The 115,343-nt window shown below is 42.2% G+C and carries 93 protein-coding genes and 5 tRNA genes (1 of these 98 running past the window's edge); 54 read left to right on the top strand and 44 right to left on the bottom strand.

Annotated elements, in window-relative coordinates; translation table 11 throughout:
* Positions 1-93, bottom strand: the 5' portion of a protein-coding gene (locus AB6811_RS01180) for a carotenoid biosynthesis protein (protein WP_369488370.1). Its footprint begins 546 nt before the window's first position; only the first 93 of its 639 coding nucleotides appear in the window; its start codon is at positions 91-93; its stop codon lies off the left edge, out of view.
* A 1-nt stretch (position 94) separates the two neighbouring features.
* Positions 95-1,549 (bottom strand): 1-hydroxycarotenoid 3,4-desaturase CrtD, encoded by a 1,455-nt coding sequence (gene crtD / locus AB6811_RS01175; RefSeq protein WP_369488369.1) that lies wholly within the window; start codon positions 1,547-1,549, stop codon positions 95-97.
* A gap of 106 nt (positions 1,550-1,655) precedes the next feature.
* On the opposite strand from crtD, the gene AB6811_RS01170 reads away from it, so the two are divergent.
* Positions 1,656-3,143 carry a phytoene desaturase family protein gene (locus tag AB6811_RS01170; protein ID WP_369488368.1) on the top strand — a complete coding sequence of 496 codons (1,488 nt, stop codon included), beginning with the start codon at positions 1,656-1,658 and terminating at the stop codon, positions 3,141-3,143.
* Positions 3,124-3,972, top strand: coding sequence for a phytoene/squalene synthase family protein (locus AB6811_RS01165; protein WP_369488367.1), 849 nt, complete (start codon positions 3,124-3,126; stop codon positions 3,970-3,972). The genes AB6811_RS01170 and AB6811_RS01165 overlap by 20 nt, the downstream gene beginning before the upstream one ends.
* Positions 3,973-4,158: 186 nt before the next feature.
* Here the strand turns inward: AB6811_RS01165 and AB6811_RS01160 are convergent, their stop codons facing one another.
* Genes AB6811_RS01160 through AB6811_RS01150 form a run of 3 tightly spaced genes read right to left on the bottom strand, consistent with a single transcriptional unit; the run spans position 4,159 to position 14,876 of the window.
* Positions 4,159-6,267, bottom strand: a complete 2,109-nt coding sequence (locus AB6811_RS01160) for a fibronectin type III domain-containing protein (RefSeq protein ID WP_369488366.1) — start codon at positions 6,265-6,267, stop codon at positions 4,159-4,161.
* A 12-nt stretch (positions 6,268-6,279) separates the two neighbouring features.
* Positions 6,280-7,920 carry a hypothetical protein gene (locus AB6811_RS01155; RefSeq protein WP_369488365.1) on the bottom strand — a complete coding sequence of 547 codons (1,641 nt, stop codon included), beginning with the start codon at positions 7,918-7,920 and terminating at the stop codon, positions 6,280-6,282.
* 20 nt (positions 7,921-7,940) lie between these two features.
* A complete protein-coding gene (locus tag AB6811_RS01150; RefSeq protein ID WP_369488364.1) occupies positions 7,941-14,876 on the bottom strand; it encodes a hypothetical protein in 6,936 nt (2,311 codons plus the stop codon).
* 195 nt (positions 14,877-15,071) lie between these two features.
* Between AB6811_RS01150 and AB6811_RS01145 the strand changes: the two genes are divergently transcribed.
* From AB6811_RS01145 to AB6811_RS01135, 3 genes are read left to right on the top strand one after another with little or no spacing between them, the layout of a single operon-like run.
* On the top strand, positions 15,072-16,130 hold the full coding sequence (locus AB6811_RS01145) for an efflux RND transporter periplasmic adaptor subunit (protein WP_369488363.1): 1,059 nt from the start codon (positions 15,072-15,074) through the stop codon (positions 16,128-16,130).
* 27 nt (positions 16,131-16,157) lie between these two features.
* Positions 16,158-19,220 carry an efflux RND transporter permease subunit gene (locus AB6811_RS01140; RefSeq protein WP_369488362.1) on the top strand — a complete coding sequence of 1,021 codons (3,063 nt, stop codon included), beginning with the start codon at positions 16,158-16,160 and terminating at the stop codon, positions 19,218-19,220.
* Entirely contained in the window at positions 19,207-20,547 is a 1,341-nt protein-coding gene (locus tag AB6811_RS01135) for a TolC family protein (protein ID WP_369488361.1), read from the top strand. The genes AB6811_RS01140 and AB6811_RS01135 overlap by 14 nt, the downstream gene beginning before the upstream one ends.
* Here AB6811_RS01135 and AB6811_RS01130 read toward each other — a convergent pair.
* Genes AB6811_RS01130 through AB6811_RS01115 form a run of 4 tightly spaced genes read right to left on the bottom strand, consistent with a single transcriptional unit; the run spans position 20,544 to position 22,856 of the window.
* Positions 20,544-20,801, bottom strand: coding sequence for a tetratricopeptide repeat protein (locus AB6811_RS01130; RefSeq protein WP_369488360.1), 258 nt, complete (start codon positions 20,799-20,801; stop codon positions 20,544-20,546). The genes AB6811_RS01135 and AB6811_RS01130 overlap by 4 nt on opposite strands.
* Position 20,802: 1 nt before the next feature.
* A complete protein-coding gene (gene nadD, locus AB6811_RS01125) occupies positions 20,803-21,405 on the bottom strand; it encodes a nicotinate (nicotinamide) nucleotide adenylyltransferase (protein WP_369488359.1) in 603 nt (200 codons plus the stop codon).
* On the bottom strand, positions 21,402-21,974 hold the full coding sequence (gene gmk / locus AB6811_RS01120; RefSeq protein WP_369488358.1) for a guanylate kinase: 573 nt from the start codon (positions 21,972-21,974) through the stop codon (positions 21,402-21,404). Before gmk ends, nadD begins: the two co-directional genes overlap by 4 nt.
* A 3-nt stretch (positions 21,975-21,977) precedes the next feature.
* Positions 21,978-22,856 carry a YicC/YloC family endoribonuclease gene (locus tag AB6811_RS01115; RefSeq protein WP_369488357.1) on the bottom strand — a complete coding sequence of 293 codons (879 nt, stop codon included), beginning with the start codon at positions 22,854-22,856 and terminating at the stop codon, positions 21,978-21,980.
* Positions 22,857-23,007: 151 nt separating this feature from the next.
* Here AB6811_RS01115 and AB6811_RS01110 point away from each other — a divergent pair, with 151 nt between their 5' ends.
* Together AB6811_RS01110 and AB6811_RS01105 are read left to right on the top strand one after the other, a co-directional pair.
* A complete protein-coding gene (locus tag AB6811_RS01110; RefSeq protein WP_369488356.1) occupies positions 23,008-23,379 on the top strand; it encodes a DMT family protein in 372 nt (123 codons plus the stop codon).
* A 320-nt stretch (positions 23,380-23,699) separates the two neighbouring features.
* Entirely contained in the window at positions 23,700-24,095 is a 396-nt protein-coding gene (locus tag AB6811_RS01105; protein WP_369488355.1) for a DUF1987 domain-containing protein, read from the top strand.
* On the opposite strand, the gene AB6811_RS01100 is transcribed toward AB6811_RS01105, so the two are convergent.
* Positions 24,092-24,784 (bottom strand): hypothetical protein, encoded by a 693-nt coding sequence (locus tag AB6811_RS01100; protein WP_369488354.1) that lies wholly within the window; start codon positions 24,782-24,784, stop codon positions 24,092-24,094. The two genes, AB6811_RS01105 and AB6811_RS01100, sit on opposite strands and share 4 nt — an antisense overlap.
* Positions 24,785-24,865: 81 nt before the next feature.
* Here AB6811_RS01100 and hydE point away from each other — a divergent pair, with 81 nt between their 5' ends.
* The 3 genes from hydE to AB6811_RS01085 all read left to right on the top strand — a co-directional run bounded on the left by hydE (position 24,866) and on the right by AB6811_RS01085 (position 26,658).
* On the top strand, positions 24,866-25,957 hold the full coding sequence (hydE, locus tag AB6811_RS01095; protein WP_369488353.1) for a [FeFe] hydrogenase H-cluster radical SAM maturase HydE: 1,092 nt from the start codon (positions 24,866-24,868) through the stop codon (positions 25,955-25,957).
* Positions 25,958-26,130: 173 nt separating this feature from the next.
* Positions 26,131-26,499 (top strand): 50S ribosomal protein L19, encoded by a 369-nt coding sequence (rplS, locus tag AB6811_RS01090; protein WP_369488352.1) that lies wholly within the window; start codon positions 26,131-26,133, stop codon positions 26,497-26,499.
* A gap of 85 nt (positions 26,500-26,584) precedes the next feature.
* A tRNA-Arg gene (locus tag AB6811_RS01085) sits at positions 26,585-26,658 on the top strand.
* 260 nt (positions 26,659-26,918) lie between these two features.
* Here AB6811_RS01085 and ndk read toward each other — a convergent pair.
* Positions 26,919-27,338, bottom strand: coding sequence for a nucleoside-diphosphate kinase (ndk, locus tag AB6811_RS01080; RefSeq protein WP_369488351.1), 420 nt, complete (start codon positions 27,336-27,338; stop codon positions 26,919-26,921).
* Between the two features lie 90 nt (positions 27,339-27,428).
* Here ndk and AB6811_RS01075 point away from each other — a divergent pair, with 90 nt between their 5' ends.
* The 5 genes from AB6811_RS01075 to AB6811_RS01055 all read left to right on the top strand — a co-directional run bounded on the left by AB6811_RS01075 (position 27,429) and on the right by AB6811_RS01055 (position 31,874).
* A complete protein-coding gene (locus AB6811_RS01075) occupies positions 27,429-28,451 on the top strand; it encodes a DHH family phosphoesterase (protein ID WP_369488350.1) in 1,023 nt (340 codons plus the stop codon).
* 3 nt (positions 28,452-28,454) lie between these two features.
* A complete protein-coding gene (locus AB6811_RS01070; RefSeq protein WP_369488349.1) occupies positions 28,455-28,985 on the top strand; it encodes an FKBP-type peptidyl-prolyl cis-trans isomerase in 531 nt (176 codons plus the stop codon).
* A gap of 61 nt (positions 28,986-29,046) precedes the next feature.
* Positions 29,047-29,937, top strand: a complete 891-nt coding sequence (locus AB6811_RS01065) for an FKBP-type peptidyl-prolyl cis-trans isomerase (RefSeq protein ID WP_369488348.1) — start codon at positions 29,047-29,049, stop codon at positions 29,935-29,937.
* Between the two features lie 41 nt (positions 29,938-29,978).
* On the top strand, positions 29,979-30,830 hold the full coding sequence (locus tag AB6811_RS01060; RefSeq protein WP_369488347.1) for an FKBP-type peptidyl-prolyl cis-trans isomerase: 852 nt from the start codon (positions 29,979-29,981) through the stop codon (positions 30,828-30,830).
* A gap of 51 nt (positions 30,831-30,881) precedes the next feature.
* Positions 30,882-31,874, top strand: coding sequence for an FKBP-type peptidyl-prolyl cis-trans isomerase (locus AB6811_RS01055; protein WP_369488346.1), 993 nt, complete (start codon positions 30,882-30,884; stop codon positions 31,872-31,874).
* A 2-nt stretch (positions 31,875-31,876) separates the two neighbouring features.
* On the opposite strand, the gene AB6811_RS01050 is transcribed toward AB6811_RS01055, so the two are convergent.
* Complete coding sequence (locus AB6811_RS01050; protein ID WP_369488345.1) at positions 31,877-32,593, bottom strand: SAM-dependent methyltransferase; 717 nt, start codon at positions 32,591-32,593, stop codon at positions 31,877-31,879.
* Positions 32,594-32,646: 53 nt separating this feature from the next.
* Between AB6811_RS01050 and AB6811_RS01045 the strand changes: the two genes are divergently transcribed.
* Together AB6811_RS01045 and AB6811_RS01040 are read left to right on the top strand one after the other, a co-directional pair.
* A complete protein-coding gene (locus tag AB6811_RS01045) occupies positions 32,647-33,558 on the top strand; it encodes a bile acid:sodium symporter family protein (RefSeq protein WP_369488344.1) in 912 nt (303 codons plus the stop codon).
* Positions 33,559-34,320: an MBL fold metallo-hydrolase gene (locus AB6811_RS01040; RefSeq protein ID WP_369488343.1), complete on the top strand. Its 762-nt coding sequence runs from the start codon at positions 33,559-33,561 to the stop codon at positions 34,318-34,320.
* Here AB6811_RS01040 and AB6811_RS01035 read toward each other — a convergent pair.
* The 4 genes from AB6811_RS01035 to AB6811_RS01020 all read right to left on the bottom strand — a co-directional run bounded on the left by AB6811_RS01035 (position 34,317) and on the right by AB6811_RS01020 (position 40,642).
* Complete coding sequence (locus tag AB6811_RS01035) at positions 34,317-35,498, bottom strand: MFS transporter (RefSeq protein ID WP_369488342.1); 1,182 nt, start codon at positions 35,496-35,498, stop codon at positions 34,317-34,319. The two genes, AB6811_RS01040 and AB6811_RS01035, sit on opposite strands and share 4 nt — an antisense overlap.
* Positions 35,499-35,579: 81 nt before the next feature.
* Complete coding sequence (locus tag AB6811_RS01030) at positions 35,580-37,109, bottom strand: KamA family radical SAM protein (RefSeq protein WP_369488341.1); 1,530 nt, start codon at positions 37,107-37,109, stop codon at positions 35,580-35,582.
* Between the two features lie 57 nt (positions 37,110-37,166).
* On the bottom strand, positions 37,167-38,417 hold the full coding sequence (locus tag AB6811_RS01025; protein WP_369488340.1) for an amidohydrolase family protein: 1,251 nt from the start codon (positions 38,415-38,417) through the stop codon (positions 37,167-37,169).
* Positions 38,418-38,545: 128 nt separating this feature from the next.
* A complete protein-coding gene (locus AB6811_RS01020) occupies positions 38,546-40,642 on the bottom strand; it encodes a M3 family metallopeptidase (RefSeq protein WP_369488339.1) in 2,097 nt (698 codons plus the stop codon).
* 522 nt (positions 40,643-41,164) lie between these two features.
* Here AB6811_RS01020 and AB6811_RS01015 point away from each other — a divergent pair.
* Positions 41,165-41,323, top strand: a complete 159-nt coding sequence (locus tag AB6811_RS01015) for a hypothetical protein (protein WP_369488338.1) — start codon at positions 41,165-41,167, stop codon at positions 41,321-41,323.
* A 540-nt stretch (positions 41,324-41,863) separates the two neighbouring features.
* On the opposite strand, the gene msrA is transcribed toward AB6811_RS01015, so the two are convergent.
* The 3 genes from msrA to AB6811_RS01000 all read right to left on the bottom strand — a co-directional run bounded on the left by msrA (position 41,864) and on the right by AB6811_RS01000 (position 46,257).
* On the bottom strand, positions 41,864-42,493 hold the full coding sequence (gene msrA / locus AB6811_RS01010) for a peptide-methionine (S)-S-oxide reductase MsrA (protein ID WP_369488337.1): 630 nt from the start codon (positions 42,491-42,493) through the stop codon (positions 41,864-41,866).
* A 327-nt stretch (positions 42,494-42,820) separates the two neighbouring features.
* Positions 42,821-45,466 (bottom strand): DUF5916 domain-containing protein, encoded by a 2,646-nt coding sequence (locus AB6811_RS01005; protein ID WP_369488336.1) that lies wholly within the window; start codon positions 45,464-45,466, stop codon positions 42,821-42,823.
* Between the two features lie 302 nt (positions 45,467-45,768).
* The gene (locus tag AB6811_RS01000) at positions 45,769-46,257 is read right to left on the bottom strand and encodes a PaaI family thioesterase (RefSeq protein ID WP_369488335.1); all 489 of its coding nucleotides are present in this window, start codon (positions 46,255-46,257) and stop codon (positions 45,769-45,771) included.
* A 113-nt stretch (positions 46,258-46,370) separates the two neighbouring features.
* Between AB6811_RS01000 and AB6811_RS00995 the strand changes: the two genes are divergently transcribed.
* Positions 46,371-46,982 (top strand): TetR/AcrR family transcriptional regulator, encoded by a 612-nt coding sequence (locus AB6811_RS00995; RefSeq protein WP_369488334.1) that lies wholly within the window; start codon positions 46,371-46,373, stop codon positions 46,980-46,982.
* Positions 46,983-47,013: 31 nt separating this feature from the next.
* Here the strand turns inward: AB6811_RS00995 and AB6811_RS00990 are convergent, their stop codons facing one another.
* Positions 47,014-47,304, bottom strand: coding sequence for a DciA family protein (locus AB6811_RS00990; RefSeq protein ID WP_369488333.1), 291 nt, complete (start codon positions 47,302-47,304; stop codon positions 47,014-47,016).
* Positions 47,305-47,306: 2 nt separating this feature from the next.
* On the bottom strand, positions 47,307-48,416 hold the full coding sequence (gene recF / locus AB6811_RS00985; RefSeq protein WP_369488332.1) for a DNA replication/repair protein RecF: 1,110 nt from the start codon (positions 48,414-48,416) through the stop codon (positions 47,307-47,309).
* A gap of 122 nt (positions 48,417-48,538) precedes the next feature.
* On the opposite strand from recF, the gene AB6811_RS00980 reads away from it, so the two are divergent.
* The 5 genes from AB6811_RS00980 to AB6811_RS00960 all read left to right on the top strand — a co-directional run bounded on the left by AB6811_RS00980 (position 48,539) and on the right by AB6811_RS00960 (position 54,527).
* Positions 48,539-49,231 (top strand): tetratricopeptide repeat protein, encoded by a 693-nt coding sequence (locus AB6811_RS00980; protein WP_369488331.1) that lies wholly within the window; start codon positions 48,539-48,541, stop codon positions 49,229-49,231.
* 85 nt (positions 49,232-49,316) lie between these two features.
* Positions 49,317-49,820: a 6,7-dimethyl-8-ribityllumazine synthase gene (gene ribH, locus AB6811_RS00975; protein WP_369488330.1), complete on the top strand. Its 504-nt coding sequence runs from the start codon at positions 49,317-49,319 to the stop codon at positions 49,818-49,820.
* A 340-nt stretch (positions 49,821-50,160) separates the two neighbouring features.
* Complete coding sequence (locus tag AB6811_RS00970) at positions 50,161-53,193, top strand: serine hydrolase domain-containing protein (protein WP_369488329.1); 3,033 nt, start codon at positions 50,161-50,163, stop codon at positions 53,191-53,193.
* A gap of 667 nt (positions 53,194-53,860) precedes the next feature.
* On the top strand, positions 53,861-54,031 hold the full coding sequence (locus AB6811_RS00965) for a hypothetical protein (RefSeq protein WP_369488328.1): 171 nt from the start codon (positions 53,861-53,863) through the stop codon (positions 54,029-54,031).
* Positions 54,032-54,356: 325 nt separating this feature from the next.
* On the top strand, positions 54,357-54,527 hold the full coding sequence (locus AB6811_RS00960; RefSeq protein ID WP_369488327.1) for a hypothetical protein: 171 nt from the start codon (positions 54,357-54,359) through the stop codon (positions 54,525-54,527).
* Between the two features lie 549 nt (positions 54,528-55,076).
* On the opposite strand, the gene AB6811_RS00955 is transcribed toward AB6811_RS00960, so the two are convergent.
* From AB6811_RS00955 to AB6811_RS00940, 4 genes are all read right to left on the bottom strand, one after another.
* The gene (locus AB6811_RS00955) at positions 55,077-55,808 is read right to left on the bottom strand and encodes an MBL fold metallo-hydrolase (RefSeq protein WP_369488326.1); all 732 of its coding nucleotides are present in this window, start codon (positions 55,806-55,808) and stop codon (positions 55,077-55,079) included.
* Between the two features lie 66 nt (positions 55,809-55,874).
* Positions 55,875-55,958: transfer RNA gene (locus tag AB6811_RS00950), tRNA-Leu, on the bottom strand.
* A gap of 302 nt (positions 55,959-56,260) precedes the next feature.
* Positions 56,261-56,347: transfer RNA gene (locus AB6811_RS00945), tRNA-Leu, on the bottom strand.
* Positions 56,348-56,597: 250 nt separating this feature from the next.
* On the bottom strand, positions 56,598-58,772 hold the full coding sequence (locus AB6811_RS00940) for a S9 family peptidase (RefSeq protein WP_369488325.1): 2,175 nt from the start codon (positions 58,770-58,772) through the stop codon (positions 56,598-56,600).
* 284 nt (positions 58,773-59,056) lie between these two features.
* Here AB6811_RS00940 and ppdK point away from each other — a divergent pair, with 284 nt between their 5' ends.
* The 4 genes from ppdK to AB6811_RS00920 all read left to right on the top strand — a co-directional run bounded on the left by ppdK (position 59,057) and on the right by AB6811_RS00920 (position 65,511).
* Positions 59,057-61,783, top strand: coding sequence for a pyruvate, phosphate dikinase (gene ppdK / locus AB6811_RS00935; RefSeq protein ID WP_369488324.1), 2,727 nt, complete (start codon positions 59,057-59,059; stop codon positions 61,781-61,783).
* A 77-nt stretch (positions 61,784-61,860) separates the two neighbouring features.
* A complete protein-coding gene (locus AB6811_RS00930) occupies positions 61,861-63,264 on the top strand; it encodes an ankyrin repeat domain-containing protein (protein ID WP_369488323.1) in 1,404 nt (467 codons plus the stop codon).
* The gene (locus AB6811_RS00925; RefSeq protein ID WP_369488322.1) at positions 63,254-63,676 is read left to right on the top strand and encodes a hypothetical protein; all 423 of its coding nucleotides are present in this window, start codon (positions 63,254-63,256) and stop codon (positions 63,674-63,676) included. Before AB6811_RS00930 ends, AB6811_RS00925 begins: the two co-directional genes overlap by 11 nt.
* Before the next feature lie 137 nt (positions 63,677-63,813).
* Positions 63,814-65,511 carry a hydroxymethylglutaryl-CoA lyase-like TIM-barrel protein gene (locus AB6811_RS00920; RefSeq protein ID WP_369488321.1) on the top strand — a complete coding sequence of 566 codons (1,698 nt, stop codon included), beginning with the start codon at positions 63,814-63,816 and terminating at the stop codon, positions 65,509-65,511.
* A 56-nt stretch (positions 65,512-65,567) separates the two neighbouring features.
* Here AB6811_RS00920 and AB6811_RS00915 read toward each other — a convergent pair whose 3' ends face one another.
* Positions 65,568-68,069: a S9 family peptidase gene (locus tag AB6811_RS00915; RefSeq protein ID WP_369488320.1), complete on the bottom strand. Its 2,502-nt coding sequence runs from the start codon at positions 68,067-68,069 to the stop codon at positions 65,568-65,570.
* A gap of 99 nt (positions 68,070-68,168) precedes the next feature.
* Between AB6811_RS00915 and AB6811_RS00910 the strand changes: the two genes are divergently transcribed.
* A complete protein-coding gene (locus tag AB6811_RS00910) occupies positions 68,169-69,779 on the top strand; it encodes a M14 family metallopeptidase (RefSeq protein ID WP_369488319.1) in 1,611 nt (536 codons plus the stop codon).
* A 332-nt stretch (positions 69,780-70,111) separates the two neighbouring features.
* Here AB6811_RS00910 and AB6811_RS00905 read toward each other — a convergent pair.
* Both AB6811_RS00905 and AB6811_RS00900 read right to left on the bottom strand, forming a co-directional pair.
* A tRNA-Thr gene (locus tag AB6811_RS00905) sits at positions 70,112-70,183 on the bottom strand.
* Between the two features lie 5 nt (positions 70,184-70,188).
* Positions 70,189-70,271: transfer RNA gene (locus AB6811_RS00900), tRNA-Tyr, on the bottom strand.
* Positions 70,272-70,523: 252 nt separating this feature from the next.
* Between AB6811_RS00900 and AB6811_RS00895 the strand changes: the two genes are divergently transcribed.
* Positions 70,524-73,796 carry a S41 family peptidase gene (locus tag AB6811_RS00895; protein ID WP_369488318.1) on the top strand — a complete coding sequence of 1,091 codons (3,273 nt, stop codon included), beginning with the start codon at positions 70,524-70,526 and terminating at the stop codon, positions 73,794-73,796.
* A 42-nt stretch (positions 73,797-73,838) separates the two neighbouring features.
* Here the strand turns inward: AB6811_RS00895 and AB6811_RS00890 are convergent, their stop codons facing one another.
* Together AB6811_RS00890 and xerD are read right to left on the bottom strand one after the other, a co-directional pair.
* Positions 73,839-74,018 carry a helix-turn-helix domain-containing protein gene (locus AB6811_RS00890; RefSeq protein WP_369488317.1) on the bottom strand — a complete coding sequence of 60 codons (180 nt, stop codon included), beginning with the start codon at positions 74,016-74,018 and terminating at the stop codon, positions 73,839-73,841.
* A gap of 24 nt (positions 74,019-74,042) precedes the next feature.
* Entirely contained in the window at positions 74,043-74,939 is an 897-nt protein-coding gene (gene xerD / locus AB6811_RS00885) for a site-specific tyrosine recombinase XerD (RefSeq protein WP_369488316.1), read from the bottom strand.
* A gap of 135 nt (positions 74,940-75,074) precedes the next feature.
* On the opposite strand from xerD, the gene AB6811_RS00880 reads away from it, so the two are divergent.
* From AB6811_RS00880 to AB6811_RS00850, 7 genes are all read left to right on the top strand, one after another.
* Positions 75,075-75,650 carry a cupredoxin domain-containing protein gene (locus AB6811_RS00880; RefSeq protein ID WP_369488315.1) on the top strand — a complete coding sequence of 192 codons (576 nt, stop codon included), beginning with the start codon at positions 75,075-75,077 and terminating at the stop codon, positions 75,648-75,650.
* A gap of 15 nt (positions 75,651-75,665) precedes the next feature.
* Positions 75,666-77,303, top strand: coding sequence for a cbb3-type cytochrome c oxidase subunit I (locus AB6811_RS00875; RefSeq protein ID WP_369488314.1), 1,638 nt, complete (start codon positions 75,666-75,668; stop codon positions 77,301-77,303).
* A gap of 106 nt (positions 77,304-77,409) precedes the next feature.
* Entirely contained in the window at positions 77,410-78,825 is a 1,416-nt protein-coding gene (pyk, locus tag AB6811_RS00870; protein WP_369488313.1) for a pyruvate kinase, read from the top strand.
* A 3-nt stretch (positions 78,826-78,828) separates the two neighbouring features.
* The gene (locus tag AB6811_RS00865; protein WP_369488312.1) at positions 78,829-80,058 is read left to right on the top strand and encodes a tetratricopeptide repeat protein; all 1,230 of its coding nucleotides are present in this window, start codon (positions 78,829-78,831) and stop codon (positions 80,056-80,058) included.
* Positions 80,059-80,152: 94 nt separating this feature from the next.
* Positions 80,153-80,710 (top strand): hypothetical protein, encoded by a 558-nt coding sequence (locus tag AB6811_RS00860; protein WP_369488311.1) that lies wholly within the window; start codon positions 80,153-80,155, stop codon positions 80,708-80,710.
* 59 nt (positions 80,711-80,769) lie between these two features.
* A complete protein-coding gene (locus tag AB6811_RS00855) occupies positions 80,770-81,537 on the top strand; it encodes a C40 family peptidase (RefSeq protein WP_369488310.1) in 768 nt (255 codons plus the stop codon).
* A gap of 294 nt (positions 81,538-81,831) precedes the next feature.
* Positions 81,832-82,284 (top strand): NUDIX domain-containing protein, encoded by a 453-nt coding sequence (locus tag AB6811_RS00850; protein ID WP_369488309.1) that lies wholly within the window; start codon positions 81,832-81,834, stop codon positions 82,282-82,284.
* Between the two features lie 5 nt (positions 82,285-82,289).
* Here AB6811_RS00850 and AB6811_RS00845 read toward each other — a convergent pair whose 3' ends face one another.
* From AB6811_RS00845 to AB6811_RS00820, 6 genes are all read right to left on the bottom strand, one after another.
* Positions 82,290-83,567 (bottom strand): sulfate adenylyltransferase subunit 1, encoded by a 1,278-nt coding sequence (locus AB6811_RS00845; protein WP_369488308.1) that lies wholly within the window; start codon positions 83,565-83,567, stop codon positions 82,290-82,292.
* An 18-nt stretch (positions 83,568-83,585) separates the two neighbouring features.
* The gene (gene cysD / locus AB6811_RS00840; RefSeq protein WP_369488307.1) at positions 83,586-84,494 is read right to left on the bottom strand and encodes a sulfate adenylyltransferase subunit CysD; all 909 of its coding nucleotides are present in this window, start codon (positions 84,492-84,494) and stop codon (positions 83,586-83,588) included.
* A 185-nt stretch (positions 84,495-84,679) separates the two neighbouring features.
* Entirely contained in the window at positions 84,680-85,216 is a 537-nt protein-coding gene (gene cysC / locus AB6811_RS00835; protein ID WP_369488306.1) for an adenylyl-sulfate kinase, read from the bottom strand.
* A gap of 5 nt (positions 85,217-85,221) precedes the next feature.
* A complete protein-coding gene (gene lolA1, locus AB6811_RS00830) occupies positions 85,222-85,863 on the bottom strand; it encodes an outer membrane lipoprotein periplasmic chaperone LolA1 (protein WP_369488305.1) in 642 nt (213 codons plus the stop codon).
* A gap of 41 nt (positions 85,864-85,904) precedes the next feature.
* On the bottom strand, positions 85,905-88,346 hold the full coding sequence (locus AB6811_RS00825) for an FtsK/SpoIIIE family DNA translocase (RefSeq protein WP_369488304.1): 2,442 nt from the start codon (positions 88,344-88,346) through the stop codon (positions 85,905-85,907).
* A gap of 59 nt (positions 88,347-88,405) precedes the next feature.
* The gene (locus tag AB6811_RS00820) at positions 88,406-89,101 is read right to left on the bottom strand and encodes a hypothetical protein (RefSeq protein ID WP_369488303.1); all 696 of its coding nucleotides are present in this window, start codon (positions 89,099-89,101) and stop codon (positions 88,406-88,408) included.
* A 229-nt stretch (positions 89,102-89,330) separates the two neighbouring features.
* Here AB6811_RS00820 and arcC point away from each other — a divergent pair, with 229 nt between their 5' ends.
* The 3 genes from arcC to rbp all read left to right on the top strand — a co-directional run bounded on the left by arcC (position 89,331) and on the right by rbp (position 91,721).
* Complete coding sequence (arcC, locus tag AB6811_RS00815) at positions 89,331-90,290, top strand: carbamate kinase (protein WP_369488302.1); 960 nt, start codon at positions 89,331-89,333, stop codon at positions 90,288-90,290.
* A 27-nt stretch (positions 90,291-90,317) separates the two neighbouring features.
* Entirely contained in the window at positions 90,318-91,319 is a 1,002-nt protein-coding gene (argF, locus tag AB6811_RS00810; protein WP_369488301.1) for an ornithine carbamoyltransferase, read from the top strand.
* 105 nt (positions 91,320-91,424) lie between these two features.
* On the top strand, positions 91,425-91,721 hold the full coding sequence (gene rbp, locus AB6811_RS00805; protein ID WP_369488300.1) for an RNA-binding regulator: 297 nt from the start codon (positions 91,425-91,427) through the stop codon (positions 91,719-91,721).
* 3 nt (positions 91,722-91,724) lie between these two features.
* Here the strand turns inward: rbp and AB6811_RS00800 are convergent, their stop codons facing one another.
* Positions 91,725-92,216, bottom strand: a complete 492-nt coding sequence (locus AB6811_RS00800) for a DUF456 domain-containing protein (RefSeq protein WP_369488299.1) — start codon at positions 92,214-92,216, stop codon at positions 91,725-91,727.
* A gap of 55 nt (positions 92,217-92,271) precedes the next feature.
* Here AB6811_RS00800 and AB6811_RS00795 point away from each other — a divergent pair, with 55 nt between their 5' ends.
* The 3 genes from AB6811_RS00795 to AB6811_RS00785 are packed head-to-tail and all read left to right on the top strand — an operon-like array spanning position 92,272 to position 94,031.
* The gene (locus AB6811_RS00795; protein ID WP_369488298.1) at positions 92,272-92,544 is read left to right on the top strand and encodes an acylphosphatase; all 273 of its coding nucleotides are present in this window, start codon (positions 92,272-92,274) and stop codon (positions 92,542-92,544) included.
* Positions 92,545-92,575: 31 nt separating this feature from the next.
* Positions 92,576-93,256 (top strand): TatD family hydrolase, encoded by a 681-nt coding sequence (locus tag AB6811_RS00790; RefSeq protein ID WP_369488297.1) that lies wholly within the window; start codon positions 92,576-92,578, stop codon positions 93,254-93,256.
* Positions 93,257-93,311: 55 nt separating this feature from the next.
* On the top strand, positions 93,312-94,031 hold the full coding sequence (locus AB6811_RS00785; protein ID WP_369488296.1) for a tRNA threonylcarbamoyladenosine dehydratase: 720 nt from the start codon (positions 93,312-93,314) through the stop codon (positions 94,029-94,031).
* Here the strand turns inward: AB6811_RS00785 and AB6811_RS00780 are convergent.
* On the bottom strand, positions 94,021-95,145 hold the full coding sequence (locus AB6811_RS00780; protein ID WP_369488295.1) for a CapA family protein: 1,125 nt from the start codon (positions 95,143-95,145) through the stop codon (positions 94,021-94,023). The genes AB6811_RS00785 and AB6811_RS00780 overlap by 11 nt on opposite strands.
* A gap of 94 nt (positions 95,146-95,239) precedes the next feature.
* On the bottom strand, positions 95,240-98,053 hold the full coding sequence (locus tag AB6811_RS00775) for a M16 family metallopeptidase (RefSeq protein WP_369488294.1): 2,814 nt from the start codon (positions 98,051-98,053) through the stop codon (positions 95,240-95,242).
* A 140-nt stretch (positions 98,054-98,193) separates the two neighbouring features.
* Between AB6811_RS00775 and AB6811_RS00770 the strand changes: the two genes are divergently transcribed.
* Positions 98,194-99,390 carry an MFS transporter gene (locus tag AB6811_RS00770; protein WP_369488293.1) on the top strand — a complete coding sequence of 399 codons (1,197 nt, stop codon included), beginning with the start codon at positions 98,194-98,196 and terminating at the stop codon, positions 99,388-99,390.
* Here the strand turns inward: AB6811_RS00770 and AB6811_RS00765 are convergent.
* Positions 99,362-99,829 carry a DUF4293 domain-containing protein gene (locus AB6811_RS00765; RefSeq protein WP_369488292.1) on the bottom strand — a complete coding sequence of 156 codons (468 nt, stop codon included), beginning with the start codon at positions 99,827-99,829 and terminating at the stop codon, positions 99,362-99,364. The genes AB6811_RS00770 and AB6811_RS00765 overlap by 29 nt on opposite strands.
* A gap of 119 nt (positions 99,830-99,948) precedes the next feature.
* Here AB6811_RS00765 and AB6811_RS00760 point away from each other — a divergent pair, with 119 nt between their 5' ends.
* Both AB6811_RS00760 and AB6811_RS00755 read left to right on the top strand, forming a co-directional pair.
* Positions 99,949-100,827 (top strand): nucleoside phosphorylase, encoded by an 879-nt coding sequence (locus AB6811_RS00760; protein ID WP_369488291.1) that lies wholly within the window; start codon positions 99,949-99,951, stop codon positions 100,825-100,827.
* A 6-nt stretch (positions 100,828-100,833) separates the two neighbouring features.
* Positions 100,834-101,709 carry a transglutaminase-like domain-containing protein gene (locus AB6811_RS00755; RefSeq protein WP_369488290.1) on the top strand — a complete coding sequence of 292 codons (876 nt, stop codon included), beginning with the start codon at positions 100,834-100,836 and terminating at the stop codon, positions 101,707-101,709.
* A 16-nt stretch (positions 101,710-101,725) separates the two neighbouring features.
* Here AB6811_RS00755 and AB6811_RS00750 read toward each other — a convergent pair whose 3' ends face one another.
* Positions 101,726-101,959: a (2Fe-2S)-binding protein gene (locus tag AB6811_RS00750; protein WP_369488289.1), complete on the bottom strand. Its 234-nt coding sequence runs from the start codon at positions 101,957-101,959 to the stop codon at positions 101,726-101,728.
* A gap of 81 nt (positions 101,960-102,040) precedes the next feature.
* Here AB6811_RS00750 and rpsF point away from each other — a divergent pair, with 81 nt between their 5' ends.
* The 3 genes from rpsF to rplI are packed head-to-tail and all read left to right on the top strand — an operon-like array spanning position 102,041 to position 103,130.
* Positions 102,041-102,391, top strand: a complete 351-nt coding sequence (gene rpsF / locus AB6811_RS00745) for a 30S ribosomal protein S6 (protein ID WP_369488505.1) — start codon at positions 102,041-102,043, stop codon at positions 102,389-102,391.
* Positions 102,392-102,394: 3 nt separating this feature from the next.
* Positions 102,395-102,664 carry a 30S ribosomal protein S18 gene (gene rpsR / locus AB6811_RS00740; protein WP_369488288.1) on the top strand — a complete coding sequence of 90 codons (270 nt, stop codon included), beginning with the start codon at positions 102,395-102,397 and terminating at the stop codon, positions 102,662-102,664.
* 19 nt (positions 102,665-102,683) lie between these two features.
* Entirely contained in the window at positions 102,684-103,130 is a 447-nt protein-coding gene (gene rplI, locus AB6811_RS00735; protein ID WP_369488287.1) for a 50S ribosomal protein L9, read from the top strand.
* Between the two features lie 71 nt (positions 103,131-103,201).
* Here the strand turns inward: rplI and AB6811_RS00730 are convergent, their stop codons facing one another.
* On the bottom strand, positions 103,202-103,582 hold the full coding sequence (locus AB6811_RS00730) for a RidA family protein (protein WP_369488286.1): 381 nt from the start codon (positions 103,580-103,582) through the stop codon (positions 103,202-103,204).
* Positions 103,583-103,598: 16 nt separating this feature from the next.
* Positions 103,599-106,184, bottom strand: coding sequence for a putative LPS assembly protein LptD (locus AB6811_RS00725; protein WP_369488285.1), 2,586 nt, complete (start codon positions 106,182-106,184; stop codon positions 103,599-103,601).
* 112 nt (positions 106,185-106,296) lie between these two features.
* Here AB6811_RS00725 and AB6811_RS00720 point away from each other — a divergent pair, with 112 nt between their 5' ends.
* The 4 genes from AB6811_RS00720 (at position 106,297) to AB6811_RS00705 (ending at position 112,819) form a co-directional block, all read left to right on the top strand.
* Positions 106,297-107,409, top strand: a complete 1,113-nt coding sequence (locus AB6811_RS00720) for an N-acetylmuramoyl-L-alanine amidase family protein (protein WP_369488284.1) — start codon at positions 106,297-106,299, stop codon at positions 107,407-107,409.
* A gap of 59 nt (positions 107,410-107,468) precedes the next feature.
* Positions 107,469-108,464, top strand: coding sequence for an MlaD family protein (locus tag AB6811_RS00715; RefSeq protein ID WP_369488283.1), 996 nt, complete (start codon positions 107,469-107,471; stop codon positions 108,462-108,464).
* Positions 108,465-108,798: 334 nt separating this feature from the next.
* Positions 108,799-110,235, top strand: coding sequence for a chromosomal replication initiator protein DnaA (gene dnaA, locus AB6811_RS00710; protein WP_369488282.1), 1,437 nt, complete (start codon positions 108,799-108,801; stop codon positions 110,233-110,235).
* A 265-nt stretch (positions 110,236-110,500) separates the two neighbouring features.
* Positions 110,501-112,819, top strand: coding sequence for a tetratricopeptide repeat protein (locus AB6811_RS00705; RefSeq protein WP_369488281.1), 2,319 nt, complete (start codon positions 110,501-110,503; stop codon positions 112,817-112,819).
* 1 nt (position 112,820) lies between these two features.
* On the opposite strand, the gene cysQ is transcribed toward AB6811_RS00705, so the two are convergent.
* A complete protein-coding gene (gene cysQ, locus AB6811_RS00700; protein ID WP_369488280.1) occupies positions 112,821-113,654 on the bottom strand; it encodes a 3'(2'),5'-bisphosphate nucleotidase CysQ in 834 nt (277 codons plus the stop codon).
* Positions 113,655-113,796: 142 nt separating this feature from the next.
* On the opposite strand from cysQ, the gene AB6811_RS00695 reads away from it, so the two are divergent.
* Positions 113,797-115,257, top strand: a complete 1,461-nt coding sequence (locus tag AB6811_RS00695) for an aminoacyl-histidine dipeptidase (protein ID WP_369488279.1) — start codon at positions 113,797-113,799, stop codon at positions 115,255-115,257.
* Positions 115,258-115,343: the final 86 nt, after the last annotated feature.

The following is a 115,343-nucleotide window of genomic DNA, read 5'->3' as shown; positions in this document are numbered from 1 at the left end:
TTGTGGATTATCTATCTTTATTGAGATACCCACAATGCCAATAAGGTATGCTATGGGGATTATCACCCTAAAATATCCAGCAAGCCGATTCATGCTACAAGGGTTTGAAATAGCTATCAACAATCTTGGCCGAAGCTAGGCAAAGCGGAATTCCTCCGCCTGGGTGAACGCTTCCGCCAACAAAGTAAAGACCTTTAACATTTTTACTTCTGTTTGGATGGCGGTTGAACGCTGCCATTCTGTTATTGGAACTAATTCCATAAAGCGAACCGCGGAACGACCCGGTACGTTTCTCAATCCGAACGGGATCCAAATAGTCCTCGGCTACAATTAAACTAGCCAAATCAATACCTAACATACGTTTAATTTTTACAAGTATTGCCTCGCGGGCTTTGAGCCTTAGTTCATCCCAGTCCTGCCCAGTATTTGGAGGTACATTTATCATCACAAACCAGTTCTCATGCCTATCGGGAGCATCAGCGGCAATACGCTTTGAGGTGATAAAAATGTAAACGGTTGGGTCGTTGAAAATTGAACCTTGCTCCATGGCCTTAAATTCCGAGTAGTAATCGGACGTAAAGAGGATATTATGGACATCGAGCTTAGGGTGTATACCTTTAACCCCAAAGTAAAAGATTAATGCAGATGATGATGGCTGCTGTGCAGCCAATCGGCTGGCTAAAGGGACCTCGTGTAAAAGTGTTTGGTATGCCGTGAAAATATCGGTGTTATTGACCACATAGTTGCTTTCAGCACTACTTCCATTTACCTTAATGCCTACCACTCGGCCATTTCTGATATCAACCTTATCCACATGAGCGTTATATTCAAATTCAACACCCAGGTTTTGGGCAATTTTAACCAGTTCGGTGGTTATGGCATACATCCCTGCTGTAGGAAAGTAAGCTCCAATATTATGCTCAAGGTGGGGTATCATGGTAAGCGTTCCGGGTGCAAGGTATGGGTTTGAACCATTGTATGTGGCATACCTATCAAAGAGTTGGATTGTTCGGTGGTCAGAAAAGTACTTACAGTTTACCTCGTGCATGGTTTCAAACGCCTTGAGTTTTTTAGGATTCATGGCAAGTTTGAGCGATTGCAGGGTAAAAAAGTTCTTTAGCTGAGGGAAAGGACTATAAACAAAAGTATTGGCTGTAAGTTCGTAAAGCTCTCTACTCTCCTTTAGGTAACGCAGCACATCGGTGTGCTTGTCGTTAAACTTTTGGGCAACCTCTTCGGCAAAGCGTTCAGGCTCAGCCCATGCATCAAGGACAGTGCCATCGGGGAAAAAGTACCGAGTAATTAACTCCAACTTTTGGTAGTTGAATGCCGAAGTGTTGGCGCCAGCAATAAGTTCATCCACCAGCTGTGGTAAAGTAAATAACGATGGTCCCGCATCGAACCGGAAACCTGAAAGTCTTAGCTCATTCAATTTACCACCAGCATTAGGTTGCTGTTCAAACACTTTAACCCTATACCCCTTGCGCGCTAATCGGATTGCTGTGGCAATTCCGCCAATTCCCGCCCCTACTGTTGAAACCGTTTGCATACTTTTTAAACAAAATAAGGCATTTCTGGTTAATACTCATGGTAAATTTAATTAAAATTGTATATTTAATGTGTGTTAATGTGTTTTAAATAGCAAATAAGTATTTATGGCAAGGAAAGTTGTAATTGTTGGGACAGGGCTTGGTGGTTTATCAACTGCACTTAGGTTAACAACGCTAGGCTTTGAAGTGGAAATGATTGAAAAGTACCATCAACCCGGAGGCCGTTTAAATAAGCTGCAACACAATGGCTACACCTGGGATATGGCGCCTACTTTCTTTTCCATGAGCTATGAATTTAAGGAACTTATTGATTTTTGTGGAATAGAAAGACCTTTCGACTTTTTTGAGCTCGATCCGCTCTACAAGGTAAATTTTAGCAATTCCAAAAAGTTTTTTACAATACATAAAGATATTCACAAGCTGGCCAGGGAGTTTGAAGGAATTGAAGACGATTTTGCAGAAAAAATGTACCAATACCTGGAAAAAACGGGTAAGCTATTCCACGATGTGGAAAACAGAATTGTACACCGCAACTTTAACAGCTTGCTTTCATACGCATTAGGACTAGCTTCCGTACCGTGGGGGCATGCTCCTCTAATGGTTAAATCGATGTGGGATGAGCTTAACCGAAGGTTTACCAGCTACGAGGTGAAAGTGATTTTCTCATTGGTGGCATTTTTCCTGGGGGCAACACCATTCGATACCCCTGCGGTTTACTCCATTCTTACCTATACTGAGCTGAAGCACGATGGATACCATAATGTTCGCGGTGGTATGTATAAGATTGTTGATGGTATTGTTGATATTCTCTCAAAGCGGGGTGTAAAATTCCACTACAATACCGAGATAGTTGATTTTAAATACACCAACAGAAAACTAACCGGTGTTATTGACCAAAATGGCAACATATGGGGTGCTGACATTTTTGTTGTAAATGCCGATGCAGCATGGTTTAGGGGTGCAATACTTAAGCGTAAAGCCTACAGCGAGAACAAGCTCGATAGAATGAAATGGACTCTTGCCCCTTTTACTGTTTACCTGGGAGTAAAAGGTAAAATTGATGGTTTAAGTGTTCACAACTACTTTTTGGGAACTAACTTTAAGGAATACAGCTCCAAGATTTTTAAGAATCAGGTTAGCTTAGAAAAACCTTACTACTACGTTAATGTCCCATCGAAAGCAAACCCTGAGTTTGCCCCTGATGGAAACGAAAGCCTTTTCATTCTTTGCCCTGTTCCCGACTTACGCTATAAACCCGATTGGACCGATAGCAATGAGTTAGCCCAAAACATCATAGTTGACCTCAGCGAGAGGGTTAATTACGATATTGCCGGAAATGTTGAAACGCAAATTATTTACAACCCTGCGCACTGGCAAAAAATGTTTAACCTGTACAAGGGCAGCGGTCTTGGCCTTGCCCACGATTTAAACCAAATAGCTTACATGCGACCCCACAATACCGATGAAATGTTCAAAAACCTATTCTATGTGGGATCGAGCACCATTCCCGGAACGGGCTTGCCAATGGCAGTTATTAGTTCAAAATTAACAGTTGAGCAAATTGTAAAACGGTATGATGACCGAAAGAATTGAACTATACAATAATGTTTGCCTTGAGTGTAGCAAAATAACAACCAAACGCTACAGCACAAGTTTTTCCTTGGGCACACGCCTTTTTGATAAACCTACCCGCGATGCCATTTATGCCATTTACGGATTTGTTCGTTTTGCCGACGAAATTGTGGACTCATTCCACCCCTACAATAAGGCCGAACTCCTTAATCGCTTTAAAGCCGATACCTACAAAGCAATCGAGGAAGGTATCTCATTAAACCCAATACTACAAAGCTTTCAGCTAGTGGTCAATAAATACAACATTGACCAACACCTGATAGATGCCTTTTTGCAAAGCATGGAAATGGACCTTAACCCAGCTATCTACGATAGGGATAAGATTAGTGAGTATATTTATGGTTCAGCCGAAGTGGTAGGGCTTATGTGCTTAAAAGTTTTTTGCAGGGGCAACCAGCAGAAGTATGAAAAGCTTTACCAACCAGCCCGGAGGCTTGGCGCTGCATTCCAAAAAATCAACTTTCTGCGCGACATGGGCGAGGATTTTAACGATTTGGGTAGGGTTTACTTCCCCAATGTTGATTTCAACAACTTTACACCTGAAAAAAAACTAGAAATTGAAACCGATATCCAATCGGATTTTGATGCTGCCCTTGAAGGAATCAAAGAACTTGAAAGCAATTCCAAGCTAGGTGTTTACGTAGCTTACCGATACTACCTCTCGCTCTTCCATAAGATTAAACGGATTCCTCCTCACAAGCTTCTTGGTAAACGTTACCGTATTAGCAACACAAAAAAGGCATTACTCATGGCAAGCAGCTGGGCAGGAGTTAAAATTGGGCTGATTTAATGTACGCCCACATAAACCATTAGAAACTATCTCGGAAAGTCAAATTTCATGGTGTATTACAAAAAACAATTGATTCAATTAACCCAAATCCGTTATTTGTAAAATCTCTAATGACGGATTTGAGTAAAATTAACCTAAAAACCAATAGTAAGCCCCGCCTAAAGCGGGGCTTAGTATTCAAACCCTTTAATCCGGAACCACAACTTTCTGTACTACCATTTCCGATTGACCACCGTCGCTGGTCATCACTACAATCCCGTACGTGTTTGAACCCTTTAAAGGTGATGTATCAGTAAACTCAAGGATATCGGGTTTTAATCCTTTCAGTTCAACAAAACCTTTATCACCATTAGCTCTGTACACTACAAACCAATAGCTTGTTGCAGTAATACCCGGATATTGCCATTTCAGGGTAACCGATTTACTTTGTCTATCATACTGCGCGGTTAACTGCTTTACGGGCTCACGTTTTCCCGTATCGTATGGGCGAGCCGAAACGGCATTAGCCATTTTTGATACATTTCCTGAACTATCAACACTCGCAATGGTGTAATAGTATGTTGTTTTTGGCACTACCTTAAAATCAACATATTTATTTATGCCCGGTTTAAGGCTATCGATAACAACCCATTGCGAGTCGTTATCAGTTCTACGGTATAATCGTTGAATTGCCACATCGATGCTTGGACTACAATGCCAGTGTAAAGTAACCGATTTTTCAGTAACAGTAACATCATTAATTACAGCGGGAGCAGGAGGATTAGAATCGGGACGTCGGAGTTTGAGGATTGGTGATAGTTCAGAATACTGATACCTGCTATTCACAGCGGCAACCCGGTAAAAAATATTCTTTGATAAAGTGTTAAGCGAAATGGAGTCGATAAATACCGTATCGGGATGTATTAAGCCATTAACGGCAATAAACTCGTGCGAAGGGTCATTTGACCTGTAAATCCTATAGCCAGTAATATTTTTAGAGTTAACGGGTTTCCACGTTAGGGTTACATAACCATTTTTATCGATTTTACCCTTAACATCCTGTGGCGCTTTTGGAGCAGGAGTTTCAGAAAGGGTTGCTAAAATTGGAAGCGAAAAACCCAAATTTCCTGCAGTATCTACAGAGGCTACCATGAAGTATGCCTCAAAATCATCGCCCATATCAACTACATACTCCCGGGTGTTTTTGGAAAGCGGCTTGTTAGTAATAAACCTGTATCCGTTATTGGCATTATCGCTTTGCGAAATAACAAAACCTTTTAAATCGGCAGGTTGCGATTTATAATCCCATGAAAGTTTAATCTTTCCTGAGGCTATTTGAACTGTTTTTTTCAGTATTGGGGCAGCAGGTGGTGTCAGATCGCGGGAGAATGCTTTTATCTCAGCGGGTGCACTTAACTCTCCAAATGGAGTTACACCAACTAAACGGTAGCTGTAAACCTTGTAGTTTACGGTTGCAGTATCGATATAGAGTATATTTTCCGAAGCAACCTGGTTAGCACTTTGAGCATGTACGATTGGCATTTGGTTTTTAGCGTAAAATGTCTTGCCACCATCATCGGAACGATAGAGGTAATACCCAATATACTCAGAGTTAAGGGCATTAGGCCATAGAAGTTGGATAGAACCATCGCCGCTCCGATAGTTGAAACCAACAGGGGAAGTCAAAGCCTTGGCTGGTTGGGTTTCAACCATTATGTATGCTGTATCAAAAGTCATCGCCTTTGTAGCTTCAACCAACATTACCCGATAGATATATCGGCAGTTGGGAATAACCTCTCTATCAACAAACCTTAACCCCAGAGCATTTGCGGTAATCAAATCGTTATCGGCAGCAAAAAGTGCAAATGAGTATCGGTTTGTTAACTCATCGGCGGCATTCCTTAGATTAATCAGACTGTCCGATTTAAGGGGGCTTGGAATAAACGATTTACCATACAATGCCTGGGCGGCTATAGCCGAAAATTTATTGTTTACGCCGGCATATTTCATCCACGCTTCGAGCTGCATGGGCTTTATGGGCTCCTGGGTAATGGGCTTGTAACCATTGCTGGTTATATCTTTTCCCTCCTCCATCATGAATCGTTCCACACGATAACCAACAGTATTGGCAATAAACCATCCTCCTGGTGATGTTGGGGCCCAACGTAGGACTACTGAATCAGATGTTGCACGGGCAATCAGCTTTATGGAGGTATGGTTTGCTCCCGATTTATCAATTTGTTGTGGCAGAACCTTTGCTGGTAACAACAGAATTACTATGGAAATGGAACTAAATATATTTAGAATGGTTCTCATTGCTAGTGATTTTTAAAAGTTGATATTATACTGTAAGTTGCCATATATCTCGCTGTAGTTTTGCGATATTACGCCATAACCCCGATAGCTGTTGTTGGTTATAAAAAAACTTAAACTACCATATTTTTTTAAGCTATAAGTAGCATTCACCCTGAATACCAATTGTGTGCTTTTATTGGTTACCTCAACCCAGTTTACTCCTATACTTGCTGAAGTATTTAACCTATCCTTGAAGAAACGCTTACCAACCGTTTCGCTCAAATGCGTTATTGTGGAGGTGTATAAATCCATCGCGGTTTTATTGTAGAGTAATGTGGTACTTAACGATAATGAACTTGGGAAGGTCAGAATGTGAATCACATTTACCCCACTTGTTTTCACATTATTGAGATTTTGTGTGTATGCGTTTTTATCGGAAGAATTCTGATAGCTGAAGGTAAGCATAACGTTATTATTACCCCCTAATGCCTGGAACGATAATCGAGGAGTAAGCGTGAATGAGTCAAACACATTTGATATGCGTAGGGTATCAATCTTATGCCCTGACTCTATTTGGTTCTTACTGTAGTTTCCGTCAATACCAAACATGCGGGTAATCTGATATGTAGCACTTAGCATTCCGGTAAACCTGCTTGTGGTGGCCATGCGATTATCGCGTAGGTTATTGTAGCGCAACCCAATGCGTGAGCGCAAGATCAATTTATTTCCAAATAGACGCAACCTTGGCGAAAGGGAATACTCCAACAAATCGTTTGGCATTAGAGCATACCCAAGGGTATTAAACCCCGGGCCAACCCATCGGGCACCTAACGATACAGACCAATATGCTGAAGGATTGATATCGAGGCTTAACATACCAGCACCATCGATACGAGATGAGGCATTGGGAGTAAAAAGGAACTCAGGAACATCAACTTTAACATTATCGAGTTTTTCAGAATTAAGGTTTGATGAGTAAGCCGATAAGGCTCCTTCCCCTCTAAGCGTGACATATTCACCGAAACGTATGCCAAAATCAACCGATGTAACAAGATTTTCAGCAGGCATAACTCTGACTGAATCGCTTTTTACCGATGTCGAATCGTCTTTTGCGTGGAATAGGTTAATATTAAAGTATGATTTGGAAAGATTTCCATACCCTAACGATACTGCATAAGCGTTTTGGCTATACACTCCCGGTGCAAAGCTTACCTTATCGGGCTCAATAGCCTGTCGGCTTCGACCATAAACTGCCTTAAACCTGAAACTACCTGGCGTTAACTCAAAACCACCACCCAGCAAACGTAAATCGCCAAAGGTAAGATCGGAGAAACGGGTTGAAAAATAGCCTGCATGCAACGTAAGCCAGTTCGATATCTTTGGGCTTACACCAAACTGATTAAATGGTTGCTGAAATCGGGTTTGACCGGTAGTAAAGTAAAGCTCAAAGGGGAGCTCTACCATATCCCAAAGCATAACGCTAGCCCGAACAATACCGTACTGCATATTTCCTGGCTGGCGGGGATCAATTCCGCTAGAGGAGTAGAAGTTGCTGGTTAGAGTTGCAGATGCTTTAACATCTACTCTCGACTTCTTTGTTTCATCCTGAGCCTGAGATTCCATAAAACAAGTAACCAAACAGGCTGTTATACTAATTTGCAGATACCTTTTCATCATATTCAAGTATTTGCTTTTTAGTAAATAAATGGTTTACTGATGTTAACAGGCTCAGTGTCAATAACCCTACAACCAAAGTAATCGTAATAGAAATTAATTGGGTAGGTTCCCCTGAACATTCGCTGGTAATTCCTATTTACTATGGAATTTAATCTACTTCGTTTTGCTGCATTAAGGGTAACAAGGGGATTCGATAGTGTTGCCATCGCCCGATTCCTGAGGCTCATAAAATCGGCAGGGACAATAATGCCATGGTTATAGGTTAGCTTGAGGTAAGGAGTTGAAGACGACTGGAACAAATTTAAATTTTGCGGTTGCGACGAGGTAAAAAACCCGCTTTGAACAACAGCAGCCGCACCAGTAGCTGATTGTCCAGCGCCACCACTTCCTCCAATTCCAAATGGTTGACCAAGTGAATTCACTGAAACTGGCATGCCTGTATTAAAATCGATGTCAACAAAATTTAAAGAAGGATCGCTCAAATACTGGTTATATCTAATCGGGCCACTCCAGTATCCATTGCTTTTCATCCATTCAATTTCATCGTAAACCAATGGGTTGGCAAACTGGTTATGCCATTGGGAATTGCGCTCCGATGCGTTAATCCTAACAAGCGGGCCAAATCTATTAACAGTTCCTGAAGAAACCCAGGTAATTGGAGTAAAATCAAACTTATCGAAACACTCACTCCCATGGTAATTTGCGGTAAGCCGTTCAAAATTACCATTTACCTCAGCCGATGTTGAAACATGATTAAATGTCGCCAACTTTTGGCTCAGCGTATTAAACCTGCTAGTAGAGAACCATACTGCATAAAGCAACCTCTCACCCGATGTAAGATTTGAATTTTGATTAATAGTTCTCCTAACCAGATTTACCTGGGATCCACCTCTGTTATAGATGCTTGTTTCGCTTACTGATAAAGTCGAGTTTATTCCACCGCTATTTATAAATTGCTGACCTAACTCAAGCATCCGAGCCAGGTTTGGATCGTTTGGAATCTCCTTCCTAATAAACTGAATGTAGTATGATTTACTGTTGATCAGATTAGGAATATCAAAGAGCAAAGTGTTGGTTGAAGCGTTATAAGTAAGCGGCACATCAACTGGTGTTAAAGCAATATCGGTAGGCATAAAACGTGCAATGAATTGCACATCGTAACCCTCACGGGGTTGGAACAAGTAGCTTTGTCCCGATTTTAGCTGAACCCTCCCGGCTCGGCATTCGTCCTGTAAGAAATATTGGTGCCCCATAACCGGGTAGCTGTAGGCAACATTTTGCTCAGTAATTCGGTCGGGTCTAGAGCCTGTTTTGAAGGTTGTTACAACCTGCTGTTTTATTACCTGTCCGTTTTGGTTTGTAGCTGGGCGCCATGCTCCATTAACAAGTTCTTCGCCGTAAACTGAGGCCATCACCTTAAAACTGGTATGTCCTTCAAGCATTTCGAATGGTTTGTAGTATGCAGAAAATCCTTCGGAATCAATGCTTAACCTTCCAGGTATAGAGTCGTTACTGGTAGCTTTAGCAATTTTAAACCTGTCCAGTTTAACTCTAAAGGTTCGTATGCGGGTTTGACCATTATTGGTCATCTCCTTAACCTGGAAAGGTTCATTTAGCTTGAAGTTCAAAGCCAACTGGGCTTCAGTTGAAACATCCACACCATTTTGTCCGCTTACTGGACTTATATCCGAAATCAGATCGATACGAGTCAAGGGATTATCGCCTAGCATTTGGCATTCATCGCCCATACTAAAACGGTAATTGCAATAACCCTTAACGGCACCACCAAGAATGCTGTAATTTCCACCAATAGCCCCTTTCATCCAGGTTGGGTTTGGCAATCCAGCCTCGAGCATGGCTGCAGAGTTCAAACTTAGGATTTCATAATCGCCACTGGTAAACCATACATCAACGTGCATGCCTATTGAAGCGTTAAGGTAGGCATAAACCTGACCAGTTGCATACCAACCGTTAATACCCAGTTCACCACTTCGGCCATCGCATGAAATGCCATTATACTTAAGCATTGCCATATCGTATCCGGCCTGGGCAGCCACATCGCCGTAAAAAATCATATACTGCTGACGCCCTGTGCTAAACCCAGTGCTTGCACCTAATGCAATACCATTCCCCGTTTCAATCATGGGGCTCCGACTTTGAGAATAACCCGGAAATGCTTGCTGTATTTCAACTGGTAATGCGGGTGGTGGCGGTAGTTGCTGACCCACCATTAGGTAAGCATCGCTCCTAAGCCAGTCGGCAAAGGTTAATCGCATACGATTATTGGGTTCTCCGAACTTAACATACCATAAATCGGGTGCAAAGTGCATAACCATTTGCCCTGACCCCGTAAGGGGTTGGTAATTTACATTTGCGTTAAAAACACCATGAAGGGTTTGTTCAGGAACGCTATAGGTGATATCGGCATCGGCAAGAATTTTGGCTTTGTTCCTCTCATTGATACTGCAAAGCATGTATCCATTCCCAAGCAGGGAAACAGTACCCAAACCACCGCCGCTCTGGAACTGTGCCTGCAAGGTAAAATCGCCGTTAAAGGTTTCGGCTGAGGGGTGTGTTCCCATTACAACCTGCGCCGATAACCCTAACGAAGCTGAGTTATCAGGAACATAGGTGAATCCTGAGTTGGTTTTTAAAGGATTTTTACTGCTATCGGGTGCAGCAGCCTGTTCGGCCAGGTTTGTTGTGCCGGAACGGCGCATCTTATACCAAGCTCCTCCGCCAAAACCATATACAGCAAAATTTGAAAATACTGGCAGTCCTGTAGGCAATATGGTTTTGGCATCGATATACCAGTATCTAAAATTGTTAACCATTCCAAACTGGGCAGTTGCCGAGGCCGTTATTTTATCGATAAAGCTTGCTGTTACAACCCCTCGGTAACCATCGCCATAGGTGGCATCGGATTGGAAAAGGTTCAAACCCCCACGCACTTTAACAGCACCCAAATCGGCGTTTACGCCAATTGAATCGAGTTCAACCCCATCAAAAACAAAGCGCTGCCGCCCTTGTTCATTTAGCAACTTACTCCACAAAGTTAAAGTTGTAGTGCCATTCACCGCATTACTTCCTGGTTGTAAACCAATATTCAGGATGAAACGAATTCCTGGTCCAAAAGCACCATCGCTAAAACGAGTTACTGAACTTACGCCATCAATATTAACTGGGAATCCGGCCAAGGAGTGCTGTGGGCTTGCAAAATCCCAATTACCATTCTCAACGTATGGTTCAGTTGTTTTAAACTTAAGCCCCTCAACCTTTATACCCTTAAAATCTAATTTCGACAAAATATCATTAGAACCCTCAAACGATAAAGTCGCATTGATATTGGCCTCGGCTTTAACATCTTTTTTATCGTAGGTTACCTTGATTGAAGTTGCTGGTTCAATTTTCATTTTGGTCGGAAGCCATGATATGGGTATTTCCCGCTCATAACCATGTTCAGTGTTTACAACTAACTCGAGATTATAGTCTTTACTAATGGTGTTATTGTCCTGGTTCACGCTACGGTTGTAGAGTCCATTGTAAACAAACAGGGTGTCGGTAAACGAGGTTTTAATCCTACCCCTCATTCGCCAATTTATAGGAGTGTTATTAATCATCTCCGCCTTGAGAGTATCAATACTTCCTCCCCACCCCCCAAAGTCACCATCAAATTCCTGGAAAAGATTCTCAGCATATAGCTTGCCTGTAACACCATTACGGTCGATAATCAGGTTTGAAACCTGTATTTTAGGATTTGCATCGTCAAATGTTTTTAAATTATCGGGAAGTGTAACCTCGGCATTCTTAATGTAAAAACCTTTCCAAGTATTTGTCTTATCGCCCGTATAGCCTGTAGGGAATGAAATGCTTTCAGGATTTCGGATGGTTGTATAATCGAACACCATGCTATTTACCTTCATCTTAAATCCGGGTAGTTGAGTAAACTCGCACTCATCCATATTCGCGTTTAGTATCCACCCCCATGAATTTCCGTTCTTTTCTGCCCTCCCGGCAAAGTAAGCTTTTACGTTTCGCAACGAGTCGTCGGTGTTGGCCATCTTTAACCAGGTTTTGGGGAACTCAACCTCTGCCTTTACCTCAATGTGATGTAAACCTTTACAGTCCCATTTTGCATAGGTTCCTGAATCGGTAGGGGTTGGCGATTTGAATAGGAAACTCCAACTTTCACCCGATTGATAACCAAAGTCGCGTACAAGGTAAAGCTCGGCACGTTTCATGCCGGCAAGTCCATCCTTGTGGAAACAAAGGTTTTTAGCACCAAAACCAAAACCCACATCAGGCCCCAACGATGGAAGTTCTACCCAGGTGGCAGCATTTAACACTGCCTGGGTTGGTGTAAATTTCATTGCTATAATGGCTACAATCGATTTGTACCCATCAAAATCGCGGTCAAGTCCAAGCGGAAGGCTAACGGGGTTTGTATTTACAAGGGCACTAACCAGTCGCCCAGCGCTTGCTGAAAGGTTGTAAGTACTTTGCAACAAATTATCGCTCCAACCAAGAACTTTTCCTTCAAAGTCATTTCCATCGGCTTTTGAGTAAGGTGCTGCAGGATCTATTTTAGCAAACACCTCGCCTTGGTATACCTTATTATCGCTATTAACTTTAATATTTGAAAACTCAACTAGAATTGGAGCTCTTAGGTATGGAACTTCGATTGAACCCTCACCTGTAAGCGAAGCGGGGGTGCCGCTTACACTAATCAATTTCATGGTGAAATTCCCAATGGTAACCGTGCTATCCTTAGCAAGTGTTTGCGTGCCAGGCGTAGTATTGGTAGGTGCTTCGGCAAAGCAATTGCCAGGGCAAGTGTTCTCATCCTTTGCCGATGTTTTAATCTGAAATACGCCTTGATTCGATATTACTGAATCGGCTTTGCACTTGCAACCATCGGTTCTAATTGAATCTTTGTTGTAGTTCAACCGGAAGTTCCATGTGTAGTAAGTATTATCATCACCCTTGAACTCCTTAGAATTTGAGTCGCCATTCACAAAAGGTAAATCCCAACGGGTATAGCCGTTCAAGTCGGTTGAAAGCTCAACTATTTTGCTGCTCTCATTGCCTGTAAAGCTTTCATCAAAAACGGGCTTCTCCTTTTTGGCATCAGCAATGCTTTGCGATTCTGATGTCATTTTCCATACTCTCAACCGTCCGCCTGTAACATAATTCTTTTTGATGCCAGGTTTAATATTTACTGCAAAAGTTGGCTTGTCGCCTTCAGTCCATGTTCCATTATTTGTTGGCCTATCAACATTCATAGCAAAACACGATGTTAAGCTATCGGCAACCAACCTAAAACTTTCAGGCTGTGATGTATAGTAAGCATCGTCAATTGGGTCAAGGAACTTTACTCGCCAGTAATACTTCCCTGTATCCGATAGCTGGCTAATCCTGTGGTTTACTCTTTGGTAAAATTCTGAACAATCGCTGCCTGTTGAATAGTGACCCGTTGTTGGAAGTGTAATACTGGATTGGTAAACTAACGAATCGAACGATTGCTTTTTTGATACTTCAAACATAATTTTTGCTGTAGCCCTAGTTGTGGCATAAGCACCGTTGAAAAATGGAACGTTAAAAAGGGTGTAATTTGGATAGTTAAGTTGCTGAGGTTTATCAACCTCAAAAGATAGCTCTACACCTTTGCCAATTTCCATTAAAGTATCGGCCGCTGGTTTTAAGTTCTTTGCCTTCCCTAAGCCTACTGTAAAAGATGTTTCCCTTGAATGAACGGTTGTGGTTTTACCGTCGGCGGTTGTAATTGTTGCATCAACCTTCCAGTAATATTTTTTCCCTTGCTTTAAAGCAGCCATGAATGGTGCAATAGCACCACCTGAATAGTTACACACAACCACTCCTGCCAATTCGGGAGTAATAGGGCTTTCGAACTGTTGCGATGAATAAGACATAACCTTGGGGTACGAGTACGTTGTGGATGAACCATCTTCCCTGAGAGTTAGCTGAAGGGCAACCTGGGTAACGTTTGTACCAAACGGAGATATGTTTGCAACAAGCTGAGGGTGTGCCCAAGGCAAAGTATCGCCATCAATAGGATAAATGTTATCAATAGTAAACCCTTGCTCATCGCTTTCTATCCTAAAAGTGGCAACCTCACTCCTACCCTGGTTCCCTCCTATTGGTTTACCATACGTGTCGAATGCCTGCACTATCAAGGCGTACTGTGTTACCTGCGGGTAAAAATCAAAAGGTAAATCTCCCGGAATTGCCTGATAAAAGGTTGTTGCAATATCGTTCTTTTCAAAAAGAACAGGATTAACTTCAATTGCTGTTCGGGGAGTTTGCCCTTTAAATACCGGGCAAACTTTAATTTTATATCGAGGCTGAACAGACCGAGGGTTATAGTTTGTAACCGGCATCCAGCGGAAAATAGGAATAGTGGTCGATAAAATCTCATTATCCGATGGTGAAATAATTGTGGGAGGTTCAGGAATTTGTGTGATAATACTCATACAGTATTCACCCCCAATGGTAATGTTGTTGCCACGGTAATCGTATATACTAACACATAATTGATAGTTCCCTTCGGGTAAAGCATTAGTGTTGAGAGCAACCTGCTCAATGCTCTTATCGTACTCAATGGCATTCATGTTGAGTACCTGTGGCCCATTAAGTACTAAAACCGATGGCGGTTTCAAAATGGTAAACCTTGGCAAATACCTGCTGCCTGTTTTTGTACTAGCTATCACCTTCCCTTTTTCATTGGTTAAGGTAAAACCAGCGGTACAATTGGGATACTCATCGTTGCCCATGTTTGTTATTACCAGCTGGAAAATGGAAGGGTCATTTACCCATTCGCTGATCTCCGATGGAATTGGATTACGGAGAATCATCTTTACATCAACCTGTGAATTTGAGTAATAACTCGCTAATACCAATAGCCCACAGATTGTTAATTTAATGAAGCTTTTCATCTGCTGAGATACTTAGGTTATTTTTTTATTTATTTAGATAAATTGTAAATAACTGTTTAACAATCCTTTTCAATTTTATAAAGTAAATTTAAACAAAAGTGAAATATGAGTCAAGTTGAAAATTTTTTAAACATTTTTTTGGTTAATCCTTTTAGATAAAAATTAGTCATAAATTTCAGAAATAAATAAACGGAAATGAGAAGAAAAATTTTTACATACCATCAACTTTTGCTTGTATTACTTACAGTGGCAAGCATATCGTGCAGTAAATCGGATAAGGGAAAAAAGCCTAGCGATGGTCGCAGCCGGCAGGCAATAGTAGTTGATGGAATTATAGTTGGATACTCTGAATATGAAAGGACTATCACGGTTCCTGGCACCATTCTCCCAAACGAGTGGGTTGAGCTACGCTCCGAAATGGCAGGAAAAATTGTTGAGCTAAACATAGCTGAGGGAGCAATGGTACGCAAAGGGCAACTACTTGCACGGATTAACGATGCCGATATTAAAGCGCTACTCCAACGAAGGGTAATTGAGGAGAAGCTTGCCGCCGACGATGAGCAACGCAAAAAGCGCATGCTCGAGATAAATGCCATAAGTGTTCAGGAGTATGAAACATCGCTTAATAAGCTTGAAGCCATCAGGGCCGATATAGCCCAATCGAAAGCGATGTTGGAAAAAGCTGAAGTGCGTGCTCCCTTCGAAGGACGAATAGGCTTGCGCTACGTTAGTCCGGGTGCATTTGTATCGGTAAACACAACCATTGCCACACTGGTTCAGGATAACCCTTTGAAGTTGGAATTTGCCATACCGGAGCGTTACGCCAGTTTAGTATCCAATAACATGGAGGTAAAGTTTACAGCCGGTGATGGACAAACACAATACCCTGCAAAGGTTTACGCTACCGATGCCCAAATAGACCCTGAAACACGCTCGCTTAAGGTTAGGGCAATTGCCGAAAACAAGAGTAATCAGATAATACCTGGCTCCTACGTCAGAGCAACCCTGGTTTTTGAGAAAAGTCCTCGTTCAATACTTATACCGCCTAGGGCAATTGTTCCCGACATGGATATCCAAAATGTTTTTATATACTCCCAGGGTAAAGCTAAGCGTGTTCAGGTAAGGTTGGGTGAACGGACGGGTACTACGGTTGAGGTAATTGATGGCTTAAATGCCGGCGATAGCTTAATAATATCGGGTTTGACCTCTGTGCGAGACGGTATGCCTGTTAGCATTAACATCAAGCAAAACTAAAAGTTTTAACTAAACAAGGTTACCAAAGTGAACATCTCAACAGTAAGCATAAATAGGCCAGTTCTGGCATCGGTGGTTTCAATAGTAATTATTCTTTTTGGTGTAATCGGCTTTACTTACCTCGGTGTTAGGGAATACCCCAGTGTAGACCCGCCCGTGGTTACGGTTTCCACATCGTATGTTGGGGCTAACTCAGCAGTTATTGAGGCACAAATCACTGAGCCTCTTGAGGCTCAAATAAATGGGATTGACGGTATAAAAAGCATTACTTCATCAAGTTCCGATGGTCGTAGTAGTATCACCGTTGAGTTTGAACTGGGGATTGATATGGATAATGCCGCCAACGATGTGCGCGACCGTGTTTCGCGTGCCATTCGTAACCTTCCCCCCGACGCTGACCCACCCATTATAAGCAAAGCTGACGCCAATGCGGAAACCATTCTGACCGTTACGGTTCAAAGTACCAAACGCGATTTACTTGAACTAACTGACATTGCCAATAATGTGGTTAAGGAACGATTGCAAACCATTCAGGGCGTCAGTCTGGTAAATATATGGGGCGAAAAACGCTACGCCATGCGATTATACCTCGACCCGAAAAAGCTGGCTGCGTTCAATGTAACACCTTCCGATATTCGCAATGCGCTTTCGCGCGAGAACGTTGAACTTCCTACCGGTATGATTGAGGGTTACCAAACCACTCTTTCAATCCGAACCCTCGGTCGACTCGAAACACCCGAGGAGTTTAACAACCTGATCATTAAATACACCAATAACGTGCCCGTTAGGGTTAAGGATGTAGGCAAAGCCGATTATGCCCCAGAGAATGAACGAACGCTACTCCGTGGTAATGGGCTGATCCCTATGGTTGGCGTTGCGCTAACCCCACAGCCCGGTGCAAACTACATCAACATTGCCGATGAGGCTTACAAGCGTGTTGAGCAGCTCCGTAAGGAATTGCCCGAGGATATCACCCTAAATTACGCTTACGATTCAACAATAAATATCCGCAAGGCAATTTCTGAGGTTGAGGAAACCATTCTTCTGGCGTTCATGCTCGTTGTTCTTGTTATTTTTATTTTTCTGCGAAACTGGCGCACTACCTTAATTCCAATTATTGCCATTCCCATTTCGTTAATAGGAACCTTTTTTGTGATGTACCTTTTTGGCTTTACCATAAATATTCTAACTCTATTAGGTGTAGTTCTTGCCACTGGTATTGTAGTTGACGATGCCATTGTTGTTATGGAGAACATCTACTCCAAAATTGAGCATGGCATGGATAACTATAAAGCTGGATACACTGGTAGTAAGGAGATTTTCTTTGCCATTATCTCCACAACTATCACTCTAGTTGCGGTATTCATGCCAATTGTATTTCTACAAGGCATCACAGGTCGTCTTTTCCGCGAGTTTGGAGTAGTTGTGGCAGCCGCTGTAGTAATTTCGTCAATTGTATCGCTTACTCTTACCCCAATGATGAGTACTCGCCTTTTGACCAGAACGCAAAAGGAAGGAAAAATGATGGCTGCCATTGGCCAGGGGATCAGCTGGCTATCGGAGTATTACGGAAGATCGTTACAATCATTTATAAACCGCAGGTGGTTGGCATTTGTGGTTATGGGCATCTCACTATTCATTATTTTTATTATAGGCAGCCGTATTCCTTCGGAGTTAGCTCCAATGGAGGACAAAGGCAGACTGTTGATAAATGTTACTGCACCTGAGGGTACTTCGTTTGAAGCTATCGACGAGTACATTTACGATATCGCCTCGTATGTTGATACAATCCCTGAGAAAAAGGCCATGATAGCTCTATCGGCTCCCGGTTGGGGAGGTGGTACAAATAGAGGATTTGTTCGGCTACTGCTTACTCAGCCCAATGAACGTGAACGTTCACAGGCGCAGCTTGCCGATCAAATATCATCATACGTCCGCTCTAAAACTTTTGCCCAATCGTATGTAATACAGGATCAAACTATTAGAACAGGAAGAGGAGGTGGTTTACCGGTTCAGTTTGTGGTGCAGGCACCAAACTTTGAAAAGCTAAAGCAGGTTGTACCCGAATTTTTAGCCCGGGCACAGGCCGATGAACGCTTCCAGGTGGTTGATGTCAACCTTAAGTTTAATAAACCTGAGCTTGTTGTTGAAATTGACCGCGATAAGGCAAGGGCCTCAGGTGTTACCGTAAGGGATATTGCCGATGCCCTTCAGCTTTACTTCAGCGGACAGCGCTACGGTTTCTTTATTCGGAATGGGAAGCAATACTACGTAATAGGCCAAGCCGACAGGCCATTCCGCGATGATCCCGATGACTTAAAAAACATATACGTGCGGAGCACAAAGGGGAACCTTGTCGATTTAGGTTCGCTAATCAGAACCAGCGAGCAGAGTATTCCTCCACAGCGCTACAGGTACAACCGTTACATTTCGGCAACATTCAGCGCATCGCCGGCACCTGGTTATACATTAGGGCAAGGCATTGATGCCATGCGTGAGATTTCCAAGGAAGTACTCGACGATAGTTTCTCCACTACTTTAACCGGCATCTCGCAGCAGTTTGAGGAAAGCTCCAACAGCCTATACTTTGCGTTTCTTCTTGCGCTAATTCTTGTTTACCTGGTTTTGGCAGCACAGTTCGAAAGTTTTCGTGACCCACTTATCATTATGTTTACAGTTCCACTCGCTTTGGCTGGGGCAGTTCTGTCGTTGTGGATGTTAGGACACACCCTTAACATTTTCAGCCAGATTGGAATAATTGTGCTGGTTGGAATTGTTACCAAAAATGGTATTCTGATTGTTGAATTCGCCAACCAGAAAAAGATTGCGGGCATGAATAAATTTGAAGCAGTTACGTTTGCCGCTAAGCAGAGGCTACGTCCCATTCTTATGACCAGCCTTGCCACCATTTTCGGAACATTGCCCATTGCCTTGGCATTAGGAGCCGCATCAACAAGCCGCATCCCAATGGGGGTTACCATTATTGGAGGATTACTCTTTGCTCTTATTCTAACGCTATACGTAATACCAGCACTTTACACCTATGTTTCAACAAAAAAACCAAATGTTATCCGCCATGATGAGGAGTAAAACAAAAAATAGATTACAGACTATATCGATATTGCTTTTGTTTATTACAAGCTCATTTTCAGCCTCACATGCACAATCAGCTGATACACTCAAAATTTCCGATGCCATTAAGATTGGGTTGGAGAACAACTTCTCCCTTAGAATAGCCCGAAACGAGGAACTAGTAGCTCGAACCAACAACACCTTAGGGGCAGCAGGATTCCTTCCTAAAGTAGATATTAGTTCTTCGGCCAGCGGAAGCAACTACAATATTCGCCAGGAACTGGCAACCGGCGAGGTTAACGAAACAAAAAACTATCAAACCACTTCAGTTTATGGAGGGGTTCAACTTTCCTGGACAGTCTTTGATGGTTTTGCCATGTTTGCCAACCGCCAGCGACTAAGCACACTGGAGGGAATAAACAGCATCGCTTATCAGCTTAAGGTTGAGGATGTGGTATCGGATATTATTGTTAACTACTATACCCTTTCGGCCGAAAAGCAGCTGCTCGATATTTATAAAGAGATTTTGCGCCTCTCAGCCGATAGGCTTAATATTGCCCGCGAAAAAGCAGCCATTGGTACCAGTTACCTGCTTGCCGTTATGCAAGCTGAGGTTGATTACAGAACCGATTCAACTCAAGTGTTAAGGCAAATTAACAGGATTAAAGACCTTACCATTACCCTGAACAAGCTGCTTGGGCGCGATCCATCTATTCAATTTGAAATTGAAAGTAAAATCCCTGAAGTAAAGCTTTACAATCAGGATTCAGTAATTACCATGCTCAAAAGCAACAACAAGGAGTTGCTTATTTCACGGTTAAATTTACGTTTAAAGCAAATTGCCATTAAGGAAGCTCAAGCCTCACGATATCCTCGTCTTACTCTCTCATCCGCTTATAATTTTAGTCAAAGCAACACACCTGATGGGTCAACCACCCTTTCCCGGAACATAGGACCTTCGTACGGAGTTACACTTGGCATTCCACTATTCAATGGGTTCAATGTAAACAGGAACATTGCCAATGCTCGCATCTACATGGAGAATCAGCAATTTAATCTACAGGCGTTGGAGAATGATTTAACTGCCGAAGCCGTAAGGCTTACAAACAATCTGCTGCTGGCAACAAACCTGGTAGAGATTGAAAAAAAATCGGCACTACTGGCAAAGCAAAACTCCGATATCTCCATTGAGAAGTATCGTGTTGGGCTAATAAGTGACCTTGAACTACGCGACGCCCAAATCCGTTACCTTAATGCTGAGTTTAGGTATCAAAATGCCTTAATACAAGCCAAATCGGCTGAAATTGCAATTCAGGTCCTAATAGGGAATTTGCAGATGCCCTAATGGTTGTATAGGTTTGGATCGCGAAACGAGAATATTTCTCTTGCAATCTCGAGTCTTACCCGGGCCTCCTCGTTATTAGGGTTAATCTCTAATGCTTTAGCGTAGTACGAAATGGCCTTTGCTTCCTCTCCTTTTCTGGAATACAAGCGGCCCCAGCTATACAAAACGATATCGTCAGCTTGATCCAGTGTTAAAAGTAACTCCTCGGCCTCAGCAAGCCTTCCTTCCTGAAGCAAATCCTCAAACTCTTTCATTCTATAAATTTGAAATCTTTATCCCCTTGTAACCGTATAGTCCATGCCGCTCAATGTAGTCCCATACATCATCGGGTACATACCCCAAAACATCCTTGCCTTTTGCAATAATTGAACGTATGTGAGTGGAGGAAATACCGATAATTGGTGCATCAACCAGGCTAAACCTTTCAGTAGGAAAATCTTGCTTGTAAGCGTTACATTCACGGGGATACACCAAAAAGTCATAGTTGGATACCAATTCCTTGTAGCTTTTCCATTGCGGGAGGGTCTGAAGCGTATCGGAACCAATAATCAAAGCAAACTCATTTCCTGGATAAAGTTCGCCAAGTTTTTTTAAGGTATCGATGGTGTAGGAAGGGCGAGGCATGGACATTTCAATATCGCAAACCTTAAGCCTTTTATTGTTCTCGTGCACAGCTAAACGAGCCATGTTTAACCTATGCTCATCCTTTTCCAAATCTTCAGGGCTTTTTAGCGGATTTTGTGGGCTAACCACAAACCATATCTCCGATAAATCGGAAAACTCAAGTATATATTCGGCTATTACCAGATGCCCCGTGTGTATTGGGTTAAACGACCCAAAGAATAGTCCTACTTTCATAATTTTTTCAATAAAAAATTTTCAACTATACGCTCAGCCTCGGCAAATGCAGTTTCTACCTGATTATTGGTTAATACATAATCGAACTGATTTGCATAGGTCATTTCCTCCTGTGCTTTACCAATACGCACCTTTAGCGACTCCTCGGTTTCTGTTCCCCTTTTAAGGAGTCGTTCTCGCAGTTCGTCAATGGAAGGAGGCATCACAAATACTGCCAACGAGTTATTCGGAAACTTCCGCTTGAGGTTAACACCTCCTTTAACATCAACATCGAACATCACATGGTGTCCTTTGTCCCAGATACGTTTAACTTCAGACCACAGCGTTCCGTAGTATGACCCTGGATAAACCTCTTCCCACTCCACAAATTCGCCTTTCTCAATCCTATTGCGGAATTCATCAACAGTAAGGAAGTAGTAATCCTTACCGTTAACCTCTCCGTTGCGGGGCATTCGGCTGCAAGCCGATACCGAAAATTCAAGTTGCGGGAATTTTTCCAACAAATGCCTTACAATGGTAGTTTTACCTGCACCCGAAGGGGCTGAAAATATTAATAGCTTGCCTTCCATTACCTACAAGATGTTTAACGATTGCTCCTTGATTTTCTCAAGCTCATCCTTCATCATCACCACAATTTTTTGGATTTCGGCATTGTTTGCCTTTGATCCCAGAGTGTTTATTTCGCGTCCCATTTCCTGGGCTATAAACCCAAGCTTACGTCCAACCGATTCAGGCTGGTTAACTGTTTCCGTAAAGTAGCTACAATGCTGTCGCAAACGTACTTTCTCCTCCGTAATGTCAAGCTTTTCAAGGTAGTAAATAACCTCCTGCTCAAAACGGTTGTCGTCAACCTTAATATTGGCATCAATCTGCTTTAAACTATCCGAAATCCGTTTACGCACATCGTGAATGCGCTGCTTTTCAAAAGGTTCAACCCTTTGCAAGTAATCAAGTATCAGGTTAACTCGGCTCAGTAAATCCTTTTCAAGAATTGCGCCCTCCTGCTTTCGGAATTGAATTAAGGCGTTCAACGCTTCAGCGCATGCCTGCAAAACTGCGTCAAGCTCTTCGGGGGCAATCTCTTCCTTCTGTGCCCTAATAACCTCAGGCAATCGGAGTATGGCTGGAACAACCTCAGCAGGGTTGAAGCTAATGCTATTTTTTGAAGCAATATCGCTTAGCTGCCGGTAGTAAGCCATAAAAACGGAATCGTTTATGGGTATGGCCTGCGACTCGGCAGTCTCCTCAATGCTAATGGACATATCAACTTTTCCGCGCTCTAACTCCTTGGCGGCTTTAGTTCTGATTTCCATCTCCAGTTCACGGTAAATAGCTGGCAAGCGGAGGTTAAAATCGAACTGCTTTGAGTTAAGTGAACGGACCTCAACAACAATTTTTTTGTTTCCAAAAACCCTTTCGGCTTTTCCATAGCCGGTCATCGATACTAGCATGCAAGTATATTTAAATATCACCACAAAAGTATCGAAAAATTGATAGACTATTAACAAGAATTAGCTTAAAATTATAGGATAAAAAGAGTTTATACTCAATGCATTTTAAAACAACCTATAATTTTGCATCCAATTTTTTAGTAAAAATCATATGACTAGAGGCTTAATCACCATACTGCTACTAGTGCTGTCAAACACATTTATGACATTAGCCTGGTATGGGCACCTGAAGTTCAAGGATATGAAATGGTTTGAGAACTTAAGCTTAGTGGGGATAGTTCTTATTAGCTGGGGCATAGCCCTATTCGAATACTTTTTTCAGGTTCCCGCTAACCGTCTAGGTTTCAGAGAGAATGGCGGCCCCTTTTCGCTTGTTGAACTTAAGGTGATTCAGGAGGCTATTACACTGGTAATATTTATGGGCTTTACCCTTTTTGCTTTTAAAACAGAGACAATTCGCACAAACCACATAATAGGATTTGGGTTTCTGATACTAGCGGTTTACTTTATTTTCAAGAAGTAATTAATGAAATGAAGGAGGTCAAGTTGACCTCCTTCGCCCCAAACACTTCGATTTTACCCGAAAATCGAAAGCTTCCATGAACTAACTAACCAACTCTCCATGAAAGTGCCGGAAGCTAATGTGTATACTACAAATATTAAACCAAAATTAATTTTAACTACCATCAAATAGTTAAAAAGTGTTTTATTATTGATGATATTTTACCCAAAAGGTTTATAGCTTCACCCATTTATTTTTTATTTTCATCAAAGATATTGTTAAAACTTTGCTATTAATAACGGTAAAGGTTTAATTTTACGTTGTTAATTGAAAAAGGAGCAATGAAAGCTTTAAGAATAGAGGCTGAGATTGATTCACCCGAAATATACTTCAACCCTGACACTAAAGTATTTTCCATTTCCGGCATTTCGCACCCGGAGAATGCCAAGGAATTTTACCAGCAAATACTCGATTGGCTCGATGAATACTATGAGTTCATCAAAAACCAAGAGCCATCGAAAATCATAGTTGACCTTAACTTTAGGTATATCAACTCTACTTCATACAAGTATCTCCGCGACGTTTTAAGAAAAATATCGTCGTTTCGAAGCGCAAACTTTGAAGTTGAGGTTATATGGAACTACCATGAGGAGGATGAGGAACTGCTCCATGAGGGTGTAGTTCTGTTTGAACTACCCGATATCAACCTGCCCTACAAATGCATACCCTATAACTAATCGGTATACTGACGTAAGTTCTCGATTCTTGCCACAATACTCCGCAATAGCTTAAGCAGCACATCCATATCCTCGGCTTTTACTATTGATGTTAATCGGCCATTCTCCTCATCAAACCTAAGCAGCTGTTTCAGTTCGCCTGCATTATACCCTGTCATCGCGGCAAAACTCCTGCAAATATCATCAATGGGAACCGCACCCGAAATGATATTGAAGTTGTATAGCATGGCAATAAGCATAGCTACCGATTCAATGGAGAGAACTATGGTGTTAGGGCCAAGAATTGGCTTTGATAGTTGCTCCCTATCAACACGAGCATCAAATTCGGCTTCAAGTGCCTCAAGCTGCAACTCCTTTAAAACATCAATTAGCTCCGGGTAAAACCTTTGCTTGATATATAGCACCTCGGCATACTTCTCGGTGTACTCACCGCGCTCAATGGCAACTAGTTTCATTTTTAGTATTCTAATCCATGAGTCCAGCTCAATGGGTAAATACTCATCCAACGGCAAAGAACGGATTTCGGCTTTAACCTTTTTTAAAAACGGATTGAAAAGTTGCTGGAAATACTCCTCAATGAGCAATTCCGAATGGTTAATAATATTCTCAGGTGCAAATAGCTCATCCGTTTCCTTTTTGAGCTGTTTTATAACAGCTATTATTTGACCTATTGCCTTAGCTCGTTCCATGGGAATTAAATTATTTTTGCAAAGGATTACCAACCACCATTTTAGCTGGTAAACTTAGGAAAAAATACAAACCAATTTACAATGATTATCGATAATCTTTTAAATAAAGATAATTTAAATAAGGAAGAACTCGTATACCTCTTGGGCTGCGAGGGTGAGGAAAAAACAAAGCTTTTCACAAAGGCTGCTGAGGTAAAGGCTAAGTATATTGGACGCAAGGTTTACTTCAGAGGTCTAATTGAAATGTCGAATATTTGCCGTAAAAACTGTTTGTACTGCGGCATCCGTTCTGGCAATACCAACGTTCATCGGTATAATTTAACTGACGATGAGGTAATTGAGGCAGCCAAATTTGCCTGGGAAAACCGTTACGGAAGCATTGCCATTCAAACTGGCGAGGTAAGCACTAAAGAGTTTGTTGATAGAATAGAAAACCTACTGGATAAAATCAACAAAGCCACAAACCATGAGCTGGGAATTACACTTTCGCTTGGTGAGCAGACCGAGGAAACATACCGGCGATGGTTTAACAAAGGAGCCATTCGTTACCTGCTCCGCATTGAGGCCTCGAACCGTGAACTCTATGCAAAGCTTCATCCCAACGATAAGCATCACGATTTTGACGAACGGCTGGAATGCCTGAAGGCCCTCCGACGTGTAGGATATCAGGTTGGAACAGGGGTAATGATTGGGCTGCCTTTTCAAACCCTAGAGCACCTTGCCGACGACCTGCTTTGGATGCAGGAAATAGATGTGGACATGGTTGGCATGGGCCCTTACGTTGAACACCCCGATACCCCACTTTACCAGTATCGAGATAAACTTCTTCCGCTTACCGAACGCTTTAACCTGGCTCTTAAAATGACAGCCTTGCTTCGAATCCTCATGAAGGATATCAACATTGCTGCGCCAACCGCACTTCAGGCTATTGACCCTCTTGGTAGAGAAAAGGCCATAAAAGTGGGAGCTAATATCGTTATGCCAAACATAACTCCCGGTGCCTACCGTAACGATTACAAGCTATACGAGAACAAACCCTGCACCGACGATGCTGCCGATGATTGCAAGAATTGCCTCGAAGCACGTATTCAGCTAACCGGCGATGAAATTGGATATGGTGAGCATGGGAACTCAAGACACTTTTACCGGAGAAGAAACGATACGACTATATAGTAAGGACAATCCAATTGGATTTTACCTAAAATTTTTCAATTAATTGCTTCTATTTTTGGTAGTTTCCCAAAAAGTAAATAATTTTGCGGCCGAATTGGTGTGTAATCTCTTATCAGGACTTAGGAGCCGGTAATATTCCACACCTTAGTGTTAATCAAATAAAACAGTATAAAATGGATCTCATTAAGATTGCCGAACAAGCATTTGTTGAGAAAAAGAATCACCCCGATTTCAAGAGTGGCGACACAGTGGTTGTTCACTACAAGATTAAGGAAGGTAACAAGGAGCGTATTCAGAACTTCAGGGGTGTTGTAATTCAGCGTAAGGGAACCGGCGCTACTGAAACCTTTACCGTTCGTAAAATTTCAGGGGGTGTTGGCGTAGAAAGGATTTTCCCTTTACACTCACCTTTCATTGAACAAATTGAAGTTGCCAAGGAAGGTAGAGTGCGTAGGGCTCGTATTTACTACCTGCGTAACCTTACCGGTAAAAAAGCACGCATCAAAGAAAAGAAACGTGGCGTTGAAGGCGAAAATATGTAAAAAAATCCCCGTTTGGGGATTTTTTTTTTGACCACCCTTTGCAGGAAAAAAAAATTATATCTATCTTTGCACACGCAAAACAAACGACTCCGTAGCTCAACTGAATAGAGCATCTGACTACGGATCAGAAGGTTGGGGGTTTGAATCCCTCCGGGGTCACTTGATAAGCCAGTCAATACAGACTGGCTTTCTTTATTTGGTAAAGAAACCCTTGCAAGCATTGCCGGAGGGATCATGAAGCGAAGCGGAACTAATCCCTCCGGGGTCACTTGATAAGCCAGTCAATACAGACTGGCTTTTTTAGTTGATAGTTGTTCGTTTTTAGTTGATGGTTTTTTGTTGAGAGTGGCTAATGAATTTTTTTCAAACTATCAAACAAATTCGTTCTTAAAAAAAGACCCTAAAACTAAAGGCTCTCACTAATAAATTTCTCTCTTGGAGAAGAAGAAACTCCACTCGCGCTCGGCATTTTCGTAACTATCGGCTGCATGAACGGCATTATGGGTTGTGTCGGACCCGAACTTTTTCCGGATTGTTCCCTCCTCGGCCTGGGCTGGGTCGGTTTTACCAATCAGCTTCCGCATCGATTCAACCGCATCGGGGCGCTCCAAAACCATTGCCATTACAGGCCCTGAACTCATAAAGGTTGTAAGCCTATCAAAAAACTCCTTTCCCTGGTGTATATCGTAAAACTGCTCAGCCTTTGACTTGGTGAGCATGGTAATCTTTATCCCTCGGATCTTAAAGCCAGCTTTAAGGATATCGAGCAAGATATCGCTAACCGTGTCGCTTTTAAAGGCGTCGGGTTTTATCATACAAAAAGTAAACCGTGTATTCATATGGCTGTTAATTTATTTTCCCAAAATAGTAAATGTAAAGTAAAACTCAAAACATATCTTTGTAAACAGTTTATAAAAATAACCTAACGGATGCTTCAAATAGATAAAAGTCAACTTAACGAGCTGAAAAAGGCGCTAAGCAGTTCTAAAAACATAGTAATAACCACACATCACAACCCCGATGGCGATGCTATTGGCTCAGTTCTTGGCCTATACCATGCATTTAGGGCAAAGGGTATCGACTCACGTATGGTTACACCCAATGGTTTTCCCGACTTTTTAGGTTGGCTGCCCGATGCCGATAAGATTATGCACTACTCAAGGGATAAAAAGGGTGTAGAGGATTTGCTTTCAAATGCCGACCTGCTATTCTGTTTGGACTTTAACGGATTCAAGCGGGTAGAGGATATGGCCGAAGTATTGGAAAAATCGCCCGCCAAACGGGTTCTTATCGACCATCACCCTGAACCCGAAAGCCCTTTCCATATATCAATTTCATACACTGAGGTCAGCTCAACCGCCGAACTGGTTTATGAGGTTATTGAGCAAATTTATGGCGAGAGTATTATTAACTATGAGTCTGCAGTAAGCCTCTACACTGGCATTATGACCGATACAGGTTCGTTCAGCTACGCATGCTCGCGCGAGCGGACATTTGCCATTGCAGGAAAGCTAATAGCCAAAGGAGTAATTGTTGAGGATGTTCAAGGTTTGGTTTACAATAACTTTTCGGAAAACCGAATGCGCCTGCTTGGCTTCTCTCTTGCCGAACGCATGAAGGTTTACCCTGAGCATCGTGCAGCTTGCATTTGGCTTAGCCGAAACGACCTAAATACGTTCAAACATCAGATTGGCGATACCGAGGGTTTTGTTAACTATCCATTATCGATTAAAGGCATCGTTTTTTCAGTTCTTTTCACTGAAAACGAAGGTTTCGTGAAAGTTTCGTTGCGTTCAAGGGGTAATTTCCCTGTAAACACTTTCTCAAAGCTATACTACCAGGGCGGAGGACACAAAAATGCTGCTGGTGGAAAAGCATTCATGGGTATGGATGAGGCTGTGAAACAGTTTGAGGAGCTAATTGCCAAGCATTCCATAGAACTTAACTCATAGTGTATGGTAAATAAAATAAATACCCTTTTGATTTTTTTACTTTTGCTGAGTGCCTGCAATCCTTCAACACAAAATGTTGCGGAACAGCCAAAATCAATTCCAGACACCAAGCAAAAGCTTTTGGGTATTAACTATCAGCTTACCGAGAAGGATAGGGAGCTAATAAAAGCCTATATCGATAGGCATAGGTTAACCATGAAAGAAAGCCCAAGCGGACTATTTGTATATGTTTATGGTAAGGGTTACGGTGAATACCCCAAAAAAGGTGATTTGGTCAATTACTACTACCGCATTTCGCTTCTGGACGGAACTGAATGCTACAAATCAGAACCAGGCAAACCTAAAAATATGGTAGTGGGGCATGGAGGAGTTGAAGCGGGACTGGAGGAGGGCATTATGCTCATGCGGAAAGGGCAAAAAGCTCTTTTTATTCTACCACCACACCTTGCTCATGGTTTAATTGGCGATATGGATAAAATCCCCCCCCGGGCTTCAATAGTTTATGAGGTTGAGCTGGTTGATGTTCAGCATTGAAATATTTTCTATTTTTACAATGAAATTTATAACCTTAAACAAAACTAAAACCCTGCACTCCATGGCAATGAATCGCTTATTTATCCCCGCCGTTATGGCACTTTTAACCCTTGCGGCATGTTCAAATAAATCCAAACTATTCCCCGGTTACAGCGTAACCGATAGTGGAATTCATTACAAGCTCATTACGCTTGGCGAAGGCGACACCCCTGCATCGATAATTAATTACGTAACAGCAGTAATTGCATACCGCACCATAAACGACTCCCTTTTCTTCCAGGGTGTTCGTCAGTTTCAATTAACCGCGCCTGAGTATGAAGGCTCCATTGACGAATGCTTTCTGATGCTAAATACCGGCGATAGTGCATCGTTCTACATTCAAGCTGAGCCATTCTTTACCAAAACCCTTGGAACATCGCTTCCAAGGTTTATCAACCCCGGTGAATTCATGAGGGTTGACATCAAACTACTTGAGGTTAAAACTGCCGAGGAGTTCCAAAAAGAGATGGAAGCATTCATGAGCTGGATAAACGACTTTGGCGAATACGAAAAGGTTATACTAAAGCAATACCTCGATGGCCAAAAAGTTGATGCACAGCCAACTGAATCGGGGCTTTACATAATTCATCAAGTAAAAACACAACGCAGTAGCGTTGAAATTGGCGATACCGTAACCATACACTACGAGGGACGTTTCCTAAACGGAAAACTTTTCGACTCCACCCGCAAGCGGGGCGAACCATTCCAGTTTGTTTACGGCCAGAAATGGCAAGTGATTCCGGGCTTGGAGGAGGCCATTGGTAAAATGCGCGAGGGAGAAAAGGCCATGCTTATTGTGCCATCGCACCTTGCTTTTGGGCAACAGGGTAATTCAAACGGTATGATACCCGCATTTACTTCGGTGATTTTTGAACTTGAAATACTGGAGGTTAAGAAAGGTTTAGCACAATGAGATTAACACATTTTTTTCTTTTTTCGAGTTTTTTGACCGTCGTGGCTTCGTGCGACAACTCACTGGAAACCGATAAACGATACGCTGAAGAAAAAAGTATCGAAAGCTACATAAGCAGTAAAAAATGGAATTACACAAAAAGTAATGGGGTTTACTGCTCACCCCAATCACAATCGTATGGTTACGAAGTAAACTATGGCGATACCATTCTTTTTTGGTATAAGGGCTACACCATTACTTCACCCATTTCAGTTTTTGACTCCAATATTAAATCGGTTGCCATTGAAGCTAAGCTTGATACCATTGTTCGCAAGTTTGAACCGCTAAGGGCTGTTATAGGCTCAACTCCCCTACTCGATGGCTTGAAGTACGGCTTGCTACTTTGTAGGGAAAACCAAAAGGCAACAATCCTTTTTCCATCGAACCTCGGATTTGGCGATAGCTATGTTGGCCCGGTAATGCCATGGTCGCCATTAGCTTTCGATGTTGAGATTATCTACTTGAATGGCCCTGGAAAGGTAAACGAGCAAAATCTTTTTAAAACTATCAATCTTTCAGAATATACGCTTCACTCCAGCGGCCTGTACTACCAGCAAGTGGTTGATACCGGTTTAGTGCGGCCAACAGAAACCGACAAGGTGTTTGGTAGCTATATAGTTAAACTAACTGGCGGACAGGAAATTGAAAGTTTTTCTACCACAACCGAGCCAATTACGCTCAGCAACCTAACTCCTCATGCTGTTCGTATAGGATTTACCCTGGCATCGGTGGGCGGTACAGTAAATATTATTGCACCATCGCCTTTAGCGTATGGAAAAAAAGGAACCCCAAAGGTTTCACCCTACACCCCGGTGGAAATAACTGTTAAACTTGATAGTATTAAAACCAATTAACTTTGAATTGAATTGGTAAATAGTATATTTGCAGGAAATTGAATAGAAACTATGAATAGAAATTTGCTTTTGATTATTGCAGGCCTTTCACTTTCAGCCATTTCGTGCGATAAGGATTTTAAAGACCCCGAAGGTGATGAAATGGCTCGTTTTAATGCATGGATTCAGGTTAACAATATCCCCGCCGATGCTAAAAAACCAAGTGGTTTATACTTTGTAAGCCAAGCCGAAGGTAACGGCCTTACGCCGCAAAAAGGCGATTGGATTCTGTACTCCTATACTGAAAAAACCCTTGATGGATTAGTTTGGTTTACCGATAACAGTGAGCTTATAAAACAATACGACAGGTTTGATATCAACTATCATTACACACCTGTATTTGTAAAGTATGAAAAAGCACCCGTGCAAATAACCGGATACAGCAGAACGCTACTCAAAGGGGTTTATGAGGGGTTGGGTTATCTAAAGGAAGGAGGCAAAGCCACCCTTTACATTCCGTATAACCTTGGCTACGGAACCTCAAGTGCAACCAACGGATTGGGCTACCAGTCGCTAATTTACGATATTGAACTCCATAAGGTAATCAAAGATCCAAGAGCATACGAAAAAAGTTTGATTAATGATTATGTAGCACAAAATTACCCTGGACTTGAACCCATAAACGATAGCATTTACTACATTCAGCTAACCCCACCTACCGTTGATACGGTAACACTTGCAAAGGATTCTATTGCCTATGTTTACTACAAGGGAATGTTTCTCGATGGATTTGTTTTTGACACCAACATTGATAGCGTGGCCCAAAAGCTTGGCAGAAAGTTTAGCTCAACCGACTCGCTAAAAGTTACTGTGGGAGGCAATGATGTTATAAAAGGGTTTAGCCAAGCGCTTTTAGGCATGAAAAAAGGCGAATGGGGACGAGCAATAATACCATCGTTTTGCGGTTACGACTCCATTGGCAACAGTAACATACCGCCTTTCACACCACTTATCTTTGACATTTATTTCAGCAGCAAGGGCAAAGCATCAACTAAACCCAAATAACCTTAAGCCAGTAAAGCAAATACAGTGTTTTTCTTATTGATATCGGGGAGTGGGATATTTTTCCACTCCCTTACTGTTTTGGTAATAATAAGTTCATCAGCTGATGTTAACTCTGTAGCAATGGCTATGGTAGTTTGTTCATTGCAAACACTAATCAAATCCTTTAGGAGCTGAATATTACGGTAAGGAGCCTCAATAAAAAGCTGTGTTTGTCCCTCAGTCCGCGAGCGCTGTTCAAGTATCCTGATTCGCTTGCGTCGTTCGTCGGGTTTTACAGGGAGATAACCCACAAAGGCAAAGTTTTGTCCGTTAAGGCCGCTTGCCACTAGGGTTAGCAGGATTGAACTTGGCCCAACAAGAGGAATTACTCGTATTCCCTTACGGTGAGCAGCAGCAACAAGTATAGCACCAGGATCGGCAATAGCGGGAACACCTGCTTCTGACATAAGCCCTACATCGTAACCCTGAAGTAAGGGTGTAAGCATAGCCTCAACCGCCTCGGGCTGGGAATGTTCATTCAGCTCAAAAAAGACAAGTTCATCAATCGGTTTTTGAACCTTTATACGCGACAAATACCGGCGTGCAGTTCTTAGTTCCTCTACCACAAAGTAACTTAAGTGCCTGGTTATGTCAATAACACGCTGGGGTAAAACATTTTCGGGTTCGCTACCGCTGATGGGTGTAGGAATTAGGTATAGTTTTCCTTTAACTTCAGCCATTTTTTCAATCCTTCTATCTATATTTACTAAAAATTTTTACGAAGGTAATGCAAATGTTCCGATATCTAAAGCTTATAGTATTGAACCGGAATGCAATATTGGTTTTTGCTGTAATTGCAGGGATTATTGTGGGTGAGCATGCAAGTTCCTTGAAGTTTCTGACATTCCCTGCACTAGCATTAACCATGACATTCTCCATGACGGGCATGAGCCTTGTGCAGCTAAGGAGCGAACCACATATATTCAAACCAATGCTAACCGGTATCGCTTTAAATTACGTTGCATTCTCAGCTGTTATGCTACCACTGGCATACTGGCTGATGCCTACCAAAGAACTTTTTTACGGATTTGTAATCATTGCAGCCACCCCTCCGGGTGTAGCTATAATCCCTTTCTCATTTATTCTGAGAGGTAACGTGGTTTACGCCATTATTTCGGTTACAGGAGCATTTCTGGGTTCTATCCTAATTGCACCTTTAATGGTAAAACTCTTTGCTACCTCATCGGGAATCAACCCTACTGACTTACTTTTGCTGATGCTTCAGCTTGTGGTTGCTCCGTTGGTAGTGTCACGCTTTTTGCTTTGGAAACCCATTAAGCCATTTATTGAAAAGGTTAGAGGTAAAGTTGTGGACTGGGGGTTTGCAATACTAATTTTTGTGGCTGTAGGGTTGAACAGGCAGGTTTTCTTTTCTTCCCCTGCTCTACTACTTAGCATTACAGGTATTTTGGTTGTTACTATCTTTGGACTTGGGCATTTTACCAATATCCTGGCTCGACGCCTGAATATCTCACAAGAAAAAAGAATACCAATGGTAATGCTTGTTGGGATTAAGAGCTCTGGTTTTTCGGTGTTCACAGCCCTTACCCTTTTTGGTAAAGAAGCGGCAATACCTTCCGCTGTGATGGCAGTGGTTGTTTTGCTCTATTTGATATTTTTGTCAATCAAATCAAAAGCACTGTAAGTGAAGATAACTTTTCTTGGCACAGGAACTTCGCAAGGTATGCCCGTTATAGCATGCCCGTGTCCGGTTTGCCAATCAACCGACCCACGCGACTGGCGACTTAGAACATCTGCACTCATTGAACATCAAGGAATAAACATAGTAATTGATGCCGGCCCCGATTTTCGGCAACAAATGCTCCGGGCCAAGGTAAAGACCCTTCACGCCATACTGCTTACACATGAGCACCGCGACCATATTTCTGGCCTTGACGATGTTAGGGCCTACAACTGGCTTCAGAAACGCCCCATGGATATTTGGGGCGAAGCAAGGGTGCTTACTGAGCTGAAAAGGGAATATAGCTATGTTTTTGCTGAGCATAAATACCCGGGAATCCCTGAATTTGAAATGCATAGCATCGATGGTCAACCATTTGAGGTGATGGGTATCAACATCATCCCAATAAGGGTTTACCACTATAAGTTACCCATATATGGGTTTAGATTTGGCGATTTAACATACATTACCGATGCAAACTTTATTCCCGAGGATGAGAAGGAAAAGATTATTGGCTCTAAGTATCTGGTAATAAATGCCCTAAGGACGCAAAAACACATCTCGCACTTTTCACTGCCCGAGGCACTTGAACTGATTGCTCAGCTCAGCCCCCGAAAAGCTTTCATCACACACATTGGCCACCAAATGGGATTTCACAACGAAGTAGCGAAAACATTACCTGAAAATGTATGCCTTGCCTACGATGGGCTTGAGCTAGAGTTTTAATCTTCCCTTTCAACTTTGAAAAGCACAATAAATGTAAGGATTGAGAGGATAATAAAAATAAATCCTGCTGTTGTTAAGGCTACTGTTAAACTCCACCTATCGGTAAGCCAACCGTAAAAGGGCCCCCAAACCGAAAATATTATCCGAATAATAAAATTTCGAACCGATAGTATTGTTGCCCTCATAGGAGCAGGAGCAATTCTGTTAATGCTATCTTTTAGTATAGGGGTAGCCACTCCCCTAGCCAGGTAGAAAATCACAATAAATGGCATTGCCCAGTAACTCCTAATAAAGCCCGCCATTATAAAGCCAAGAAATAGAAAAAGTATTAAAACCCCAGTGGTTCTAATCCTTCCCAATTTGAGTTCAACCCTATAGGCAAACATGGCAGCAACACCCACTAGCAGATTTAGGGCTGTCCAAATTGCACCGTAGGCCTCCACTGGTGTATCAGCACGTATCAACCAAGGTTGAACAAACCAGGCCATGGTTAAAGTTGATGCTCCCACCACCGATGAAAGCAATATGTTCCAGCGTAAGCGCAAGTTCTTAACGAGAGCAAACCTTACAACATCAACTATTTGCTTCCAGCCCAGTTCCAATCGGTTATGCTCGGTTTTGGGTTCAATAAGCGTAAAGGCAGCCGGAACAGCTAAAAGGGCAACAAGGGTTTGACCGTAGTATGGGTAACGTATGCTAACGGCCGCAAGCAATCCGCCAAGAATACCTGCTGAAGCTTCAGCAAAATTACCTATTGAGGTCATCCTACCTTCGTGCTTTATATACCTATCTTGCTGCTTAGCGTCAACAAGGCTGTCGTAAAGCAGAGCCGAATCGGCACCCGAAATCATACTTTGCCCAAAACCAAGCACAACCTCAGCCATTAAGAATCCCCAAAAACCATAGGAAATTGAATAGATTGCAAAGCCAATAAAGCCCAAAACCGCCCCAATGAAAATGGTGTTTTTTCGCCCTAGTGCATCGGCAAAGTAACCCGATGGGATTTCGAGCAATACAATGGAAAGTGAATAAACACTTTGAAGGATAAATACCTGACTTACGTTAAGCCCATTCTCCTTGTAAAATAAAACAACTATGGGCATAACCAGCATAAACCAATGGGAGACCTTGAGAATGTAAAGGCGGATTAGATTATGGTTTAATATGTTATTCTTCATTGCAGTAAAAATGCAAATATAAAGAAAAGAGGCCATGCTGAAAATTCAGCATGACCTATAGTGCGGAGGAAACTATCAGATTTATTTTTTTGAAAAAGTAGATTTTTGATAAAGCTCATCGAGCTTTTTACTAATCTTTGCAGGATTTGTTATAGGCATACCTGATTGGTTAGTCTCATAACCAAGCAGTACAGCCTTTTTTTGCTTTTCAAATGTTGGAAGTTTAGTGCGGTTGGTTGTTTCTATGTAATTTCCATTGTTATCAATGAGAATTATTTTAGGTACAAATACCCCCTTCCTACCAATAAACTTATCCATAATTCTTAATGCTTTGTTATACTCATCGGGTGTTGCACGTCCTAGTGCCTCGTAATCAAATATTTCCTTATCATCCCAGGTGTAAACCTTTGCTTTACTCTCCGAAATTTTATCTTCAATTTTCAGGTCAATATTTAGATTATCATAGTTTAAGGGCATTAATAGGACTTTACCGCCTCCTCCTTCAATATTTACAGCATAATTTGGTCTAACAATACCCGATAACCATCCCTGCATGTGTTTCATATAAATTTGACCAACCTGTATGGGTGATATAAAATGAACAATCCCTTTCTCTTTATGGCACTGTAGCAGGTAATATGGATGAACCCCAACCCAAAACATTCGGCGAAAGGTTTTGGCAAGGGTAACAAAATAGTCGTTAACATGATTCAAGAAAACAGTTTGGTTACGAACAGTAAAGCCATAACTATTTATTCGCTTAATGGCTGCTGCAAAGTCAGCAGTAATTTCTTTATAGTGATTTACATGGGTCATGAAGTAAACGTATTTCTCCGGACCCTTTGTGTAACGATTGGCCGATTCTTTAATTAATGTTAGAATCTCGTCAGTTACAGCCATAGGTAAAACCACTGGAACTCTTGTAGCAATTCTTATGGCACGAATATGTTCCATTTTACTCAATTCCTCTAAAACGTATTGCAAGCGTTTCTTGCTTACCCGCAAAGCATCGCCACCAGTAACCAATACCTCATCAATATTTTTATTGAAGTTGATATAAAATAAGCCCTTGTTAATAAGTTCAATATTCACATCACACGTAGCATCAAGCGATTTTGCCCTTTGGCAATGAACACAATAGGATGCGCAACTTGTGTTTTGCGCAACAAAAAGTGCCACTCTATTGGGGTAACGCTGATAGGCTGCACCGTAACTTCTTGACCCCTCATTCATTGATGCCTCTCTCCCGGTATTTGGAAATAAAAGATTGGCTGGTGTAGGAACACTTTGCCAAAAAATTGGATCGAGCCTTTTGTTTCCTTTTTCCTCTAAAGGAATATCGGGATGAAATGGATCTTCATCCATTAGCGAAGCGTAGTAAGGAGTAATTCGGAGCGGATCCTTCCCCTGGCGTTCCAGCTCATCAACAACACGTCGTATCTCTTGCTCCTGATAATCGTTTAATTTAATGACATGTTTTAGCTGATCAACACTCCGGATTGAATTTTTTAGCTGCCATTGAGGATTGTACCACTCCTCATCTTTAACATTCTTCCAAAGTTCTATTTTTCGAAAATCTCTTGGGTGGTAAATGAATTCCTTGTGCATCATTGTTTGTTTAAATTTATTGTTAATTATACTTAAGTCAATCACAATTGGAAATTACCCTTACTTCATTTTTTCAGCTCTTCCGCCTTTAATTACTCTCTTTACCTTAGTAAAATCGAAACTATTTCCAGCGTCATTTTTTAGGAATACCACCAGGTCGGCAGTATAGCCTATGGCTATTTTACCTTTTTTGCCATGAATGGCAAAAGCCTTAGCAGAATTAAACGATGATATTTTACCAATTTCGTTAACTGGAAAACCCGACTCTAGTAGAAGGTTCTGTTCCTTTGCAAAGGCTGAGCCGTCAAATGGCATGTTATAGCCAATGCGTAGCTCAACCCCCTTTGTATGCAGGGCTTTTACATATTCCATAAGGTGAGCAAATCCATACTTTAAGCGTTGCTTAATTGCTTCGGTTGGCTCAATACCGCAAGTGGTAAAGCCCGAATCTACAAAATGTTTTATCCGGTAAAGCCCTGTGGAAACCGAAGCATTGTTTGACCCAAGAATAGCGGCAACGGAATCGAGCAAGACAGGGCTATTTTCAGCCAAATACGATATCCCCTCAATGGCCAACAGCTCATCGGGTATATTTTGCCTAATGCCATAAATATTCGCAATCCTATTTAACACTTTATCGGATGAGCCAGTTAACAGGAGTAACGAATTCATAATTGATTGTATCCCCTCGATATTTTTAGGATAGTTCAAACCATTTTGAACTCCAGTAAGAATCCAAAAGCAATTATCCCCCGCGTGTTCCTGGTTTTTGCTATCGTAAATACCCTTAATAAAAACGTAGGGTGATTGGCTGGGATTACATGCAGATTTTCCCATTTCAACCGACCGTGCAACCATAACATCGGTAAGTTTTGGGTTTGGCTTCCAGCTTACGATTTGAGGAACCCAAGCGGAATCGGGTTCAGCATCAAAAATAGTGGTTACCCCATAGGGTAAAAAATGCTTGGATACAATGCTTCGGTAAAAGGTTGTCAGGCTTTTAGGGTGAGTATCAAAAGCTTTGCCGTTCGACTTGAAAAAACAGGCAATTGATGTATGGCTATCAATAAAACCGGGCATAACTATGCCACCATCGGCATCAACCACCTTGCGGGTGCGAACAGGCTCGCCGGCATCTATTATTCCAGCAATGGTATCGCCCATCACTAAAATGGTTTTTCCATCAACCAAACCGCTATCGGTAAGAATGGTGGCGTTTTCCACAATCAAATCGTATCGTTTGGGCTTTTTACAACCGCTTATAACAATTAAAAGGTTAAGGCTAAGAACAAGTAAAAAAAATCGATTCATAGCTTTTTGAAGATTACATGGGTTAGAAACACAGATGAACGTGTAAACACTTTAAACACCTTGTAAATATAGGAAAAATCGCTTAAAGAAAAAAATTAGGGGTTGCGTTTGCAACCCCTATTCATATTCTACTTAAATCCACGGTTTCGTAAAAGCGGATCAATTGATGGCGCTTTACCACGGAATTTCAGATACTGAACCATACCATCGTTGTTACCACCCTCGGCAAGCACATACTTACGGAACTTGGCAGCAACATCCTTGTTGAAAATATCGCCCGTTTCAACAAATGCATTAAAGGCATCGGAATCGAGCACCTCAGCCCATAAATAAACGTAATACCCCGATGCGTATCCGCCAACAATATGGTTAAAGTATGAGGTACGGTAACGGGGGTATATCTCTGGGATTAGCTTGATACGACTCATAGATTGGTTCTCGAATTCAAGCACATCTACCTGTTTAGGCTCTGTAAAACTATGCCAATCCAAATCGAGAATGGCCGCTGCAATGTACTCCACGGTAGCAAAACCCTGGTTGAATTTTGAGCTGCGTTGCAACTTTTCAATCAGCGCATCGGGCATAACCTCGCCGGTTTGGTAATGCTTAGCGTAGAACTTCAGGACTTGCGGCTCACCTGCCCAGTGTTCCATAATTTGCGAGGGAAGCTCAACCATATCGCGTGGAACACTGCCGGCTATTCTTTCGTAAGGCCCATCGGTGAACAGGCCGTGCAGGGCATGCCCAAACTCATGGAACAGGGTTTCAACCTCGTCCCAGGTAAGCAGAGCTGGCGTGGTTTCGGTAGGACGCGTAAAGTTTGTTACAATATTTACTATTGGGGCAACCTTTTTGCCGTTCTCATAGGTTTGCTGACGGAAACGCCCACACCATGCACCCACGCGTTTGCCCGGACGTGGATGGTAGTCGAGATATAGTAATCCCACGTGTTGACCTTTATCATCCTTAACCTCAAAAACTTCAACCTCAGGATGGTAAATAGGCAAATCGGTGCGTTTGGTGAATGTTATACCGTAAAGCTTGTTGGCAACGTAGAACATACCATCGCGAACATTCTCGAGCTTAAAGTAGGGTTTAAGCTCAGCCTCATCCAAATCATACTTCTCCTTTTTTAGCTTCTCGGCATAGTACCACCAATCCCAAGGGGCAAGCTTGAAGTTGCCACCCTCGCGGTCAATTATTGCCTGCATGGCATCCCTATCGCGAATGGCAGCATTCAATGCTGGTTCCATTACCTGGTTCAGGAAGCTGTAAACAGCATCGGGTGTCTTGGCCATATTATTGCTAATAACGTAATGGTTAAAGGTTTCATAGCCTAACAGCTTTGCTTTTTGAGCCCTTAGGTTTGCAATCTCAAGTAGTATGGCCTTGTTATCGAACTTATCGTTGTTATTGCAGCGCATTACATAGCCCATGTAAAGCTTTTCCCTAAGCTCACGTTTTTTGGAGTATTGTAGGAACGGTATCATGCTGGGTTTTTGAAGTGTGAATACCCACTTCCCCTCATGGCCAAACTGCTTGGCGGTAATGGCTGCTGCATCAATAATATCCTTTGAAAGACCCTCAAGATCCTCGGGTTTATCGATAACCAGAATGAAATTCTTGTTGGTCTCGTCGAGCAGATTCTCCCCAAATTTCAATCTCAGCTGCGAAAGCTTCTGGTTTATCTCGCGCAGCTTGGCTTTATCGTCGTCGTTTAGGTTTGCACCATTACGAACAAAATCGTTGTAATACTTTTCAACGGTTCGTAGCTGAAGGCTGTCGAGTTTAAGGTTCATACGGTTATCGTAAACCGCCTTTATTCTCTTGAACAGCTTGTCGTTTAGGCTTATATTGTCGTGATGTGCCGTAACCTTTGGGGCAACCTGGCGGGCTATAGCCTGCATCTCAGGCGATGTTTCGGCACTGTTTAAGCTGTAAAAAACCGTGCTCACCTTTGTTAGCAACCTACCCGACTTGTCCAGAGCAAGAATGGTATTTTTAAAATTGGGTGTTTCAGGATTGCTAATAATGGCGTCAATCTCTTTTTGCTGCTCTTCAATACCCTTTTCAAAAGCGGGTACGTAGTGCTCCAGCTTTATCTCGTTAAAGGGCGGTACCTTAAATGGTGTTTTGTACTCGGTAAAGAATGGGTTTTCGGTTTTAACCAACGCAAACCCGCAAACTATTGCTGCTAATGGCATAAGGAAAAGTACTTTTCTCATAGTTTTAGTTTTTGGTTTTATAATCTTTGGATGAGAAATAGAAAGTAAGGTTTAATAAGGATAAAGGATAAAGGATAAAGGGTAAAGGTTCAAGATTTCCATGTATTGCTACCTTCCCCCTTTCCCTCTAACTCACCTGAATTCCCTTTAACCCATATTATTCCGAATAATTCAGAACCAATGTCGTTTAGTTAACAAAAATATACATGCCTGTCATCCTGAGCACAACGAAGGATCTCTAATCGACCCCATGAAACGTTTCGCTCGTGCTCAACATGACAATAGTTTCACGAACAATGATTCACGAACAACGAACAACGCTTCCAGCCCCGTAGGGGCGTAATATTTGTAACGCAATGATTATTCCCACATGTATAGCGATGCACGCAACACATTTTCCAAGGAGCAAAGGTGAAGCTTTGCATCGCAACAGAAAAGCATGACGAAGAGCGATTTTCACGTTCTTTCTTGTCTAGATACAAGAAAGAACCAAAGAAAATCAAGGCTGAAAAGCCCGACCCGATGGGTACCCCGCGGGTGGAACTGCCGCGCGATACTATTCGCCACGCCTGCAGCGTGGCTCAAATGGTATCGCTTACTAGCCCCACCGCCACGTTCCACCCACGACCCATTGCCGGGTCAGGCTTTTATGCCACTGCGTATGACTCATTGTGTTGGTAAAGGTATTGCATTAAAGATGAGTTGAAGGTACTAAGAGATGCTTCGACTAGGCTCAGCATGACAATAGTTTCACGAACAACAAGCAACGAAGACCGTTTCCCGCCCCATAGGGGCAAATCGACTAAGCCCAGGGTTTTAACCCTGGGTATTGTGGTATTCAAAATTTTTGGCGATGCACGCAATACATAATCCAAAGAGCAAGGGGGAAACGTTGCATCGCAACAGAAAAGCATGGCAAAGAGCGGTTACCAAAAAAAACAACAAGGATTAAAGGTAAAAAGATGCTTCGGCTAGCTCAGCATGACAAGGGTGCAGAAAGGAAGATAGGGTTTTTGTCATCCCCAACAAAGTCGAGGGATCTCTTCAAAGGATTGAAGAAAATCAGCAATGAGATACTTCGCGAAGTCTATCCCGATAAATCGGGACTCAGCACGACAGCGTAATGTTTCGCTTGAGCGCAACATGACAAATATCCTTAACTAAACAACATTGAATTCAGAACCTTCAACGCTTAAGGGTTATTTATTAACGACTATCGTTCTACTTCTTCAAGTAATCAGAAAAAACCTTTTCGAACTTTTCCAGCTTGGGTGTTATTACCATTCGGCAGTAGGGTTGGTTTTTATTGCCCTCGTAGTAGTTCTGGTGATAATTTTCGGCCTTGTAAAAGTTTTTGAATGGCTCAATGGCAGTTACTATTGGCGAGCTCCAGATGCCAGCGGCATCGAGCTGGTTTTTAATTTCAATGGCTGTAGCCTTTTGGTCCTCATTATGGTAAAAAATTACCGACCTGTACTGCGTTCCAATATCGGCGCCCTGTCGGTTCAAGGTAGTTGGGTCGTGGGTTTTAAAGTAGATTTCAAGTATTTTGGCAAAGGGTATTATATCGGGATTAAAGGTTACCTGAACCACCTCGGCATGGCCAGTATTGCCGGTACAAACCTCCTGATAGGTAGGGTTTACAACGTGACCACCAGAATAACCCGATTCTACCTTAACAACACCATTCACTCTACTAAAAATTGCCTCAACACACCAGAAGCATCCAGCTCCTAAGGTTACGGTTTCGGTTTTAGCACTCATAGTTTCAACTGGTTTTTGTGCCTTACAGCCCAACATTAAGGTTAGGGTTAAGGCCGAAAGGGTTAACACATACGTTAGCTTTTTCATTTCAAAGTCAATTTAATCATTGACCAAGATATTAACGAATTTGTTAGGGTGTTGTTCAAAGTCACCTAAAAATACTGCATACCAACGTAGTAGGAATGAGATGAAGTTTGAGGAAGTTAGAGGGAGTTTGAGCCCGTGAACCGTGAACCGTGAACCGTTAAACGTGAAACGAGAGACTTGAGGCAGGAATGGGTCGGAATGAGACGGAATATTGGGAATGGGAGGAAGTTAGAGGAAGTTAGAAGAAAAGAGAACAGTTAAACCGACGTGGGATAAAATAAAAAAAGCCGGATACAAATTCCGGCTATACATTGCGGTATCTTTGCTTTAATTAAATCGATACGAAAATTTAACCAAGAATATGTTGTGTGGGTGCGAATCCCAAAGGTTATCAATATCGTTGCCAATGGAATTGCTGTAAACCGATTCAAAATTTTCTTTCCCATGGGTCCATACAAAGTAAACCGTAGAACCGGGGCGGTATTCCCACCGAACAATCAGGTTTGACTGTAGGTTCAAGTAATTGAAATTCCTATTGTCAAATGAGTAATCGGTTGTGCCATCGGTGTTTTCATCTACCAGATATACCTCATTGTCGGCGTCATAACTTATCTGTGAATCGGTATATGTCAAAAACCTATCGGTATACTTTTTGGCCCTGGGCTGAGTAATATACTTGAACTGGGAATACTTACCGCTTGTAAAATATGGCCTTCCATAGTATTGAACTGACAGTTCAGGGTTAATGCTATACTCCACCCGTAACGACATCACCCAGGTGTTCCTATTCAGATGTCCCCTAATATACCTTGTATCACTCTCAGTACTTATGTTATCCACATAGGAAAGTTCACTTTTACTGAACGAGTACGATGGGCTAACCCTTAGCAGTAAGCTTTTTAGAGGTTTGTATGTCAATGATAATGAGTAATTATGGCTTACAGAGCTATTGTTATTGCCAATATAGGCACTATTGCTTACACCAACAATTAATTTCTTCCGTCCATCGGAGTTAAGGTTAAGCCAGTAGTTCCATCCCCCTGGTAATTTTAGAGCAGGGCCACCTCTAAGTTCCGATACACTAAGGTTTTCGCCATTCCAGTTAATACCTCCCCCAACATACCAGTAGTTGGGTAGTTGAAGGTTCAGGTTTATGTTTCCGCCCTTATAGGTTGATTCGCCACCAAAATTCCAGCCCGTCCATTGGTTAATATTAACATTCAACGACCTGTAAACCTTAGTAGGTTCCCAGTATCGCAACCCAACCCAGATTACCTGGAATATATCATCAACATTTTGAACATAACCAATATCATTTATTTCCAGCTGAGGCGAACGCCAAGCAACCGCAGCCATGTAGCGTATATGACCCTCGCCCACTTTGCCGAATTGAAGCACACCCCCAGTTCCCGTAAGCGATGTTCTGGATGAATCTATCTTCACATGTTTAATATCGGGGCGTTGAAAATAGTGGGATGAGTTGGTTTGTGTAAGCAGAATAGCATCCTTGCTTCCATTAACGTGACTCCCGTATAGTTTGGCTTCAACCAGGTACTTTTTGTTTGCCCATAAATGCATTAAATCCACTCCCCCCGAGAAAGCATTACGGTGGTACTCATCGGCCATTATTCCCGATAGTGCTCTATTGGTTGAGGTAACCATTCCCGAAACTATTGTATTACCCTCATTGTATTCCTGTTTTGCGGAAACAACGGTATAGTTTGTGAGCGGTTCAACCATTTCATGGCTGCGGTTACCAGCAGAATCGATATTTGCCCATGCATTACCTGTAACACTTTGGAGCAAACCAACCGATAAACCACTACTTGATCGGCCGGTTAACTTGGCAGCCCCAAGAATAGTTGAGTTTGAAGGTACTCGTGCATATTCGTTATCGCCCAAGTCGGGGTAATGCTGGGGTGCTCTACCAATTCTTCGGGAGTAAAATAGGTTGTTTGTAGCCAGGTCGCCATCACCAAACATTAACGGAAAGTTAAGCAGGTTGCTCCCCTCAATAAAGAAAGGTCGCTTTTCCTCAAAATAGGTTTCGAATGCTGTAAGGTTCACCTGTGCGGGGTCAGCCTCAACCTGGCCAAAATCGGGATTTACAGTTAAATCAAGGGTAAAGTTATTGGTTAAACCAATTTTGGCATCCACTCCGGCATTCAAACCATTGCGCCTTCCGGTCATAAAAGGGTTCCCTTCTTCGGGTTTAAAGCTCTCTGTTTTGGTTACAACATAGGGTGCAATCTCAACCTGGCGCTTGGGTGTTAAGCCTTTCAGGCCATGTAGCTCACCAAAAAGGTGCACAAAACCCGGCGCATCCTTAGGAACATGCTGCCAGAAATCGGTTTCCTGGTTCCTGTAAAGGTGACGCCCCACCTGAATACCCCAGGTTTGAACATCGGCTGCTGAGAATCGGAGCTGGTTCAGGGGAATTTTCATTTCGGCAGTCCAACCGTTCGGGTTTCGTGTAGTCTTAGCCCACCAAATTGGATCCCAGTTAGGGTCTTCCCTATCACCATTCTCGGTCATGACCATATCCATTTTTGTACCGGAAGCTGAAACGCAGAAAATAAATGCGGTGCGTTTGTCAAAGTAGGAATCAATACCTATTGCAACATAATCGCCCTCAATATCATCGCGACGGGTAACGCGTGCTACAATTTTATCGGGCTCAGTATCGTGCAACCGGAAAGCAGCATATAGGTAATCGTTATCGTACGTAATCATAAACTCCGTTTGCTGCGATGGTTCAGCACCATTATGGGGTTCATGCTGGGTAAATCCACTACACCAATTATCTTTTTGCCAAACCTCATCGTTCAATGCCCCATCAATTATAGGGGGATGGGGATTAACATGTAACGCTGTGCATGTATTTTTTGACATTTCCTGGGCCAACAATGTATTGAATGAAAAAGTAATCATTGCTGCCATCAACATTGAGCATGCGGTAAGGTTATGCTTCATAGGTAAAATAGTTTTTTTAACCAAATGACGCATATATGACGCCTAATGCTGCTCAAAGGCTACTTTAGAAGTGTTAATAATTGCTAAAAGCGTGTGGACGTTGGCTTTGCAAAAGAGTTACGTTGAGTATAGTTGATAGTTAACGGTTGGTAGTTGATTGTTGATAGTTGGTGGTTGATTGTTGACAGTATATTGAAATACTATTCTTGAAACATAGTAAACGCTTAATACCAAAATGTTTAACGGTTTACGACTAACGGTTTACGGCTAACGGTTCTCGAACCTTTACTATTTTTTTGTCACTACTCACCTCCGTCCAAAAATGCATCCCTGCCGGGATATCCATATTTTGACTTGGCGATTTCGGGTGGAAAAACAAAGTATTTTATTTTACCGGTAGTGCAAAGGTTGCTTTCTCCATCAAAAAGTTCAACATGCACGGTTACCAAACGTTTTTCACGATTATCAATTCGGCCTCGAACTACCACTTGGCCTTTACCAATTAGCATCGGCTTACTGTAAACAATCTCCATGCTGTGCGTAACTCCCGCTGTACCTTCAAGTATGTATATGCACCAGCTTGCTACCTCGTCCATTAGGGTCGATTGAATGCCACCATGCAAAACACCGTGGTAACCCTGATAATTTAGCTCAGGTAACCAACGGGTTTCAACGGTTTGATTAGTTTCATCGTACCAAAAGCTGAGCTTTAAACCAATAGGATTCTTACTGGAGCAGCAAAAACAGCCGTGCTCTGGCAAACCCTCGTATGGATTTTTTATTGCAACCATTTCAATTCAATTATTTACCTTGACAATTTTAAAACAATTTTAAAAAACATAAACCTAAAACATATGTTTATTTTAAACAGATTTTAATAATTTTGAGAAAAACTTAAAAGAGTATGGATACCAAACACGGAAACGCAACCCGTTTAAAGTTGATGGAAACAGCTCGGGAGTTGTTTATTGCAAAGGGAGTCGATAGAGTTGGCGTACGTGAAATTGCATCCAAAGCCGGCGTTAATCTATCGCTCATGAACTACTACTTTCAGAGTAAGGAGAACCTACTTGAGCAGATCTTTGAGCAATCTATTAAGGATAATGGACAGAAAATCAGGCAAATACTTAACTCCGACATGCCACTTGCAGAAAAGATTAAGGTTTATATCAATACTTACATCGATATATTAACTGAAGATCCCTTGCTTGTTCCCTTTGTACTTTCAATTATTCACAGGAATGCCGAACAGGCATCAAGACTAAAAGCGGTTCATACTCTTTACAACACCGAAACTTTTTCAAACCAGCTTAAACATGAGGCTGAGCTGGGCAATATTCGAAAGGTTGACCCGGAACAGTTCTTTGTTAGCATGATCTCGTTAATCCTTTTCCCGTTTGCCATTAAGTGGCTAATTGGCTATAGAATGACATTGAGCAATGAGCAAATGGCTCAATTCCTTGAGGATAGGCGCGAACATGTTTACGACTTGCTGATGAGTGCACTCCGCCCTTAGAACAACAAACCCCACAAAGGCTGTGGGGTTTTTACTTCACTCTAATCTCTTTTACCACTTCGCTCCCAAAATACTCATTGATATGGGTAAGCAAATTCTTCCTGCGCATATGCAGTTCCTGCCTTAAAGCGGCTGAATTTAGGCTTAGGGTCAAAACCCCTTCCTTAAATTGGATATCGGTTGTATGCATGGCTATATCGCGGCCTACAATTCTTTCCCAGTCGGAACGGATTGATGCCTGATTAAAGTTATCGTTCCACTTCATGGCATCAATGAAAGCCTTTATGGCTTCGCCCAACGATTTTGTGTTGTGATCGCTCATGATTACCTCGACTCAACCAGTTCAAACTCAGAATTATCAACCCTAAAAAAGCGATACCCCGACGTTACCTTTGCCAAAACCTCCTCGAGCCTATTCTTGTTAGTATCGGTAATAAATATCTGGCCAAATCCATCATTTGCCACCATATCAATTAGCCTATGCACCCTGCCGGTATCGAGCTTATCAAAAATATCGTCGAGTAGCAAAAGGGGTTTAATACCTGCAACTTTAGAAATGAAATCGAACTGCGCAAGCTTAAGTGCAATCAGGTAAGTTTTTTGTTGCCCCTGAGAGCCCTCGTTGCGAATGGGGTATCCATCAATTAAAAGCGTAAGGTCGTCGCGGTGAATTCCAACCGAGGTGTACTGCAAAACCCTGTCCTTTTCGATATTCTCCCGAAAAAGTGTCTCGGCAGGGGTATCGTTCAGGTGCGACTTGTAGCTCAACGAAACCTTTTCCTGTCCGCCCGACACCTTGTTATAGTACTCCTGGAGGATTTCAATAAGTTGTTCCACAAACGCCTTGCGTTTTGAGTGGATTACCGAAGCATACTCCGCTAACTGTATGTCAATAGCCTCAATCAAATCGTAGCTAAAAGCGGTACGGGAATAGGTTTTTAAAAGGCTGTTGCGTTGAGCAAGCAATCGGTTATAGCGCAAAACCTCATCGAGGTAAATATGGTCAATTTGTGAAATAACACCATTCATATACTTGCGGCGCTCCTCGCCACTTCCCTCAACCAGCTCATTATCGGCTGGCGAAACCATAACCACCGGAAGAAAACCAATGTGGTCGGCCAGTCTTTCGTAGGCTTTGCCGTTACGCTTAAAAATTTTCCCTTCGCCCTGCTTTAACCCGCAATATATGCTCTCATCAACACCTTGGCGCGAGTAAAAACCCTGCAGTACAAAAAAATCCTGTCCGTGACGTATCACCTGTAAATCAGTTGACGAAAGAGAGCTCTTGCACATGGAAAGGAAGTATATTGCATCGAGCATGTTTGTCTTACCCTGACCATTGTTCCCCACAAAGCAGTTTATCTTGTTATCAAACTCGATATCAAGCTGATTTATCGACTTAAAGTTTATGGCTGTTAGCCTTTTAAGATACATAGTAGTTAAAAATGAATATTTGCAAAGGTAATTAAACCGAAAATGTTTGCCTAAAATTTTCAGATATTACAAAAACAATTACTTTTGCGATTGCTTTGTTAAAAAATAAATATTCATTAGTTATGGCAGATAAAAAGAAACAGCAGACAACCGATACTGTAGAATCAATTGACAACGCTTTAACCCGTACTGAGCAGTTCATTGAGCAAAACCAGAAGAGCCTTACCATTATTGTTGCAGCAATTTTAGCTATTGTGGCAATCTATTTTGGTTACAAAAAACTTTACTTACAGCCCAAGGAGAACGAGGCTAGCTCTCAAATTTTCCAGGCTCAGTATTACTTTGAGCAGGATTCGTTTCGCCTGGCACTATATGGTAACGAGAACGATTTAGGCTTTGCCACTATAGCTGATAGGTACGGAATGACCCGCACCGGGAACCTGGCAAATTACTACGCAGGCATCTGCCTTAGGGAACTTGGTGAATACCAAAAGGCCATTGATTACCTTAAAAAGTTTGATGCCGGCGACCAAATGGTTACCCCAATTGCTTATGGCGCTATTGGCGATTGCTATGTGGAACTCAACAAGCTAAAGGATGCTGCCAAGTTTTATGTTAAGGCCGCCAATTACGAGAAGAATGATTTTACCACGCCAATTTTCCTGAAAAAGGCTGGAATGGTTTACGAGGAACTCAAACAGTACGATAAGGCCCTTAACCTTTACAATATCATCAAGAATGATTTTACAAAGAGCATTGAGGCCCGCGATATTGAAAAAGATATTGCGCGTATAAACGCACTGATGGGAAAGTAAAAACTAAGCAGAGATAGATATTTTAAGGGGTGCTTTTAAACACCCCTTATTTTTTACAAATTCGTATCTTTGAAAAAAAAATCCTATGGCAACATATCTGAAAAACCTATCGAGCTATGATCCAAACATGGTGCCTAGCGCCAAGAACATGAAGTTTGGCATTGTGGTTTCGGACTGGAACGATTCTGTAACCCATAAGCTACTTGAGGGTGCCTATAGCGCCCTAATTGAGCATGGTGCCACCGACGAAAACATTCTTGTAAAGCACGTTCCGGGCGCCTATGAGTTAACCCTTGGCGGACAGTTCATGGCCGAGTATGCCGATTTGGATGCTGTTATATGCCTTGGCTGTGTTATTCAGGGCGAAACCCGCCATTTCGATTTTATTTGCCAGGGTGTAACATACGGAATTACCGAACTCAACATGAACTATAATATTCCTTTCATTTTTGGCGTGCTAACTACCGATAATCTTGAACAAGCACTCGACCGCGCTGGAGGGAAACACGGCAACAAGGGAGTTGAAGCAGCAATCACTGCCATTAAAATGGCTGCACTCCAAAAAGAAATGGAGGAACTGGAAGGATAGCGGATTCGTTGTTCGTTGATGGTTGTTCGTTGCTCGTTGATGGCTGTTCGTTGTTCGTTGATGGTTGTTCGTTACTCGTGATATTTATTACCTGATATTTGACCTAAGGTTTGGCATTATACGAAATAAGTGTAAAAAATTTGTATCCCCCTTTAACGGTTAACGGTTCACGTTTAACGGATAACGGTTAACGATTCACGGCTCACGGCATACGGCTCGCGAACCGTTTTTAACTTTTCACTTTTAACTCCGCCCCCCTTCTCAACAAAATCAGCTTAAAAAATGGCACGATTTCCAGCTAATGCTATATTTGCATTACCGGAGCCTTAACCAATTAAAAATGAAACGTGTTTTTTGGGTATTTTTTCCTTTGATATTTGCTCAAACAATTAGCGCACAGCAAAGCAACCCATTGATAAGCAAAGCTGATTCAGCCAGCCAAATGCGCTGGGTCGATTCCGTTTTCAACAGCCTAAGCATAAGGGAACGTATTGCACAGCTTTTTATGGTGGCTGCATACTCCAACAAGGACGATTCCCATGTAATGGAGATTTCGCAACTTGTATCAAAACAAGGAATTGGTGGGTTGATATTCTTTCAGGGTGGACCTGTCCGTCAAGCACGGCAAACTAATTACTACCAATCGCTTGCAAAGGTTCCCCTTCTTATTGGCATCGATGCCGAATGGGGATTAGGAATGCGGTTGGATAGCACCATCTCGTATCCCAGGCAAATGGCGCTTGGTGCCACCAACGATACCTTGCTAACCTACCAAATGGCAGCCGATATTGCCCATCAGCTCAAACGAATGGGTATCCATATCAACTTTGCACCGGTTATCGATATAAACACTAACCCGCTCAACCCCGTTATTGGCTCCAGAGCTTTTGGTCAGGACATGGAAATGGTAACCAGGCATGGCATGGCTTACACCAAAGGACTACAGGAAAATGGTATTCTGGCTTGCGCCAAGCATTTTCCCGGCCATGGCGACACCTACGACGATTCACACCTAACCCTACCCCTGGTGCCACATAGCGCAAACCGAATCGATTCCATAGAACTCTACCCTTTCAAAAAGCTTTTTGCTGCCGGCGTAGCTAGCGTTATGGTTGCACACCTTAAAATTCCCTCCCTTGAACCCGATACCCTCCTGCCCGCCAGCCTATCGCCCCGCATTGTTGGCCAAAAACTTTTTGGCGAACTTGGATTTAACGGCCTTGCATTTACCGATGCCATGAATATGAAAGGTGTTGCTGATTTCTACAACCCGGTTGATGCCAACATACGTTCCCTTATGGCCGGCAACGACATTCTGCTCTTTCCAAGTAAGATTGAAAATACTATTAAAAAAGTTGAACAGCTTATTAAAAGCGGGCAAATCCCCGAAGAAATCATTAACATTAAATGCAAAAAAGTTCTTATGGCCAAGTATCTGGTTGGTTTAAATAAATACCGCCCAATTAATATTGATAGGCTTTATAACGATTTAAACAGTCCTTACTCACAGGTACTCCGCAGGAAAATTATACGAAACGCAATTACTGTAATACACAATGCAAATAATATCCTTCCCCTTAGAGGGCTCGATACTCTTAGGATTGCTTATATTGAAATTGGCGAAAGTAAAGGTGATGCATTCCGGGAGCAGCTTGAGCTTTACACTGCCGTGCATACTTTCTCCATCAACCCCGAAGCCGAACAGGCAGAGTACGATACCCTACTTACCAATCTAGAGCCATACAACCTAATTATTGTTGGTTACCACACTATTGAAAGCAAGGCTGCAAAGGGTTTTGGGGTAAGCCAACAATCATCAAATTTCCTGTTCGACCTATCGTTCCGTAAAAGGGTGATTCTTAATCTGTTTGGCAACCCCTACTCCATTAGCAGATTTGCTAATCCTTTAGCATTTGCTGCCATAATCGTATCGTACGATAACTCAGCCGACAGCCAAAACCTTACAGCCCAAACCATTTTTGGTGGTATTCCGTTCTCAGGCAGGTTAAGCGTAACGGCAAGCGGCCTTTTTAGCATTAATACCGGTTACGCATCAAACCAAAGAATTAGACTTGGATACAGCATCCCCGAAGAACTTGGAATAGGGTCGGAACAGCTCTCGGAGGTTGACTCCCTTGCAATGGAAATAATAAGAACAGGGGCTGCTCCAGGCATGCAAATCCTTGCGGCAAAGGATGGGGTTGTATTCTATAACAAAGCCTTTGGGAAACCCACCTACGTTTCGGAGTATGGCAACGATATCAGAATGCTTTACGATATTGCATCAGTTACCAAAGTTGCCGCAACGTTGCCATCTATTATGAGCCTGTATAACCGAGGTGTGCTGTCGTTCGATTCAAAACTTGGCCAGTTTATCGATTTAAAAAACTTCCCTGATAAGTCGAAACTACTTTTAGGTGATATTTTGAGGCATCAGTCGGGTTTGCAGGCCTGGATTCCATTTTATATGAACACATTAACATCGTTGGAACCTAGCATACCCTTGTGGACTGAAACATTCAGCCAAACTCATCCCTATAAATTTAACGGGAAACGATACGCCAGCCGGTTTGCCTACCCAAGCCCTAAGTTCTACCGAACCGATTCAAGCAGCAACTTCCCAAATAATGTTGCATACCGCATATACTCTTTGGCAAGTATCAACGATTCCATTTACCGGTGGATTAACCAGTCGCCAATTTCCGATGCGGGTAAATACCGATATAGCGATTTGGGTTTCCTATACCTGCAAAAGGTAATTGAAACAGTTGAACAGAAAAGATTAGACAAGGTGGTTGAACCGCTATATAGCAAGTTAGGGATGAACTACACCTGTTTTAATCCGCTACTACGTTTCGACACCGAAAGAATAGCCCCAACAGAACACGACCCCGTTTTCCGTAAGCAGCTGATATGGGGGCATGTACACGATCCGGCTGCTGGCATGCTTGGCGGAGTTGCTGGCCATGCAGGCCTTTTTGCCAACGCCAACGATTTGGCTAAGCTTATGCAGCTGTACCTGAACGATGGAGAATACGGTGGCAAACGCTTTTTTGCTCCCTCAACAGTAAAAAGTTTTGCCAACCCAGCTACAACAAATGGCAACCGAAGGGCTTACGGCTTCGATAAGCCCAATGCCAACGGTTCATCGCCTGCAGGAACAATGGCTTCGCCCGAAAGCTTTGGCCACACAGGTTTTACAGGAACAATGGTATGGGCCGACCCACAAAACGGATTGGTATTCATTTTCCTATCAAACCGTGTTCACCCCGATGCTGAAAACACTAAACTTTCAGCAATGAATTACCGCACACGAATTCACGATATATTTTACCGTGCCATTCAAAGCGTAAGCAAACCTAGTGGGCAATAAAGGAGAAGAGGCACAACAACCGCATTCCACAAGGTGTAGAAATTTTTCTACACCTTTTTGCTTTTTTTATTGGAATTCGTTTCAAACTCAAATTATATAAACCTGATTCTCTTATAGTTGTGATTTTTTATTAACTATCAAAATCTATTCAATAATTCTGGCACGGTTTTGTTATTACTTATGACGTCCCAAACACCATAAATACATAATTGCTGTTGCCACCAGCAGCCAGGTTGTCCGGATCACCGCATTTACTGTCGGCCATGCATCGAATCCACCATTAGTCCCAGATCTAAAAGACAGTATAACCCGGACAACTTTTTTTTATCCAAGATTCAATGTCGTTAAGTTAATATACATGCCTGTCATCAAGAGCGCAGCGAAGGATCACTAATCGCTCCCTTGAGATATTTCGCATGCGCTCAACATGACAATAGTTTCACGAACAACAAACAACGAACAACGTCTCAAGCCCTGTAAGGGCGTAATATTTGTAACACCATGATTACTCCTACATGTATAGCGATGCACGCCATACATATGCCAAAGAGCAAGTGTGAAACGTTGCATCGCAACGGAAAAGCGTGGCAAAGAGCGGTTTACACGTTCTTTCTTGTCTTGATTCAAGAAAGAACCATAGAAAATCAAGGCTGAAAAGCCCGAACCGATGGGTACCCCGCGGGTGGAACTGCCACGCGATACTATTCGCCACGCCTGCGGCGTGACTCATTTGGTATCGCTTACTAGGCCCACCACCACGTTCCACCCCCGACCCATTGCCGGGTCAGGCTTTTATGCCGCTGCTTGCTTCTTCCGCTCCTTGTTGGTTGAGGAATAGCATTAATAGAGAGTTGCAGGTTCAAAGAGATGCTTCGGCTTGGCTCAGCATGACAAAGGGAGTGAGGGAGCCAATGGTGTTGTCATTCCGAGCTGGTCGAGGAATCTTTTATAACCATAATGCTTCCAGCCCTGTAGGGGCGAAACATTTGTAACCCCATGGCTACTCCCACATGTATAGCGATGCACGAAATGCCTTTACCAAAAAGCAAAGGTGAAACTTTGCATCGCAAAAGAAAAATCATTACAAAGAATTATTTACACGTTCTTTCTTGTCTTGATACAAGAAAGAACCAAAGAAAATCAAGGCTAAAAAGCCCGACCCGATGGGTACCCCGCGGGCGGAACTGCCACGCGATACTATTCGCCACGCCTGCGGCGTGACTCATTTGGTATCACTTACTAGGCCCACCACCACGTTCCACCCCCGACCCATTGCCGGGTCTGGCTTTTATGCCTCTGCTTGCTTCTTCCGCTCCTTGTTGGTTGAGGAATAGCATTAATAGAGAGTTGCAGGTTCAAAGAGATGCTTCGGCTAGCTCAGCATGACAAGGGAGCAGAAAGAAGATAGGGGTTTTGTCATCCCAAGCAAAGTCGAGGGATCTTTTCAAAGGATTGAAGAGAAAAGAGCAATGATATGCTTCGGCGAAGTCTACCCTATAAATCGGGACTCAGCATGACAGCGTGATGTTTAGCTTACGCGCAGCATGACAAATAACCTTAACTAATCAACATTGATCCCAGATTAGTCAATTGAATTTTTCATTTGACGATTTTCCTCTAAAAATATTACTGCGTCTCTATTTTATAGCCCGTTTAAATTCGATAATCTATGGTTTTAAATTTAACTGTTCTATTTCCCTCTATTTTCCTCTAACTTCCTCATATTCCCACTATTCCGACTCATTCCCACTCAAGTCTCGCGTTTCACGGTTAACGATTAACGGTTCACGGACTTCAACTTCCTCTAACTCCATCATATTCCGTCTATTCCGATTCATTCCGACACATCCCGACTCATTCCACAAAATTCATGGCACTTGGGCTTATTTCAAGTCCCTAAATCTAACTTCAACATCCATATCAACAAGAATATCGTTAAGCGCTTTCAAATCGGTATTGCCAGTGTGGTAAGGGTAAAGAATTTTGGGCTTAAGCATCATAACAGCCGCTTTTAACATCTCAGGACTCATGGTATAGGGCAGGTTTGCAGGTAAAAATGCAATATCGATTTTCCCAAAGTTTTCCATTTCAGGAATATTTTCGGTATCGCCTGCCACATAAACACGTAGGTTGTCAAACTCAAATATATATCCATTGCCCTCACCTTTAGGGTGAAATGGATTACCATTCGGACGTTTATTCACTATATTGTAAGCGGGAACTGCAATAAAACGGAAATCAGGAGTGCCAATGGTGTCGCCGTTGGCTACCAGCCTCCCTTCCAGCTTAAGCTTGCTTTGCTCTGCACAGATCTTAGTCCAGTAAAGCTGTGTATTGGAGGTAAACACTTTCGATAAAGCCACTGAATCCAGATGGTCGCCATGATGATGGGTAAGAAAGATATAGTCGGCCTTTGGAAGCGAGTCGTAGTTTGCCAATCTCGACCATGGGTCAATATGAATTACCTTACCACGGAAATTACACATTAACGTTCCATGGCCTATATGAGCTATTCGCAAGGTGTTGCCATTTGAAGTGGTAAAATAGTCGGTTTTTTGGGCAAACAATATGGTTGACACCATGCTAAAAGCGGCAAAAAGTAAATTGGCTCTCATAGCTTTACGATTTGGTGAACACCAAAAATAAGAAAACCTTGTGAAGAACACAAGGTTTTGTGAGAGTGCCCAGGACAAGACTCGAACTTGCACGCTTTTGACGGCGCCAGCCCCTCAAGCTGGTGTGTCTACCAATTCCACCACCTGGGCGTTTAGCATTTTTTTTTGGTAGTTAGGTCTTTTCTTTTACCTAACTTTCTTATTCTTTTTTACCTAGGGTGGTGGGAGCTCGTTCCACTCGGTTCCACCACCTGGGCGTTTAGCATCTTTATTCGGTAGTTAGGTCTTTTCTTTTGCCTAACTTTCTTATTCTTTTTACCTTGGGTGGCTTAAACCTAAAATTTCGTTTTCACCACCTAGGCAATCTCTATAATACAAATACTAAAATCGCTGCAAAAATAATAACAAAATTAATTCCTGCATAGTTCACAGAAAAATTTTTATGTGATTTCTGGTGCCCAGAACAGGACTCGAACCTGCACACCATTGCTGATACTAGTCCCTGAAACTAGCGCGTCTACCAATTCCGCCATCTGGGCAGTTATAAACTATACTTCAGCACCGAAAGAACTTCTATCATAGTAATTTAACCCGGTTACCTCTGGATGGCGGGAGCTCGTTTCACTCGGTTCCGCCATCTGGGCAGTTATAAACTACCTAAACAACATTTTCAAAATTGCGGATGCAAAGATATAAAGAAATAACTTGCATGCAAACATATTTCATGTAAAAATTAAAAGCAATAGCCAGAGTTTCACCTCTGGCTATTATCATGAAAAAATTATCAAACTAAAGGTTTTCCTTTATATAGTTAGTCATAAGTGTGTAAAGGTGCATAGTAGTATTTCCGCCACGTATGCCGTGGTTTTTGTCAGGATATACCATTACGTCGAACTGCTTGCCGGCCTGAACCAACTTCTCTATCATTTCAACTGAGTTCTGGAAATGAACGTTATCATCGGCTGTGCCGTGGATTAGGAGGAATTTGCCCTTTAACTTGTCAACATGGTTAATTGGGGAGTTATTATCGTAGCCCAAAGGGTTATCCTGGGGTAGGCCCATGAAACGCTCGGTGTAAATTGAGTCGTAGTAGCGCCAGTTAGCAACGGGTGCAACGGCAATGGCCATGCGGAATACATCGGCGCCTTTGAATAGGCAAAGGCTCGACATGTAGCCACCGTAGCTCCAACCCCATATCCCTATTCTGCTGCCATCCACAAAAGGAAGGGTTTGAAGATATTTAGCGGTTTCAATCTGATCAATGGATTCGTAATATCCCAGTTGCCCGTAGGTCATCTTCTTGAATTGTTCGCCTCGTCCGCCTGTTCCACGGCCATCGACACAAACAACCATGTAGCCTTGGGTTGCCAAGTACTCATCCCAACCAATACGGAAATTATCAGTAACCGACTGTGAGCCTGGGCCACTGTACTGGTACATCATAACCGGATAGCGTTTGGCGCTGTCAAAATTAAGGGGTTTAACCATATAGCCATAGAGCTCAACTCCCTCGGAGGTTTTGAAGGTGAAAAACTCCTTCTGGGGAATATCGTATTGCTCAAGCTTTTCCTTAAGTTTTTGGTTATCCTCCATCACTCTTACCTGTTTCCCATTTGCTTTGTAAAGGGTAACACTCAGGGGCGAGGTAATTGAAGAGTTGTATACCATGTAATACTTATAGTTTTTTGTAAAAACTGCGCTATTCGTTCCACTGTTCGGGGAAAGTTTTCGAATCTGTCCTTTAGAATCAACTGAAAAAATAGCCTTCCGTAACGGGCTTTGGTCGTAGCCAAGATAGTAAATGGTTTTTTCCTTTGGATTATAACCGTTAACTGCAATTACCTCGTTTGAACCTTTGGTAACCTGCTTAATTGCCATACTTTGCCATTCGTAAAGGTAAATATGCTTATATCCATCGCGCTCCGATGTTAAAATAAAGCGTTTCCCATCAGGGGTAATGGTTAGATAATCATCGGAAACCTCCTCTATGTAATACTTATTTGTTTCAGTAAACACACTTTCAGAATTGCCGCTTGCTGCATCGGCCATTAGTATGTCAATTTGATTCTGAAGTCTATTGAGCCTAATCATGCAAAGTTTATCGGAGGTAGGCATCCACTTTATACGCGCAATGTACTGGTCGGTATTTGGGCCAACATCCATTTGGTTTGTTACTTTGCTATCTAAATTGTACACATGAATTGTTACAATGGAATTATCTTCACCAGCCTTAGGATATTTAAAGGTATAGTTCTCGGGGTATAGATTACGCTCGTACATGGTCATGTTAAACATCTTAACACGGCTTTCATCAAAGCGGAAGTAAGCAAGTTTTTTGGAGTCGGGCGACCATTGTAAACCTGTGGTAAGGGCAAACTCCTCCTCGTAAACCCAATCGGCTGCCCCGTTAATAATACTATTATACTCGCCATCGGTTGTCACTTGAATCTCTTCAAAGTTATTCAAGTCAACAATATAGATATTATTGCTACGGACAAAGGCCACCTTGCTGCCATCGGGCGAGAACGCTGCATTCATTTGTGGTCCGTTCGACGATAAGCGCCTTAACTCTTTGGTTTTAATGTTGTAAATAAAATTTTCAGCGGTGTAGGAGTGGCGGTAGATGGATTGCGGATTGGTTTCAACCAACATCTTGGTTTCATCGGCTGAGAGTTGATAACCCGACATTGCATTTAGCTCTGGCACATCAAATGCAGAGGGGTCGAATAAAACTTCTACCTGATCGCCCGTGGCAAGTTTAAACTTTGCCACTTGTCGTTTATCGTTCAACGCTGAGTAGTACTCATCATCGTTCATGGGTGTAAGCCCCCAAATACTTTTTGAGCGGAATGTACCCTTTTTAAAAAGATCGTCCAGGGTAATTTGCTGCTTGGCAACCTGTGCCGTTGAAAGCTGAAGCCCAGCAACTAAAACTGAAAGCAACAAAAGAATTACTCTTCTCATACGCATTGGTTTTGGTTTTCTATTTTGATATCAAAGTAAGCCAAATGTTTAAATCCGATTAGTCAGTAATATGGTTTTAACCATGGCACTAAGGTAGCAATAAAAAATTCACTATAACATGACAAAAAGCAATAGCTTTAAATCGATTGCGGATGTTAAAAGGTGTGAAAACCAAACTTTTGTTCCCCTATTCCATTTTTTTTAATACTTTTGTAAGCTCACGAAGAATTTGTTGAAACAAAGTAAATAAAACCCTTTAAGTTTAATTAAAAACTCAAAAATAGATGTCGAAAGTAAAGAGAGTTTACGTCTTTGGAAACAAGACGGCCGAAGGAAAAGCAGACATGAAGAATCTGCTTGGCGGTAAGGGTGCAAACCTTGCAGAAATGTGCTTGTTAGGTTTACCAGTACCCGCAGGTTTTACCATTACAACCGATACCTGTAATGAGTATTACAAGAATAACCATGAGCTACCTGCCGAATTGATCCCTGAAATATGGGATGCCATGGCAAAGGTTGAGCAGATGATGGGCATGAAGTATGGCGATGCAGAGAATCCACTTCTAGTGAGCTGCCGCTCAGGTGCCCGCAAGTCCATGCCCGGTATGATGGACACCGTACTTAACATTGGTCTTTGCTCTTCAACCATTCCCGGTCTTATTAAGAAAACCAACAACCCAAGGTTTGTTTGGGACTCGTACCGTCGTCTAATTATGATGTATGCCGACGTGGTGATGGAAAAGGCCGAAGGCATTGAGCCAGTTGATGGTAAGGGTATCCGCAAGCAACTCGATGATATTCTCGACGAATACAAACATAGCAAGGGATACAAGAGCGATACAGATTTAACTGCCGACGATCTTAAATTCTTAGCTGAGGAGTTCAAGAAGCAGGTTAAAAAGGTTCTTGGTAAGGAATTCCCCGATGATGCTAAGGAACAACTCCTGGGTGGTATTAAAGCCGTGTTCAAGAGCTGGAATGGTAAGAAAGCAGTTTCGTATCGTCGTATTGAGGGTATTCCTGATGATTGGGGAACAGCCGTTAACGTTCAAACCATGGTATTCGGTAACATGGGCGATACCTCAGCCACCGGTGTAGCCTTTACCCGTAACCCTGCAACCGGCGACAATGTATTCTACGGTGAATGGCTTATCAATGCCCAGGGTGAGGATGTGGTTGCCGGTATTCGTACACCAAACCCTCTTAACAACGACACCAAGAACGAGCAAAATAAGCATCTTCCCAGCATGGAGGAACTTATGCCAGGCACCTACAAGGAACTGGTTGAAATCCGCAACACCCTTGAAAAAGCTTTCAAGGATATGCAGGATATTGAGTTCACCATTCAGGAAGGTAAGCTATACATGTTACAGTGCCGTGCGGGTAAGCGTACAGGTACTGCTGCCCTGAACATGGCCATGGATATGCTACACGAAGGATTAATCGATGAAAAGACCGCCGTTCTTCGTGTTGACCCCGTGCAGCTCGATGAGCTACTTCACCCCATTTGCGATCCCAAGGAAGAAGCTAAAGTAACTCCGCTTGTAAAGGGATTACCCGCTGGTCCTGGTGCAGCAGTTGGTAAAGTTGTATTCACAGCCGAAGATGCAGTGGCATGGGCACGTAAAGGCGAAAAGGTAATTCTCCTTCGCGAAGAAACCAACCCCGAGGACGTAGAAGGTATGCGTGCCGCAATGGGCATTCTTACCGCTCGTGGAGGTATGACCTCACATGCAGCTCTTGTTGCTCGTGGCTGGGGTAAATGCTGCATTGTTGGTGCTGGTGCACTCAAAGTAAATGCTGCTGATAAAACGGCCAAGATTGAAGGTTCAAGCGTTGTTATTAAAGAAGGTGATATTCTAACCCTCAACGGTACCAAGGGACACGTATATAACGCTGAACTAAAACTTATGGAAGCCACTGAGAATCCTCGCTTCCAGGAGTTTATGAAGTTGGTTGACAAGTACCGTAAGATGGGTGTTCGCACCAATGCCGATACCCCTGAGGATGCCAAGGTAGCACGTGACTTTGGAGCCGAAGGTATCGGTCTGTTCCGTACCGAGCATATGTTTTACGGTAAGGGTTCCGAAGAGCCTTTGTTCTTGCTCCGCAAGATGATTCTTAGTTCAACCGAGGCAGAGCGCCGTAAGGCATTGGATGAGCTATTCGTTTACGTTAAGCGTGATGTTAAGAACACCATGCTTGCCATGGACACCCTACCAGTTACCTTCCGTCTGCTCGACCCACCCCTACATGAGTTTGTACCCCAAAGCCCCGAAAAACAAGCTGAACTAGCCAAGGCTTTAGGTATAACAGTTGAAGCAATTGTTAAACGTGGCGAGGCCCTCCACGAGGTTAACCCCATGATGGGTCACCGTGGCGTGCGCCTTGGTGTAACCTATCCCGAAGTTTCCGAAATGCAGATCCGTGCCATTTTTGAGGCTACAGCTGAGCTGATGAAGGAAGGCAAAACTCCTAAGCCTGAAATCATGGTACCCGTTACCTGCGACGTATCGGAACTCGATTTCACCAAGAAAATTGTTGACCGCGTTTACGCTGAGGTTTGCGATAAGTTTGGCATCAAAGCCATTGAGTATAAGTACGGTACAATGATTGAGATACCTCGCGCCTGCTTACTTGCCGACAGAATGGCTAAGACAGCCGAGTTCTTCTCCTTTGGTACCAACGACCTCACCCAGATGACCTTTGGTTTCAGCCGTGATGATATTGGCGGATTCCTACAGGATTATCTGGATAAGAAAATGCTTGCAGCTGACCCATTCCAAACCATCGATCAGGATGGCGTAGGCCAGCTAATTGAAATGGGTGTTAAGAAAGGTCGTACTACTCGTCCTGAACTTAAGGTTGGTATCTGTGGTGAGCAAGGTGGCGATCCTGCATCAGTGGAATTCTGTTTCAAGAACGGCTTAACCTACGTAAGCTGCTCACCTTTCCGCGTTCCCATTGCACGCCTAGCCGCTGCTCAAGCAAGTATTAAATTCGGGAAGTAATTCTGGTATAATATTTGTATGAAAACGCCCTGAAATCAGGGCGTTTTTTTATACTTTTGCGTATTACAATATTTTTTATGTATTTAAAATTAAGGCATTACCTGTTTATACCCTTACTCTTATTTATAGGGAAAACGAATGTAACATTTGGACAAGATCCTGTAATCGATTCAGCATGGGCTGTATCAACCTACAACTACCTTTTAATGGTTGAAGCAGATTCAGGCAATATTGAAAAAGTTAAAACGCTTTTACACCTTGGAGCCGACCCAAACACAAGCGATGAAAACGGTGTAACCCCATTGATGTTTGCAGTTCAATCGGGCAACATAGATTTAGTAGAATTGCTCATTGATAACGGGGCAAATGTAAACGCTTACCCTACCAATGGCAACACGGCTCTCCATGCTGCTGTTATAGCTGCAAACGATAGTATAGCTGAGCTGCTTATTAAAAAGGGTGCAGATGTAAATGCCAAAAATGTGAAGGGACTTACCCCTCTGCATTTTGCTGTGTGGTATGGACTCCCATACCTCACCGACATCTTAATTTACTACGGCTCCGACCTTAACGCTATTGATTACCAAGGGAATACACCGCTAATGTTAGCAGTAATCAGCGGGGCAAAGCTAAGCACAAGGTTACTCCTTGAGAACGGCGCCAACCCAGATATACCCGATAATAAAGGGGTGACACCCTTGATGGTTGCTGCACAATTCAACGATACTGTTATCTGCAACTACCTTACAACCTTTGGTGCCGATTTATCGCTCTGCGATTCCAGGGGTGCTAATGCCCTTTGCTATGCTATTGCCAATAAATCGAACGAAATTGTTAAATGTTTGAGCGAATTTGATGCCCTTAAGTTCCCTCTAAAAAAGAGTTATTACCAAATTGCCCGCGAATACAACAATAAGGAAGCCATGCAGTTTTTTGCCAGTAACGGAATTAAAACTAAAATCAAACCATCAATTACATCAGTTTATTTTGGCATAGGAACAAGCTTTTCAAAACATGAGTTTCTATTAGGCTATCATTTGGGGGTTTTTGAACAAATAACCCAAACAGAGTTCTCGCTAGGTTACCTCTACCGGCCATCTGCAACTGCCTCGCTAACCACTATCGATGGACAACTTTACCAGTATTGGGAAAAGAGAAACATACTACAGCTAAACATCCGCAAATACTATAACCTGTTTAACTACAAAGGGAAAAACATTATTTCGTTTGCAGCAATTGGGACAGGACCAGCGTTCCGAAACTACAGGGGAACATCCTCGGACCCGAAAACACATTTTACAACCAACTTTTCCGGGGGTCTATCGATAAAAGGTGATGCAATGGAGTATTCGATAGGTGTTGGGTATAATTTTTATAAAGAGCTAGGAGTATCGCCCTATTTTTACACCATATCAGCAAAAATCCATTTTAATGTGTTAAATCCTAAGGTTGTATACAAAAACGTAAAACATGTTCAGTAAGATATTTAAGTTACTTACCGTTTCGCTTATTGTACTGGCGCCCTACTCCTGTGAGGAAATGGAGTCTTTTATTGTTAACTGCGATGAGTGTTATGAATTGAAACCCGACAAAATTGATGTTCGCCTAAAATTCACCATTAACAATGAGAACCAAGTAGTTTACTTTGAACTATACAGTGGAAATCCTGAAAACGGAGTTTTGTTTTTTAGTGGAAATACTACCATAAGCGAAAAAGTATTCCTGCTCGATGCCAACTCGTACTACTCAATAAAAGCGTATTACACCAGTAAAGGAAGGCAAATAATTGTAATTGATGCAACTACAGTTAAACTAAAATATGATAAGTCGTCGTGCTCCAGCCCCTGTTACACAATTTCAGGCGATGTACTTGATGCTCGCCTCAGGTATTAAAACATGTTTTTTAGCAATGTTTTAAAACCATGTTTTCAAACTACTAAAAACCAAACGATAATTCAAAACAATATTAGTTACTTCGCCGTAAGTATTAGTGTTTAGCAATTATCAGTATAAATATAAAATTGATTACGGTGAAGAGACAACTGCTTATCAGGGATGTAACCCTTAGAGATGGACAGCAATCGCTGTTTGCCACCCGAATGACTCAGAAACAGGTTGAAAGGGTATTACCTTACTACCGTGAAGCCGGGTTTTACGCCATGGAGGTATGGGGTGGTGCCGTTCCCGACTCCGTAATGCGATATCTGAACGAAGATCCATGGTATAGGCTCGAAAGCATTAAAACTGCTATTGGCGATACTTCAAAGCTCACTGCCCTCTCCAGGGGACGCAATCTTTTTGGGTACAACCCATATCCCGAAGAGGTGATTGAGGGATTTAACCGCAATGCGGTTAAATCGGGGATTTCCATCATGCGTATATTCGATGCCCTTAACGATACAGAGAATATTCGCAGCACCGTTAAGTATGTAAAGGAAAATGGTGGCATGGCCGACTGTACCGTTTGCTTTACCGTTGACCCTAAATTTTCCCGTAAGGATAGGATTAAAGCCATGCTTAGCGGTAAAACCTTACCCCGTAAAATCTTTACCGAAAAGTATTATATAGCTAAGGCCAAGGAACTCGAGGCCATGGGTGCCGATATGATTACCCTAAAGGATATGGCCGGATTGGTTACCCCTGAGCAATCGGCTGCAATTATTTCGGCGCTAAAACGCGAGATTAAAGTGCCTATCGATTTCCACACGCACTGTACACCGGGGTATGGTTTGGCATCGACCCTTACAGCCATTGTAAATGGGGTTGATATTGTTGATACTGCCATATGGAATTTTGCTGGTGGTCCAGCAGCACCAGCATTTGAACTTATTCAGATTTTCTGCGATAAAATGGGGATAGATACTGGTGTTAACCTGAAGGCTGTAGCCAGTATTAACGCAGAGCTTAAAACCATTCGCACAGAGCTGAAGGAACTTGACACCTACGAGTTACCCATTGACTTTGATATAACCAGCTATAATCTCCCTGCACGTATCGATAACCTGTTTGAGCAAGCCATCCTGTTTGCCCAGTCGGGCAAATACGATGCCCTACTTGATACCTGCCAGGCCATAGAGCGTTACTTTAACTTCCCCGAACCCGATGAGAACGTTAAAAACGCTGAGATTCCGGGGGGAATGTACACCAATATGCTGGCACAGCTCAAGCAGCTAAAGCTTGAAAACCTACTTCCAAGGGTGCTAGAAATCATTCCAACCGTAAGGCTCGACGCCGGTTGCCCTCCGCTGGTTACACCCACCAGCCAGATTGTTGGTGCGCAAGCCGTAAACTGTGCTATTGACGAAAGTAAAGGACAGCCCTTCTACACCAATAAATCCATACAGTTCGTAAACCTTGTTAAAGGGATATATGGGAGAACTCCCTTACCAATTGACCCGCAATTCCGCTTGAAGATTGCCGGCGTAGCCGAGGAGACCCCTTACGACACATCGAACTACAAAAAACAGCCAAACCCAGCGTTCCCTGAATATGGTGAGAATGTGAAATTGGCCATGAACGAGAAGGAAGAATTGCTGCTTGAGCTATTCCCTACCGTAGCGGAAAAATATCTTCGCGATAAAGTGGTAAACCATTATGAGTCAATTAAGCGCCAGAAGGAGGAAGAGGTTCAGCGTAAAATTCAGGAGGAAAAGCAAAAGTACTACTCAATGACCGAGGAACAACGTTGGAAAAGGCTTCTGGATGGATTACAGCAATATTTCTGTTAACTTCAATAGGTTTAGGTTAAAAGTTAGGTTGAAAAAAAGGGGCAAAAGCCCCTTTTTTATTTTCGTTCTATTTCGTTGTTCATGGGTGTTATATCAATACTCGTGTCGTAATCGCCCAGCAAATGCTTGCAGAAGTAATCGCCGGTAAGCCAGAAATGGTACTCGGTCATGTCGCCATAGCCATGTCGCTGGCCAGGGTACATGAAGAAATCGAAACGTTTATTGGCCTTAATCAGAGCATTGGCAAGCCTAATGGTGTTTCCCGGATGAACGTTATTGTCTATTTCGCCAGTAGTAATAAGTAGATGCCCTTTAAGGTTCTTAGCAATTTCAGAGTTCTTATCGATGTTGTACTCAAACGTTACATTGCCGGCCGTATCGGCTATTTCCTTAACGCCATGGTGTTTCTCACTCCACCAGCGGTTGTAGATGTTATTCTCGTGGTTGCCAGCATTAGCCACTCCAACCTTAAAGAAATCGGGGAAAGTGAGCATGGCTGCTGCAGTCATAAAACCGCCACCTGAATGGCCATGAATACCCACACGGTTAATATCAATATATTTATGTCGATATGCCAACTGCTCAGTTGCAGCCTTTTTATCCGCTAAGCCATAGTTGCGCAGGTTGCCATAGCCATAGTTATGATACCACTTTGAACGAGCAGGGTGTCCACCCCGATTACCAACGGTAATAACTATAAATCCGAACTGGGCCAGCCTATCGGTTCTATCCATTCGTACGGAGAACGACTTATTCACCGCCTCGGTCTGTGGGCCAGGGTACACGTAAAGGATAATGGGGTATTGTTTAGTAGAATCGAAATCGAAAGGTTTGTACATTACGCCATACAAATCGGTAATGCCATCGGCAGCTTTAACGGTAAATGGCTCGGGGAATTTGTAGCCAGCCTCGAATAGCAGTGTTAAATCAGCCTTTTCAAGGAAAAGTAAATCGTTGCCCTGATTATCAATCAATTTGGACTCCGGAACAGTATTAACCCGCGAATAGTTGTTCACTATATACTGCTGATTATCGTCCATGCTGATGGAATGGTCAAAATTACCCTTATTCAGCAGCCTTAGGCCAGTACCATCAATACCGATCCGATACAGATGAAGGTAGTATGGATCCTCATTGGGTTCACGTCCATTTGCGGTGAAGAACAGCGTTTTGGTGGTTTCGTTATAGCCAACAAGGCGCTCACAATGGAATGGCCCACTGGTTATCTGCCTTATGAGATTTCCCTGGTTATCGTATAGGTAAAAATGCCCCCAACCATCGCGTTCCGACCAGTGAATAATCTCTTTTTCATTATTAATCAACGCAATTCCATTGAAATCGATATAAGTGTTTAAGCGCTCCTCTATAACCGTTTTAACCTCACCGGTTTTAATATCAACATAGCAAACATCAATCCGCTTGAGGTCGCGCGATGTACGCTGGAAGTAGAGCCTATCGTTGTACTTGGAGAGCCATCGGGTTGGGACATAGTCATCGTCGCGCTCACTGGCCAATCGACGGTAATTCAGGATTGAAACATCCTGATCCTTAAATGCTTTGATATCGGGTTTTATCACCTTATCCCTATTATTCATATCAAAAACGAGTATCTCGTCCTGTGGGGCTTCCTTTTCACCCGGCATGTGGTACTTATAGGTTTCCAGGGTTGGCCTGGGATTGCTAAGACTCTTGATCACCCATAAATCCTTAACCTTACGCTGGTCGGTACGAACCATGGCGAAGTAACGCGAGTCGTGCGACCATGTAATGTAAGCTGGCTTACGGTTGTCCTTATTCTTTACCTCTTCTACATTATCCTCCTCCTTAGTATTATACCCGTAGCTATAGTACTTCTCACCATCGGTGGTTAGCTGATGCTCAACAATGGTGGAATCCTTCTCGTTTTTCTTGGCCTTTTCGTAGTTCTCCTTGTCCATCCAGTATAGATTGTGGTTCTTGCTGTAAACCACATACTCGCCATTAGGCGATATATTTGCCCACTCAGGATTTTCCTTTGGTTTCTTATAATCGTCGAGCAGGGTTAGCTTGCGGGTGTTCAAATCGTACTCAAAGTAGTACGTTTTATTGTCCTTTTTGGCCTTGGCTTTATTTTCCTTTTTCTGCTTCATGTCATTCTCCTCATCTTCGGTTTTATCTTCATCAACCAATGTGCTTTTTACCTCAAACTGAATGACAGTCTCGTTTTTAATGAACTTGATTTTTTGTATAGGTAGATGCTGCGCATCGAACGGCTCCTTGGTGAGCCTTGAGAGCTGAGCAGCCATATCAACATTATCGAACAGCAACGACTTGCTCTTTTTTGCCGGATCAACTATGTAATAGCTTTTGCCCGAAGGGGTTTCGAAGCTATACCAGAAACGCGTACTCTTCTTAAGCCAATGGGCATCAACGCTGGTGCTAAAAACCATTTTACTAATTTTTTTGGGCGAAAACCTGGCGGGCAGATCGTAATTAGCTTTAGTAACATGTACAGGTTGGCTAATCACAAGCAATACGTTTGCCATTACTGCCAATAGTAACAGAAAAAGCTTTTTCATGATTTTAGAGTTTTGGGTTGTTTTACTAACTTTGATTACAACAGCTAAGCTGAGTTTAATTAAACTTCGAACAAATTGAAATATCAAACAAATAAAAAAATGCAAAAACTATTTATTCTTCTGCTTTGTATCTATCCACTGCTCGGAAACGCCCAATACTTTCCGGTTACAATAGCTGAGGGTAGCAACTTTCAGTCAACATCAACCTATGCCGATGTCATGAACTACATCAAGATGCTTGAGAAAGCATCGAAGCACATAAAAACCGAAACCATTGCTACCAGCATTGAAGGACGCGATATTCCGCTAATGGTTGTGGCAAACCCAATGCCCAAAACACCCCGCGATATTGGTAACCGGATTGTGGTATATATACAGGCCAACATACATGCGGGGGAGGTGGAAGGCAAGGAAGCATCGCTGATGTTTGTTCGCGACTTGCTTAAAAACCCCAATAATCCACTATTTAAAAACATTGTTCTGCTGGTTTGCCCTATACTCAATGCCGATGGTAACGAATCCATCAGTCCGAAAAACCGCCCTTGGCAGAACGGGCCTGTTAACGGTGTTGGCGTAAGGCATAACGGGCAAATGCTCGACCTGAACAGGGATGCCATGAAACTGGAAACTCCCGAAATGGTTGGCGTAGTATCCAACGTATTAAACCGCTGGGATCCTTCCATTGTTATGGATTGCCACACCACCAACGGATCCTACCATCAGGAGCCGGTTACCTTTACCTGGATGATGAACCCCAACGGTAATCGCGAACTCATAAACTACATGCGCGATAGGATGATGCCCTGGGTATCGACCCAGCTGTCGGTCAAGTATAAAACGCTAAACTGCTTCTACGGCGAGTTTATCGACCAAAAGGATTACGAAAAGGGTTGGATATCGTACGCTTCTGAACCCCGCTACTTTACCAACTACATTGGGTTAAGGAATAGGCTAAGCATTTTGAACGAGAACTACGTTTACGCCCCATTCGACGAACGGGTTTACGGGTGCTATAACCTGATTGCCTCAGTTTGCGATTACGCCATGCAAAACAGCAAGGAAATAAAGGATTTGCTTGCCAAAGCCGACAGAGAAACTATTCAGATACCCAAAACCTCACCTGCTCCCGAGTTTGCCATAACCTACGAGGGTAGGCCTACGCCCCAGTGGGTAACCATCCTCACCTACGAGGCCGAAGCCTATACCGACGAGCAGGGACGGGAAAGGTTCCGCAAAACCGACCGTAAGCGAACGGTTACCGTTCCCTACATTGCCGACTACTACCCCACCTCAACCATTCCACTCCCCTTTGCATACATTGTTAGAAATGACAAAGTGGTTACCAATCTACTTAAAAGTCACGGAATACAATTCCAAACCCTAACCGATACGGTAACCCTAAATGTAGAGCAGTTTACCATCGACTCGCTAAAGCCGGCCCCTCGAATTAACCAGGGGCACTATAACAGCAATATCTTTGGCAAATACGTTAAGGCCAATAGGCTATTCACAACCAACTACGTGATGGTTAAAACCTCGCAACCCCTTGGGCAACTGGCAGCTTACCTGCTTGAGCCACAGTCGGACGATGGCCTGGCGTTCTGGAACTTCTGGGACCGTTACCTTGTGCCGCAATGGGGCAACAACTACAACCCGGTACCGGTTTTCAGGATAACCGATGAGAAAGAGTTAGGCAGGGTAAAGCGGTAGCTTTTAGCACACGTAACCGATGCGTTTGATTAATTTAAAAAACATGTTTAAAAGGTGAGGAAAATGGATAAATCTATTAATACGATACCATGAATCCAACCATAGCCCGGGGTTTAAACCCCGGGCTATGGAATGGATTAAATAATAAAAATCGTTTTAACGTTAAAAAAGGGGAAAAATGGATAAATCCATTCAAACAATATTGCGAAATCCCCATAGCCCACGAATTAATTCGTGGGCTAGGAAATGTATTCTATTAAAGCCCTATTTCTAATCACAAACAAAAACCGCCCGTAGAGGCGGTTCTTTAATTTGCTAACTTTTTTGCTTAGAGCCGATGACGAGAATTGAACTCGTGACCCCTTCCTTACCAAGGAAGTGCTCTACCCCTGAGCTACATCGGCAAGTGTGGGGAGAGCAGGATTCGAACCTACGAAGGCATAAGCCAGCAGATTTACAGTCTGCCCCAGTTGGCCACTTTGGTATCTCCCCTTCCCTCTCAAAAATCGCGTTGCAAAAGTAGTAATTTTAGCAAAACTCGCAAGCGCCCTTTGCTATTGGCCTTGAAAAAATTTACGCCGAAAGGCGAATGGGTTGAAAATCAACACTAACATCAACAAACCTAGTAATCCATTGCATGGTTTTATAGGTGTATTCTTATTATTTAACTGAGGGGATAAACTTTTTTTCATGAAATAAATCTAACTTACACTAAAATCAACTTTACAACTAAAACCTATAACCATGAAAAAACTGTTACTTTGGGTATTGGCTATAGCCTTTACCATCACAGCAGTTCAGGGGCAGGAGGCACGCTTAATGCGTTTCCCGGCTGTGCATAACAATCAGGTGGTGTTTACCTATGCCGGCGACCTATACACTGTTGACATAAGCGGAGGCGTTGCCCGCAAGCTAACCACCCATGTTGGGTATGAGATGTTTCCTCACTTTTCGCCCGATGGTAGAACCATTGCCTTTACCGGGCAATACGATGGAAACACTGAGGTTTTCAGCATTCCTGCTGAGGGAGGAACTCCCAAACGTTTAACCCATACGGCTACCCTAAACCGCGATGATATCTCGGACCGAATGGGGCCTAATAACATAGTAATGGCCTGGACTCCCGATGGCGAAAAGATTGTTTACCGCTCGCGCAAGCAGAGCTTTAACGATTTTAAGGGGGAACTTTTCATGGTTCCCGTCAACGGCGGCATGAGCGAGGAACTACCCCTTTCCACCGGTGGCTTTTGCTCTTTCTCGCCCGATGGGAAAAAGCTTGCCTTCAACAGGGTTTTCCGTGAGTTCCGTACATGGAAATACTACAAGGGTGGCATGGCCGACGACATCTGGATTTTTGACTTTAACACCAAAGAGGTTACCAACATCACCAGTAACCCCGCACAGGATATTTTCCCCATGTGGATTGGCGATGAAATCTTCTTCCTATCGGACCGCGACAGAACCATGAACCTATTTGTGTACAACACCAAAACCAAGAACATCGAAAAGGTTACCAATTACACCGATTACGATATCAAGTTCCCATCGTTCGACCATAATACCATTGTTTTTGAGAAGGGCGGATTCCTATTTGCCTTTGATGTAAAAACACGTACAACCCGGAAAATAAACATCACCATAACCGACGACCAGAACTACTCACGCCCCTCGCTGGTTGATGCAAGCAAGCGCATCACCAATGCCGACCTCTCACCCAATGGCGAACGGGTAGTTTTTAGTGCACGTGGTGATGTTTACACTCTACCATCGGAAAAGGGTATTACTTACAACCTAACTGCATCATCCGATGTCCATGAGCGCGAGGCCACTTGGTCGCCCGATGGTAAATGGATTGCCTACCTCTCCGATAAAACAGGGGAGTATGAGGTTTACATCCAACCCCAGGATGGAAGCATGCCCGCCACTCAGGTAACCTCGGGCATTAACAACTACATTTTTGGCATAGAGTGGTCGCCGGATAGTAAAAAAATACTTTTTAGCGATCGCTTGGGTAGGCTACAGTATGTTGATATAGAAACTAAAGCCGTTACCCTGGTTACTAAGGGTAAGTATGGCTTGGTAAACAGCTATAGCTGGTCGCCCGATAGCAAATGGATTGCCTACTCTACTTCCGATTCCAACCGATTCTCAGTAGTTTACATTTACGGTATTGACAGTAAGACCACCAATTCCGTTACCAATGGCTGGTTTTCATCGTATGGGCCGGTATTTTCAAACGATGGAAAGTACCTGCTTTACGTATCGGATAGGGAGTTTAATCCCATTTACAGCAACACGGAGTGGAATCACGCCTATGTTGACATGAGCAACATATACATAGTGATGCTCTCCAAGGATACACCCTCACCCTTTGCTCTTGAAAATAACGAGGTAAAACCCGAAACCAAAACAGAGCAGCCCAAGGACAAGGATTCAGCCAAAAAACCAGCCAAAACCGAGGAGAAACCAAAGCCTGAAGTTCAGCCTGTTAAAATCGATTTTGACGGCATTGAGAATCGCACCGTTGAGTTACCGGGCAAAGCAGGCCGATACTACAACATCTACTGTATTGATGGCAAGGTTTACTACAACTACTCCAACTCCAAGGATCGCCAACCTGTGGCCATGATGTACGACCTGAAGAAACATAAGGAGACTGAACTGGGCGAATCCATCAGGTTCACCATTTCATCGAACGGGAAAAAGATGCTGGTATCGAAAAACCGCACCTATGCAGTAATCGACCTGCCAACCGGGAAAATCAACATGGAAAAGACCATTGATTTAAGTGACATGAAGGTTTGGGTTGACTACCACAAGGAGTGGAAACAAATATTCGACGAGAGCTGGCGTCAGATGCGCGATTTCTTCTATGTAGAGAACATGCATGGTGTTGATTGGAAAGCCATTCACGATAAATACGCTGTACTGGTACCCTACGTTAACCACCGCAACGACCTAACCTATATCATTGGCGAAATGATTGGCGAGCTTAATGTTGGTCACGCTTACGTGAACAGTGGCGATAAGCCAGAACCCGAACGCATTAAAACCGGGCTTTTAGGAGCTAAGTTGAGCAAGCACAGCAGCGGCTACTTCAGGGTTGACAAAATACTTGAAGGCGCCAACTGGAGCGATGCGCTCCGTTCACCACTGGCCGAGATTGGTGTGAATGTTAAGGAGGGCGACTATATAATTTCAGTGGATGGGGTTGACCTCAAAAACATCCCCGATATCTACTCTACCCTTATCAATAAGGCCGATAAAACAGTTGCTCTTGTTGTTAACAACTCACCACAGGCTAACGGAGGCCGCAAGGTGCTTGTAAAACCCATTGCCGACGAATCGGAACTTTACTACTATACCTGGGTGCAGAACAATATTCGTAAGGTAAACGAGGCCACCAATGGCGAAGTGGGTTACATCCATATTCCCGATATGGGAGTTGCCGGGCTCAATGAGTTTGTGAAATACTTCTACCCTCAGCTCACCAAAAAGGCTTTAATAATTGACGACAGAGGTAATGGTGGTGGAAATGTATCGCCAATGATACTTGAACGCCTAAGCCGTGTGGTTTACCGCATGACCATGCGCCGTGGATTCGATCAACCATCAACAATCCCTTCGGAAACGCATTACGGGCCAAAGGTTGTGCTCATTGACCGTTACTCCGCCTCCGACGGCGATCTTTTCCCTTACGGTTTCAAAAAGTTAGGCCTTGGGCCACTTATTGGTGTTAGGAGTTGGGGCGGCGTTGTTGGTATTTCAGGCTCACTACCATTTGTTGATGGTGGCGACCTGCGTAAACCGGAATTTACCAGCTTTAGCTCCGATACAGGCGAGTGGATAATTGAAGGACATGGTGTTGATCCTGATATTGAGATTGACAACGACCCATACAGGGAGTACATGGGGCAGGATGATCAGCTGAATAAGGCTATTGAGCAGATTAAGGTTATGCTTAAGGATTACAAGCCTCTACCGCAAATACCCCAAGCACCTGACAGGTCGAAGTAATGAAATAAAAAACGGGTTGAAGTTTTCAACCCGTTTTTTAATTTACTTTTTAATATCGTAAAAACAGCGTTGGGGAGAGTGTAGCTTCCCATCAGCCACCAGTTTTTTGATTGCCTTTTCAACCTCTTTCTTATCAACACCTGCAGCTTCGGCTATCTCTCCTGCTTTCATCGGCTTACCAGCCGATTTTAGGGTTTGAATTACTTTGTCATTTGCGTCCATAGTAAACTCATTTTAGTTTGACATTTATTTATGGGGATGAAACATCATGATTGTTTCCCTTAGGTACTGGTTATCGAGATGTGTATAAATCTCGGTGGTTTGAATCGATTCATGTCCAAGCATCTCCTGAACGGCGCGCAAATCGGCTCCTCCCTCAATTAAATGGGTGGCAAAGGAATGCCTGAGCGTATGGGGGCTTATGTTCTTTTTAATCCCGGCCAGTGAAGCATACTTTTTAATAATGGTGAACACCATCTCGCGGGTTAGCTTTCGGCCCCATCGGTTTAGGAAAACGATATTGCGCGAATCAGGATCAATACGTGAATCGATGCTGTTACGCTGAGCAAGGTATGCATTGATGTCGTTAATGGCTTTTGTGCCAATTGGCACAAGCCTTTCCTTATCGCCTTTACCAATAACCCTAATAAAGCCATCGGTAAAGAACAAATCGGTAAGCCTAAGCGAAACCAACTCCGACACACGAAGCCCACAGCTGTAAAGCGTTTCAATAATGGCTTTGTTTCTGTGCCCATCGGGTTTGCTCAGGTCGATAGCCGCCTCTAAAGCATCGATTTCAGCTACGCTTAGAACCTCGGGCAATTTTCGGCCTATTTTGGGAGAATCGATCAGCTCGGTAGGATCGGTGTCAATCACCTCCTCAAGTAGCAAGTACTTAAAAAAGCCCCTTACGCCGGAAAGAATCCTGGATTGCGAACGCTTATTCAAGCCCAAATCGTGAAGCTGAGCCAAGAACTCCTCCAAATCGTTACGCCGTATCGATTCAGGCTCAACGCCTTTCCCCTCGGCAAACCTCCAGAGCTTATCCATGTCGGCGCGGTAAGCTGCAATGGAGTTCTCGGAAAGCGATTTCTCAAGTCGCAGAAAGTTAATGTAATCGTCTATTGCGTTGCTCCATCCCATTTTAACTCGTTAGGTTTATACAAATATATGCAATAACCCATAAATGATTAGAATCAGCCTATGATTGTTTTATATCAACTTTGACCTACGTTAAAATTTCGTAAATTTTGCATGTAAACCAAAACAAACAAAACTATGGTAAACTCCGATTTAGTTGCAACAGGACTAATTGCAGCTTACACCATTTATAGTTTGGTAGCAATTGGTCTATTTGGTTGGTTTGCCTACCGAATAACCAAACCAACTAAAACGCCTGTAGTAAAGCCTGTACTATTTTACTCTTTTACTACGTTGCTTGTAATAATTGGCGTATCGCTCCACCTCACTACCATGCACACCATTCCTTGGGTAAAACTGGAAATGGATGCATCAAAAATCAACCCTGACAGGTTGATTAAAATGGAGGTCGATAGTTTTAAGTTTTACATCCTTACCGATTCAATTAGGCAGGAGTTGCCCGTTGCTGAGCCTATTAAAATCAAGGAGGGTGAAACAGTTATGTTCGATGTGTATTCCAAAGACCTAACCTATGGATTTGGATTATTCAGGCCTAACAATACTATGGTATTACAAATGCAGGTACTACCACTTTACAGTAACAAAATCATATGGGAGTTCAATGAAAAGGGGACTTTCACCTTGCGTTCAACCGAATTTGCAGGCCCAAAAAGCACCCGTATGATAATACCTAACTTTATTACTGTCGAATAATAAAATTGTTGGTCTATGAAAAAGTTTATAGATACTTTAATAAATGGCAATGAGGTAAACGGACGCTTAGCAGGCCTTACCCCATTACAAAAATTAACCTTAAGGTTTACTGTAGTATCACTTGTTTACTATGGCTTTGCTGTAATTGAAGGGATGATAATGCGCTTAATCCTTGCATCACCAAACTCACTCACTGAACTAATTCCTGAACATCAATACTTTGCAATCCTAACTGCACATCCACTTGTTGGTATCTTTGGTGCCACCTACACCCTTGTGTTTGGCGCCTTCTATTTTGCGTTATCTTTCCTTCTTAAAAAACCATTATGGGGATTTAAAGCTGCAAATTGGTCGTTTTGGCTGATTACTATTGGGGTTTTCGTTTTCTGGTTTGCAGGATTCCTTTCGCATTATGGGCCTCTATATACCCTATACTGGCCACTACCAGCTGACTTTAATCAATTTGGGCCATGGGGTGGCACATTCTTTATTCTTGGAATTGCCTTGGTAATGGTGGCCTCCATAATTTTTGTTGTTATTGTTTTTAAAACAATTACTTACACCCCTAAAGGGTGGGAAAAGCAACCGGGTGGTTCACTTTTGGCTTCGGCACTGGGAGTATCGGGGCTAGCAAACCTTTTCCGAAAAAAAGAAAATCGTAAACATCACCAAGTACCATTACCAGTTGCTGCCATTGCTAGGGGATCGGTTGATGTATTCCTGAATGCTGGTATAATAACCTTTACGGGAGTGCTTATTCTGGTTTACTTAGTAGGACATATTTTGGGATTTAACCTACAAAACTCATGGATTGATGCGCTCCTCTACAAGAACATGTTCTGGTGGGGGCTCGACCTAATAGCTGATGGTTTAGTTCTCATTTTTGTTGCCGGTACTTGGTACCTACTTGCCATGCTAATAACTGGCGTTAAAAATGTATACATGGAGAACGTAGCTAGGGCACTACTTTTGCTCGAACTAGTAGTTTCCTGGACAGTTTGGTCGCACCACCTCCTTTCCGATCAGGCGCAGCCCTTAATGCTAAAACTTGTGTCTGGTCAATTTGTAACAGCGTTTGAGCTTATAACCCAAGGCTTAGCTCTATTTATAAGTTTAGTAACTCTTTGGGGTGCACGCCCTCTAAAATGGACACCAGAACTAAAATTTTTCCTTGGAGGTTTACTTGGTTTTGCCCTAGCTGTTGCAGCAGGAATTATCCAAGCCGATATGGGGATGAATCGTATACTACACAACACACAATGGATTGTTGGGCCTCACGTCCACGTTGCTGTTCTGATTGGACTTACCATGACCCTATATGCAGTAGTTTATAAATTACTACCCGTACTAACTAATGGTTTGAACATTTTTAGCGTAAAGCTTACATCATGGCATTTCTGGCTACATCTACTTGGAGGTATAGGTATGGGTGCGTTCATGGGCATGGCTGGGCTTAAAGGCATGCTCCGCAGAACCATCTACTACAATGGCGAGTTTGATATTTTTATGATTCTTGCAGCATTAGCTGGAGCAGCATTACTTTTAGCCTACTTGTCATACTTTTTCAACCTTGTCCTCACAATCGGAGTAAAAGGAATTATTGAAATCTTCAAACCATCAAAACTACCTAAGGAGCAAATACTTCCCGAATAATTTACTTAACGTAATACGCAAAAGGGCTTTCGAATTTTCGATTGCCCTTTTCTTTTTTTAGAAAGCTTAACAAAAACTTGAGTATTTTTGCAAAAAAAATCCACCTATGCTCAAACGTACAAAAATAGTTGCCACCATATCCGATAAGCGTTCCGATGTAGATTTTATAAGAGCCCTTTACCAGGCCGGAATGAACGTTGCGCGTTTGAACACCGCCCACATGAACCCAGAATCAGCCAAAAATCTGATTTCCAATATCCGGAGCGTTTCTGAAAACATCGCTATACTTGTCGATACTAAAGGCCCCGAGATTAGAACCTCATCAAATGGTGAGGAAATTAAGGTGGAAACCGGAATGAACATAAAGATTATTGGTAACCCCGATGGAGCCTCTGGAAACGACACCGTGTACGTTAGCTACCCGAACATTGCGGCCGAAGTGCCAGTTGGTAACACCATTCTTATAGATGATGGCGAAATTGAATTAAAAGTGGTTGATAAAAAGGACAATGCCCTCTCCTGCGAGGTAACAAACTGTGGTACCATAAAATTGCGGAAAAGTGTAAACATACCGAATGTGCACATCAACCTTCCCTCGCTAACCGAAAAGGATAAGGCTTTTGTTCAGTTTGCCATTGAAAACAATATAGATTTCATTGCTCACAGCTTTGTTCGTAACAAACACGACGTGCTTGAAATCAAGGAGATACTCCATAAACACAATAGCCCAATTAAAATTATTGCCAAAATTGAGAACCAACAAGGTGTTGATAATATTGACGAAATCCTTGACCACGCCTACGGCGTAATGGTGGCTCGTGGCGATTTAGGCATCGAGATTCCTGCCGAGAAACTACCTATTATACAACGCAGAATTGTTAGGAAATGTATAGAAAGTAAAAAGCCGGTAATAATTGCAACCCAGATGTTACATACCATGATTGAGCATCCGCGTCCCACGCGTGCTGAAATCAGCGATATAGCCAATGCCATATACGAACGTACCGACGCCATTATGCTAAGCGGCGAAACGGCATACGGTCAGTACCCCGTTGAAGCGGTTGAGGTGATGACCCGCGTTGCTCGCGAGGTTGAGGAAGCCCAAGAGGCTGACCTTTCAGTAAACCTTGTTCGAATTAACAACGAGGTAACAGCAACCCTGGCTAAAGCTGCCGTTAGGGCATGTTCATCGCTTCCCATTAAAGCTATTATTGTTGATACACTTACAGGTCGCACCGGCCGATACCTTGCTGCATTCCGTGGTAGAATTCCCATATTTGCCATTTGCTACAAGCAACATGTAATGCGCGAGTTAGCGCTATCGTATGGAGTGGAAGCAGTTTACATGGAGCCCCGCACCTCACGCGACCATTTCCTAACCGATGCCATTGGCACCATGCTCGAACGCCGAAAAATAGCTTCCGAGGACATGGTACTTATCATTGGAGGTAGCTTTGGACCCAGCAATGGTGCTTCGTTCATGGAAATTAGCAAGGTAAAAAATCTGGTATCCAAAAAGTAAAAAATGCCCGATTCTTTAGGCAAATCAGTAAAACTGCACATAGCAATTCTAGCTATTCAACTTATTTGCCAACTGGGCTACTCCCAGAAAATGCCAAATGCTTACTACAGAGCAGAGGCAGCGCTTGAACTAAACGATACAAAGAATGCCCTCAGCTGGGCTGATTCGTGCTTCAATGCCAAACCATACCGTTACCAGTATTACCTTGTAAAAGGGAAAGCCCTTTTGCAAGCCAATCGGTATAATGAGGCCATTGAGGCCTTTTTACAGGCTGAACAACAACGCTCAGGCATTGCATCGTATCAACTGGCAAGAACATATTGCCTCATGGGCGATACTGTAAACTGTATTGAATGGACTCGTCAGAATTTACAGTCAATATATAGAGAATCTGAAAGTAGCTACCTACTCAGTAACGACTTTTCATTTGCGCATTCCTTAAAGGAATGGCAAAAAATCTGGGACAAAGAATGGTATTCCGCAATTGAAAAGGATATTCACTATGCCCGTTACCTAATCGGTAACCAAAACTACGACGAGGCTATTGAGCTCCTTAACAAAAGGATAAAAAGTAAAAAATCAAAAGCAGAACTATTTGAGTTACGGGGACGTGCGCACCTTTATGCCGGAAACTTTTCACTTGCACTAAGAGATTTTGAGAACGCATACCATCGGAGCAAAAGGAATTATGTTTACTTGGCACTGCAGGCCAATGCACTATTTAACCTTAATCAAAGCGGAAAAGCGTTAACGCAAATCGAGCAAGCTATTGACAAGTCAGGGAATAAACCCGATTACTTGCTGTTGAAGGCAAAAATCCTCAGTAAATTAGATCGCTATAGCGAGGCGTATGAAACCCTAAAGGAATACCTTGTGTATTTCCCCAACAACACCGAAGCAAATTTAAACCTAGCAAGGTATGCTTATGAGTCAGGATACTATACCGATGCCCTACTGGCAATAGCCAAAATGCTCAAGTTTACTCCGGATAACATAGAACTTATTCTGCTTAGGGGAAAAATCTACCTAAAAACCGACCAACCCCGACAAGCAATTGTCGACTTTGATAAAGCAATCAACCAGAACTATTGCACTGCAGAGTCGTACCTGCTAAAAGGTTTAGCTCTGCTGCAAATAGGTGAAAGGCAAGAAGCTTGTAAATGCTTCTCAATATCGGGCAGTTTGGGTAACATCGATGCTCAGGGTTTGCATTTCAACACCTGCAGAAAATAATAACCATATACATTCATCATCAATCAAAGAATTAACGTCAAAAAAAATTGATAATAATCAAAAGTTTGTTTAAAATTGTGTAAAATGAAAAAACATGGAAATAAAAGGTTCAGCAGTAAAAGCAACCCCTGACTTTGTAAAAGCCAACTTTATTAACCGCTACTCGGAATGGCTAAAGTCACTACCAAGCTCATCGCGTGAGATTATTGAAAAACCTATTTATGCAACAACATGGTATCCGTTAATTGAATCGGTAATCATACCTACACAAAAAGTAGCCGATTTGTTTTACAATGGCGATTACAATAAGGCAGCACGTGAAATTGGAAGGTTTAGCGCTGATATAGCCCTCAAAGGCATATACAAAATATTTGTTAGGATAAGTTCACCACAATTTGTATTAAGTAGAGCATCAAGTATATTTTCCACTTACTACCAACCTGCCGACATTAAAGTGGTGGAAAGTTCCGATAAAAAAGCAGTACTTCAGCTTGACAAGTTTCATGTTGATGAAAAACTCATAATGGAGCGAATTGCAGGCTGGATTGAGCATACCCTTGAAATCACACTTAAATCACCCTTAAAGGTTGATGTGGAACAAATAGTAAACGGGAAGAACCTTACCGCTCGGATAACTGCCATGTGGCAATAGCTACAATAGTTATTGAATAAAACCTGATAATTGCTATATTTACAAAAAAAATAGCAATTATGCTGGGATTGGCAGCTAAAAGCTTGGTTCCGGTTCGCAAGGAACCCAATGAAACCACTGAGATGGTTAACCAACTACTTTTTGGCGAAAAGGTTACAATTCTTGAGAATTTTAAGCAATGGTATAGAATTGAAAGCACCCTTGACAGCTACCCGGGATGGGTGGACTCCAGGCTAATTGATATTGTAGCAGACACTAGCAGCGAAAAGGAACTTACCAACTTTTCGGTTCTCTCATCACTGGCCGAGGCCATAAAGGTAGATGATAACTCAAGGTATTTACTTAGTCCGGGATCGATTCTTTACGGATATTCTGGAAAAAAATTCCACTTAAACGGCTCAAATTTTGAACTTACTGCCAATATTCCCTCTCTGCCCACTAATCCTTTGGATCATATAATCAAAACCGCCCAAGCATTTATAAACACCCCGTACCTATGGGGCGGCAAATCGATTTTCGGCATCGATTGTTCTGGCCTGGTTCAGGTTTGCTTCAGAACTGCCGGGGTATTCCTCCCACGCGATGCGTGGCAACAGGTTCAAAACGGCCAAACTGTTGAGTTTGTCGACCATGCCCAACCCGGCGATATTGCTTTCTTCGATAACGAAGAGGGACACATTATCCATGTTGGTATTCTAATCAATCCCAATGAAATAGTACATAGCTCCGGTTACGTTCGAATTGATAAATTTGACCATCAAGGGATTTACAACTCACAACTGGGCATATACACCCACAAGCTTAGGATTATTAAGCGAGTACTATAAGCCATAACGGAACGGAAGGCAATGGCTTGGTGGGCCAAACGAAAGGAATCTGAAAGAATGTAATCCAATTGATTCCAATGCATTCTCTATGCAAGTCTGCATAATTATAGTTTTGCTTGACATTAAAACATATTTTTGGTATCTTTCAAAATCCGTTCTAAACTCAACCGTATGCTAAAACACCAACTTTTGATAGCCATTGCCATTATTGCATTTGCAATTTGGGTTGCTCTTAGAAAACGTGATCAAAAAAAATCGGACAACGACGAGAACCCTGATAATGAATAGTTTAGCATGTATACCTACGAGTACCCCCGAATGCTTGTCACGGTCGATGCCGTAATTTTCAAGGTCGATATAAACTATAAGCCAACCCACCTTCTACTCATTGAACGTGGCAACGAACCCTACAAGGGACATTTCGCTTTACCTGGAGGCTTCCCCGAAATTAAGGAACTACTAGTTGATGCCGCAGCTCGTGAGCTATTTGAGGAAACCGGGATTGCTGGGGTTGAGCTAAAACAGATTGGTGCATTCGATGATATTGATAGAGACCCACGCGATAGAAACATTGCCATTGCCTTTTGGGGAGTGGTAAACGATGATAAAATTAGTCCGACTGCTGGCGATGACGCTGCAAAAGCCCAATGGTTTCCGCTTGATAATCTTCCCCCGCTGGCATTCGACCATTCAAAAATAGTTAAGGCAGCTCGTGGCTGCCTTAAGAGAGGTTTTCCAGAACAGTAAACTGCCTAAACTATCATTCCGGCACCTACTGTTACATTAGTGGCTTCATCAATAAGTATCAAACTTCCTGTAACACGGTTCTGGCGGTACGAGTCGTAAAACAATGGTTTGGTTGTGCGAATGGTAATGCAAGCAATATCATTCATCCCTACCGATTTGTCGTTGTAATCCTTTTCCAGGGTGTTGATGTTTACCTTGTACTTCACCTCCTTGACCATGCAGCGCAAATCGTTAGTGGTGTGCTTCAGGGCATACTTACCACCGGGAACCATGGGTTTATCGCCTAACCAGCATATCATTAGTTCAACATCCTGCCCCTGCTTAATGCCATTCTCCTCAGGAATAATCATACACCCTCTGGATACGTCCAAATCGTCCTCCAAAATAATTGTTCCGGATTGCGGAGCGGTAATTGAATCAAGATGATCAGTCCAAAAGTCGATACCCTTGATGGTAGTGGTAAAGCCCGAGGGTAAAACTTTTACCCTATCACCAACCCTAAATGTACCACTTGCCATACGTCCGGCATAACCCCTGTAATCGTGGAACTCAATGGATTGTGGACGAATAACATACTGAACAGGGAATCGAGCATCGAGCTGATTATAATCATTTGAAATATACAGGTTCTCAAGCAGATACATCAGTGTAGGGCCTTGATACCAATCCATATTCTTGGAACGATCAACCACATTATCGCCCAGAAGAGCGCTAATGGGAATGAATCGGACATCGTGCAAATCGAGATGCGTTGCAAATTCATGGAACTTCTGCTGAATACTATCAAAAACATCCTGCTTAAAATCAACTAAATCCATTTTATTCACGCATACTATCACGTGAGGAATACGGAGAAGCGAGGCAATGTAAGCATGACGGATGGTTTGTTCAATCACGCCATGGCGGGCATCAACCAGGATAACGGCTGCATTTGCAGTTGAGGCACCGGTTACCATGTTGCGGGTATACTGTACGTGACCCGGAGTATCGGCAATAATGAACTTGCGCTTGGGGGTATGGAAATAACGGTATGCCACATCAATGGTTATACCCTGCTCGCGCTCGGCGCGCAGACCATCGGTTAGTAAGGCAAGATTGATATACTCTTCGCCTTTCTTTATACTTGCCCGTTCAATTGCTTCCAGCTGATCCTGAAAGATTGCCTTTGAATCGTATAGTAGTCGTCCAATCAGAGTGCTTTTGCCATCGTCAACACTGCCAGCAGTAGTAAACCGCAAAAGCTCCATATCTAGGTATGAACGTTCAATTACTTTATCTTCCATTGGAAAATGATTTAAAAACTAAAAATAACCTTCAATTTTGCGATCCTCCATAGCTGCCTCGGAGCGTTTATCGTCAGCACGTCCGCCACGTTCAGTTACTCGCGTTGCAGCCACCTCACGAATAATATCCTCAACGCTACTTGCAACCGACTCAATAGCACCTGTGCAAGTGGCATCGCCAATGGTACGGAAACGAACAATCCGTTTTTCGGCTTTTTCGGTATCCTTCATCTTTAAGAAGGGAGTTTTGGCATAAAGCACACCATCGCGCTCAAAAACCTCACGTTCGTGCGAGAAGTATAGCGAGGGTAAAGCAATATTTTCCATTAGTATATATTGCCATACATCCATCTCGGTCCAGTTACTAATTGGGAATACCCTAAAATGCTCACCCATATTCTTGCGGCCATTAAAAAGGTTCCAGAGCTCAGGGCGTTGGTTTTTGGGATCCCACTGACCAAACTCATCGCGATGCGAGAAGAAACGCTCCTTAGCCCTTGCCTTTTCCTCATCGCGACGACCACCTCCCATGGCACAATCTATTTTTAATTCCTCAATGGCATCGAGCAGGGTAACGGTTTGCAACTTGTTTCGGCTGGCATTGTAACCGGTTTCCTCTACTACCCTACCCTTATCAATGGAGTCCTGCACGTATCTTACAATTAGCTGCACTCCGGTTTCCTGCACCAACCAATCCCGAAAATCGAGTGTTTCCTGAAAGTTATGGCCGGTATCGATGTGCATTAGGGGGAAGGGAACCTTTGCGGGATAAAAAGCCTTGCGGGCTAGATGAAACATCACTATGGAATCCTTTCCGCCGCTGAAAAGCATCACAGGGTTTTCAAACTGTGAAACCACCTCGCGAATAACAAACACTCCTTCCGATTCAAGTTCGCGTAAGTGGTTAATTGGCACTTTATTACTCATATCAAAATCCGTTAAATTACTTCAATTCTAGCAACTTGAGAAATTACATCGGGTAGCCCTTTACATGCTTGCCTACTTGGTGTTTTTCCCTAAACAATATTCCTATAGCCTTCCAATTGCCTCTATCACTTTCAACACCCTATAAGCATGGCAAAGATACACCATAGGGTAGTATGAAATGATTGTTATTTATCAACCCATCGCAGGAAATGGTCGTAGAGAATGTCAGCAGCTTCACCCTCACTTAATTCGGCAGTATTCAAGCGCAAGCTGGGTTTCATAGGCGCCTCGTAGCTATCGGATATCCCGGTGAAGTTTGGAAGCGAACCATTAATTGCTTTGCTGTAGTTTCCCTTGATATCACGCGACTGACAAACCTCTACTGGGGCATCGGTAAATACCTCAAAGAAGTTTTTTGGGCCAACAATTGACCTTGCCATTTCGCGCATGGATATCAGTGGTGAAACGAAACAACAGATGGTTACAACTCCCTGTGAATTAAGTAATGCTGCCATATTGGCCACCCTACGTATGTTTTCCGTTCTATCGGCCGGGCTGAATCCCAAATCGCTACATAACCCCTTTCGAACCTCATCGCCATCGAGCAGCACCACAGGAATTTTAAGCTGGCTAATAAGGCCTTGTAGTGCTTTCCCTAGTGTTGTTTTTCCTGAAGCGGGTAACCCTGTTATCCAGACTGTGATAGGATGCATGTAACTCATGAAAACTACCTCATATCAATAACTTCAACCCCTTTGTGCTTTTCCACATCAAATTTGAACCGATCGTCACGTAAAGGAACGTTTGATTTGAAGTTTTTAATTTGAATGATGTAGTTATTGCCATCCTTACCCTGGTATCGAATAAGGTATGGTTCAAGGGTGTTTGCATCGAACTGCAACTTAACCGATGAGTAAGGTAAATTCAGGTCGCGTGGGAAAAAATCAACCTCATGCAAAACCCTGTTCTTTGATTTCTGCTGCCCTATATACTTATACTTGAAGTTCTTGTCGTAATCCTTAAAAAGCTTCATTGGATCTTCCAAAAAGCCATTCTCCTTAACATTCATCTTTGAAATGGTAACCTCTTTTGCCTCCTTAATGTATTGCCATTTGGTTTGACCATCGGAAAATACTTCCATACCCATTAGGTCGAGGTAAAACATTTTACCCTTAGCCAGTATCTTGCCCTGATGGGTATCAGTAATGCGTTCCTGGAGGTTTTCAAGTGTAAAGCTAAATGTTGCGGAAAGCGATTTAATTCCCTGCATTTTGTTACTAAAACTCCTAACAATTCCATCGGGGTTTACCTCTTGACTAAAGAGAGTAAGCGACGATGAAATAAACAGCAAACTCAGAATTTGTTTCATTGATAAAAGAATTTATTCGTGCAAAAATACAAAATTAGAAACTAATCTACGGATAAAGTGTTCAAAATACGTTCCAAAGACACCTCGTCAACAATTAAAACCTGTCGGGGTTTGCCACCGTCGGCTGGGCCAACAATTCCTGCAGCCTCCAGCTGATCCATAATGCGTCCGGCACGGTTATACCCAATGGAAAATTTACGTTGGATAAGGGATGTTGAACCCGACTGGGTTTGCACAACTAGGCGAGCGGCATCCTCAAACAGTTCATCGCGCCTGCGCAGGTCAACATCAACTGGGCCATCCTGACCCTCAGGAACATACTCGGGTAGCTCATAGGCATTAGGGTATCCGGGCTGGTTACCTATAAAATCGGTAATCCTCTCAATTTCAGGGATATCAACAAAGGCACATTGCACCCTAACCAAATCGCTTCCGGCAGACACTAACATATCGCCGCGGCCTATTAGGTTATTTGCACCTGGCGTATCGAGAATGGTACGTGAATCGACCATTGACGACACCCTGAAAGCAATACGTGCTGGGAAGTTTGCCTTGATAACCCCCGTAATGATGTTGGTTGATGGACGTTGTGTAGCAATGATTAGGTGAATACCTATGGCGCGTGCCTTTTGGGCAAGGCGCCCAAGGGGCATCTCAATTTCACGCCCCGCTGTCATAATTAAATCGGCAAACTCATCAATAATAACCACTATGTAAGGCAAATACCTATGGCCATTGTTGGGATTGAGCCTGCGAGCCACAAACTTCTGATTATACTCCTTTATTGTTCGAACCTTAGCCAGGTTTAGAAGCTTATACCGATCCTCCATCTCAACGCTTAGCGAGTTCAGGGTGTAAATAACCTTTTGGGTATCGGTAATAATGGCCTCAGGAGAATCGGGCAGCTTGGCCAGGAAATGGCGTTCGAGCTTGTTGTAAAGGGTTAGCTCTACCATCTTGGGGTCAACAAGAACGAACTTTATTTCAGCTGGATGCTTCTTGTAAAGTAACGAGGTGATAATTGCGTTAAGACCTACTGATTTTCCCTGCCCTGTTGCACCTGCAACAAGCAGGTGGGGTAGTTTGGTAAGATCCAGCATAAAAATCTCGTTCGAAATGGTTTTACCCAATGCTATTGCCAAATCGTATTTACACTCCTGGAACTTTTGCGACTTGATAATTGAGTGCATTGACACAATCTCGGGATTTTGGTTGGGCACCTCAATGCCAATTGTTCCCTTTCCGGGAATTGGGGCTATTATTCGTATTCCCAATGCCGAAAGGCTAAGCGCAATATCATCCTCTAAACTTTTAATCTTGCTGATCCTAACACCTGGGGCAGGAACAATCTCGTAAAGAGTAACAGTTGGGCCAATGGTAGCCTTAATCTTATCTATCTGAATTTTATAGTGCGAAAGGGTTTCTACAATCTTGTTCTTGTTTTCAACCAGCATTTCATTGGTTACTGGCGATTCAGTATTCTTGTAATCCTCCAGTAGCTCAATTAAAGGTTTTTGATAGTTTGAAAGTTCAAGCGTGGGATCGTAAAGTTCCTGTTCGTTAATATCGGATATGGCTAACTCTTTCTCCTCGTTTCGCTCTATGGTAAAATTATCCTCAATTGTTGATTCAGTTACAGTTTTAGTCTCCTTGTCATCGTATTCATCCTTTATGTCCAGGTCAAGTTCACCGTCAAAGTCATCAATCTCAGCAGTATCATCAAAATCATCAACCTTTTCTTTTATCCTTTGATCTGAAATATCAACAGGAACAACTACCGCTGCCGCCTGCTTTACTTCATCTTCGCCATGCTTTTCGGATTGAGATTCTTTTTGCTTGCCCTTAACCACAAAATTTTTCAAAGAACTGAACAGGAAGAAGGTGCCACTCTGAAAGTGATAAAGCGATTTAGGCATTACGTATATAATATAGGCAATAAGTGCTATTAGAACCAGAAAGGCTGCACCAACCTTACCTATGACTGTCGATAACCATTCCGAGACAAATAAACCATGTGCCCCGCCGAGTCCACTCCCTAGGTATCCGCCTAGTTCCTTGAATAAAAAACCTAAAGTAAGCGAGCCAACCAGTATCCCCAGCAAAACCTTAAAAATAAATTTTGTAACACGTCCCCTAATGAACTTAAGCAGTTTAAGACCCAAAACCATGAAAATCAAAGGGAATGCCAAGGCTGTTATGCCAAACCAATGATTTATAAACTGGTTCGAAAGCGAAGCGCCAAGTTTTCCACCCCAGTTACCAATCTTTTGTTCAGTTGATGAGAATATTGAAACCCACTCAATGCTTTGATCAACCTTCCAGGTGAACAGAAATGATAAGAACGAAAGGAAAATATAAAAGCCCAAAAGGATTAGGAAAAGACCTAATGTAAACCTAATCCTCTCATCCTTGAAAAGCGAATCGTTGGTAACATCCTTACTGTCCGAGTCTTCAACATCGGTACCCTTATCCTTCCTAGCCATAATACAAAATCAATATAAAACGATGTAAAATTAACCTGTATTTGTAAAAAATAGAAACCTTACTGCTGAAGTAAATAGATTAAATCCGTCATGGTTTGAAAATCAACCTTTTTGTAATCCTTTGGGATTTTAAACGCATCATTATTGATATTTTCCTTGGCTACATTACGTGCCCTGAACTTCATTTCAAGATTATTGAACCTCAAGTTAAAACCAAGCATAACCCCATCAATGTTTTCGAAAGGAGTATTCAGGTTTGGATTGTCAATTGCAATTTGTTTGGTGTAAATAATCTCAAACCTGTTATCAGGGTTATCGGCAAAGTATCCCATTACGCTTTTGCATTTATAGCCAATATAATCGCAATCTCTAACCAAAGTATCAATATTAACCTTTGGAATTCGAGCATAAAGCGCGGGGTAATGCCCGTTGGTGTATGGTTCACTGTGGTAAAGTTTTTTATTAAAAACCTTTAGCAAAGTAGTAAACTCCTTTTTTGATGGTTGGCTAATAATTGAAATTGTTATAGCCCCTGAGAGCCCATCGATGGTGTTAATGGTGTTGTTATTGCAAAAAAGAACAACCAGTGAGCTGGGCAATATTTTTTTGTCTATCCTACTGAGAGTTAATGTATCGTATTCAATGTCGTATTCAATTCGTCCTTCACTTATTTCCTTTGGGCTTTTTGATATACAGCTGCTTAATGAGAATAAAATCACAGCCACGCCAACAAGTTGGTTTACACTTCTGTTCATCAACACCTTAGTTCAAATTATTAAATCATAAAAATAGAAAATGTTTTTGTGGTATGCAAAAGTTTGAGGGGCGTAATAGTTATGGTAAAACCCTGAGCAGCCATCAAACATGTTATTAAACATATATATAAACCATTGAGTGATTGTTTTACATCACGGGTATTTTTATTAGGATTGCAAAAAATAGTTAGTTTTGTAACTTCAAAGTAAAAAATTTAATTTACTGTTTATGAGCAAATTAGCAGTTGTAGCATTAGGCGGAAACGCCCTCTTGCGTGGAAATCAGGTGGGTACCATCGATGAGCAAGAACAGAATACCACCGATACCCTTGAGAATCTAGTTTACTTAATAAAGGAAGGGTATAACCTTGTAATCAGCCATGGGAACGGCCCACAGGTTGGAAATATCCTCATGCGAAACGATGCTGGCGAGCAGCTCTATGGCATTCCTCAGATGCCACTTGATATATGCGTTGCCGATTCGCAGGGGGGGATTGGTTACATGATTGAGCGCATGCTTAGGAATGTATTGCGCAAACATGGTATCGACCGTGAAGTTTGTTGCCTGGTAACACCGGTAATCGTTGATCACGACGACCCTGCATTTACCAACCCCACAAAGCGTGTAGGTCGTATTTACGACAAGGCTCAAGCCGACGCTCTGGCTGCTGAAAAGGGTTGGATATTTAAGGAAGAGGTTAAGGATACAGGAAGCGGTTGGCGCAGGGTAGTTCCCTCACCTAAGCCCAAAGGGATTCTAAACATCAAGGTAATCGATCAACTTGTTCGTCAGGGTATTATTGTTATAGCCTCGGGCGGTGGCGGTGTACCGGTTTATATTGACGAGGAGAAGAACGTTAGACCAGCCGAAGCGGTAATTGATAAGGATCTGGCATCGGCGCTTATGGCAGCCGAAATTAAAGCCGATGAATTTTACATCCTAACCGATGTTCCATTCGTGTATCTTAACTACAAAAAGCCGAACGAGCAAAAACTTGAGTTCCTCAACTATGCCGATACCATGAAATACCTTGAACAGGGCATGTTTGGTGAGGGTAACATGGCTCCAAAAATTAAAGCATGTTTGGACTTTATAAAGCGCGGTGGCAAAATGAGCGTGATTACCGAAGCCACCAAGCTTGAGGATATGTCATATGGTACCAAAATTACAATGGAGTACGAAGACTAATCTATAAACCATAAAAAACTAAAAGCTATGTCGTTCAACTTACGTAACCGCAGCTTTTTAAAGCTGCTCGATTTCACACCAAAGGAAATCCAATTCTTGCTCGACCTTTCAGCTGACCTAAAAAAGGCAAAGTATGCCGGAACCGAGCAGCAAAGGCTTAAGGGTAAAAACATCGTTATCCTTTTTGAAAAGGATTCAACCCGTACCCGCTGCGCCTTTGAGGTTGCCGCATTTGACCAGGGTGCGAATGTTACCTACATTGGGCCATCGGGTTCGCAAATGGGTAAAAAGGAATCCATGAAGGATACCGCACGCGTGCTTGGCCGTATGTACGACGGTATTGAGTATCGTGGATACTCACAGGAAATTGTTGAAACGCTTGCCCAGTATTCGGGGGTACCTGTTTGGAACGGTTTAACCAACGAGTTCCATCCTACCCAAATTCTTGCCGACTTCCTAACCATGCGCGAGCACAGCTCAAAACCATTAAGCGAAGTTAAGTTCTGCTACCTTGGCGATGCTCGCAATAATATGGGTAACTCACTGATGGTTGGCGCTGCCAAAATGGGTATGGATTTCAGGGCTTGCGCACCAAAGGCTTGCTGGCCTAACGAGGAACTTGTTAAAACATGCCAAGAGATTGCCAAAACCACTGGTGCTAAAATAACTTTAACTGAGAGTATTGAAGAAGGAGTTAAGGGCTGCGACTTCCTGTATACCGACGTATGGGTATCGATGGGCGAACCCGATTCAGTTTGGGAGGAACGAATAAAACTTCTTAAACCCTATCAGGTTAACCGTAAGGCAATGGAATTGACAGGCAATCCAAACTGCAAGTTCATGCACTGCTTACCAGCGTTCCATAACCGCGAAACAGTAATCGGTGAAGAGATCTACAAAAAGTTTGGGTTGGAAGCCATGGAGGTTACCGAGGACGTTTTTGAATCGGATGCTTCAATTGTTTTTGACGAAGCTGAAAACCGCGTACACACTATAAAAGCAGTAATGGTTGCCACATTAGGACAATAGCAACCTACCCGCATTTTTAAAAGCAGCTTTAAAAAAAGCTGCTTTTTTTTTGCATTTTTTAATACTAACTCCTAAATTTATTTGGATTTTTAAACTTCTGCCATTATGATGATTTATATTGGAAACATCGCGTATACAATGACCGCCGATGAATTAAAGGAACTTTGCTCGCCTTTTGGAAATGTGGTTTCAGCAAAAATCATTACCGATCGTGCTACCGGAAAATCGAAAGGCTACGGTTTTGTTGAGTTCGATAATGAGGAATCGGCTCAGAAAGCCATAAAAGAACTTAACGACACTCAGGTTAAGGGTCGGAATATTAAGGTTAATAGCGCATTCCGAAAAACCGATCAACCCCAAGCAAGCAAGGGTAAAGAGGAGGAGCCCGATACTAAATCCTAAAGATTAAAAGCTAACTATTAAAAAGTAGATTATTACACCTACTGTAATTAGCTTTACACCTACTCCTAACATAAATCCAAGAAATGATCCTACTGCCGAAAGCCAGGGATTATTTTTGGTATTATTTTGGGGTTGTTTCCTTAGCATCTCGCCAACAAGCGCTCCTACAAAAGGTCCAACAACGGCTCCAAGTGGCCCTAAAAATACTACCCCAACAAGTAGGCCAATGATTGTACCCCAGGCGCCCCAATTACTTCCACCCATTTTTTTGGCTATCCAGGCAGGGAACAAGTAATCGAGCAGGGTTACAATTAGAGTTACTCCTGCCATAACCATAATGGTGATCCAGTCCACAGAGCAAAACGATGTAAACTTTGCCAGCAGCAGCCCCAGCCACGCTAGCGGCGGCCCTGGAATTACAGGTAAAATACACCCTACAAGCCCCAGCAGTATTAGCGTAATCGATAATACAAGCAAAAAGTAATCTAGTATCATTTGCTTTTTCGTTCTTATTCAATAACTTTGGTAAATATATCATTTTTTTCATAGAATGAAAACCATTGCAATAACGGTAAAGGGAAAGGTTCAGGGTGTTGGTTTTAGATACTTTGTAATGCGCCATGCTAATGAAATTGGTGTGAATGGTTTTGTGAGGAACTTGCCCAATGGCGATGTTTACATTGAAGCAAGCGGAACAAACAGCCAGCTTGAGCAACTGGTTTTTCTGTGTAACCAGGGACCTGCTCATTCAAATGTAGAAAATGTTCAGGTTAAAGATATTCAACAGTCATTTGATATTATAGGATTCCGAATACTTGGTTAACTTAGTTCAAAATCACCTAAAGAATTTAACAATGAAGCTGGTTAACTTTCACACACATAAACCTCAATTCAACAGCAATAGCATTTGTGTTGTGCCTTACGATGTTGATAGTTTTAACCTTTATAGTTCATCGCACTACAAAACAATTGGTTTACACCCCTGGAAAACCGAAAGCAGTGAGATTAGCCAATGGCTTGGCAAGCTAAATGAGCTGGCTAAGCAACCTGATTTTATTGGAATAGGGGAAATAGGGTTAGATAGGCTAAAAGGCGCTCCTTTAAAGAATCAAATCGATATTTTTGAGAAAATTCTTGAAACTGCCAACGAATCTAAAAAGCCAATAATAATTCACTGTGTTAGATGCTGGACTGAGCTAATAGCAATTCTATCAAAATCAAAATATAGGGGACTACCTAAGGCCATACATGGCTTTAGAGCCAAAGCCGATGTAGCCAAACAGCTTGTTGACAATGGATTCTACCTCTCATTTGGAACCGCTCTCATACATGCTACACCAGAGTTAGCAGAGGCTTTAACGCTTGTTCCAAGAAATAAACTATTCCTTGAAACTGACGATACCGAGATACCCATTTATGAGGTTTACGACGCAGCCGCCGATATTCTTGACTCCACCATAGAGGAACTTGTTAGTGTTACAAACCAAAACCTGTTAACATTTTTTGGGATCACCCTTTCCGATAAAAGCAAGTAAAGGTTATTGGATTTAATGATACTGATTACGACCTTTGCTGAGCAAAAAATATGATATGGTTCCCACCTGGATTGAACGAACTAAACTATTACTTGGCGGCAAGGCCGTTGAAAAGTTATCGCAAAAGCATGTGCTAATTATTGGGCTTGGCGGAGTAGGCGCATACGCAGCCGAACAAATCTGCCGTGCAGGAATTGGTGCACTAACCATTGCTGATGGCGATACTATCCACGAATCAAACATTAATCGCCAATTGCCGGCACTTCACAGTAGTGTTGGCCAACCAAAAGCAGAGTATATTGGGAAACGGTTACTGGACATAAACCCAAACCTAAAGCTAACCGTAATTCAGGAGTACCTGAGGGACGAACGGCTTACTGCACTGCTAAGCCATAAATACGATTACGTAGTAGATGCTATTGACACTCTTTCGCCTAAGGTTTTTCTTATTCACGATGCCCTTCGGTTTGGACAGCGAGTGGTGAGTTCAATGGGGAGCGGAGGAAAACTCGACCCAACAATGGTAAGGATTTCCGATATTTCAGAATCGCATGGATGCCCACTTGCCAGAATCCTAAGAAAACGGCTACACCGCTTGGGAATACGGCAGGGGGTTAAGGTTGTTTATTCGCCCGAGGAAGTTCCCGAGAATGCCACAAGGCCCTGCGAGGGTGAACCCAATAAGAAAACTACCATTGGAACCATTTCGTACATGCCGCCACTCTTTGGTTGCATGATCGCCTCAGTGGTTGTTAGGGATTTGCTTAACGACTAAGCAAAGGCACCACCCATTCGCCATTTACTAGCTTTACTTCGGGGAAATTTATATTGTTGGCGTTCAGCAAACTACGAGTATCATCAACAAAAACCTTGAAAGCGGAGTCGCTTGCTGCTGAAAGGAACTGATTGCTTTTGCCCTCATACATCCCCACAGGGAAAACCTTATACTTGCGCTTTCCCTTTGAAAAATATGTATCAACCCAAACCGGAATGTATCCCACACCACTTACTTCTAGCTTTCCATTTTGCTTCATTAAATCAACAAGAACAACTAAACCTCCATCGCAGTACCTTCGACGCTGGTTGGAAACAAAGTTGCCAAGCGAGTAAACAACCAGCCTAAAATCGTTCTCGAAACGGTTAAACTCAGCGGGCTGAACAACATGGGGGTGCGAACCAATAATAATACGCACCCCTTTCCCATGCAGCCAACCAGCTAATCGTTTCTGCTGCATGTTGGGTAAACGTTCGTACTCATTGCCCCAGTGAATAAACACAACAATATCGTCCACTCCTAGAGCTTGTGCCCTAGCAATATCATTTGCCATGCTAACTGTATCAATCAAATTGACCAAGTATGGGCTTGGGACTGGAATTCCATTGGTTCCATAGGTATAGTTAAGCAAGGCAAGTTTTACCCCATTTTTATTTAGAACAATAGGATTTCGAATTGACTTGTCAGTTGAATCGAGGAATGTCCCTGTAAAAAGTAAGTTTTTGGCCGCAAGAACATCAATGGTTCTCCTTATACCATCCCCTCCCCTATCAACGGAATGGTTATTGGCAGTAACCAAAACATTAACGCCTGCCGCCATTAAACCATCGACAAGTTCATCGGGTGAGCTAAACTGAGGGTAACCGGTATAGGGTTCTCCTCCTAAAGTTACCTCGAGGTTGGCAATGGAATAATCGGCACTAGTGAGCAAGCCTTTTAATTCAGAAAAAACGTCGGTGTAATCGTATCGCCCGGTTGAGCTATCATATGCCGATTGGATTTGAGGAGCATGGCCCATTACATCACCAATAAAAATTAAGCGTAGGGTGCTATCGTATTGAGCAAAATCAATACTGCATATAATAGTTAGCACCAGGGATAGTAGAGTTCTCATAACAACGATGTTTGTACAATGATAGGAAAAACTTTCCTATCAACAAAAAAGGGGTACCCATTACGGATACCCCTTTGTATTGAAAAACCTAATGCTATTTCTGTTCTTCGGAAGTCATTACTACCTCAACAACATTACCCTGTCCAAAAATCTTATTGGCAAATTCCTTAATGGCATTCACATCAACAGCCTTTACCATCTCCACATACTTTGAGTCAAAATCAAGGCCATCCTCGTATTTTGCCCTAATCACATTAGTCCAGTAAGAGTTTTCGCGCTGGTTTTGCTCGTATTCCTTGAGCATGAACTCCTTGCTCTTGTTCAGATCATCGGCCAATGGTCCATTGGTCTTAATCTTTTCAATCTCAGAGTAAACAATACCAATTAGCTTATCGCGAAGCTTAGGATCGGTATCGAACTGGATCTGAACCACAAAGGAGTTTACAGGGAATTTACGAAGCGATACCCTAACTCCAACACCATAAGTACCACCTTCTTTTTCACGAATTTCCTCAAGGTAACGATTGCGTAATATGGATGTGAGGTAGTCGGCAAGTATATCGTTCATCACGTTATACTCAACCTCACCGGTAAACCCAACAAATACTGACGACTTGGTGGTTTGCATTGGCTTTGTAAAGTAATTCTGAACCTTGCCTTTAGGAGGTCTTACACCATTATCCTTGGCAACATCCTTACGCTTAACGGTGGGCAATGCACCCAGGTATTTTTCAACCAAAGGCTTAATCTCAACTGGGCTAACATTTCCGGTAAAGATGAAAGTGAAATCGGAAGCATCGGCAAAGCGATTCTTATAGAAGTTGATGCTCTTGTTATAGTCAACCTTGTTTAGGTAATCAAGGTTCATTGGCATAACCCTGGGGTTGTGATTTGCCAGGGCAACGGTAATGCTATCGCGGAAGGCCATGCGTGGGTCGGACGAGGCATTGGCCATGAAAGCCTTCATTCTACCCATATAGGTATTGAAGTTTTCCTCATCGGCACGTGGTGCTGTCATGTACAAGTAGATGAGCTGTAGTAAGGTTTCAAAATCCTTAGGCGATGCTTCACCGCTAAAACCCTCATAGCTCTCGGCAATAACCGGACGTACATTAACCATCTTGCCAGCAAGCATCTTTTCAAGGTCAGTGCTGGTAAATTCGCCCACACCGGCATTGGTAACAATTTGGGTAGCCATGCTAGCCGAGGGTAGCTCATCGATGGATGCAAGCGAAACCCCACCTGCACTGAAAGCATCAACAACAACCTGGTCTTCCTTGAAATCGGTTTGTTTAACAATCACCTTTACACCATTGGAGAGAATCCATTCGGTAGTGCCGAATACATTCTTTGCATTTTCCTTCTTAACCTTACCGGGCTTTTCAATTTTTTCAACCAATGGCTTGGTTATTACCTTATCAACGTAAGCCTCAATATTTTCGGCCTTTACTTCCTTCAGTGCGACTAGCAGTTGTTCTTGACTTGGAACAGTGATGCCATCCTTTTGGGGAGCCATAAGGGTTAGAATGACGTTTTTATCCGTAACGAGCTGTTTGGCAACCGCATTTATCTCTTCAATCTTAATGGTAGGCATTATTTGTGAGGCTAACATGTATTCAAACTCGATACCTGGCATGGGTTCGCCTTTCAGGAAATGATCAACACATTCCCAAACGTACTTCTCGTTCTTTTGTTTGTCCTTTTCCTTGAGTTGATTCTCAAGTGAGCGTAAGTAATCGGATTTTGCCCTATCGAGCTCTGTAGCATTGAATCCATATTGTTTTACGCGTTCTGACTCACGAATAAGTCCCTTAACACCATCAATCATGTTATCGGGGCGAAGGGCTGCATAAAATGCAAGAGCATCCTTGGTTCTAACCAGATTGACGTAACCCGATGCAGCAAACACAAAGGGAGGATTAGGTTTCTGAACAAGTTCGTTTAATCGTGATGAAATCATCGACGAGATGAGCTCATTTACCATATCGGTACGGAGATAACCCAAGTTTTTAGCATCCTTAGGTGTTGCCGGCGCCTTAAAGTATAGGTACATGATGGCATTGCGAGCCTCCGGATCGGTAGCAACACCTACAAGGGGCTCATCGTTGTCGGGAAGTTCATAGAAAGGACGGGGTGCAGGATTAACCGGAGCTGGAATATCAGCAAATAACGATTTAATCTTGGCCTCAACCTGATCAACATCAATATCACCAACCACTACAATCGATTGTAAATCGGGACGATACCATTTATTGTAGTAGTCAACCAGTTCTTGATGCTTAAAGTTGTTGATAACATTGATATCGCCTATTACATCACGCTCAGCATACTTAGATCCCTTGTACATAACAGGCATGAGCTGTTTATACATTCTGCGCTCAGCGTTACGGCCTGTACGCCACTCCTCGCGGATTACACCTCGCTCTGATTCAATCTCCTCGGGAAGAAGCGAAATAAAGTGCGACCAATCATGTAGAACCAGTAAAGCGCTATCAATAATACCCTCGCGGGTAGTTGGAACATCGGATAGGTTATAAACTGTTTCATCTACTGAGGTGAAAGCGTTGATGTTAAACCCAAATTTCACCCCAACGGTCTCAAAGTAGTTGATGATACCCTTGCCCGGGAAGTTCTTAGTTCCATTGAAAGCCATATGCTCCAGGAAGTGGGCTAATCCGTTTTGGCTATCCTCCTCCAGGATTGCTCCTACGTTTTGGGCAATGTAGAACTCAGCACGCTGCTTGGGTTCTGTGTTTTTGCGTACATAGTAAGTAAGACCATTTTCCAACTTACCATAGCGTACGTTTGGATCAACCGGTACAGGAGTATTCCATCCTTGACCAAGAACCTGAATACTTGCTAAAACAAGCATTGAAAACGTTAATACGATACTTTTTTTAATTGTCATAACTTTTTAAAATTTAATGTAGGTTTGTTTCTAGAATTCAACCCAAAATTACACATTTATTAAAAACCTAAAAGAAAACTTAAAGGTTTTAACAGTAATTTGTAACCCTATGACATCAAATTAAGTATAAAGTTTAATTAATGAGACGCATTTTTTCAAAGACTATCATCACCCTCTCTCTGGTTAGCTTTTTTACCGATATTGCAAGTGAGATGCTTTATCCTGTAATGCCTATCTACTTAAAATCGATAGGATTTACTGCATTGCTAATCGGAATCCTTGAAGGAATTGCTGAAGCAACCGCCGGATTAAGCAAGGGTTACTTTGGGGAGCTATCGGACAGGTTGGGGAAACGAGTGATTTTCATTAGGTGGGGTTATCTTTTAAGTGCTCTATCTAAGCCTGCAATGGCCATCAGTAAATGGCCTATATGGATTTTCGTAGCTCGGACTACTGACCGCATTGGTAAAGGGCTTAGAACCAGCGCTCGCGACGCTCTACTGAGCGATGAATCAACCCCTGAAACACGAGGGAAGGTATTTGGTTTTCACAGAGGTATGGACACACTTGGGGCGGCAGTTGGCCCTGCCATTGCTTTGCTTTTGCTTTGGCTGTTCCCCGGTGATTACTCCATTATTTTTCTTATCACTATAATACCAGGTCTCGCAGCGGTTTTGCTAACACTTCTTTTAAAAGAGAAAAACAGGTCACAGGGAACTGCTAAACCCCAAAATGGTGCATCGCCCTTTTCATTTCTTGGGTATTGGAGACAATCGCCTGTAAACTATAGGCACATTGTTGTTGGGCTTATCTTTTTTACCCTAATCAATAGTTCCGATGCATTCCTTTTACTAAAAGTAAAAGAAGAAGGAGCATCGGACACCTTGGTAATTGGCTTGTATATCTTCTACAACCTTGCATACGCCTTACTTTCCTACCCTATGGGATGGCTTTCGGACAAACTGGGCATGAAAAGGATGGTGATTTTTGGAATAGCCATATTTGCAATCACCTACTTAGGCTTTGCCTTAGTATCAAAATGGAGTGTGTTTATCCTGCTTTTTGGCCTTTACTCACTTTATGCTGCATCAACCGAAGGAGTATTAAAAGCTTGGTTGGCAAATAATCTGCCTAAAACCAAAACAGCAACAGGAATAGGCCTTTACAATAGCTTACAAAGCATTGCCACCCTGCTGGCAAGCAGTTTAGCAGGTTTAATATGGGTTATGGCAGGATCAGGTATTGTTTTTATGATAAGCGCTGTGGGTGCAACCCTTGCAGGAATATACCTTTATATATTTACAAGAACTAGCGTAACCTATCAAGGGAGCGAATAAGCGCCTCGTCGCGTGCAATTGCTCTTAATGCAAGAAAATTCAATATGGCTGCTATGAGCGGAAATATGAAAACAAGGTTATAGCTAGGTTTGGAGTTCAAGTTTTCACCGTATGCATATACAACATAATACATCACTCCCTGGAGACCAACCAACATCACAATAGTTAAAACACAAAGACGAATCTGAAGTAGCCGCCTGTGGTACAAGAATATTGTTACAAAACTAATGAGCAATACAGCTATAATAAAACCTAGCAAAAACCAGATACTTTGGACCTTTTCAACCGTTGAACCATCAACCACCGATAATCCAAACACCCCTAAAGTGTATTTTGCCATTTGGGGTTCAACAATAAATGATGCAAATGGATTGTACATTAAAATGGAAAGAAGAATTACAGAAGCAAGCAGGAAAAGGCTTTGAATTCGCTGAATCATGGCTGAATATTTTTTTTGCAAATTTACCAATAAAACCAACTGCCCAAGCTAAAACTTTTTAAATAATGTTGATTTAAACTAAACCTTTGCTATAATTGCAAAATAAAAATACAAGAATCATGAGAGTTATAGAATCATCTGAACTTATTATCAATCCCGATGGAAGTATTTTCCATCTACACTTAAAACCCGAAAACCTGGCCGATAAGGTGATTTTGGTTGGTGATCCGGGTAGGGTTGATACCGTTGCAAATTTCTTTGATACCAAGGAGATTTCCGTTTCGAACCGTGAATTTAAAACAGTTACAGGAACATATAAGGGTAAACGCGTCACAGTTCTTTCCACCGGTATTGGAACCGACAATATCGATATAGTGGTGAATGAACTTGATGCGCTGGTTAACATTGACCTTAAAACCAGAACCGAAAAGGCTGATAAGAAAAAGTTAACCCTTGTTCGGCTTGGCACATCGGGTGCCTTACAACCGGAAATTGATTTGGGAAGTTTTGTGATGACTGAAATTAGCGTAGGTTTTGATGGTTTGCTTAACTTCTATGCCAATCGTAACGATATTAGCGATCTTGAAATGGAAGAAGCATTCCTAAAGCATACTAGTTGGAACCCACAGTGCGCTAAGCCTTATTTCTGTAAGTCGTCGCCAAAGCTGGTAAAGCTTTTCTCTGATTTCACCATCCCCGGAGTAACAATTTCAGCGCCAGGGTTCTATGGCCCGCAGGGGCGCGTTCTCCGTTTACCTTTAGCGGATCCTAAGCTGAACGATAAAATAGTTGATTTTAACTATAAGGGGAGGAAAATAACCAACTTTGAGATGGAAAGTTCAGCCATAAACGGCTTATCGCTCTTGCTTGGCCACGATGCTGTTACCATTTGCACAATTATTGCAAATCGTGTTATCAAAGATGCCACAAAGGATTACAAGCCATATATCAATTCACTAATTGAGAAAACACTGGACAAACTAGCAACGTTAGAGTAGAGCATATTGGATGCCAAGTACATAAAATCGCTCATTTCCCTCCTGGATGATCCTGATACCAATGTGTTTAACACGGTATCAGAAAAAATCATCATGGAGGGAAATGAGGTTATTCCTGTTCTGGAGAACGTATGGGAAAAATCAACTGACCCTTTACTGCAAAGCAGGATTGAGAACATCATTGACTCCATTCAGTACAACTACCTGGCAGGGGAATTTCAAAAATGGGCACAGTCGCAAGAAATGGACTTACTCCAAGGGACAATCCTTGTAGCTAAAATCCAATACCCCGAACTTAACCCCTCTCCCATTCACGAGGAATTGGAAAAGATCAGGCGCGATATTTGGCTAGAACTTAACAGTAGCCTTACTGCACTTGAGAAAGTAAAAATCATCAACCACGTTATTTTCACATTACATGGCTATAAACCCGATACCTCAAACTACTTTGCTCCCAAAAACTATTTTATTAACACCCTAATAGAGACGAAACAGGGCGGGCCAATTATACTATCTCTCTTCTATGCGATTATTGCGCAAAAACTTGGCTTACCAATATACTGCGTTAGCTTACCCCACAATTTTGTTCTAGGTTTTAAAGACAGGTATTACCAGAAAACCACCGATGAGCCTGCCGAGGAAAAACATAGCATTCTCTTTTACATCAACCCATTTAACCAGGGTTCTTTATTCAGCGCAAAGGAAATTGAGCTTTTTTTGAAACAGCAAAAAATTGACGACGAACTGAGCTACTACCTGCCCTGTAACAATAAGGAGGCTATTCTTCAGCTAATATATAATGCATCGGTAGCGCTCCAGCGATCGAACAGGCAAAACAAAGCCATTCTTTTTACAAGAATTCATGACTTGCTGTCCAAATAAATAGCGAGCAAAGCAATTAAGCATTATCCTTGAAATCGATTTTAAGCTGAAATCCTACTAATTTTAACCTTTCTATCTCTGAGTTAACTATTACCTCAACCTGCGAAAAACACCTCCTACATCCCGTAGCAGCCAGAGTAAATCTTTGTACATCGGCAATGTCAACTGCCCCGCCTTTTTGTATTGCATGAACAATAGACTTTTTACTTACTCCGTTGCAATGGCAGGTTAATTTTTCGTTTTTTTTCATGATAATGAAAAAAAATGTTTTGCAATTATGGGTAAATGACTTAAATTTGCGCGCTAATTTAAATAAAATCAATAAACTATGTTGAATCAGTACGAAACCGTTTTCATTGCAACTCCCGTTTTGTCTGAGGCCCAGATGAAGGAAACGGTTACCAAGTTCAGGGATTTCATCACCGAGAATGGGGGTGAAATTGTCCATGAAGAGAGTTGGGGATTAAGAAAGTTGGCCTACCCCATTCAGAAAAAAACCACCGGTTTTTACCACCTCATTGAGTTTAAAGCCGATGGTGCATTGATTGATAAGCTGGAAACCCAGTACCGTCGCGATGAGCGTATTATCCGCTTCCTGACCGTGAAGATGGATAAGCATCATGTTGAGTTTGCTCAGAAAAGACGCAATGCCAAGGTTGAACCTAAAACTATGGAGGGTTAAACAATGAGCCAGAATCAATCAGAAATCAGATATCTCACACCGCCTAGCGTTGAGATTAAAAAGAAAAAGTACTGCCGTTTCCGCAAGAACAACATCAAGTACATCGATTACAAAGATGCTGAGTTCCTCAAGAAGTTCTTAAACGAGCAGGGTAAAATTCTACCTCGTCGTATTACCGGAACCTCACAGAAGTATCAGCGCAAGGTAGCTACTGCCGTTAAGAGAGCACGCCACTTGGCTCTGCTCCCATTTGTAACCGATTTATTAAAGTAACAGGTAGGAGGATAAACATATGGAAATCATACTACTTCAGGATGTTCCCAATTTGGGTAATAAAAATGACGTGGTTACCGTACGTAACGGTTACGCCCGCAACTACCTGATTCCAAAAGGAATGGCTATAACTGCTACCGAATCGGCAAAAAAGGTAATCGCAGAAAATATTAAACAGCAAGCCCACAAGGAAGCTAAGATTAAAGCTGAAGCCAAACAGCTTGCCAAGAAACTTGAAGGCGTTAAGCTTACCATTGGTGCTAAAACAAGTTCAACCGGCAAGATTTTTGGATCGGTTAACAACATCCAAATCGCTGAGGCTCTCGCTGAAAAAGGCTTTGAGATTGATCGTAAGAGCATTACGCTTTCTGAAGATCAGGTTAAAGAGGTTGGTACCTATAAGGCCGAAATTAAGCTTCATCGCGAGGTTAAGGTTAGCATTGAATTCGAGGTTGTTTCTGAATAATCTATTTATTGCTATAACCAAAGAAGACTGCCAACTGGCAGCCTTCTTTTTTTTATTAGCTGGTTTCAGAATTAACAAACAGCAATGCACTCAATTTCAACCATTACCCCTAAAGGTAATCGAACAACTCCGTAAGCGGCCCTCGCTGGCATTTCAGAAGTAAAATAGCGTGCGTAAACCTCGTTCATGGCGGCAAAGTTATCCATATCGCTGAGTAAACAGGTTGTTTTAACAACATTCCTGTAGTCCAAACCTGCCTCTTTCAGGATAGCTCCAATATTTTTAAGAACCTGTTCGGTTTGCTCTTTAATACCACCCTCAACCACCTTTCCCGTGGAGGGATCAATTGGTATTTGTCCTGAAATGAACAAGAAACCGTTTGCTTCAACAGCCTGGCTATAAGGCCCTACAGCCTTAGGTGCCTTTTCGGTACAAATTATTTTCTTTTCCATGGTTATTTTGGTTTGGTTATTGGTTATCGAGATAGTGATCGCGCTTGGTAAACTTAAGATCTTGTAGAATTGACGACTTTACGTTTATCTGGAAACTAAAACTCTTATAGTAGCCAATGGGAATTACAGTTAAGCGCATTTCCCAGCAATGCAAGTCGCGATAAAAGTTAAGCGAAGTGGTTGTAAGCTTTTTGTTTTTGAAGTCGTAGCCTGAGTTAAAACCAATCTTCAGTTTTGGAGTAAGGCTAATGCTTCCTGAAAAGCTTAAAGTTTGCACTAACGATGACTGCAATGCAGGTTTACTATAGCTTAGGTTGTAGCTAAACCTCACATTCCAGGGAACCGAGAAATCGACATAATCAAGTCCGTACATTGTTCCAAGCGATTCGCCAAAGTTTGAGCCATCGGGAGCCGTTCCCGGAGGTATTTCACCCGCTCCCCTCATTCTTCCTGCCGTGGACGAATTGGCCTGCCCTTCCTTTTTGCTATTCAATGAGAAATCGACACCAATATTCCCTCTGGTAAACCTTGCCAGCTTACCGCTCTCGTTCCATTCATACCTATTGTAAATTCGCCCTTGCTCATTTATGGCATACAGGTTAAAACCGCCAGAATAGTTGATGTTTACCTTCCCATCAAACAGGCCTGTTCTACCGCTAACCGACACCTCAGACCAGTTCAAAGAATCGGCTAAAAGGTTATATGAGGCGTTCATTGACAATCCATCAATAATTTTTACTTTTTTAACCGGGTTAACCGTATCGTTTGCCGATTTAACCTTCATTTCCAGCAGGTTTGAAAGTGCGAAAGAAACTACCCCCGATTTGCCTCCACCTGGTCCCCCATATATACCTTTCTCAAAAATTGAATACCTGGTTGTTTTACCAGTGGAATCGGATTGAACTGTCCTATAAAAACCGTATTTGGGATCAGAAAAATCGGGACGATAGCCTAAGGAAACCGAAGGGGTAATCACATGCCTTATTGCTTGTACTTTTGATTTCTTTGAGAACTGAAACATTCCGTAAACCTTGGTGCTCATTGAAACTGATGTGCTGTACTCATAACCCCTTTTAAATCCACGCAGTGTATCAATCTCAACCCTGTTAGAATCAGCATTCCAATTCTTTTCAATTGTTTGCAAGTACCAAAACTCGTTGTAGTTAACTCCGGGACTAACAGTTATAAACTTTAAAAGGTTGAAAGAGGTAGAAACAGGAATTGAATGTTTCATACCATTTTGCAGACTATCGAATACTGTACGTTTAAATAGATTATCTTCTTTAACCTGAACCCTGTTTTCCAGGCTAGTATTTAGGCTAACCCCAACCTTCTCGTACCATTTAGGCACCCCAATTGCATTTTTCCGTTTAAAAGGGTAAATCCTGCTCATATTAAAAGCCACCCTCGGAAAATTCAAGTCAACCGATTTATTTATTGTGTTTTGAGAGTGTGTCAACGAAGTTGATAAGCTAAATGGGGAGCCAGGCCAGGTTTTTGAATACGAAATACTTGAGTTAAACGTATTTGAGAGCGCAGTATTTATACTACGGGCATTATACCTGTTATAGTTCGATGAACCAAAGTTTACATTTGCCTGAAAAGTTGAATTTGGCGAAGCTTTTGGGTCCTGATTATGTGACCAACGAATCCAGTAGGAGTTCTGTTTACTGTAATCGGGTAAACCTTTATCGCTTGTTACAATAGTAGAATATTCTAAATTTAACGATCCTGAAAACTTATACCTGAGTTTATATGATGTTTGCCCTCGTACACCCCACGACCCCCTTGAGTATACATCAAAAGTTAAACGTTGGTCCATGTAATCGCCCATGCCGAAGTAAAATCCACCATTCCTAAGAAATAGTCCTCTGTTATTCTCCTCACCGTATTCGGGTATTAAAACGCCAGCAGCGCGTTTACGGGTATTAGGGAAAAAACCAAACGGAATAATGAGGGGAAAAGGTACATCCTCAATGACAAGGTATGCAGGACCAGCAACAATCTTCTTATCGGGTATCATCTTACCCTTTGTAATTGCAATGTAAAAGTGAGGATGGTCTAAATCGCAGGTGGTATACTTGCCACCCTGAAGGTTAACCACATCGTCCTCCATCTTTTTTGTAACCGCACTATGCATGAAGCCGCCTGACTGTTCAGTTACCACACCTATAATTTTAGCCCTACGTGTATCAAAGTTGTAGTAAATCTTTTCCATTTCAAACGACTGGCTTCCCTCCTTAAACTTTGGTTTACCGTTAATTTTTCCGGTACTATCAGGTAATCCGCTTGCATAAACCTGCTTGGTTTCCATGTCAAACTCAATGTAGTTAGCCTTCAGCTCTAGATTTTGATAGGTAACCACACCATTACCATACAGATATGCAATTTTCCCATCGAGGGAGTATACAATTGAATCGTCGGCGTTGGTAATTACTGGATCGTCGATGGCACTTTTTTTGTTCTTAGCACTATCGGGAGTTGAAACGGTATCGGGTTTGGCGTAAGCCAACATCTGTTGTAAGGCCACAGAGTCAAACCTGTTAGCAAGTAATGCCAACTGGTTTATAAGTAAAAGCAATAAAGTAAACCTAAATCTCAACTTTAATCCTATTTTTGTGAACAAATTGAGCTCAAAACTACTTAAAAAAATAAAAGAATACGCAAGGGGTATGAGGCGGGAATATAAATTTTTATCAACATTTAACTTTTATTTGGCATTACTAATCATATCACTTTTTTCAGCCAATACAATTAAATCGCAGCACCTAAGCGCATACAGTGTATCAAAGATTGTTATCGATGCTGGTCATGGAGGTAAGGATCCTGGAACAGTTGGCAAAATCAGTATGGAAAAGGATATTACCCTATCCATTGCAAAAAGGGTTGGTGACCTCATAGACCAGAACCTCCCGGGCGTGAAAGTGATTTACACCCGAACCGATGATACCTTTATACCCCTAGACGAACGTAGCAGAATTGCTAACCGTGAAAGCGCCGATTTGTTTATATCAATCCATTGCAATGCTGCACCCAATAAGGGTGTTACCGGAACCGAAACCTACGTTATGGGGTTGCATAAGAGCAACGAGAACCTTGATGTAGCGATGCGCGAGAATGCTGTTATTACCTATGAGGATGAATACCACGAAAAATACGAAGGTTATGACCCTAACTCCGCCGAATCGTTCATAATTTTTACCATGCTCCAAAATGCTTTCCTAGAGCAAAGCCTCGATTTTGCCTCAATTATCCAAGGTGATTTAAAGGAACGTGCTAAGCGTCCCGATAGAGGTGTTAGGCAGGCAGGCTTTCTTGTGCTTTGGAAAACATCAATGCCAAGTGTTCTTGTGGAGGTTGGCTACCTTAGCAATCCAAGAGAGGAGGTGTTTTTGAATTCAAATGAAGGGCAAGAACTTATTGCTTCATCAATTTACAGAGCCATTAAAGCCTACAAGCAAAAAGTTGACGCAATTGTAGAGTCAAACCAGAAAACTGTAAAGCCCGACCCATCAAAACCAGAAAATATAGAGAATGAATCGACAACAATGGCAAAAGTAAATACAATAGAGTTTAAGGTTCAAATAGCCTCATCACAAACCCCAATGAACAGTAAAGGAACTCAGTTTGATGGCATAAATAATATTGACACTCTTGTGGTTAATGGAGTTTACAAATACTTGGTTGGTGGTTCGCAATCGTACCCTGAAGCACTGGAATACTGCAAGGTTGTTAAACAAAAGTTTCCTGATGCCTTTGTAGTAGCCATTGAAAACGGAGAGATTATTCCCATTAAAAAAGCCTTAGAGAAGATTAACTCAAACTAGATGCCTACTTTCCCAATAATTGAGTAATTTTGAATTGTAAACAACCAAAAGAGCTAGCCATGAAACTCAAACTAACCCGCGAAACAAAAATTGGCCTGTTTGCCCTTACCATACTTGTTGTAATGTTCTGGGGAGTAAACTTTTTAAAGGGTAAAAATATTTTTAGCCCAAACAATGTTTACTACGCCATTTTCAAATCGGTTGATGGGTTAAAAAACACCGATGCCGTGCTAATTAACGGCTTTAAGGTTGGCCTGGTTAAAAACATTGAGTTTCATGACTTAAAGTCGGGGAGGTTTCGGGTGGTATTACTGGTTAATAAGAAGTACAGCCTCCCCCGAAACACTACTGCCAAACTAGTAAGCACCGATATAATGGGAGGTAAGGCCATAAAGCTTGAGGTAGCCCCCGATAGCCTTTACTATGAACCTGGTGACACACTTCCTACATCCATTGAGGTAGGGCTCCTCGATCAACTTGCCTACCAAATGTCGCCCGTAAAGGAAAAAGCTGAGGTAATGATGAGCGAGATTGCTAAAACCCTTGTTGTACTTCAGGAAGTGCTTAACGATGAAAATAAAAAGAACCTGTCGGAGGGCATTGAGAACCTCAATAGAACCCTCCATAACATTGCAAACCTGAGTGCTGGCCTCGACACCATGGTTAACAGTCCAAAAGGCTCCATAAGGTTATCGCTAAGCAATATAGAGTCAATTTCATCGAACATCCGAAAGAATAATGCAGACATTACAAACACCATTAAAAACCTTTCAAGCTTAAGCGATTCTCTATCCAAAGCTAACCTTTACAGCACGCTTATAAAGCTCGACTCCTCGCTAACCCAACTCCAGCAAGCTTTAACAAAAGTAAATTCAGGCGAGGGGACACTAGGCAAGCTGGTTAATAACGACTCGCTGTATCGTAACCTAGAATCGGCATCACTACAGCTTGAGTTACTGATTAAAGACATGAAAGCGAACCCTAAAAGGTATGTTAATTTCTCGATAATCGACTTAAGTAGAACCAAATACATCGAAGAAAAGAAAAACAAATAGCAGTTTATTATATAAATCTGTATATCAATCCGTTATATTATTCCGACTGTAAGTCAATGCTATACAGTAAATCTATATAACCTTTAAATTTAGATTCACTTAACAATAAGTTAACAATCAAATATTTGTGTTATTAACAACTTATGTAACTGTATATCAGTGCATTAAAAAATTTTGACGAACGAAAAAAAAATATTTGAGTGATAATAAGGTAGTTGTAATGTTAACACAAAAGTCAACCTGAAAACCTATTTTTTTTTAAAAAAAATCATTACAATTTTGTTGATGTTGATAACAGGTTGAAAAATTTTCACTCAAATATTTTTACATGTATATGGCAGCTGATTATAAAGAAGTTTGGGAAAACTGTTTAAGAATCATTAAGGACAACGTAACGCCCATAAGCTTTAAAACTTGGTTTGAGCCCATTGTTCCCATTAAGCTGGAAAAGAATGTACTCACCATTCAGGTGCCAAGTCCTTTCTTCTACGAGTATTTGGAAGAGCAGTACATTGACATACTGCGTAAAACGTTAAGGAAGGAGTTGGGAGCCGATGCTAAGCTTGAGTACAGTGTAATTATGGAACATAGTGGCTATAATGGTGGCACTCCATATACAGTTAAGTTCCCCACTCAGAACAAAACTGAACTTAAAAACAAGCCAGTTTCAGTTCAGGCCGTTCAGGAAGCACCTATTAAGAACCCTTTCATTATTCCGGGAATTAAAAAGCTAAATGTTGATCCTCAGCTTAACCCTGAGTACAACTTCGCAAACTTTGTGGAGGGGACATGCAACCGCTTAGCTCGTTCTGCCGGAATCACTATTAGTCAGGCTCCAGGGAAAACTGCTTTTAATCCATTGTTTATTTACGGAGGCTCAGGGTTAGGCAAAACACACCTGGCTCAGGCAATTGGGATAGAGGTTAAAAGACATTTCCCTGAAAAAATTGTACTATACGTGAACGCCGTTAAGTTCCAAACCCAGTTTGTGGATGCTTACTTTAAACATAACAACATAAACGATTTTCTTCACTTCTACCAAAGTATCGACTTACTAATACTTGACGATGTTCACGAGTTTGCAGGAAAGGAAAAGACACAGGATGCCTTTTTCCACATCTTTAACCATTTACACCAAACGGGCAAGCAGCTTATCCTTACATCGGATCAGGCTCCAGCTGACCTGCAAGGCTTAGAAAAACGACTTCTATCGCGCTTCAAGTGGGGCTTGTCGGCTGAGCTTACAACACCTGACTTTGAAACAAGGGTAGCAATACTTAAAAAGAAAGTATATAACGATGGTATAGTAGTACCAAACGACGTTTTGGAATACATTGCCTCAAATATTACCCAGAACATTCGTGAACTTGAAGGTGCACTCATTTCCATGCTAGCTCAGTCAACCCTAAATGGGAAACAGCTCAGCGTTGAACTTGCCTCGGAAATGATTGAGAAGCTAGTTAAAAACACCAAGAAGGATATTACTATTGATTACATCCAAAAAGTTGTTTGCGAGTACTTTGGTTTACCTGTTGATGTGTTAAATGCAAAAACTCGCAAACGTGAGATAGTGCAAGCACGTCAGATTGCCATGTACTTCTCTAAAAGTTTAACCAAAGCATCCCTTTCAACCATTGGTAGCGTTATTGGGAACAAAGATCATGCAACTGTTCTTCACGCCTGTAAAACAGTTAACAATCTGATGGAAACCGATAAACGATTCAAAGCCCAGGTGGAAGATATCCAAAAGAAGCTTAAGTATAACGCATAATACTAGTTTTTAGGGTTCTTATAGTAAAGGAGGGAGCTTACATAGCCCCTCCTTTCTCATTTTCATTCAACATTTAATCAATGAAAATTGTAAGGTTGTCAATAAAGCTAAACAAATTAAAGATGAATACGCTAAAGGAATTATTTTTACTACCAATTTGAGTTCCAAGAATTGAAATTGTGGAAATCATTTTTCACTGGATGATTACTGAGAACCATATTTTTAAGGGAAAAAAACTGAAGATATAAACTGTAAAACAATAGTTATGATAAAAATTAAAAACCTTTTGTTCGCTCTCTCCATTGCAACCCCACTAATGGCTCAGCCCAACCCCGATAGCTTAATAGAAGTAATCAGACACAACGCAAAGGACTCTATTATTCTAAACAAAATATATGAAAAACTAGGGCCAGCAAAGGAATATAAGGATTCCATTTACGACAAGGTAGTAATCGAATTAATTAAGTCATCAGCATCATATGGCTGGGCTAATGGAGTTGCCAAAGGCAACGAGCTTGCAGGAAATAGATATTATGCTAGAGGAAACTTTTCCAAGGCTCAGGAGTACTTTCAAAACATTATTGTCCTTTCACAGAAAACAAAAATTCCGGTTGCAATCATAGCCAACTCCTATAAAATGCTTGCAGGAATCCTTTTCAATACAGGAAATGCAGAAGGTGCCATTGAAAAAGCGAATAATGCAATAGACCTTTTCCAACAAATTAACGATACCCTAAGCCTGGCAAAGACTATAAATTTGCTTGGGGGTATTTACTGGAATCTAGGGAAACTTGAACTAGCATCCGAAAAACTATTCCAAGCCCTTAAACTTAGAGAAAAACTAGGTGACTCACTTGGTGTAGCACATGCTTATAACAACATTGGCCTAATATTCGATACTCAGGGTAAGCAAAATCAAGCACTTGATATGTATTACAAAGCCCTAACCATTTACCAAAAACTAAAAAATGATTTGGGTGTTGGCAGGGCATCAAATAACATTGCCATCATCCTCAAAAACCAGAAAAGTTTTACTGAGAGTCTCAATATGTTTCTTAAATCATACGAAGTAGATGTAAAAAACAACAATATTGACGACCAGGGCAAGACCCTCAGTAACATCGGACAGCTTTACCTGGATATTGGAAATCCAAGGGAAGGCATAAACTACCTATTAAAGGCTAAATTGGCTTTTGAGCAAAGCAAGAACGAGAATGGATTAGCAGCAGTTTTCCTTAATCTTGGTCGCGCCTACGAGCAAATAGGAAATTTAGGCACTTCAGTTGCCTTTTACGCCCGGGCTCTTGAACTAGCTGTTAAACTCAAATCTATTGAGTGGCAACGCGATGCCCATAAAGGAATGTACTCAATTCTTAAACGCCAAGGTAACTATAAAAAAGCCATTGAGCATCTTGAGGCCTATAAAACACTCAGCGATACGTTAAGCAATATCTCAAATCTGAATAATCTCGATAAGCTAAAAATTGAGTACGAAACAGATAAAAAAGAAAGTGAAATTGCTCTGCTCCAAAAGGATAATGAGCTGAAACAATTAGACATCAAAAGACAAAAGGTAATCAATTTGTTGCTTTTATCGCTTGTTGTTTTCAGTTTGATAATAGTTGTGCTATCATACCTCTACCTGAAAAAATTGAAAAAGGATAAACGATTACTACAGGAAATGAATGCTGAGATTTTAATTCAAAAGGAGGAAATTGAAACACAACGCGATATGCTGGAAATCAACATAAACGAACTAAACCAGCATAAAACCGAACTTGCCCTTCAAACCGAGCAAATTGAGATGCAAAATAGACTTTTGGAATATGCCAACCATAGAATAACTGAAGGTCTAGAGTATGCTTCTTTTATTCAACGTTCGCTGCTCTCAAACCCCATAGAACTAGAAAAGTATTTCAGCAAACAAGCCATGCTCTACAAGCCAAAGGATTATGTTGGCGGCGATATATACTGGCATCATGAATTTGATAACGGAATAATTTTTGTCATTGCCGACTGTATAGGGCATGGAGTAGCCGGAGCTTTTATGAGCATAATGGCAATTAACGCTCTAAAAGATGCTGTAACTATCTTTAAACTAAATAAACCCAGCCAAATTGCAACGCACTTGTATAATGAGTTGATAAAAAACAACGCAAAACCGTTTGATTCAAACTTACTATTAGGCATCGACTTTATTGTTTGCAAGTACACAAAACAGGCAGCAGCGCTGGAATACTCAGGGCACAAAATATCATTTGAGTATTTCGATTCCAAAAATAATCATATAACTGTTCGTCCCCAACGTAACCTCAACCGTCAGCTCGGTTTGATTGTATTCAACGATGAATACCTTGATATTACCAAAAAAGGGAAACTCTTTTTCTACACTGATGGTTACCACGACCAGATAAGTGATACTAAGCGCATGAAGCTGGGCAAATCCGAATATATTAAACTGCTAGGTAATACTTTAGATAAACCTGTTGATGAACAGGTCAAACATCTTGAATCATTCCTGGAAAAATGGAAAGGTAATTACGAACAGGTTGATGATATATTGGTACTGGGAATAGATATTTAGCCTACTTCACCCTCCCATTCGTAACAACAAACCATGGATTAACAAGGTCCTCCTTGTTGTACGAAAGTCTTTCACCCGTCTCATAGGTTATAACTTTAAAACCAGCACCCTCAACAATTGCCTGACCGGCAGCAGTGTCCCACTCGCTGGAAAGCGAAAGACGGGGATATAAATCCGCTTTACCTTCGGCTATCATGCACATTTTAAGCGATGAGCCAATAGGAAGTAATTCTATGTTTGAGTAACGTTCTGATAAGCTATTAATATACTGAATGGTTTCAGGTGTGCTATGCGACCTACTCTCTACAACCACAATGCTATCGCGATTGCTTGGTAAAGGCAACTTTTGAGAAATAGCTTGAATATCTTCATATGAAATCTCATAATCATTTTTTGAAACTAAAGAGGTAACCATATAAGCCCCTTCCGAATTAATGGAGTAGTAAAGCTTTCCGGTAACAGGCACAAATACTATCCCTGCAATTGGGTACTTTTCGTATACAAGAGCAATATTTACAGTAAACTCCCCATTACGTTTGATAAACTCTTTTGTCCCATCAAGTGGATCAACCACCCAGAAATAATCCCATCCTTTACGCTCTTCGTAGATTATATTCCTACCTTCCTCGCTAAGAACTGGGATAAAAGTCTTTGAAAGCGAACTCTTAATTTCCTCATGGGCAAGTCTATCGGCCAGGGTTAACGGAGTACGATCGGACTTAAGATTTACCTGAAAATCATCAGAATTATATACCTCCATTATCTTGTAACCTGCTCTAACCGCAGCGCCAATGGCAGTTGAAAGCAGGTTGTGAAGTTCTGGTGTTTCTATCATTCCTGTTGAGTGATTTTGGTTACAAAATTAAACCATTTTAATATACCATACAACCGCTTACAAACATGCTTTTAAACCTCTTTTATTTAAACCATCATATTTGAAAATGTATTATGTTTATGCCGAAAAAAAATTAATACCCATGAGCAATAATCAATTAAAGCCAGAACTTGTTTTCCACTACTTTGGTGAAATATGCAAGATTCCTCGTCCTTCAAAGAAGGAGGATAAAATTATAGCCTACATCGTAGATTTTGCCCAGAAGCATAATCTTGAATACCGGAAAGATGATGCTGGAAACATTCTGATAAGGAAACCAGCATCAGCAGGTTACGAGAATAAGCAACCAGTTGTACTGCAAAGTCACCTGGACATGGTTTGTGAGAAGAACAGCGATGTAAACCATGATTTTAACAATGATCCCATACAAACCTACACCGATGGAGAATGGTTAAAAGCTAAGGGAACAACCCTTGGAGCCGACGATGGTATTGGGATTGCAGCCCAGTTGGCTATCCTAGCCTCAAGCGATATTGAGCATGGACCACTAGAATGCCTTTTCACTGTTGATGAGGAGACCGGTCTTACTGGTGCATTCGAGATGGGAAGCGGATTTTTTAATTCAAAAATTCTTTTAAACCTCGATTCCGAGGACGAGGGCGAACTTTTCATTGGCTGCGCAGGAGGTATCGACACAGTGGCAACTTTTGCATACGAACCCGATAGGGTACCTAGCGATTCTGTTGCCATGAAGCTGATAGTGAAAGGCTTACTTGGAGGTCACTCAGGCGACGACATTGACAAGCACCGCGCTAACTCAATAAAGCTTATTAACCGTTTCCTCTGGAAAGGAACACAGCTATTTGATCTTAGGCTTGCCAACCTTGATGGTGGCAACCTACGTAATGCCATACCACGCGAAGCATCGGCAATATTCACAATCCATAAGGATGATAAGGCTCAACTGATTCTAACCTTTGAAAACATTAGAGCTGAAATTTACAATGAATGGCGCGATGCGGAGCCAAACCTCGAAATCACAATCGAGGACTCACCCCTACCCGATTTTGTAATTGACGAACCTACCCATTTCGATCTACTTAACTCACTATACGCTTGCCCTCATGGAGTTATAGCCATGAGTCGCCAGCTAAAAGGGCTCGTTGAAACCTCTACCAATTTAGCTTCTGTGAAATTTATTCAGGACAACCAAATTCTCGTAACTACCAGCCAACGCAGTGCAGTGGAATCGGCAAAGCATGATATTTCAAACATGGTTGAAAGCGTTTTCCGGCTTGCCAATGCCAACATTCAGCACTCCGATGGTTACCCGGGATGGGCACCTAACACCAACTCTCAGATACTTGAAATAACAAAAGCTTCGTACAAGAAACTTTTTAAGGTAGAGCCTGTAGTCAGAGCAATACATGCTGGACTTGAATGTGGCCTTTTCTTAAAGAAATACCCCGAACTGGACATGATTTCGTTTGGACCTACCATTAAGGGGGCGCACTCTCCCGACGAAAGACTTCATATCCCATCAACACAAAAGTTCTGGGATTTGCTGCTTGATGTATTAAAGAACATTCCCGAAAACAAGTAATACATCCAAAAAGGAAAAGAACCCAATAGGGTTCTTTTCTTCTTAATACTCAAAACAAACTCCGTAATGACGGTTCGTTCAAGACA

The sequence above is a fragment of the Tenuifilum sp. 4138str genome, assembly GCF_041102575.1.
Lineage (GTDB): Bacteria > Bacteroidota > Bacteroidia > Bacteroidales > Tenuifilaceae > Tenuifilum > Tenuifilum osseticum.
Note: the sequence above shows the minus strand (reverse complement) of the source record. Positions and strands in the feature narration are given on the sequence as shown.

Excerpts from the sequence above, each read along its gene's own strand:
- crtD (WP_369488369.1), bottom strand. The coding sequence starts at position 1,549 with ATGCAAACGGTTTCAACAGTAGGGGCGGGAATTGGCGGAATTGCCACA.
- AB6811_RS01170 (WP_369488368.1), top strand. The coding sequence starts at position 1,656 with ATGGCAAGGAAAGTTGTAATTGTTGGGACAGGGCTTGGTGGTTTATCA.
- AB6811_RS01165 (WP_369488367.1), top strand. The coding sequence starts at position 3,124 with ATGATGACCGAAAGAATTGAACTATACAATAATGTTTGCCTTGAGTGT.
- AB6811_RS01160 (WP_369488366.1), bottom strand. The coding sequence starts at position 6,267 with ATGAGAACCATTCTAAATATATTTAGTTCCATTTCCATAGTAATTCTG.
- AB6811_RS01155 (WP_369488365.1), bottom strand. The coding sequence starts at position 7,920 with ATGAAAAGGTATCTGCAAATTAGTATAACAGCCTGTTTGGTTACTTGT.
- AB6811_RS01150 (WP_369488364.1), bottom strand. The coding sequence starts at position 14,876 with ATGAAAAGCTTCATTAAATTAACAATCTGTGGGCTATTGGTATTAGCG.
- AB6811_RS01145 (WP_369488363.1), top strand. The coding sequence starts at position 15,072 with ATGAGAAGAAAAATTTTTACATACCATCAACTTTTGCTTGTATTACTT.
- AB6811_RS01135 (WP_369488361.1), top strand. The coding sequence starts at position 19,207 with ATGATGAGGAGTAAAACAAAAAATAGATTACAGACTATATCGATATTG.
- AB6811_RS01130 (WP_369488360.1), bottom strand. The coding sequence starts at position 20,801 with ATGAAAGAGTTTGAGGATTTGCTTCAGGAAGGAAGGCTTGCTGAGGCC.
- nadD (WP_369488359.1), bottom strand. The coding sequence starts at position 21,405 with ATGAAAGTAGGACTATTCTTTGGGTCGTTTAACCCAATACACACGGGG.
- gmk (WP_369488358.1), bottom strand. The coding sequence starts at position 21,974 with ATGGAAGGCAAGCTATTAATATTTTCAGCCCCTTCGGGTGCAGGTAAA.
- AB6811_RS01115 (WP_369488357.1), bottom strand. The coding sequence starts at position 22,856 with ATGCTAGTATCGATGACCGGCTATGGAAAAGCCGAAAGGGTTTTTGGA.
- AB6811_RS01110 (WP_369488356.1), top strand. The coding sequence starts at position 23,008 with ATGACTAGAGGCTTAATCACCATACTGCTACTAGTGCTGTCAAACACA.
- AB6811_RS01105 (WP_369488355.1), top strand. The coding sequence starts at position 23,700 with ATGAAAGCTTTAAGAATAGAGGCTGAGATTGATTCACCCGAAATATAC.
- AB6811_RS01100 (WP_369488354.1), bottom strand. The coding sequence starts at position 24,784 with ATGGAACGAGCTAAGGCAATAGGTCAAATAATAGCTGTTATAAAACAG.
- hydE (WP_369488353.1), top strand. The coding sequence starts at position 24,866 with ATGATTATCGATAATCTTTTAAATAAAGATAATTTAAATAAGGAAGAA.
- rplS (WP_369488352.1), top strand. The coding sequence starts at position 26,131 with ATGGATCTCATTAAGATTGCCGAACAAGCATTTGTTGAGAAAAAGAAT.
- ndk (WP_369488351.1), bottom strand. The coding sequence starts at position 27,338 with ATGAATACACGGTTTACTTTTTGTATGATAAAACCCGACGCCTTTAAA.
- AB6811_RS01075 (WP_369488350.1), top strand. The coding sequence starts at position 27,429 with ATGCTTCAAATAGATAAAAGTCAACTTAACGAGCTGAAAAAGGCGCTA.
- AB6811_RS01070 (WP_369488349.1), top strand. The coding sequence starts at position 28,455 with ATGGTAAATAAAATAAATACCCTTTTGATTTTTTTACTTTTGCTGAGT.
- AB6811_RS01065 (WP_369488348.1), top strand. The coding sequence starts at position 29,047 with ATGGCAATGAATCGCTTATTTATCCCCGCCGTTATGGCACTTTTAACC.
- AB6811_RS01055 (WP_369488346.1), top strand. The coding sequence starts at position 30,882 with ATGAATAGAAATTTGCTTTTGATTATTGCAGGCCTTTCACTTTCAGCC.
- AB6811_RS01050 (WP_369488345.1), bottom strand. The coding sequence starts at position 32,593 with ATGGCTGAAGTTAAAGGAAAACTATACCTAATTCCTACACCCATCAGC.
- AB6811_RS01045 (WP_369488344.1), top strand. The coding sequence starts at position 32,647 with ATGTTCCGATATCTAAAGCTTATAGTATTGAACCGGAATGCAATATTG.
- AB6811_RS01035 (WP_369488342.1), bottom strand. The coding sequence starts at position 35,498 with ATGAAGAATAACATATTAAACCATAATCTAATCCGCCTTTACATTCTC.
- AB6811_RS01030 (WP_369488341.1), bottom strand. The coding sequence starts at position 37,109 with ATGATGCACAAGGAATTCATTTACCACCCAAGAGATTTTCGAAAAATA.
- AB6811_RS01025 (WP_369488340.1), bottom strand. The coding sequence starts at position 38,417 with ATGAATCGATTTTTTTTACTTGTTCTTAGCCTTAACCTTTTAATTGTT.
- AB6811_RS01020 (WP_369488339.1), bottom strand. The coding sequence starts at position 40,642 with ATGAGAAAAGTACTTTTCCTTATGCCATTAGCAGCAATAGTTTGCGGG.
- AB6811_RS01015 (WP_369488338.1), top strand. The coding sequence starts at position 41,165 with ATGGGTACCCCGCGGGTGGAACTGCCGCGCGATACTATTCGCCACGCC.
- msrA (WP_369488337.1), bottom strand. The coding sequence starts at position 42,493 with ATGAAAAAGCTAACGTATGTGTTAACCCTTTCGGCCTTAACCCTAACC.
- AB6811_RS01005 (WP_369488336.1), bottom strand. The coding sequence starts at position 45,466 with ATGAAGCATAACCTTACCGCATGCTCAATGTTGATGGCAGCAATGATT.
- AB6811_RS01000 (WP_369488335.1), bottom strand. The coding sequence starts at position 46,257 with ATGGTTGCAATAAAAAATCCATACGAGGGTTTGCCAGAGCACGGCTGT.
- AB6811_RS00995 (WP_369488334.1), top strand. The coding sequence starts at position 46,371 with ATGGATACCAAACACGGAAACGCAACCCGTTTAAAGTTGATGGAAACA.
- AB6811_RS00990 (WP_369488333.1), bottom strand. The coding sequence starts at position 47,304 with ATGAGCGATCACAACACAAAATCGTTGGGCGAAGCCATAAAGGCTTTC.
- recF (WP_369488332.1), bottom strand. The coding sequence starts at position 48,416 with ATGTATCTTAAAAGGCTAACAGCCATAAACTTTAAGTCGATAAATCAG.
- AB6811_RS00980 (WP_369488331.1), top strand. The coding sequence starts at position 48,539 with ATGGCAGATAAAAAGAAACAGCAGACAACCGATACTGTAGAATCAATT.
- ribH (WP_369488330.1), top strand. The coding sequence starts at position 49,317 with ATGGCAACATATCTGAAAAACCTATCGAGCTATGATCCAAACATGGTG.
- AB6811_RS00970 (WP_369488329.1), top strand. The coding sequence starts at position 50,161 with ATGAAACGTGTTTTTTGGGTATTTTTTCCTTTGATATTTGCTCAAACA.
- AB6811_RS00965 (WP_369488328.1), top strand. The coding sequence starts at position 53,861 with ATGGGTACCCCGCGGGTGGAACTGCCACGCGATACTATTCGCCACGCC.
- AB6811_RS00960 (WP_369488327.1), top strand. The coding sequence starts at position 54,357 with ATGGGTACCCCGCGGGCGGAACTGCCACGCGATACTATTCGCCACGCC.
- AB6811_RS00955 (WP_369488326.1), bottom strand. The coding sequence starts at position 55,808 with ATGAGAGCCAATTTACTTTTTGCCGCTTTTAGCATGGTGTCAACCATA.
- AB6811_RS00940 (WP_369488325.1), bottom strand. The coding sequence starts at position 58,772 with ATGAGAAGAGTAATTCTTTTGTTGCTTTCAGTTTTAGTTGCTGGGCTT.
- ppdK (WP_369488324.1), top strand. The coding sequence starts at position 59,057 with ATGTCGAAAGTAAAGAGAGTTTACGTCTTTGGAAACAAGACGGCCGAA.
- AB6811_RS00930 (WP_369488323.1), top strand. The coding sequence starts at position 61,861 with ATGTATTTAAAATTAAGGCATTACCTGTTTATACCCTTACTCTTATTT.
- AB6811_RS00925 (WP_369488322.1), top strand. The coding sequence starts at position 63,254 with ATGTTCAGTAAGATATTTAAGTTACTTACCGTTTCGCTTATTGTACTG.
- AB6811_RS00915 (WP_369488320.1), bottom strand. The coding sequence starts at position 68,069 with ATGAAAAAGCTTTTTCTGTTACTATTGGCAGTAATGGCAAACGTATTG.
- AB6811_RS00910 (WP_369488319.1), top strand. The coding sequence starts at position 68,169 with ATGCAAAAACTATTTATTCTTCTGCTTTGTATCTATCCACTGCTCGGA.
- AB6811_RS00895 (WP_369488318.1), top strand. The coding sequence starts at position 70,524 with ATGAAAAAACTGTTACTTTGGGTATTGGCTATAGCCTTTACCATCACA.
- AB6811_RS00890 (WP_369488317.1), bottom strand. The coding sequence starts at position 74,018 with ATGGACGCAAATGACAAAGTAATTCAAACCCTAAAATCGGCTGGTAAG.
- xerD (WP_369488316.1), bottom strand. The coding sequence starts at position 74,939 with ATGGGATGGAGCAACGCAATAGACGATTACATTAACTTTCTGCGACTT.
- AB6811_RS00880 (WP_369488315.1), top strand. The coding sequence starts at position 75,075 with ATGGTAAACTCCGATTTAGTTGCAACAGGACTAATTGCAGCTTACACC.
- AB6811_RS00875 (WP_369488314.1), top strand. The coding sequence starts at position 75,666 with ATGAAAAAGTTTATAGATACTTTAATAAATGGCAATGAGGTAAACGGA.
- pyk (WP_369488313.1), top strand. The coding sequence starts at position 77,410 with ATGCTCAAACGTACAAAAATAGTTGCCACCATATCCGATAAGCGTTCC.
- AB6811_RS00865 (WP_369488312.1), top strand. The coding sequence starts at position 78,829 with ATGCCCGATTCTTTAGGCAAATCAGTAAAACTGCACATAGCAATTCTA.
- AB6811_RS00860 (WP_369488311.1), top strand. The coding sequence starts at position 80,153 with ATGGAAATAAAAGGTTCAGCAGTAAAAGCAACCCCTGACTTTGTAAAA.
- AB6811_RS00855 (WP_369488310.1), top strand. The coding sequence starts at position 80,770 with ATGCTGGGATTGGCAGCTAAAAGCTTGGTTCCGGTTCGCAAGGAACCC.
- AB6811_RS00850 (WP_369488309.1), top strand. The coding sequence starts at position 81,832 with ATGTATACCTACGAGTACCCCCGAATGCTTGTCACGGTCGATGCCGTA.
- AB6811_RS00845 (WP_369488308.1), bottom strand. The coding sequence starts at position 83,567 with ATGGAAGATAAAGTAATTGAACGTTCATACCTAGATATGGAGCTTTTG.
- cysD (WP_369488307.1), bottom strand. The coding sequence starts at position 84,494 with ATGAGTAATAAAGTGCCAATTAACCACTTACGCGAACTTGAATCGGAA.
- cysC (WP_369488306.1), bottom strand. The coding sequence starts at position 85,216 with ATGAGTTACATGCATCCTATCACAGTCTGGATAACAGGGTTACCCGCT.
- lolA1 (WP_369488305.1), bottom strand. The coding sequence starts at position 85,863 with ATGAAACAAATTCTGAGTTTGCTGTTTATTTCATCGTCGCTTACTCTC.
- AB6811_RS00825 (WP_369488304.1), bottom strand. The coding sequence starts at position 88,346 with ATGGCTAGGAAGGATAAGGGTACCGATGTTGAAGACTCGGACAGTAAG.
- AB6811_RS00820 (WP_369488303.1), bottom strand. The coding sequence starts at position 89,101 with ATGAACAGAAGTGTAAACCAACTTGTTGGCGTGGCTGTGATTTTATTC.
- arcC (WP_369488302.1), top strand. The coding sequence starts at position 89,331 with ATGAGCAAATTAGCAGTTGTAGCATTAGGCGGAAACGCCCTCTTGCGT.
- argF (WP_369488301.1), top strand. The coding sequence starts at position 90,318 with ATGTCGTTCAACTTACGTAACCGCAGCTTTTTAAAGCTGCTCGATTTC.
- rbp (WP_369488300.1), top strand. The coding sequence starts at position 91,425 with ATGATGATTTATATTGGAAACATCGCGTATACAATGACCGCCGATGAA.
- AB6811_RS00800 (WP_369488299.1), bottom strand. The coding sequence starts at position 92,216 with ATGATACTAGATTACTTTTTGCTTGTATTATCGATTACGCTAATACTG.
- AB6811_RS00795 (WP_369488298.1), top strand. The coding sequence starts at position 92,272 with ATGAAAACCATTGCAATAACGGTAAAGGGAAAGGTTCAGGGTGTTGGT.
- AB6811_RS00790 (WP_369488297.1), top strand. The coding sequence starts at position 92,576 with ATGAAGCTGGTTAACTTTCACACACATAAACCTCAATTCAACAGCAAT.
- AB6811_RS00785 (WP_369488296.1), top strand. The coding sequence starts at position 93,312 with ATGGTTCCCACCTGGATTGAACGAACTAAACTATTACTTGGCGGCAAG.
- AB6811_RS00780 (WP_369488295.1), bottom strand. The coding sequence starts at position 95,145 with ATGAGAACTCTACTATCCCTGGTGCTAACTATTATATGCAGTATTGAT.
- AB6811_RS00775 (WP_369488294.1), bottom strand. The coding sequence starts at position 98,053 with ATGACAATTAAAAAAAGTATCGTATTAACGTTTTCAATGCTTGTTTTA.
- AB6811_RS00770 (WP_369488293.1), top strand. The coding sequence starts at position 98,194 with ATGAGACGCATTTTTTCAAAGACTATCATCACCCTCTCTCTGGTTAGC.
- AB6811_RS00765 (WP_369488292.1), bottom strand. The coding sequence starts at position 99,829 with ATGATTCAGCGAATTCAAAGCCTTTTCCTGCTTGCTTCTGTAATTCTT.
- AB6811_RS00760 (WP_369488291.1), top strand. The coding sequence starts at position 99,949 with ATGAGAGTTATAGAATCATCTGAACTTATTATCAATCCCGATGGAAGT.
- AB6811_RS00750 (WP_369488289.1), bottom strand. The coding sequence starts at position 101,959 with ATGAAAAAAAACGAAAAATTAACCTGCCATTGCAACGGAGTAAGTAAA.
- rpsR (WP_369488288.1), top strand. The coding sequence starts at position 102,395 with ATGAGCCAGAATCAATCAGAAATCAGATATCTCACACCGCCTAGCGTT.
- rplI (WP_369488287.1), top strand. The coding sequence starts at position 102,684 with ATGGAAATCATACTACTTCAGGATGTTCCCAATTTGGGTAATAAAAAT.
- AB6811_RS00730 (WP_369488286.1), bottom strand. The coding sequence starts at position 103,582 with ATGGAAAAGAAAATAATTTGTACCGAAAAGGCACCTAAGGCTGTAGGG.
- AB6811_RS00715 (WP_369488283.1), top strand. The coding sequence starts at position 107,469 with ATGAAACTCAAACTAACCCGCGAAACAAAAATTGGCCTGTTTGCCCTT.
- dnaA (WP_369488282.1), top strand. The coding sequence starts at position 108,799 with ATGGCAGCTGATTATAAAGAAGTTTGGGAAAACTGTTTAAGAATCATT.
- AB6811_RS00705 (WP_369488281.1), top strand. The coding sequence starts at position 110,501 with ATGATAAAAATTAAAAACCTTTTGTTCGCTCTCTCCATTGCAACCCCA.
- cysQ (WP_369488280.1), bottom strand. The coding sequence starts at position 113,654 with ATGATAGAAACACCAGAACTTCACAACCTGCTTTCAACTGCCATTGGC.
- AB6811_RS00695 (WP_369488279.1), top strand. The coding sequence starts at position 113,797 with ATGAGCAATAATCAATTAAAGCCAGAACTTGTTTTCCACTACTTTGGT.